The organism is Paenibacillus sp. TC-CSREp1 (assembly GCF_050171015.1).
GTDB classification, from domain to species: Bacteria; Bacillota; Bacilli; order Paenibacillales; family Paenibacillaceae; genus Paenibacillus; species Paenibacillus silvae.
Window position 1 is genome coordinate 228,995 of record NZ_JBNOKM010000009.1, and the last position, 103,593, is coordinate 332,587.

Annotated in this window: 86 protein-coding genes and 1 pseudogene (1 of these 87 running past the window's edge); 76 read left to right on the plus strand and 11 right to left on the minus strand. The window is 48.2% G+C overall.

Translation table 11 applies throughout. The features are described from left to right. The 13 genes from ACQSGY_RS15835 to ACQSGY_RS15895 form a co-directional block, all read left to right on the plus strand. A protein-coding gene (locus ACQSGY_RS15835; RefSeq protein WP_427052581.1) for a response regulator transcription factor crosses the window boundary here: on the plus strand, positions 1-496 show its 3' portion. 1,133 nt of this gene lie to the left of the window's left edge; 496 of the gene's 1,629 nt are visible here — the last part of the coding sequence; its start codon lies off the left edge, out of view; it ends in the stop codon at positions 494-496. Between the two features lie 122 nt (positions 497-618). Beyond that, positions 619-2,304: an extracellular solute-binding protein gene (locus tag ACQSGY_RS15840; protein WP_426334496.1), complete on the plus strand. Its 1,686-nt coding sequence runs from the start codon at positions 619-621 to the stop codon at positions 2,302-2,304. A 283-nt stretch (positions 2,305-2,587) separates the two neighbouring features. Then, the gene (locus ACQSGY_RS15845; protein ID WP_111269923.1) at positions 2,588-3,478 is read left to right on the plus strand and encodes an ABC transporter permease; all 891 of its coding nucleotides are present in this window, start codon (positions 2,588-2,590) and stop codon (positions 3,476-3,478) included. Between the two features lie 29 nt (positions 3,479-3,507). Beyond that, positions 3,508-4,386: a carbohydrate ABC transporter permease gene (locus ACQSGY_RS15850; RefSeq protein ID WP_111269924.1), complete on the plus strand. Its 879-nt coding sequence runs from the start codon at positions 3,508-3,510 to the stop codon at positions 4,384-4,386. Between the two features lie 32 nt (positions 4,387-4,418). Further along, complete coding sequence (locus ACQSGY_RS15855; protein ID WP_111269925.1) at positions 4,419-5,504, plus strand: glycoside hydrolase family 53 protein; 1,086 nt, start codon at positions 4,419-4,421, stop codon at positions 5,502-5,504. A 54-nt stretch (positions 5,505-5,558) separates the two neighbouring features. Further along, positions 5,559-7,631: a beta-galactosidase gene (locus ACQSGY_RS15860; RefSeq protein WP_427052582.1), complete on the plus strand. Its 2,073-nt coding sequence runs from the start codon at positions 5,559-5,561 to the stop codon at positions 7,629-7,631. A 225-nt stretch (positions 7,632-7,856) separates the two neighbouring features. Further along, complete coding sequence (locus ACQSGY_RS15865) at positions 7,857-9,296, plus strand: NAD-dependent malic enzyme (RefSeq protein ID WP_427052583.1); 1,440 nt, start codon at positions 7,857-7,859, stop codon at positions 9,294-9,296. Then, complete coding sequence (locus tag ACQSGY_RS15870; protein ID WP_427052584.1) at positions 9,296-10,027, plus strand: HD domain-containing protein; 732 nt, start codon at positions 9,296-9,298, stop codon at positions 10,025-10,027. The genes ACQSGY_RS15865 and ACQSGY_RS15870 overlap by 1 nt, the downstream gene beginning before the upstream one ends. A gap of 241 nt (positions 10,028-10,268) precedes the next feature. Then, a complete protein-coding gene (locus ACQSGY_RS15875) occupies positions 10,269-11,336 on the plus strand; it encodes an FUSC family protein (RefSeq protein WP_427052585.1) in 1,068 nt (355 codons plus the stop codon). Between the two features lie 67 nt (positions 11,337-11,403). Further along, positions 11,404-11,892: a pyridoxamine 5'-phosphate oxidase family protein gene (locus ACQSGY_RS15880; protein ID WP_427052586.1), complete on the plus strand. Its 489-nt coding sequence runs from the start codon at positions 11,404-11,406 to the stop codon at positions 11,890-11,892. A 129-nt stretch (positions 11,893-12,021) separates the two neighbouring features. Continuing rightward, a complete protein-coding gene (gene helD / locus ACQSGY_RS15885) occupies positions 12,022-14,397 on the plus strand; it encodes an RNA polymerase recycling motor HelD (RefSeq protein ID WP_427052587.1) in 2,376 nt (791 codons plus the stop codon). A 283-nt stretch (positions 14,398-14,680) separates the two neighbouring features. Further along, entirely contained in the window at positions 14,681-16,486 is a 1,806-nt protein-coding gene (locus ACQSGY_RS15890) for an adenine deaminase (protein WP_427052642.1), read from the plus strand. Positions 16,487-16,899: 413 nt separating this feature from the next. Then, on the plus strand, positions 16,900-17,829 hold the full coding sequence (locus ACQSGY_RS15895; protein WP_427052588.1) for a hypothetical protein: 930 nt from the start codon (positions 16,900-16,902) through the stop codon (positions 17,827-17,829). Positions 17,830-17,976: 147 nt separating this feature from the next. Here the strand turns inward: ACQSGY_RS15895 and ACQSGY_RS15900 are convergent, their stop codons facing one another. Then, the gene (locus ACQSGY_RS15900) at positions 17,977-18,903 is read right to left on the minus strand and encodes an AraC family transcriptional regulator (RefSeq protein WP_427052589.1); all 927 of its coding nucleotides are present in this window, start codon (positions 18,901-18,903) and stop codon (positions 17,977-17,979) included. Positions 18,904-19,072: 169 nt separating this feature from the next. Here ACQSGY_RS15900 and yicI point away from each other — a divergent pair, with 169 nt between their 5' ends. The 3 genes from yicI (at position 19,073) to ACQSGY_RS15915 (ending at position 23,937) form a co-directional block, all read left to right on the plus strand. After that, positions 19,073-21,391 (plus strand): alpha-xylosidase, encoded by a 2,319-nt coding sequence (gene yicI, locus ACQSGY_RS15905; protein WP_427052590.1) that lies wholly within the window; start codon positions 19,073-19,075, stop codon positions 21,389-21,391. Between the two features lie 97 nt (positions 21,392-21,488). Then, complete coding sequence (locus ACQSGY_RS15910; protein WP_427052591.1) at positions 21,489-22,547, plus strand: phosphotransferase family protein; 1,059 nt, start codon at positions 21,489-21,491, stop codon at positions 22,545-22,547. Between the two features lie 91 nt (positions 22,548-22,638). Further along, positions 22,639-23,937, plus strand: coding sequence for an MFS transporter (locus tag ACQSGY_RS15915; RefSeq protein ID WP_427052592.1), 1,299 nt, complete (start codon positions 22,639-22,641; stop codon positions 23,935-23,937). A 120-nt stretch (positions 23,938-24,057) separates the two neighbouring features. On the opposite strand, the gene ACQSGY_RS15920 is transcribed toward ACQSGY_RS15915, so the two are convergent. Both ACQSGY_RS15920 and ACQSGY_RS15925 read right to left on the minus strand, forming a co-directional pair. Beyond that, positions 24,058-25,362 carry an MFS transporter gene (locus tag ACQSGY_RS15920; RefSeq protein WP_427052593.1) on the minus strand — a complete coding sequence of 435 codons (1,305 nt, stop codon included), beginning with the start codon at positions 25,360-25,362 and terminating at the stop codon, positions 24,058-24,060. Positions 25,363-25,391: 29 nt separating this feature from the next. Next, the gene (locus ACQSGY_RS15925) at positions 25,392-25,814 is read right to left on the minus strand and encodes a MarR family winged helix-turn-helix transcriptional regulator (RefSeq protein ID WP_111269940.1); all 423 of its coding nucleotides are present in this window, start codon (positions 25,812-25,814) and stop codon (positions 25,392-25,394) included. A 206-nt stretch (positions 25,815-26,020) separates the two neighbouring features. Between ACQSGY_RS15925 and ACQSGY_RS15930 the strand changes: the two genes are divergently transcribed. From ACQSGY_RS15930 to ACQSGY_RS15940, 3 genes are all read left to right on the plus strand, one after another. Continuing rightward, complete coding sequence (locus ACQSGY_RS15930) at positions 26,021-26,494, plus strand: RbsD/FucU family protein (RefSeq protein WP_427052643.1); 474 nt, start codon at positions 26,021-26,023, stop codon at positions 26,492-26,494. A gap of 298 nt (positions 26,495-26,792) precedes the next feature. Further along, entirely contained in the window at positions 26,793-27,356 is a 564-nt protein-coding gene (locus ACQSGY_RS15935) for a GNAT family N-acetyltransferase (RefSeq protein WP_427052594.1), read from the plus strand. Positions 27,357-27,404: 48 nt separating this feature from the next. Continuing rightward, positions 27,405-28,028, plus strand: a complete 624-nt coding sequence (locus ACQSGY_RS15940; protein WP_427052595.1) for a TraX family protein — start codon at positions 27,405-27,407, stop codon at positions 28,026-28,028. A 123-nt stretch (positions 28,029-28,151) separates the two neighbouring features. On the opposite strand, the gene ACQSGY_RS15945 is transcribed toward ACQSGY_RS15940, so the two are convergent. Together ACQSGY_RS15945 and ACQSGY_RS15950 are read right to left on the minus strand one after the other, a co-directional pair. Next, positions 28,152-31,853 carry an amino acid adenylation domain-containing protein gene (locus ACQSGY_RS15945; protein ID WP_427052597.1) on the minus strand — a complete coding sequence of 1,234 codons (3,702 nt, stop codon included), beginning with the start codon at positions 31,851-31,853 and terminating at the stop codon, positions 28,152-28,154. A 41-nt stretch (positions 31,854-31,894) separates the two neighbouring features. Then, positions 31,895-33,640, minus strand: coding sequence for a methyl-accepting chemotaxis protein (locus ACQSGY_RS15950; RefSeq protein WP_427052644.1), 1,746 nt, complete (start codon positions 33,638-33,640; stop codon positions 31,895-31,897). A 507-nt stretch (positions 33,641-34,147) separates the two neighbouring features. Here ACQSGY_RS15950 and rpiA point away from each other — a divergent pair. The 13 genes from rpiA (at position 34,148) to ACQSGY_RS16015 (ending at position 47,619) form a co-directional block, all read left to right on the plus strand. After that, complete coding sequence (gene rpiA / locus ACQSGY_RS15955) at positions 34,148-34,819, plus strand: ribose-5-phosphate isomerase RpiA (protein ID WP_216513350.1); 672 nt, start codon at positions 34,148-34,150, stop codon at positions 34,817-34,819. 42 nt (positions 34,820-34,861) lie between these two features. Further along, on the plus strand, positions 34,862-35,476 hold the full coding sequence (locus ACQSGY_RS15960; RefSeq protein ID WP_427052598.1) for a GNAT family N-acetyltransferase: 615 nt from the start codon (positions 34,862-34,864) through the stop codon (positions 35,474-35,476). Positions 35,477-35,491: 15 nt separating this feature from the next. Then, the gene (locus tag ACQSGY_RS15965; RefSeq protein WP_188593084.1) at positions 35,492-35,953 is read left to right on the plus strand and encodes a MarR family winged helix-turn-helix transcriptional regulator; all 462 of its coding nucleotides are present in this window, start codon (positions 35,492-35,494) and stop codon (positions 35,951-35,953) included. Between the two features lie 225 nt (positions 35,954-36,178). After that, entirely contained in the window at positions 36,179-37,279 is a 1,101-nt protein-coding gene (locus tag ACQSGY_RS15970; RefSeq protein WP_427052599.1) for a cobalamin B12-binding domain-containing protein, read from the plus strand. Positions 37,280-37,283: 4 nt separating this feature from the next. Further along, positions 37,284-39,050, plus strand: coding sequence for an ATP-binding protein (locus tag ACQSGY_RS15975; protein WP_427052600.1), 1,767 nt, complete (start codon positions 37,284-37,286; stop codon positions 39,048-39,050). A 69-nt stretch (positions 39,051-39,119) separates the two neighbouring features. Next, positions 39,120-40,061 carry an alpha/beta hydrolase gene (locus tag ACQSGY_RS15980; RefSeq protein ID WP_427052601.1) on the plus strand — a complete coding sequence of 314 codons (942 nt, stop codon included), beginning with the start codon at positions 39,120-39,122 and terminating at the stop codon, positions 40,059-40,061. A gap of 80 nt (positions 40,062-40,141) precedes the next feature. After that, entirely contained in the window at positions 40,142-40,471 is a 330-nt protein-coding gene (locus ACQSGY_RS15985; RefSeq protein WP_427052602.1) for a hypothetical protein, read from the plus strand. Positions 40,472-40,514: 43 nt separating this feature from the next. Continuing rightward, the gene (locus ACQSGY_RS15990) at positions 40,515-41,225 is read left to right on the plus strand and encodes a class I SAM-dependent methyltransferase (protein ID WP_427052603.1); all 711 of its coding nucleotides are present in this window, start codon (positions 40,515-40,517) and stop codon (positions 41,223-41,225) included. A gap of 106 nt (positions 41,226-41,331) precedes the next feature. After that, positions 41,332-41,766, plus strand: coding sequence for a GNAT family N-acetyltransferase (locus tag ACQSGY_RS15995; RefSeq protein WP_427052604.1), 435 nt, complete (start codon positions 41,332-41,334; stop codon positions 41,764-41,766). A 232-nt stretch (positions 41,767-41,998) separates the two neighbouring features. After that, on the plus strand, positions 41,999-42,457 hold the full coding sequence (locus ACQSGY_RS16000; RefSeq protein WP_427052605.1) for a MarR family winged helix-turn-helix transcriptional regulator: 459 nt from the start codon (positions 41,999-42,001) through the stop codon (positions 42,455-42,457). Further along, complete coding sequence (locus tag ACQSGY_RS16005) at positions 42,454-45,621, plus strand: MMPL family transporter (protein ID WP_427052606.1); 3,168 nt, start codon at positions 42,454-42,456, stop codon at positions 45,619-45,621. Before ACQSGY_RS16000 ends, ACQSGY_RS16005 begins: the two co-directional genes overlap by 4 nt. A 219-nt stretch (positions 45,622-45,840) precedes the next feature. Further along, positions 45,841-46,467: a GDSL-type esterase/lipase family protein gene (locus ACQSGY_RS16010; RefSeq protein ID WP_427052645.1), complete on the plus strand. Its 627-nt coding sequence runs from the start codon at positions 45,841-45,843 to the stop codon at positions 46,465-46,467. Between the two features lie 96 nt (positions 46,468-46,563). Continuing rightward, on the plus strand, positions 46,564-47,619 hold the full coding sequence (locus ACQSGY_RS16015; RefSeq protein WP_427052607.1) for a phosphotransferase: 1,056 nt from the start codon (positions 46,564-46,566) through the stop codon (positions 47,617-47,619). A 100-nt stretch (positions 47,620-47,719) separates the two neighbouring features. Here the strand turns inward: ACQSGY_RS16015 and ACQSGY_RS16020 are convergent, their stop codons facing one another. Together ACQSGY_RS16020 and ACQSGY_RS16025 are read right to left on the minus strand one after the other, a co-directional pair. Further along, positions 47,720-48,397 carry a tetratricopeptide repeat protein gene (locus ACQSGY_RS16020; RefSeq protein ID WP_167433977.1) on the minus strand — a complete coding sequence of 226 codons (678 nt, stop codon included), beginning with the start codon at positions 48,395-48,397 and terminating at the stop codon, positions 47,720-47,722. Positions 48,398-48,485: 88 nt separating this feature from the next. After that, on the minus strand, positions 48,486-49,370 hold the full coding sequence (locus ACQSGY_RS16025) for a helix-turn-helix domain-containing protein (RefSeq protein ID WP_427052608.1): 885 nt from the start codon (positions 49,368-49,370) through the stop codon (positions 48,486-48,488). Positions 49,371-49,564: 194 nt separating this feature from the next. On the opposite strand from ACQSGY_RS16025, the gene ACQSGY_RS16030 reads away from it, so the two are divergent. After that, complete coding sequence (locus ACQSGY_RS16030; RefSeq protein WP_427052609.1) at positions 49,565-51,085, plus strand: tagaturonate reductase; 1,521 nt, start codon at positions 49,565-49,567, stop codon at positions 51,083-51,085. Further along, positions 51,082-52,596 carry a UxaA family hydrolase gene (locus tag ACQSGY_RS16035; RefSeq protein WP_427052610.1) on the plus strand — a complete coding sequence of 505 codons (1,515 nt, stop codon included), beginning with the start codon at positions 51,082-51,084 and terminating at the stop codon, positions 52,594-52,596. The genes ACQSGY_RS16030 and ACQSGY_RS16035 overlap by 4 nt, the downstream gene beginning before the upstream one ends. A 128-nt stretch (positions 52,597-52,724) precedes the next feature. On the opposite strand, the gene ACQSGY_RS16040 is transcribed toward ACQSGY_RS16035, so the two are convergent. Further along, positions 52,725-54,755 (minus strand): beta-galactosidase, encoded by a 2,031-nt coding sequence (locus ACQSGY_RS16040; RefSeq protein WP_427052611.1) that lies wholly within the window; start codon positions 54,753-54,755, stop codon positions 52,725-52,727. 117 nt (positions 54,756-54,872) lie between these two features. Here ACQSGY_RS16040 and ACQSGY_RS16045 point away from each other — a divergent pair, with 117 nt between their 5' ends. From ACQSGY_RS16045 to coaD, 17 genes are all read left to right on the plus strand, one after another. Continuing rightward, on the plus strand, positions 54,873-55,736 hold the full coding sequence (locus ACQSGY_RS16045) for a helix-turn-helix domain-containing protein (protein ID WP_427052612.1): 864 nt from the start codon (positions 54,873-54,875) through the stop codon (positions 55,734-55,736). A 140-nt stretch (positions 55,737-55,876) separates the two neighbouring features. Beyond that, positions 55,877-56,665, plus strand: coding sequence for an alpha/beta hydrolase (locus tag ACQSGY_RS16050; RefSeq protein WP_427052613.1), 789 nt, complete (start codon positions 55,877-55,879; stop codon positions 56,663-56,665). A gap of 91 nt (positions 56,666-56,756) precedes the next feature. Further along, positions 56,757-57,416, plus strand: a complete 660-nt coding sequence (locus tag ACQSGY_RS16055) for an SGNH/GDSL hydrolase family protein (RefSeq protein ID WP_216513375.1) — start codon at positions 56,757-56,759, stop codon at positions 57,414-57,416. Between the two features lie 17 nt (positions 57,417-57,433). Next, positions 57,434-58,315, plus strand: coding sequence for an SMP-30/gluconolactonase/LRE family protein (locus ACQSGY_RS16060; RefSeq protein ID WP_427052614.1), 882 nt, complete (start codon positions 57,434-57,436; stop codon positions 58,313-58,315). Beyond that, the gene (locus ACQSGY_RS16065) at positions 58,293-58,436 is read left to right on the plus strand and encodes a hypothetical protein (protein ID WP_427052615.1); all 144 of its coding nucleotides are present in this window, start codon (positions 58,293-58,295) and stop codon (positions 58,434-58,436) included. Before ACQSGY_RS16060 ends, ACQSGY_RS16065 begins: the two co-directional genes overlap by 23 nt. A 221-nt stretch (positions 58,437-58,657) precedes the next feature. Next, on the plus strand, positions 58,658-61,732 hold the full coding sequence (locus ACQSGY_RS16070) for a X2-like carbohydrate binding domain-containing protein (protein ID WP_427052616.1): 3,075 nt from the start codon (positions 58,658-58,660) through the stop codon (positions 61,730-61,732). A 273-nt stretch (positions 61,733-62,005) separates the two neighbouring features. Continuing rightward, a complete protein-coding gene (locus ACQSGY_RS16075) occupies positions 62,006-63,550 on the plus strand; it encodes a response regulator (protein WP_427052617.1) in 1,545 nt (514 codons plus the stop codon). A 68-nt stretch (positions 63,551-63,618) separates the two neighbouring features. Beyond that, the gene (locus ACQSGY_RS16080; RefSeq protein ID WP_427052618.1) at positions 63,619-65,391 is read left to right on the plus strand and encodes a cache domain-containing sensor histidine kinase; all 1,773 of its coding nucleotides are present in this window, start codon (positions 63,619-63,621) and stop codon (positions 65,389-65,391) included. A 335-nt stretch (positions 65,392-65,726) separates the two neighbouring features. Further along, positions 65,727-67,025 carry an extracellular solute-binding protein gene (locus ACQSGY_RS16085; RefSeq protein ID WP_216513385.1) on the plus strand — a complete coding sequence of 433 codons (1,299 nt, stop codon included), beginning with the start codon at positions 65,727-65,729 and terminating at the stop codon, positions 67,023-67,025. A 131-nt stretch (positions 67,026-67,156) separates the two neighbouring features. After that, positions 67,157-68,056, plus strand: a complete 900-nt coding sequence (locus ACQSGY_RS16090) for a carbohydrate ABC transporter permease (RefSeq protein ID WP_111269964.1) — start codon at positions 67,157-67,159, stop codon at positions 68,054-68,056. After that, a complete protein-coding gene (locus tag ACQSGY_RS16095; protein ID WP_216513387.1) occupies positions 68,049-68,879 on the plus strand; it encodes a carbohydrate ABC transporter permease in 831 nt (276 codons plus the stop codon). Before ACQSGY_RS16090 ends, ACQSGY_RS16095 begins: the two co-directional genes overlap by 8 nt. A 165-nt stretch (positions 68,880-69,044) precedes the next feature. Continuing rightward, on the plus strand, positions 69,045-72,095 hold the full coding sequence (locus ACQSGY_RS16100) for a glycoside hydrolase family 2 TIM barrel-domain containing protein (RefSeq protein ID WP_427052619.1): 3,051 nt from the start codon (positions 69,045-69,047) through the stop codon (positions 72,093-72,095). 238 nt (positions 72,096-72,333) lie between these two features. Then, on the plus strand, positions 72,334-72,639 hold the full coding sequence (locus ACQSGY_RS16105) for a hypothetical protein (protein WP_090895865.1): 306 nt from the start codon (positions 72,334-72,336) through the stop codon (positions 72,637-72,639). A gap of 138 nt (positions 72,640-72,777) precedes the next feature. Beyond that, positions 72,778-73,077 carry a hypothetical protein gene (locus ACQSGY_RS16110; protein ID WP_427052620.1) on the plus strand — a complete coding sequence of 100 codons (300 nt, stop codon included), beginning with the start codon at positions 72,778-72,780 and terminating at the stop codon, positions 73,075-73,077. Between the two features lie 16 nt (positions 73,078-73,093). After that, entirely contained in the window at positions 73,094-73,507 is a 414-nt protein-coding gene (locus ACQSGY_RS16115) for a hypothetical protein (protein ID WP_427052621.1), read from the plus strand. A 287-nt stretch (positions 73,508-73,794) separates the two neighbouring features. After that, positions 73,795-74,403, plus strand: a complete 609-nt coding sequence (rsmD, locus tag ACQSGY_RS16120; RefSeq protein ID WP_216513396.1) for a 16S rRNA (guanine(966)-N(2))-methyltransferase RsmD — start codon at positions 73,795-73,797, stop codon at positions 74,401-74,403. A gap of 1 nt (position 74,404) precedes the next feature. Next, on the plus strand, positions 74,405-74,911 hold the full coding sequence (gene coaD / locus ACQSGY_RS16125; protein WP_110894027.1) for a pantetheine-phosphate adenylyltransferase: 507 nt from the start codon (positions 74,405-74,407) through the stop codon (positions 74,909-74,911). Here the strand turns inward: coaD and ACQSGY_RS16130 are convergent. Next, the gene (locus tag ACQSGY_RS16130) at positions 74,889-76,184 is read right to left on the minus strand and encodes a nucleoside recognition domain-containing protein (RefSeq protein WP_427052622.1); all 1,296 of its coding nucleotides are present in this window, start codon (positions 76,182-76,184) and stop codon (positions 74,889-74,891) included. The genes coaD and ACQSGY_RS16130 overlap by 23 nt on opposite strands. A gap of 246 nt (positions 76,185-76,430) precedes the next feature. Between ACQSGY_RS16130 and ACQSGY_RS16135 the strand changes: the two genes are divergently transcribed. Beyond that, positions 76,431-77,471, plus strand: coding sequence for a SepM family pheromone-processing serine protease (locus ACQSGY_RS16135; protein WP_427052623.1), 1,041 nt, complete (start codon positions 76,431-76,433; stop codon positions 77,469-77,471). A 345-nt stretch (positions 77,472-77,816) separates the two neighbouring features. Here the strand turns inward: ACQSGY_RS16135 and ACQSGY_RS16140 are convergent, their stop codons facing one another. Continuing rightward, positions 77,817-79,061, minus strand: a complete 1,245-nt coding sequence (locus ACQSGY_RS16140) for a nucleotidyltransferase (protein ID WP_427052624.1) — start codon at positions 79,059-79,061, stop codon at positions 77,817-77,819. Between the two features lie 620 nt (positions 79,062-79,681). On the opposite strand from ACQSGY_RS16140, the gene ACQSGY_RS16145 reads away from it, so the two are divergent. The 19 genes from ACQSGY_RS16145 (at position 79,682) to trmD (ending at position 97,523) form a co-directional block, all read left to right on the plus strand. Then, positions 79,682-80,188, plus strand: coding sequence for a YceD family protein (locus tag ACQSGY_RS16145; protein WP_111269974.1), 507 nt, complete (start codon positions 79,682-79,684; stop codon positions 80,186-80,188). A 65-nt stretch (positions 80,189-80,253) separates the two neighbouring features. Then, positions 80,254-80,427 (plus strand): 50S ribosomal protein L32, encoded by a 174-nt coding sequence (rpmF, locus tag ACQSGY_RS16150; protein ID WP_090923906.1) that lies wholly within the window; start codon positions 80,254-80,256, stop codon positions 80,425-80,427. Between the two features lie 369 nt (positions 80,428-80,796). Continuing rightward, complete coding sequence (gene fapR, locus ACQSGY_RS16155) at positions 80,797-81,414, plus strand: transcription factor FapR (protein ID WP_145402804.1); 618 nt, start codon at positions 80,797-80,799, stop codon at positions 81,412-81,414. Next, positions 81,411-82,406 carry a phosphate acyltransferase PlsX gene (gene plsX, locus ACQSGY_RS16160; protein ID WP_145402803.1) on the plus strand — a complete coding sequence of 332 codons (996 nt, stop codon included), beginning with the start codon at positions 81,411-81,413 and terminating at the stop codon, positions 82,404-82,406. Before fapR ends, plsX begins: the two co-directional genes overlap by 4 nt. Before the next feature lie 8 nt (positions 82,407-82,414). Further along, positions 82,415-83,404: a beta-ketoacyl-ACP synthase III gene (locus ACQSGY_RS16165; RefSeq protein ID WP_111270071.1), complete on the plus strand. Its 990-nt coding sequence runs from the start codon at positions 82,415-82,417 to the stop codon at positions 83,402-83,404. 25 nt (positions 83,405-83,429) lie between these two features. After that, positions 83,430-84,362 carry an ACP S-malonyltransferase gene (fabD, locus tag ACQSGY_RS16170; RefSeq protein WP_427052625.1) on the plus strand — a complete coding sequence of 311 codons (933 nt, stop codon included), beginning with the start codon at positions 83,430-83,432 and terminating at the stop codon, positions 84,360-84,362. Positions 84,363-84,402: 40 nt separating this feature from the next. Further along, positions 84,403-85,152 (plus strand): 3-oxoacyl-[acyl-carrier-protein] reductase, encoded by a 750-nt coding sequence (gene fabG / locus ACQSGY_RS16175; RefSeq protein WP_111269978.1) that lies wholly within the window; start codon positions 84,403-84,405, stop codon positions 85,150-85,152. 151 nt (positions 85,153-85,303) lie between these two features. Next, the gene (acpP, locus tag ACQSGY_RS16180; RefSeq protein WP_024630176.1) at positions 85,304-85,537 is read left to right on the plus strand and encodes an acyl carrier protein; all 234 of its coding nucleotides are present in this window, start codon (positions 85,304-85,306) and stop codon (positions 85,535-85,537) included. A 176-nt stretch (positions 85,538-85,713) separates the two neighbouring features. Beyond that, complete coding sequence (gene fabF, locus ACQSGY_RS16185) at positions 85,714-86,952, plus strand: beta-ketoacyl-ACP synthase II (RefSeq protein ID WP_188593108.1); 1,239 nt, start codon at positions 85,714-85,716, stop codon at positions 86,950-86,952. A gap of 13 nt (positions 86,953-86,965) precedes the next feature. Further along, a complete protein-coding gene (rnc, locus tag ACQSGY_RS16190; RefSeq protein ID WP_110893220.1) occupies positions 86,966-87,664 on the plus strand; it encodes a ribonuclease III in 699 nt (232 codons plus the stop codon). A gap of 188 nt (positions 87,665-87,852) precedes the next feature. After that, positions 87,853-91,422 (plus strand): chromosome segregation protein SMC, encoded by a 3,570-nt coding sequence (smc, locus tag ACQSGY_RS16195; protein ID WP_427052626.1) that lies wholly within the window; start codon positions 87,853-87,855, stop codon positions 91,420-91,422. 84 nt (positions 91,423-91,506) lie between these two features. Beyond that, positions 91,507-92,514 carry a signal recognition particle-docking protein FtsY gene (ftsY, locus tag ACQSGY_RS16200; protein WP_184180199.1) on the plus strand — a complete coding sequence of 336 codons (1,008 nt, stop codon included), beginning with the start codon at positions 91,507-91,509 and terminating at the stop codon, positions 92,512-92,514. A gap of 143 nt (positions 92,515-92,657) precedes the next feature. After that, the gene (gene trhA, locus ACQSGY_RS16205) at positions 92,658-93,305 is read left to right on the plus strand and encodes a PAQR family membrane homeostasis protein TrhA (protein WP_111269982.1); all 648 of its coding nucleotides are present in this window, start codon (positions 92,658-92,660) and stop codon (positions 93,303-93,305) included. Positions 93,306-93,571: 266 nt separating this feature from the next. Then, positions 93,572-93,922, plus strand: coding sequence for a putative DNA-binding protein (locus tag ACQSGY_RS16210; protein WP_111269983.1), 351 nt, complete (start codon positions 93,572-93,574; stop codon positions 93,920-93,922). A 66-nt stretch (positions 93,923-93,988) separates the two neighbouring features. After that, positions 93,989-95,365: a signal recognition particle protein gene (gene ffh, locus ACQSGY_RS16215; RefSeq protein ID WP_111269984.1), complete on the plus strand. Its 1,377-nt coding sequence runs from the start codon at positions 93,989-93,991 to the stop codon at positions 95,363-95,365. A gap of 54 nt (positions 95,366-95,419) precedes the next feature. Further along, positions 95,420-95,692 (plus strand): 30S ribosomal protein S16, encoded by a 273-nt coding sequence (rpsP, locus tag ACQSGY_RS16220; RefSeq protein WP_056700527.1) that lies wholly within the window; start codon positions 95,420-95,422, stop codon positions 95,690-95,692. Between the two features lie 23 nt (positions 95,693-95,715). Next, the gene (locus ACQSGY_RS16225) at positions 95,716-95,946 is read left to right on the plus strand and encodes a KH domain-containing protein (protein ID WP_024630185.1); all 231 of its coding nucleotides are present in this window, start codon (positions 95,716-95,718) and stop codon (positions 95,944-95,946) included. A 301-nt stretch (positions 95,947-96,247) separates the two neighbouring features. Beyond that, the gene (gene rimM / locus ACQSGY_RS16230) at positions 96,248-96,760 is read left to right on the plus strand and encodes a ribosome maturation factor RimM (protein ID WP_427052627.1); all 513 of its coding nucleotides are present in this window, start codon (positions 96,248-96,250) and stop codon (positions 96,758-96,760) included. Position 96,761: 1 nt separating this feature from the next. After that, complete coding sequence (trmD, locus tag ACQSGY_RS16235; RefSeq protein WP_427052628.1) at positions 96,762-97,523, plus strand: tRNA (guanosine(37)-N1)-methyltransferase TrmD; 762 nt, start codon at positions 96,762-96,764, stop codon at positions 97,521-97,523. Positions 97,524-97,644: 121 nt separating this feature from the next. On the opposite strand, the gene ACQSGY_RS16240 is transcribed toward trmD, so the two are convergent. Next, positions 97,645-98,592: a polysaccharide deacetylase family protein gene (locus ACQSGY_RS16240; protein WP_427052629.1), complete on the minus strand. Its 948-nt coding sequence runs from the start codon at positions 98,590-98,592 to the stop codon at positions 97,645-97,647. 401 nt (positions 98,593-98,993) lie between these two features. Between ACQSGY_RS16240 and rplS the strand changes: the two genes are divergently transcribed. From rplS to ACQSGY_RS16265, 5 genes and pseudogenes are all read left to right on the plus strand, one after another. Continuing rightward, entirely contained in the window at positions 98,994-99,335 is a 342-nt protein-coding gene (rplS, locus tag ACQSGY_RS16245; protein ID WP_110893202.1) for a 50S ribosomal protein L19, read from the plus strand. A gap of 301 nt (positions 99,336-99,636) precedes the next feature. Continuing rightward, complete coding sequence (gene lepB / locus ACQSGY_RS16250) at positions 99,637-100,257, plus strand: signal peptidase I (protein WP_111269987.1); 621 nt, start codon at positions 99,637-99,639, stop codon at positions 100,255-100,257. Positions 100,258-100,292: 35 nt separating this feature from the next. Next, complete coding sequence (gene ylqF / locus ACQSGY_RS16255) at positions 100,293-101,156, plus strand: ribosome biogenesis GTPase YlqF (RefSeq protein ID WP_110893198.1); 864 nt, start codon at positions 100,293-100,295, stop codon at positions 101,154-101,156. 414 nt (positions 101,157-101,570) lie between these two features. Then, positions 101,571-102,275 carry a ribonuclease HII gene (locus ACQSGY_RS16260; RefSeq protein ID WP_427052630.1) on the plus strand — a complete coding sequence of 235 codons (705 nt, stop codon included), beginning with the start codon at positions 101,571-101,573 and terminating at the stop codon, positions 102,273-102,275. A gap of 31 nt (positions 102,276-102,306) precedes the next feature. Then, positions 102,307-103,593, plus strand: a pseudogene (locus ACQSGY_RS16265) (hypothetical protein); the annotation flags it as partial.

Consider the following 103,593-nt stretch of genomic DNA (forward strand, 5'->3'; position numbering starts at 1 on the left):
TGCTTTTATGTACATTGCTCATAAACAAGGACATCTGGTACATGAGATAGATCATGCGGGCTTCGATCTAGTGCTTGCGCACCAGTTGATTCAATCCCCGGAGAAGCTGCGGCGCTGGGCAATGAACATGCTCGAGAAGCTGCAGGAGGAGCTGTCGGATCAGGAAGGGGTACAAAGCCGCAGACATGTCATTAAACAAGTGCAGGAGATGGTAACCCGGGATACGGGACAGGACCTGTCGGTGAAAATGATTGCGGATAAAGTGTATTTACACCCGGTATACCTCTCTAAAATATACAAGGCTGAGACGGGGGAAGGTCTCGGAGACTACATGATTCGTATGCGTATGGAACGAGCGCTGTATCTGCTCAAAAATACGAATAAAAAAATATACGAGATTACGAGTGAGCTGGGCTATCAAAATCCGCAATATTTCAGCAAAATGTTCAAAAAACATTACGGCATGACACCGAATGAATTCCGGGATCAGACATAAATACAACATAAATCGAGCATATAGGTTGGTAAAGGTGCAGAAATCTTGATTTCTTATCATAGGCTGATGTGCCTGGCCGTCCTATAATGAAAGGGTAACCAAAACGATTAAGGGGGAACAACATGAGAGCGCAATCAACGAAAAAGAGATTCTTGTCGCTTCTCGCTACGACGCTCTGTCTGACCGTCGTTCTTGCAGGATGTTCAGGAGGAAATGGGAGCAAGGAGAGTGCTGAACCAAGCGCATCCGGGTCCCAAAATGAATACAAGGAAAAGTATGATCCCGCAGTAACCATTACTACAGCATGGGGCATCGACCCTGAGTTGAAATTCAAAAATGGCGAATCAATGGAAAATAACGTCGCTACCAAATGGGCGAAGGACAAATTCGGTATTGAGATTAAATCCCTGTGGTCCGTAACGGATACAAACAACGCGTTTGCAACCAAACTTCGTTTGGCAATGTCCTCGGGTCAGGAAATGCCTGATATCGTAACCGTAGGTGATAACCTGCTGGCTCAGGATTTGATTGATTCCGGCATGTATCAGGAAGTGGGGCCGCTGTTTGACAAGTATGCTTCGGATACTTGGAAAAAAGCAATGGAGCAAGATCCAAATGTATGGAATGCGTACAGCCGTGATGGTAAAAGAATGGGTATCCCGGTACTGGATTACGCGTACAACAATGACTACCTGCTCTGGATTCGTCAGGATTGGCTGGACAAGCTGAATATGAAAGCACCTAAAACCATTGATGAGCTCGAAGCGGTTATGGAAGCTTTCAAAAACAAAAATCCGGATGGTCTGGCACCAGATAAAGTAACTCCGCTCAGCATCGGTTTCAAAACATCCATGAATACCTGGATGGGTGATCCATCCTGGATCTTCGGCGCTTATGGCACACTGCCGTTCCAATGGAACGTAGGTGCGGACGGCAAGTTGGAGTATGGTTCTATTAACCCGGGCATGAAAGAAGGCTTGGCTAAATTAAGCGACTGGCTGAAAAAAGGATATATTCCGCAAGAAGCAGCACTTTGGGATGAAAACAAAACGGCAGAACCTGCAGTAGCGGGTACAGCTGGAATTATCCCGGGCCCTTACTGGATGAGCGGATGGCCGCTGATTGATACGGTGAAAAACGTACCTAGTGCAGTATGGAAGCCAATTTCTATTCCGACAGGCCCTGATGGCAAAGCAATGCGTCACGGAACACAGTTTGTTAACGGTGTGACCCTGATCAAAAAAGATATGGCTCACCCTGAAGCGTTCTTCACTTACCAGAACTACCTGTTTGACAACTATGCTGATCCGGCTCCAGGCAGCCCGTATGATAACGGTCTGTTTGAAGGGTATGACTACCAGCTGGATGCCAACGGCAAACAGAAAAAACCGGATGAAATTGACGGTGGATATGTCAACGTTGTACGTTACCTGCTTGTTCGTGACGGCGCACGTATTCCAGATGCACAAATGAAAGCTTTGATGAATCTGGCAGATGGCAAAGAGCCGCAAACGAAGCTGGAAAAAGACGTAGCGGTAAACTATGGACCGGAGACTCCTGCGGCTGCAAAAGTGCTGCTTGAGCAGAAAGATATTTCGTTCAAAAATATGTTCACAGGTCCTACAACCAAAACGATGAAAGCCAAGCTGGACTACCTCAACAAAATTGAGAATCAGGCATTTAATGAAATCATCTATGGCAAGAGCCCGATCGATTCATTTGATACCTTTGTTCAAACATGGAAATCCGGCGGCGGCGATCAGATCACTCAGGAAGTTAACGAGTGGTATGACGGTGTGAAAAAATAAGCCGAACCTCTCTATGAAAATGTAAAGCAATAGTGACGCACAGACGATACAAGTCTGTGCGTTTTTTGTGTTTTTCAACGTCATAAAAACACATGGAAAATCGAGTGAAACAGCGGTTTTATAGCTTTCCGGGCTGAGCAGCAGGGCCTAAGTCCAAAGTAGTTGCTTTTGTGCCATTTATATTGCTTTTATGCGCTGTTTGAGGGTGCTGGAAGGTTGATATAATTTGCCTATAAGCCACTCAGGGAGTACTTGAGTAGGAAGAATTACAGGGGGAGCAATCATGAGAACTTTAAAACGAACTTGGCCATTCCACGTAATGCTGCTGCCAGCTATCATCTTTCTGATTATTTTCAGTTATGTGCCTATGGGCGGAATTGTTATGGCATTCCAGAACTACAAACCATGGCTTGGCATTAGCGGCTCGGACTGGGTCGGGCTTGATAACTTTAGATATTTATTCGAACGGGAGGACAGCTTGCAGGTCATCTGGAATACGCTGATCATCGCTGTACTCAAATTGATTTTCAACTTGTTTGTACCGTTTGTGTTTGCCATCCTGCTCAATGAGGTTCGCAAGATGGCCATTCAGCGGACGATCCAAACACTCGTATACTTGCCTCACTTCTTGTCCTGGGTCATCCTGGGCGGCATTTTGCTTGATCTGTTGTCAACAGGTGGTCTGGTGAACCGGGTACTCGGCACCTTCGGTCTTGGACCGTACTTCTTCCTCGGAGATAACAGCTTGTTCCGACCAACGATTATTGTTACGGATGTGTGGAAGGAATTCGGATATAACATGATTGTCTTTCTGGCTGCACTGGCAGGTATTAACCCGGCACTGTATGAAGCTGCCGAGATCGACGGAGCGAATCGTTGGAAGCAGACACTTCACATTACGATTCCGTCTCTCGTACCGATGCTGATGGTTGTAGGAACGCTCGCGCTCGGTAACGTATTGAATGCCGGATTCGACCAGATCTTCAACCTGTACAACCCGCTCGTATATCAATCGGGAGACATCATTGATACATTCGTATATCGCTCGGCGCTGGAAAACGGTGAGATGGGCTTCGCCACAGCCATTGGCTTGTTCAAATCCGTGATCAGTATGGTGCTGATTCTCGTATCGTACAGCCTCGCCAAGAAATACGCCGGATACCGCATATTCTAATCGAATGAACAGAGAAGGAAGGGACTACGATGTATCATAAATCAAAGTCATATCGTGTATTTAACGTTATCAATATCAGTTTTCTCATTCTGGTCGCCATCATGTGTATTGTGCCGATGATTCACGTTTTGGCTGTATCCTTCAGTAACAAAGCTGCGGCAGATGCCAACCTGGTCAGTCTCTGGCCAGTCGGCTTCTCTCTTGAAGCTTACAAAAAAACAATGAACAATCCGATCTTTCTGAACTCACTCTGGATTTCACTGCTGCGTACCGTTATTGGTACAGGTATTACGCTGTTAATTACCTTCCTGGCGGCATATCCGCTGTCCAAGGAAAACAGTGAGTTTAAAGGCAGAACCGTGTACTCCTGGATTTTCGTATTCAGCATGATTTTCAACGGCGGTCTGGTTCCATTCTACATGGTTATTCAAAAGATTGGTCTGATGGATTCCTTCTGGGTACTGGTGCTGCCAGGTGCAGTCAACACCTTCCTGGTCATCCTGATGCTGAACTTCTTCCGCGGCATTCCGAAAGAGCTTGAAGAAGCAGCCCTGATGGACGGAGCCAACCATTTCAGAACACTGTTCAGCATTTTCCTGCCAATCTCCATGCCTTCCATTGCAACCATTGCACTGTTCAGCATGGTGTTTCACTGGAACTCCTGGTTTGATGGTCTCTTGTATATGAACAATGCCAAAGACTATCCACTTGCAACATTTATGCAGACTGTCATTATCAAACGGGATATGAGTACGATGGCGATGAATCCGAAGGAGATGGAAACGATCTCCCAGACAACAGTACGTGCAGCTCAGATTTTTATCGGAAGTGCGCCAATCCTGATTGTATATCCATTCTTACAGCGTTATTTTGTAAAAGGTATGACACTGGGCTCAGTGAAAGGCTGAGCCTGAATCCCTAATTTATGGAGGCTGATATTTTGAATCAATCTACCAAACAACCATTTATTCTCGGCATGGATGTGTCATTTATGGACGAGATTGAACAGCATGGGGGGACATATCGTGATGCGGATGGCAAAGAAGCAGATTTGCTCACCATTCTCAAGCTGAATGATGCCAACGCGATCCGGCTGCGTATCTGGAATGATCCGGTCGGCGGATTCTGCAATCTGGAGCGCACAATTGAAGTTGCAAAACGAATCAAGGCACAGGGCTTACAATTTTTGCTCGACTTCCATTACTCGGACCGGTGGGCTGATCCGGCCAACCAGTGGAAACCGAAAGCGTGGGAGAACCTGTCCTATGAACAGCTTAAACTGGCGGTATGCACATATACAGCAGATGTACTTCGCGCATTAAAGGAACACGATGCCCTGCCGGATATGGTCCAGGTTGGCAATGAAATTACACCAGGCATGTTGTGGGATGATGGGCGTGTCGGCGGCGAAGAGCATGATACGGACGAGCAGTGGCAGCGTTTTGCCGGGCTTGTGAAATATGGCATTGCCGCCGTTAAATCGGTTGATCCTTCGATCCAGATCATGATTCATATTGACCGCGGCGGTGATAACGCCGAAAGCCGTAAATTCTATGATCGCTTTGAAGCGCTGGGTGTTGAGTTCGACGTCATCGGGTTGTCCTATTACCCTTGGTGGCATGGAACGCTGGATGCGCTGCGTGACAATCTGAATGATCTGGCCAAACGCTATGGCAAGCCAATCAACGTTGTGGAGACCGCTTACCCATGGACGCTGGAACAGCCGGAAGGTATTGAATGGATTATGAATCAGGAAGACATGCTGCTGCCAGGGTATCCTGCAACGGTAGAAGGACAAACCCGATATTTGCAGGATATGCTGCAGATTATTCGCGAGGTTCCCGGTGGTCTGGGCCATGGCTTCTATTATTGGGAGCCAGCATGGATTCCAAGCAAGGAAGAATGGTCTGTAGGACACCCGAACAACTGGGGCAATCTGACCATGTTTGATTTCAAAGGACGCAAGCTCGATTCATTCAAGGCGTTAACTGCGGCGCAAGAACTGAATGCCACATCCTTCGTTTAATAAGGTTTACCAAAGCAAAATGTTCGTAATTCAACAGCAAGGGAGTTTTCATAAATGACATACAAATTTCCACCTGTAAGTTCCAAAGCACCGCATATGCTGCATGGTGCCGACTATAACCCTGAGCAGTGGCTTCGATATCCGGAAGTGCTGGAAGAAGACATTCGTTTGATGAAACTGGCGAAGTGTAATGTGATGTCCATCGGTATTTTCTCCTGGGTATCGCTTGAACCGGAAGAAGGCGTATATACGTTTGAATGGCTCGATCAGGTGCTGGACCGTTTCGCAGCGAATGGCATCTATGCTTTCCTGGCTACACCAAGTGGCGCCCGTCCGGCGTGGATGTCGGCAAAGTACCCTGAAGTGCTGCGTGTCTCCGAGAATCGGGTTCGTAACCTTCATGGTTTCCGTCATAACCATTGTTATACGTCTCCGGTGTATCGTGAAAAAGTGACGGAGATGAACACAAGACTGGCTGAGCGGTATTCAGATCATCCGGCTATCATTGGCTGGCATATTTCGAATGAATACGGCGGGGATTGCCACTGCGATTACTGTCAGGAGGCATTCCGCGGCTGGGTGAAAAACAAATACAAAACGCTGGATGAGCTGAATCATGCGTGGTGGACAACATTCTGGAGCCATACAGTGACAGATTGGAGTCAGGTCGAATCTCCAGCACCGCATGGTGAGACCCAGGTCCATGCAATGAATCTGGACTGGCGCCGTTTCGTAACAGATCAGACAGCAGATTTCATCGTACACGAGACGAAGCCACTCAAGGCGAAAAATCCGAATCTGCCTGTGACAACCAATTTGATGGAATTCTACGGTGGTCTCAACTATTGGAAGTTCGCAGATATTCTCGATTTTCTTTCCTGGGACAGCTACCCGACATGGCATGATGCAGAGGATGATGCGAAGCAGGCGTCCCGTATCGCCATGATGCATGATATTGTACGGTCCATTAAAGGTGGACAGCCGTTCCTGCTGATGGAGAGCACGCCAAGCTCAACGAACTGGCAGGATGTGAGCAAGCTGAAGCGTCCGGGTATGCATCTGCTATCCTCCTTGCAGGCGGTAGCTCATGGCTCAGACAGTGTGCAGTACTTCCAGTGGAGAAAAAGCCGCGGGTCCAGCGAAAAGCTGCATGGCGCCGTGGTTGACCATGTAGGCACAGAGCATACACGTGTGTTCAAGGATGTTACAGACGTAGGTACTGCGCTGCAGAGCATGCAGGATATCGTAGGTGCATCGGTTCCGGCGGAAGTCGCAATCATCTTCGATTGGGAAAACCGCTGGGCTGTGAATGATTCACAGGGCCCGCGCAATATCGGCGTAAAATACGAACAGACGGTAGAAGCTCACTATGAAGCCTTCTGGAAAAAAGGTGTAGCGGTGGACGTGATTGATATGGATGCCGATCTGTCCAAATACAAAGTGCTCGTCGCACCCATGCTCTACCTCGTTCGTGAGGGTGTAGGCGAACGGATCGAGAAATTTGTGGAGCAGGGCGGTACATTTGTAGCAACATACTGGTCGGGCATCGTTAACGAGAACGATCTGTGCTTCCTGGGTGGATTCCCTGGACCACTTCGCAAAACGCTGGGCATCTGGTCCGAAGAGATCGACGGACTGCATGATCGGGAACTCAATGGCATTATTCCGGAGCAGGGCAATGCGCTTGGACTTACAGCGGAGTATGATGCAATTGAGCTCTGTGATCTGATTCATCTGGAAGGCGCGAAGTCCCTTGCTTCCTATCGTTCCGACTTCTATGCAGGACGTCCGGCATTGACCGTGAACGAGCTTGGCTCGGGTAAAGCCTTCTACATGGCCGCACGTATGAAAGCACCGTTTTACGATGATTTCTACGGCAAGCTGATTGCAGAGCTTGACCTGGAGCGCGGACTCAAGTCCGAGCTTGCTGCGGGCACAACGGCTCATGTGCGTACAGACGGGAATTCCGATTATGTATTCATTCAAAACTACACCGAGCATGAGAAACAGGTTCAACTGGACAGTCAGGCTTACACAGATGTACTGAGTGGTGAAGCGGTTGAAGCGAGCCTGGAATTGCAGCCGTACGACATTCGTGTGCTGCGCAGAGCTGCGAATCGCAAGTAATGTCATCGTTGGTGAAGTGAAACATCGTTTGTGTAAATAACATGAAACAACAAATTACCAGATTACCCGGGTGCCTCGGAACAGGTGCTTGGGTAATCTTTTTTTGATGCTGAAATGGGGCTTCTGTACTTTTTCTGGACAAGATAAAGGATAATCGTGTCCACGTAGCGAAGACAAACACGTAACTTGTCAACTTTAGACTTTCATTGTCTAGGAGGAATTGAAATGAATCAGAGAAATCTGGACGGCAACAGCATTATTATACGGCTGGAAATGACAACGAAAGATATCAAGTTTGGCGAAGTGGCCTCGGCCATCTCGGAAGCTGGAGGAGACATCATTGCCATTGACGTCATTTCGACCAATCAGGATGTCAGTGTGCGGGACTTGACTGTTGCAGTCACCGACTCACAGGATAACAGTAAAATTATAGAAGCTGTACGCCAGCTTAAAGGCGTGTCCATCGTTAACGTGTCAGACCGGACATTCCTGCTGCATCTGGGCGGCAAGATTGAAGTGACACCCAAGACCCCGATTCATAACCGGGAAGATCTGTCACGTGTGTACACGCCGGATGTGGCCCGGGTATGCTCAGCCATATCTGAAGAACCGGGTAAAGCCTTCTCATTAACGATTAAACGAAATACGGTCGCCGTTGTCTCCGATGGCAGTGCGGTGCTGGGGCTTGGCAATATCGGGCCGCGTGCAGCGATGCCGGTTATGGAAGGTAAGGCAATGCTGTTCAAGCAGTTTGCAGGTGTCGATGCGTTCCCGATCTGCCTGGATACTCAGGATACTGAAGAGATCATCCGAACTGTGAAAGCGATATCACCGGCGTTTGGCGGCATTAATCTGGAGGATATTTCTTCCCCGCGCTGCTTCGAGATTGAACGCCGCCTGAATGAAGAACTGGACATCCCGGTATTCCACGATGACCAGCATGGTACAGCGGTTGTATTGTATGCAGGTCTGATTAATGCGCTGAAGCTGGTCGGCAAGTCCATCGAGAATGTTAAAATTGTGGTGTGCGGTATTGGAGCGGCTGGTGTGGCCTGCAGCAATATTTTGTTATCTGCCGGTGCGAAACGGCTGATCGGAGTGGATCGCGAGGGTGCGATCGTACGTACAAACACGTATGAAAACGACGTTTGGACGGAGTATGCGGCACGCACTAACCCTGATCTGGAGACGGGTTCCTTGCGTGAGGTTATTCGCGATGCCGATGTTTTTATCGGATTGTCCCGCGGCAATCTGCTTACACGCGAGGATGTACAGACCATGGCGGACAATCCGATCGTATTTGCAATGGCAAATCCGGTGCCTGAGATTATGCCTGCTCTGGTCGAGGATATTGTAGCCGTTATGGCGACAGGCCGTTCGGATTATCCGAACCAGATTAATAACGTGCTTTGTTTCCCGGGGATGTTCCGAGCGGTACTGGATTGCAGGGCAACAGAAATCAATGAAGAAATGAAGCTGGCGGCTGCTCAGGCGATTGCCTCATCCATATCGGACGAAGAGCGTACACGTTATTATATTATCCCGAGTGTATTTAACGATAAAGTGGTTAAATCCATGCGCAGTCGTGTCATCGAAGCGGCAATCAAGACGGGAGTCGCAAGACGTGTGCCCCGTGAGCAGCCGCGTGAAGGTGGAGAATCCTGATGACTTCCGAATTACCTGACAAGACTTCGGATTTATCTAATATGACTTCGGATGTACCTGATGCGTCTAAGCGATCGCACCATCCGGTGAATGAATCCATTTTGCACGCGGCTCGTGCTTTTGTGCAGGAAGATGCTTCCCGGCATGTCGATGGACACGACTGGACTCATATTGAGCGGGTCACCAGACTTGCAGCCAGATTGGCTCATGACGAAGGCGCTGACCCGTTTATCTGTGAACTGGCTGCGCTGCTGCATGATGTACCAGACGAAAAGCTGAATGATAGTCTGGAGGCAGGCATGGTGAAGCTGCACGTGTGGCTGGATTCGCAGCCGCTTGCTCCAGCAGCACGGGAAGCGGTGCTGAACATTATCAGTACGATTTCGTATGCGGGCGGTCAGGGAGCTGCGCTCAGCTCTCTTGAAGCCCAAGTCGTGCAGGATGCAGATCGTCTGGATGCACTGGGTGCAATCGGCATTGCCCGTACCTTTGCATTTGCCGGCGCCCGCGGGCGAGAAATGTACGATCCTTCACTTCCGCCGCGGGAGCAGATGACCCGTGAGCAGTATCGCAATGAGCGCAGCACAACGATTAATCATTTTTACGAAAAATTGTTCAAGCTCAAAGATCTGATGAATACCTCCCGCGGCAGGCAGCTGGCTCAGCAGCGTCATGATTATATGGTGCAGTTCGTGGAGCAGTTCAAGAACGAATGGGAAGCACAAATGTGAATCCGCTTCATCCTTTTGCACGTTTTGGGTTAAATTATGCTCAGAACACCTGCAAAAGGATGAAGTTTTTTTGTGCCTTCTATAATGTTCATGGAACTGGGAATAGCAAAGGCGTAACCTCTCATGGTACAATAAAGCGTTCTCCTGAACTCATTCAGGCAAATAACGAAATATGGGGTAATAATGAACATGATGATCATCAAAAGTAAACGAACAGGCTGGGTAAGAGGAGGGGGATGCCATGTCATTTGGAGCACGTGTACTTAAGACAGGTATAGCGGTCACGCTCGCCTTATATCTGAGCAGTCTGTTTCTGAACCCGCAATCTCCTGTGCCTGCCGCGATTGCAGCGATCTTTGCGATGCAGCCTTCCATCTATCGTTCGTGGAAATATTTTCTGGATCAGCTGCAGACAACGACGCTGGGAGCCATTGTGGCTTTGCTCGGGGGCATGGTGCTGTCCAACGAACCCATCGCAGTCGGGTTAATTATTGTGCTTGTTATTATGATCTGTCTTAAATTAAATATGGGTGAAACAGTAGGACTGACACTTGTCACGGTAGTCTCTATTATGGAAGCTTCGGGTGACTGGCACTTTGCACTGAATCGTTTCCTGCTGACTCTTGTAGGCATCGTGTCTGCGTTTCTGATTAACATCTCGGTGTTTCCGCCCAAACCGAAGGTGCAGTTTGTAAAACAGATTCAAAGTGTATTTAGCGGCATGTCCTTACTGCTTCGCACCTCGATCTCCGATGAGATTAAAGAGGTTGTATTCCGGGAGGAGAAAAATAACCTGGGCGGCTCGATCAAGTCTTTATCTGACAAGTATCACTTGTTTGAGGAAGAGCAGAAGAAGATGAAACGCGCCAAATTCAGCGAAACCCGCCAGATGGTCGTATACAAGCAGATGCTGCTAAGTTTGCAAAAAGGATATGATGTACTGGATTCCGTTGAACGTCATTACTTCCAGGCACAGCGTACCCCGGAGATGGACCTGTTTTTTGATACACATCTGGAGCGGGTGATCAAGTTCCATGAGCATGCTTTACTTAAATTCGAAGACAAGTTAAAACCGAATGGTGAGGAAGCAGCGCAGTTTGTGACGGATAATGATCATTTCATGGAGCAGGCGATTACGCAGTTTGATATCGACAAGGAAGGTATGTTACGATTATCCATCGTAGCCGCAGCCATCTATGATTATGGCTATCAGCTGGAACGGTTGAATCGGCTGGCGGATCATGTGCACAGTGTCAGCGAGGATAAAGAGTCACAGGATAATATGCTGAACTGGCTGAAATGGCCTTAGCCTGGAAAATCATATACAATAGAATAACAACCAAGCCCGGACAGCAGCGTCCGGGCTGTTTGGTCTATTGGGTCAGGAATTGAGGGATAAGGATATGCATATAGAGCAGCTTGATACAGAACTGATGGAATGGTTAGATGGAAGCAGGCTGGAGACCAAGCAGCATGAGGCTATGCAGCTGCTCACGGTAACGGACGGGCAATGGGCGCATACGGCCATGATTAGCATGGGAGAAGTGGTGGCAATAAGCCCAACCTGCCTCAGGCTGGCACTTTGGCAAGGAACTCAAACGAGTATGAATATGATGGAAACAGGTAAGGCTACTTTAATTGCAATTCTTGGACAGCGTTTGCTGCACATCCGGCTGGAGGTCCGTCTTTTGCCAGCATTGGCAGAGGCTGTGCATCCACGCGACAGATATGATTGTAACATCCGGCATATTCGTATAGATGAGGCACCCTATGCTGAAATAACGTCAGGCATTACCTTTCAATTAAAAGATCAAGCCGGTGCTTTGGCGCGCTGGGCGGCTACAATTGAGGACCTGAAAAAATAGGTATCAATAAAGCTTTGAAAAGTAGACGAGTAACGATTTGAAAAACAAGAACTTATACCATTGCCTTTTCGGGCTTGTCCAATGGCTATTTTGAAGACACAATCCGGGGAAAGAGGGGCGCATCAACAAATGAGTACAGAACAGCAATGGAATGAGGAACAACAGCGAGTGAATTCAGTCACTGACCTGATAGAGCATCGAATTACTGCACTGGAAGAAGAAGTAGGTTCATTCCGTGGTGAAGTGGTCGAGATGAGAAAAGAATTCTGGGACGAGGTCACCATGAACTTCAGTGAAGCAGATGATGTCGGGGAGACGTCAACGAGTATGCGGCAGCAGTCGCAGGTGTTGTCTGATCGCGAACGAAGTCATCTGAATACAGCTGCGGCTCTGGATAAAATGAAACGATTGCATCATTCACCTTATTTCGGGCGCATTGATTTCAAAGAAGATGGCTATGCGGATGCAGAGCGAATCTATCTGGGCATTGCATCACTGCTGGATGAGCAGGAGGAGTCTTTTCTGATCTACGACTGGCGTGCACCGATCTCCAACCTGTATTACGACGGTGCACCAGGGCCGATCTCCTATCGTACACCAAGCGGCGAAATCAGCGGAGAGATCGAGATGAAGCGACAGTTTGTTATTCGGGACAGACGAATTCGGTTTATGTTTGATACGGGCGTGACCATCGGTGATCAGCTGCTGCAGGCTGTGCTCAGCCGAACGTCGGATGCCCAGATGAAAAGCATTGTAGCAACGATCCAGAAGGAGCAAAACCGGATTATCCGCAATGACCGGACCCGAATGCTGATCGTACAGGGAGCGGCAGGCAGTGGTAAAACCTCAGCTGCTCTCCAGCGGGTAGCCTATCTTCTCTACAAATACCGCGAGCATCTGCAAGCGGATCAGATGGTTCTTTTTTCACCGAATCCGATGTTTAACAGCTATGTATCGACGGTATTGCCGGAGCTTGGAGAAGAGAACATGCTGCAGACGACATTTCAGGAGTATCTGGAGCGCCGCTTGGGCCGGGAATATCAGCTGGAAGACCCGTTTATTCAGCTTGAATATGTGCTTACGGGAATGCAGGAGCCGGAGTACGATGCACGGATGTCGAGTATTCGCTTCAAGTCCTCTGCATCCTTCCAGAAGGTCATCACACGTTATAAAGAAAGCATGCTTTCCGGCGGCATGAAATTCAAGCCAGTGCGTTTTCAAGGCAAAGTGATTGTGGATGCGGAAGCGATGGCTGAGAAATTTTATAGCTTCGGCTCCTCTGTCAAGCTGGTGAGCCGATTGGAGCTGCTGCGGGACTGGCTGCTGAAGGAGCTGTCTACCTTTGGCAAGAGTGAATTAAATGCACCTTGGGTGGATCAGCAGCTGGACGTGATGGAACCTGAGGACCTGCAGAGAGCTTATCAACGGTTAAAACGCAAACAGAAGGGGAAATCACATACGTTTGATGACTTCCAGCAGGAAAGAGAAATTCTCGCCAGAATGGTCGTCAGTGACCGACTCAAACCTCTGCGTAAATGGATCAAATCCTTGCGTTTTGTCGATATCCGTCAGCTGTACGCAAACCTGTTTCAGGATCAGGCACAGATGGTGCGTTTGCTGGATAACGAGCCGCTGCCCGCTCATTGGGAGGCCATCTCCACGATGACGCTGCGCAGGCTGAAGCTGCAGGAATTGGCTTATGAGGATATCACACCGTATCTGTATTTGCGAGAGCTCCTGCTTGGCTTCCACATTAACTCTGGCATCCGTCATGTGATTATCGATGAAGCGCAGGATTATTCTGCGTTTCAGCTGGCCTTTATGAAAAGGCTGTTCCCGCATGCCAAAATTACGGCTTTGGGTGACTTCAATCAGGCGATCTACGCTCATTCGTCTGTGCTAAGCGGAACGGGACCTTTGAGTGATCTATATGGACCGGAGAATACAGAGGTTATCGAATTGACGCGCAGTTATCGATCCACCATGGAGATTGTTGAGTTTACAAGGGGCATGGTTCCGGGGGGAGAGCACATTATTCCGTTCAATCGAAGCGGTGAGAAGCCCAAGGTGATCGTAACGGCTGATCTCGAGCAGCATATGTATCATATTACGGCTGATCTTCATCATCTGATTGAGCAGGGATATGAATCGGTCGCCGTCATCTGCAAAACAGCAGAGGAGAGCAGTGAAGTTCACGCGCTTCTAAGTCAGAAGCTTAACACTGCGCCTAAGCTGATCAAAAAAACGACACTTGCTTTCGAGCAGGGTGTTCATGTCGTGCCTGCTTACTTGGCGAAAGGTGTGGAGTTTGATGCCGTATTGATCTATGATGGATCTGCTGCAGCCTATTCCCATGAACAGGAACGCAAGCTGTTCTATACAGCCTGTACGCGAGCGATGCATCTGCTGCATGTATATTGTCTGGGCAAACCGAGCCCGTTTATTACCTCACAGTCAGAGGAATGGTATGAGGTGAGTGATATGACTGCGACACGTGTAGAGTAGTGCTGGTTTTTAGCTGAACGCTAATCGTTAATCGCTCGCGGAGCTATATGAAGACAGGCTGGTCAGAATCCAAACTTCTGATCAGCCTGTTTTGTGAATTAAGCAGACACTTTTTAGTGCATATTGATAATTCAGGTGGATTTCCTTGTGTCTATGCACAATTGATGTAATTTTTCTTTACACATGAAGCCAAGACTCATATAATCGTAACAATCTATTTTTTTTGGAGCGTTGAATGAAGGAGGCAGGTAGCTTGAATAAATCAGCTTTTGAACGGCCGCTAATGGCCGATTGCGTACCCGATCTGGTAGCTACAGCACGGGGAGATATGAAGGCAACACTGGTGATTCGAGGAGGCACACTAGTTAACGTCATATCGGGAGAGATTTTGCCAGACATGTCGGTCGCTGTACAAGGGTCGAGAATTGCCTATGTCGGCAGGGATGTAAGCCATACGATTGGAGAGCATACCCGAATTGTTGAAGCAAAGGGCAAGTATATTGCTCCTGGTTTATTGGATGGTCATTGTCATATCGAGAGCACACAGATGAAAGTGTCCGAGTTTGCAAGAGCAGTATTGCCTTCGGGAACGACGGGTGGTTTTTTCGATCCACATGAAATATCAAACGTGCTTGGACTAAAGGGACTGCGGCTGATGCTGGATGAAGCGCGAACTACACCGATGGCTGCCTATTTGCAAGTAGCTTCCTGTGTTCCCTCCACTCATCCGGGACTGGAAACGACGGGAGCATATATTGGCCCGGAAGAGGTAGCGGAAGCTCTTTCCTGGGGACCTGATATGATAGGCTTGGGTGAAGTTATGAACTTCCCGGGGGTCGTGTATGGAGATGAAACGATGATCGGGGAAATCCAGGCAACATTGCGCGCAGGCAAGGTAGCCGATGGTCATTTTACATGGGCATCGGATGATTGGCGCCTGCCCGCTTATGCGGCTAGTGGTGTTACAGGGGATCATGAGTGTGTAACCAAAGAGGATGTCGTGGAACGGCTGCGGCTTGGCATGTATGCGAAGATGCGTCAGGGGTCTGCGTGGCATGACGTTGCTGAAACCATTAAAGCTTGTACCGAGCTTGGACTGGATACCCGCCGGATGATGCTGGTGACAGATGATCGCAGCTCGGAATCCTTGCTCAAGGAAGGGCACATGGATTTTGTGGTTCGACTGGCGATCTCTCAAGGAGTGAAGCCCGTAACGGCATTCCAGATGGCAACGATTAATACAGCCGAACGCTTCGGCGTAGCGCGTGATATCGGGGCGGTTATTCCAGGCAACATCGCTGACATTATTTTGCTGGACGGACGATTGGCCGATGTGCGTGTAGGCATGACGATTGCTGCCGGGCAAGTCGTGGCCGAGAATGGCAAAATGACAGCGGTATGGGATGCCTTTACGTATCCTGAAGAGGCTTTGAATACGGTGAAGCTGGAAGCCAATATTCAGCCTGGGGATCTGGAGCTGGCTGCTCCGATTATACAAGGCACGATAGGTGCACGCGTGATTCACGTGACAGAGAATCATGTAGAGACAAAGGAGAAGCATGTGCAGGTGAGTGTGCAGGACGGCAAGGTGGTTCTCCCGGTGACGGGTGAAGTATGCAAAATTGCGGTGCTGGAGCGTCATAAACAAACCGGAAATCGCGCCGTAGCCCTGGTTGGCGGGATCGGATTCACATCCCCGGCTGCCATCGCAATGACGGTAGCCCACGACAGCCATAATCTGCTGATTATCGGTAACGATGATGCGCTCATGGCGGAGGCGGGCAACCGGGTCATCTCTATGCAAGGCGGCGTAGCGGTTGTAACAGATGCAGGCGTGACAGAGTTCCCGCTTCGTATTGCAGGACTCATGTCGGTGGAGCCATTCGAAGTTGTAGCCGAGCAATCGGCAGCAGTCAGCGAAGCGCTGCAATCGGCTGGCTGTACGCTGAATAACGCGTTTATGACGCTGTCCCTGCTTGCGTTAGTCGTTATTCCTGAGCTGCGATTGTCTGACATTGGATTGGTGCGAATCTCCGCAGAAGGCATTGAACGAGTTTCAATCTTTGATGATGAGCTTGCTGCGAATTAAGCCGGCTTCAGAGAAGAAGCACGTGTCCGTGTAATCTGGTTATAAGGTCATAATGAACATTTGTGAATTGCAGGCCGCCTTCGGGCGGTTTTTTGTTTGAAAAAAATGAAAGCGCTCCCTAGGTCTGTAGAATTGCCTCTCTCAAAACAAGGATGATGACAGAAGTCGTGGTTAGAATTTATATTTTACATAAAATATTAATATTTGTGACTTTTGGCCTATATATTCAGAACTGTGAATTCCCGAAATAAAGTTATATGATTCTTTCGTCGTGAGTCTTAGAGGTGATATTGCGTATAGAAGAAGTTTTCATTCATCGTGCTTCCATTAAAGTGCAAAAGTGAATAATAAACGACAACAATTCATCCGGATTTATACGTAAGAGCTGCATAACTTCAAGGGAGTGTATAAATATGAAAACTAAAAGAGAGATTCGTTTCCTGCTGCTGATGAGTTGTCTGATCTTGTGTTTGAGCACAGCTTGTTCTTCCGAGGTATCTGCTATCGGTTCCGATGAACCTGTGGACAGCTACACTGAAATCCATGGCCATCTGGATCATCCCGTGAGAGCAACCTGGGTATGGGATACAACCCAGATCAGAAGCAATGCACAGGGAGTGCTGCAATTTGCTGTGGAGAACAATGTGAATACTATCTATCTGCAAATGAACCGGGACATTAAAATTCCTGAATATAAGAGCTTTATTCGTCTTGCACGGGCGCAGAACATCGCGGTTGATATCATGGATGGACGTTCTGCATGGGGGCTGACGGAGAGCCGGGATCAGATCGTTTCCTTCATGGACTGGATTGAGGAATATCAGGCACAGGCACTGTCCCAGGAGAAGTTTGCTGGCATTCATCTGGATATTGAGCCGCACGTGCATCCACAGTGGAAAACAAATCAGGCGAGTGTCATCACACAGTGGCAGGGCAATGTGAATTATATTGTGGAGCGTGCTGTGGCTATGAAAATGCCGGTCGGAGCTGACCTGCCGTTCTGGCTGGACAATTACAAAATTCCGGGTTCCACGATGGCGGTAAGCAGCTGGATGATTCGCAAGTTCGATTCCATCACCATTATGGCTTATCGGGACACAGCGGCTGCGATCTATAATGTTGCGAAGGATGAATTGATCGATGCAGCCTCTGCAGGCAAAACCATCTCGATTGCTGTAGAAACGAAGCAAAGCAAGGAAGGGGATTTTATTACGTTTTACGAAGAGGGAGAAGCTTACATGGAAGAGCAGCTGAAGCTGGTAGAGAAAATGGCCAGTGTGCATCCATCCTTCAATGGGTTCTCCATTCATGAGTACACGTCCTGGCAAACATTAAAGAAATAAGGTGTAGCAAAGGATCAACTGTTCCATAACCAAAAACGCTCTATAACCAAAAAGAGTTTGAAGGCTTAACTGAACAACAGCTTTTCCTGTTTTAACGTTAAAAAGGTGCTTGCAGAAGTGATCGCTGCAGCACCTTTTTTATTTATTTTAGATAAGCTGGCTAAGGGACTCAGGCTCCAGGTTCAGGTTGTGCGTAAACATTTTGCGATAATGGGACGGGGTGGTATGTTTGTGCTTTTTAAAGGTGGTAATAAAGTAGCTCAGATGCTCAAAACCGACGTCCATCGCAATGTCGACAATTTTATGATCCGTATGCTCAAGCTGCAGGCAGGCCTGCTGTACACGGTAATAATTAATGTAGTCCACCGGACTCTTCTGTACCATCTGTTTGAAAAAACGACAGAAATGCCCTTCGCTCATATTCGCTTCATCCGCCAGTTCTTTCAGCTTGAGTTGTTCAGGATAACGCTTGTGAATATAACCGAGCACCGATTTCAGGCGTTCCACCTTGTCAGGGCTTCCTCCATGAACAGAGCCTTTGAGCGGCAGCTGTACACGATGCTCAAACATTCGGGCAAACATCAGATAGAGATAGGCTTTTGTGGTCATTTCACAGGTGACGGCTCCGGCTGCGTGATCTGCGAAGATACGCTCCAGATATTCCAGCACTTCTGCTCCCCATGCTTCATCCGCCGTGATATGAGAGGGGAGTCGCACATTTTTTCGTATGATGGGAGCGATAAATTTCTCCTGCACTACGTCAAAGCTATGACTGCCAAGCAGATCGGAGTGAAACACGATAGAGGAAAATATACAAGGCTCCGTGCCTCTCAGGTTGCCTGCATGAATCTCGCCCCGATGAACAAAAATAGCCTCTCCTGCCTTGACCTCAATTCGGTTCATATCAATCTGAAACACAGCAGAGCCATGGGTCACCATCGTAAACTCCATCTCGTCATGCCAGTGGCAATCGAGAATGCTGTCACCATTCAGCTGCTGGATGTCAGGATACACACTCACCGGGTACATGGCATTGCCATGAATGCGATCCTCCCGTAAACGTTCACGTTCCATAATGCCCTCCTTGTATCTATGAAAAGATGTAATCGTTTGCAATAGACATCAACAATTAGCTGAATAATCTTTGAAATATCAAAATCCTGATATATTTAATCAAAATAGAAGAAGAAATTCGTTATTTATATCAATATCATTATAGTATAACCGAAGGAGGTAATCCAAGATGAAATTTACAGATGGCTATTGGCAGATCCGTGATGGATATCATGTTCAAAATCCTGCGGACGTTCGAGATATTGTACAAAAGGGCGATTCCTTTACCGTATATGCAGCAACAAAACGTATTGAGCGCAAAGGGGACACCCTGAACGGAACACTGCTCAAAGCAACCTACAGCTCTCCAATGCCTGACGTTATTCGTGTACAGTTAAATCACCACAAGGGCAAAGTCAATCCGGGTCCTGAGTTTGCTCTGAACACGTTGAATACCGATGTGCAAATTACACAAGATGAGCATGGCGCAGAGCTGAAAAGCGGAAATCTTCGTGTAAGCGTGAACAAATCCAAGGGCTGGGATATCGGCTTCCATTATAACGATAAACGTCTGACAGGCAGCGGCTGGAGAGGCCCGGCATATATCGAGTCAGCGGCAGAAGGGGTATTTTTCCGGGAGCAGCTGGAACTGGGTGTGGGCGAGTATGTCTATGGCCTTGGTGAGCGCTTCACTCCGTTTGTGAAAAATGGCCAGGTTGTGGATATCTGGAATGAGGATGGCGGCACAAGCAGCGAGCAAGCCTACAAGAACATTCCGTTTTATCTGTCGAACAAAGGATATGGTGTATTTGTCAATCATCCTGAAAAGGTATCCTACGAGATTGCTTCTGAAAATGTATCGAAGGTGCAGTTCAGTGTAGAGGGTGAAACGCTGGAGTATTTTATTATCGGTGGTGCCAATCCCAAAGAGGTGCTGGACAACTACACCAAGCTGACTGGCAAACCGGCTTTGCCGCCAGCATGGACGTTTGGACTGTGGCTGACAACGTCATTCACAACGGATTACGATGAAGCGACGGTGAATCACTTTGTTGATGGCATGGCTGAGCGTGATCTGCCGCTTTCTGTTTTCCACTTCGACTGCTTCTGGATGAAGGAGTACCAGTGGTGTGACTTTGAATGGGACAAGGACATGTTCCCTGATCCAGAGGGTATGCTGAAGCGTCTTAAGGACAAGGGACTCAAAATCTGTGCATGGATCAACCCGTATATTGCCGAGAAATCCATTCTGTTTGATGAAGGCATGGAAAAAGGTTATCTCGTCAAGACAGCTGATGGCAGTGTATGGCAGTGGGATAAGTGGCAGGCGGGCATGGGGCTTGTGGACTTCACGAATCCAGAGGCAACTGCGTGGTACAAAGACAAGCTGAAAGGTTTGATTGACCAGGGCGTGGACTGCTTCAAGACCGACTTTGGCGAAAGAATTCCGACCGATGTTGTATACCATGACGGTTCTGATCCGGTGAAAATGCACAACTACTATACTTTCCTGTACAACAAGGCTGTATTTGAAGTGCTGGAGGAGAATCTTGGTAAAAATGAAGCGGCCTTGTTTGCACGCTCCGCTACCGTAGGCGGTCAACAATTCCCAGTACACTGGGGAGGAGACTGCTCGTCCAACTATTCCTCCATGGCAGAATCACTGCGCGGCGGATTGTCTCTGGGCCTCTCCGGGTTCGGCTTCTGGAGCCATGATATCAGCGGTTTCGAAGCAACAGCCGAGCCGGATGTATACAAACGCTGGGTACAATTTGGCCTGCTCTCTTCACACAGCCGCCTGCATGGTAATGAATCGTACCGTGTACCTTGGTTATTCGATGAAGAGGCTGTCGATGTTGTGCGTGACTTTACAAAACTGAAGCTGAGCCTGATGCCTTACCTGTTTAACTCTGCGGTTGAATCCTCTGTACAAGGTCTGCCTATGATGCGGGCGATGGTGCTGGAGTATCCAGACGATCCAACGTGTGCGACGCTTGATCTGCAGTACATGTTTGGTGACTCGATCCTGGTTGCGCCGATCTTCAACAAAGAAGGCGATGTGCGCTATTACCTGCCTGAAGGCACGTGGACAAATTATTTGACAGGAGCCAAGGTTGAGGGCGGACGCTGGATCAGTGAAAATCATGACTTCAAAACACTGCCAATGATGATCAAGCCAAACAGTCTGATCGCGGTAGGTGCAGTGGACAGCAAACCGGATTATGATTTTGCGGACAATGTATCCCTGCATTTATTTGAACTTGCTGATGGAGAGACAGCACAGGCTGTAGTTGTTAATCAAGCCGCAGAGCAGGAATTGCAAGTCGCAGTATCACGCAGCGGGTCGAAGCTGGCGGTTCACGCCGAAGGTACAGGCAAGCCGTGGAGCATCGTGCTTCGTGGTATTGATTCGGTATCAAGTGTAGATGGTGGCACGCAGCAAGCTGGCTCACATGGAGTAATCGTAGCTGCAGCATCAGGGACAAGCGAGCTTACTATAGAGCTGTAACATGTTACAATAGGAATAGGAGCGGACGGTGCTTGAGGCACCGTCTGTTTGTTTATCGTTGATCTGGAGTGCACAGGAAAGGAAAGAGGGGAACGACATGGCAAACAAGGCAGATAAGGCAGATCATCAACACCAGTCTTCGGGCTTGCACAGCCCGATATCACCTGAAGTGCTCCAAGCACTTGTACGCAAGCATTTTGGTAATTATACCGAGGTCAAACAATATGGACTGCTGTCTGGTGGCCTGTTTAATACAACATATCGCATTCAGCTGGAGCATACGAAGGTAACCGATGTTATTTTACGGCTTGCCCCTGAACAACCTGTGCAGCGCTTTACGAACACAGGCAACGAAGATTCAGCACAAGCGGATCCCTTGTTTTCATTTGAACGTACGATGATGGCAGCTGAACCCGTAGTGTATGAACATTATCGCCAAGCGGGCATTCCTGCACCAGAGGTGCTGGTTTGTGACGATAGTGGCTTGGAAGTGCCACGAACTTATATGTTTATGGCATTTATCCCGAGTCTTCAACTGGATCATTCATCCATTGCACAAGGGGACAAAGAGCACCTGTATACACAGTTAGGTATGTACACGGCTACCATGCATCAGATTGAAGGAGCGTCATTCGGATGGCCGCAGGCAGACGGCACTATTCGAGGATCCAATCGCTGGTCCGAGGTGCTGCGAGCTTTGGCGGATGAAACGAGTAAGAAAGCGGCTCGGATAACATATATGCCGGGCATTGGAGAAGAGATTACGGCCATTTTTGAACAGCATCACACCTTGTTTGATCAGATTAAACAACCAGTGCTTGTACATAACGATCTGTGGGAGGCAAATGTGCTTGTACATGGTAAACCAGGCAGCATGAGCATTGCAGCGATCATTGATGGTGACCGCTCCATGTTTGCCGATCGAGAGTATGAGGCTATTCTGTCAACAAATTCCCAACCGTTTCATACGGGATATGGATACGCATTAGACAAATCATTCGAGGGAGAAGCCCGCAGGCTTGCGTACCGGCTGTTATCGTCTTATTTTAATGCATACGTTCATAAGCATCAGGTGAATCAGCCCGTGGATGGACAAAGGTATGAAAAGCGGACGATAGAACTGCTTGAAGAGTGGAAAAGTCTTCGGTTTCGCTAAGTAAATCCATTTTGACATATCCTGAATAATCAACCTTGGTTAGACCGACAATAACGCTGTTGTGTGTACAATCTGCGAAGGTGGTTAGGGTATGTCTGATAAAAAGTGGGACCTCGTCGCACTTGCTTCCATCCCTGTGATTATGACCTTGGGGAACTCCATGCTTATACCGATTTTGCCACAGATTGAACGGGAATTGAAGGTTTCTTCATTCAAGGTCAGTATGCTGATTACGGTATATGCTGTAGTGGCGATTCTGCTGATTCCACTCGCAGGATATTTATCGGATCGATTCGGCAGGAAAGTGGTCATTATCCCCAGTCTTGTTATTGCGGCGGTCGGTGGGGGGGTTGCCGGTGCTGCAGCATGGATGATGGAAGGTGATATCGCTTACTGGACGATTCTTGCGGGAAGGTTTTTACAGGGGATCGGTGCGGCAGGTGCTTTTCCCATTGTCATTCCACTGGTGGGGGACATGTTTAAGGATGAAGATCAGGTCAGTAAAAGCCTGGGCATTATTGAAACCTCCAATACGTTTGGCAAAGTGCTCAGCCCGATTCTGGGAGCAGCGCTGGCGGTTTGGCTCTGGTATTCCCCGTTTCTGGCCGTTCCGGTGCTTTGTCTGATTTCGCTATTGCTCGTTATATTTCTGGTCAAAACACCGAAGAGGAGCGAGAAACCCCCGACCTTCTCTGAATTTATTGCGTCCATCCGTGGCGTATTAAAACAAAAAGGGCGTTGGTTATATGCGTTGTTTGCTATTGGCGGCATCTGCATGTTCCTTCTTTTTGGCGTGCTGTATTACCTTTCGGAGACGCTGGAGAGTGAATTTGCGTTAAAGGGTGTGGTGAAAGGCCTTGTGCTGGCAATCCCGCTGGCCGCGTTATGTCTTGCTTCTTTTTTTGCGGGCAAATGGATCGGGAAAAACAAATCCAAAATGAAATGGCTGGGCTTCATGGGGCTTGCCTTGGTTACCGTATCGCTGGGGATCATCGGCATGTTCGACAATATCTATGTTGTCGTGGGGTTATTTACGCTAGGAAGCGTCGGAATCGGGGCTTCACTGCCGTGTCTCGATACGTTAATAACCGAAGGGGTAGACAAAAAGCAGCGGGGTACGATTACTGCTTTGTTCAGCAGTATGCGTTTTATCGGAGTATCTCTGGGCCCGCCTGTTGTATCCTTGCTCATTGGAGCCCATCACTTCCTGCTGTTTGGCATTCTGGCAGCATCGGGTGCAGTTGGGGCTTTACTTACCTTGTTAGCGGTGAAGCCGGATAAGGGAGGGCAGTCGTCCTCCGAAGGAGATTCGAAGCATCAGCACGAGCAAGAGAATGAAGCAAACCCATCATACAGAGTCCCTTTGCGTCGGAAAAAGAGTCCATTTTGACATGGCCTATCTGAGTAATTTTTTATGTCTGAAAAGGGTAAAATAAAAACGCGTATACTCCGAGAGCAAATAAACCGCTGCCCGGTGTAAACGCGTTTTTGTTGTGAAATGCGCTGAGGTCTATTTTCTATTCTCAGAACCGGAAGCATTTGTTTCAGAAGCGTCGGATGCAGTGATATGTGTGTGTGACAGCAGCGGATGCGTCTGAATCTGAAAACTGCCGCTCCGTTTACCCTGGATCAGATAGATCAGCAGAAAGAGCACCATGAACAATACAGAGTAGCGGTACATTTCGGTATAGCTGGTCAGGGAAGCGATGGAACCAAGCAAAAGGGCTCCGGTAGCAATCCCGAGATCAAGCGTATTTAAAAACATGCCATTAGCCATTCCCCGCTGAGCAGGGGAGACCACCTGAATCATCCAGGTTTGCAGTGACGACTGCATGGAGCCATAACCAATTCCGTACATAAATGCTGCTGCAAACAGTACAGGCATCGTTGATGCTGTGGATAGGATAACAAGTCCGACTGCGATACATACGGCACCTGGAATTAATAAAGCTTTAGGTCCCTTGCTGTCGTAGATACGACCGGCAAAAGGTCTGACAAGCAACACAGCCATAGCGTTAAATAGGAAAAACAAAGCCGGATTCGCAAGATGAGCTTCCTTGCCAAACAGGACGATGAATCCAACCAGTCCGCCGTAAGTAATGGATAACAAGCCGTTCAGTATACTAGGAAGAATCAGTTTGCGGTTAAAGGTTGTTTTCCCGGTAGCACCCGATGCTGCAGATGGAGCACCCGATACAGTTACCGCAGCGGGTTCGGCAGCCTGCTGCGATTGAGCCGCTTTTTTGCGGGTCAGGCTGTAACTGAGTGGATAGATTACAGCGATAACAGCCGCAGTGCACACCATAAGCGTCACAAATCCGGCCCCTTGCAGCAACGTAACACCGATAATAGGGCCCATGGACATCGCAAGGCTTGTTGACAGACCAAAGTATCCCATGCCTTCACCCATCCGTTTCACGGGAACAATGTCAGAGGCCATCGTTGGGAAGGCGGTGCTGCTCATGCCGAATCCAACACCAAACAACATGCGCAGCAGCAACAACACAGCAATGCCGGCAGCAAAATAATAGCCGAGCGTGGCGAGCAGGGCTACAGACAGACCGATATAAATCATCGCATTACGCAAACCCTTCTCCAGCGCTTTGGCGGAGTAAAGCCTTGCTGCAATGGCACTCAATGCAAACAGACAAGTGAAGAGACTGACTTGAAAGGCATTGGCGTGGAAACGATCCTGTACATACGAGGGAAGGGGCGAAACGATCATGTGCAGTTGAAGAAACAGCAGAAAATTACATAACATCAGCAAAATAAAATCGGTTGTCCATAATCGGACAGGTGCAGATTGTTCTTTCATGGTGAGACATTCCCCCTGAGTTGTGATAGTTACAGATTGTGATTGATGAGGGAAAGAGTATGCTTAAAGGCTTCCATCTGGTCTGCGGGTATACCTTCTGCAAGTTTTTTATTCATTGCTCTTTCGATCGGTACAAGAATATCAATTAAAGCTTTGCCTTCCTTGGTTATATACAGCAGATATGCCCGGCGGTCATGTTCGCTTGTTCGACGTTCGACCCAGCCTTTCTTCTCAAGCAAATCAATAATTCGTGCTGTAGTTGGCTGATCCTTGAAAACAAGCCCGGCGATCTCCTTCTGGTTCACACCTTCTGAACGATTCACATTAAAAAGGACAGAGAACTGCTCTGTCGTGATATCGTATGGCTTGAATTGAGATGCCAGCAGTGCCGCTGATTTGCGATGGGTGAGTCCGAGCATGAATCCAACGGATTGCTCCAGAGAATAATCCATGTATCAATGAGCCTCTCTTTCCGTAATAACATCGTTTAAATTCATTTAATTGTTATAACAACTATATGTGAAACAAGTAATTTTGTCAAAGCCAATTTATGCTTTCAAGGTGATCGCATCCCGGTGCAAAGCACACAGAATCCTGTTAGAATAGGAATGAAACGGCTTTCAAGGCAATCAAATTCGTGTGTAAGGAGCGTTTAATGATGCTGAAAAATATCCCTGCCATACTTCCGCCAGAGCTGCTTAAATTCATGTCCGAGATGGGGCATGGCGATGAACTTGTGATCTCCGATGCCAACTTTCCGGCAGCCAGTCATGCGCAGCGACTGATACGCTGTGATGGCGTAAACGCTGTGCAGCTGCTGCAGGCCGTATTACAATTGTTACCGCTGGATACGTATGTAGAGAAGCCCGCCGCTGTAATGCAGGTGGTTAAGGGCGATCCCGTCATACCGATCATCTGGGAGGATTACCGGCGAATCATTGAAGAGCACGAAGGCATGACCGATGCATTGGAGTATGAGGAACGCTTTGATTTTTATGAACGGGCCACCAAAGCTTACGTCATTGTTGCCACGGGGGAACGGGCGCAATATGCGAATCTGATTTTGAAAAAGGGTGTTATCTTTCCTGAATCAGGCCATGCCCAAGGGCAGCTGAATCTGGAATTCAAATAGACCATCCATGTTATGGCGACGGAGCTGGCGAGGCTTTCGTTGCCTTTTTGTGTTTACCCGAACGCAGCCAGTAGACGGCAATATATACATAGGAATCGACTCAACCAGAACAGAAACGGCTGGTATCGCGTAAGAGCGATCGTCAATTCGTAAGCTGCTGCATTTCTGGCTTAACGCATCATTTACTGCAAACTTTGCTTCAGTTGATGAATGGGGCACAACGAAAATTTCTTTTACAATTAAATCAAGAAGAGATGAGGTTCATGAAGATATGAAGCAAAGGGAGGATATGGGAGCTATGGAGGAAATAGAAATGCAGCAAACGCAGGACGTGCAAGTTCGAATCAGACAAGCGAACGGAGAAAACGACGTGTCTGAAGTATCAAGGCTTTTTAACAATTACCGTATATTTTATGGTCAGCATTCAGATCTGGAGGGAGCCCGCTGTTTTATCAGGGAACGATTCCGTAAAGAGGAATCTATCATTTTTATTGCTGAATTAGGTGATGCAGGTGAGGGCACGTCAGCTGAAGCAGGTTCCATATCTCGGTATTGTGGTGAATCACAGATGCGGGCGGCTGGTTTTGTGCAGATTTATCCCAGCTTTAGTTCCGTTTCTATGGGACCGATCTGGGTACTGAACGATCTTTATGTCGATTCGGATTACCGCAAGCAGGGGATTGCAAGAAAACTGTTACAGGCCGTTGCCAGAGAGGCGCAGAAACAACAGATCATCCGTATTACGCTAAGCACTGCTGTGAGTAATCTGCATGCTCAAGCGTTATATGAGTCTGAAGCGTATACACAGGATCAGAGCTTCATGTATTATGAACGTAGTGTTTATTCTGGAAATGAAGCGTAAGAGAAACACTCGGCGTTAAGGGCAGGTAAAAGGAGGGGAGCAGCTGATATGATGCAATGGATTGCCATGATTACGATGCTGATCGATCATATAGGTGCTGTATTTTTTCCGCATATTGTGGAACTGAGAATTATCGGACGTATTGCGTTCCCGATCTATGCTTTTGCGGTGTATATTGGCTACAAGCATACACGTAATGTGCGGAAATACATATGGCGTTTGTTCTGGATCGCGGTTATTTCTCAATTGCCGTTTATGGCAGCGTTTAATCATTTCTCGCTGAATGTGGTCTGGACCTTGTGGTCGGCGCTGCTTGTTTTGCTGGCTTTGGATAAGCTGCCTTCCAGACCTCTTGGGATCCTGATTGCCATCGGAGCAGGCATAATCATGGAATACACACATATGGACTACGGGATGTATGGCCTGCTGCTGGTACTGCTGTTCCGCTACTTCAATGGGCCTGTGCTGGTTATGGCTCATGTAATTCTGAATGGACTCTATCTGCTGCTGTACCACAGTTCATTACAGATGTACAGTGTGCTGGCAACTATCGGGATTGCGATTGCTCAGTATTATCAGGCGGCGTTTCGTTTGAAGGGACCACGCTGGATCTGGCGTTATTTCTATCCGGCTCATCTTGCGATTATTGCTGTGATTCGCTGGTTGCCCTGATAGCATATTCTGTTATCGTATGGCAAGAAAAAGCCACTTTTTCGCTATGTGCAGCGAGAAAGTGGCTTTTAATTTAAGGAGTACATTGATGTTTATTTTAAAGAACACTTGCCGGATCTCGATTTAATCCGCAACCGTCTTTGTTCCGTAGTTCGGACGAATCGGCTCCGGGAAATATCCGATCTGAACTGCATAGTCCAGCATAAGGTTGATGAAACGACGGTCTGTTCTGGCACACGAAATTCCGGCCGGTTCTACATATGCGGTTGTTACCGGTGATGCATAGGCATATGCTGAATCCTTCGCTCCATCACCTTCAAGCTGAGCGATGGCAAGCTGTAGGGCTTCTGGCTCTTTAGGGATCGTGGCATCGAACAGCCAGCGGTTATAATCCTCAAACGGCATCGTCTCAACATGATAACCGGCATGTTTGATCGCTTCGATTAGATCGTCATAACGAATCGGCTCCGGATTACAGATGTGGAATACACGTCCGGCTGTATCCTGACGCAAGGCCAGATGTACAATCGCTTCACTTGCATAATCAATCGGCGTGAAGTCCATCATCCAATCTGCAGCAGGCGCTTTACCCAGCATCAGCATTGCTTTGATCATTCGGTATATCGCATTGCTATCGATGTTGGTCTGGAAACGACCGGTGAGAGAATGACATGTGAGATTGCCCGCACGATAGATGCTGACAGGCACACCTTCTTCTGCGGCGGTCATAAGCACCTTCTCGGCTTCGAGCTTGCTGTCCGAGTACAGGTTGTCCACATGCAGCTCAGCCGGGAAACGGTCGTACTGCAGCGTGGATTCCCATTGTCCGCTAAGGGCCAGATCCTCCGGTATACCCATCGTCGATACGTGATGGAAGGAGGCTCCTTTTTTGTTGCGGATCAGATTCAGCAAGGCAACGGTACCTTCGACATTCGTTTTGGCAAACTGTGATGCTTCTCCGAAATGTCGTACGTCAGCTGCACAGTGAATGATGCGGTCAATGCGTGATTGAATGTAAGCTTGCTGTTCACCAGAAAGCCCAAGGTTTTTTTCCTCCAGATTGCCTTCAACGATCTCTACACGTTCTGAAAGCTGATCAGCCAGTTGTTTTCCGAAATAATCTTGCATGACTTTGGTTAAACGCTGCATGGCTGTTGTTCCGTCACTTGCACGGCGAACGAGGGCGTAGATGCGCGCCGAAGATTTGACAATCAGCTGCTGCAGCACGTGAGAGCCGAGATAACCCGTTGCGCCAGTCACCAGCACATGCTCGGGTTTAACAATATCCGGGTACCCCAGTTGGGATGAGAGCTCGACCGGATGTTCGGAAAGCTGAGTCAGCACTCCGCTGCGGACAGAAGCCTGTGTATCCGTACGCTGATGGGATAACATTTCTACTCGACGAGCAAGTGCACGAATCGTTTTTTCAGCAAAGAAATCGGCAATTTTAAGCTGTGGATAATGCGGCTTCAGGATAACCAATACATGGATGACCCGCAGGGAGTCGCCGCCAATGCTGAAGAAGCTGTCCTCGATACCGAACTCGTCATGCTGCAGAATTTCTTTCCACGCATTGTACAGAATGATTTCCGTTTCTGTTTCGGGCATCACCCGGTCAGGCTGGTCAATATGACGTTCCGTATGCGGCATGGATACCATTGCTTTACGGTTGATTTTGCCTGTCGGTGCGATCGGCATCATATCCAGCTGACAGATCCATTTCGGTATGAAATACGATGGCAGCTTCTCTGCAAGTGCTGCTTTGATGTCAGCTGGCGAAACGGTGCTTCCATCTTTGGAGGTGAAATAACCGACCAGCATATTCTGACCATCTGCTTCCTTTTTTGGAATAACAGCCACATCCTGAATCTGCTCCAGTCGAGCCAAATGATCTTCAATCTCACCGATCTCAATCCGGTGACCACGAATTTTTAGCTGGGAGTCACTACGTCCGACATACTCCAGCAATCCTGTATCCAGTACCTTGGCAATGTCGCCGGATTTGTAAATCTTTTCTCCGATAGCAAAGGGATTATCAACAAATGATTGCTCGGTGCGCTCAGGCTGGTTCAAATAACCTTTGGCAAGGGCAGGCGTTGCGATGTATACTTCACCGGGAACACCTATCGGACAGAGCTGCTGTTCTTCATTGACGATATATACTTTGTAATTATGAATCGGTTTGCCGATGGGAATGTTAACGACATCTTCTGGAACCTGCTCACTGATCCGGTGAGTGGTCGTAGCTACTGTACATTCTGTAGGCCCGTATACGTTAACGATATCAATCTGATTACCAAATTTACGCTGGAATGCCCGAACCTGCTCGCCGTAAAGCGCTTCTCCGGCTACGGTAATAATGCGCACCTTTGCCAGCTTGTGAAAGCCTTCGTCAGACAGATAGGAAGCCAGCTGGTTAAAGAAAATCGTTGGCAAAATGGTGATAATCGTTGTTCCTGTGCGTTCAACTGCACTTGCAAACTCTTCGATGGATACACGTTCTTCCGCAGACAGCAGGTAGAGCTCCGCACCATAGAACAGGGCGCCGATCGTGTCCCACACGGATGCATCGAAGCTGTATGTGGCAAACTGGGTCAGAACGTCTCCAGGCTGAATGTCGCAGTCACGCTGTACAACGCTGCCCAGATTGGTGACTCCCCGGTGCGCAATCAGCGCGCCCTTAGGCTTGCCGGTTGAACCAGAGGTATAGATGATATAAGCCAGATCGTCCGGCTTGATATCCAGATTCGGATTGCTTGCTGCAAAACCTGCAAGACGACCGTCCACCGAGAGAATCTGGCGTACCGTCGAAATACCAGAGAATAATGCTGCAGCCTGATCATAAGAAGCTTCTGTTGTCAGTACAAAAGATGAGGCCGTATCTTCAACAATGTAGCTGTTGCGTTCCTCTGGATGTTCAGGATCAATGGGTACATAAACACCGCCTGCCTTTAATATACCGAGCAATGAAATGATCGTTTCCAGGCTTCGATCCATAAAGATGCTTACAAATTCACCTTTCTGCAGTCCATTGGACATCAACACACGAGCAACCTGATTCGACCGCTCGTTCAGTTCCCGGTATGTATAACTCATTGAAGGAGAAGTTATCGCCGGGTAATCCGGGTACGCAGCCGCAGTTGCTTCGAACCACCCATGAATTGTTGGATGGACTGGCTCAAGCATTGATGTATCATTCATCTCACGGTAGATCAAACGATCGGAAGGAGAAAGGATATCTACAGCCCCAATGGCTTTATTGTCGTCACGCAGCATTGCGAGAAGCAAAGTCTGGAAGTATTCTGCATATCGCAGCACTGTAGTTTCCTTTAACAGGGAGCAGTCGTAGAACATGTCAAGAATAATTTCATTATGATCATAACGAATGTTCCAGTTCATCACCTGAGGGGCCTGAGGCAGCTGAACACTATTCAGCATAAATAGTGTCTCAGGATACCCTCCGGTTTGCAGCGTATAATGAATTTTCAGCTGTTCTGTAATTTGTTCAAACAATTGATGAAACGTTGTTTTGCCCTGAAGCTGTAATGAAAGATAGGAAGCTGCCTGATCTGGCGCAAGTACCCCAATGGCAAGCTCCTGTTCTGCAGACAATCGGAATAACAGGGCCGCATAGGCTGAAAGGAATGCAGGATACACCATCTGTTCCCCAAACCTCTTTTGAAGTTCACGACTCAATGATGCTTGGAATGTAATATGAGTAGACTCATAAGAGAAAGTTTGCTGGCGGCGCCCATAATCCAGTGGAATCTGAAGAACAGGCAAGCCAGATTCCACTATGTGGGGTGATGATTGGTTTTCAATCACTTCAGGTATCCTCCTTGGTTGAAACCGAGTGTTGGTTTATTTTATTGTTGCTTGCTTACATGGAAATGAGAGATCAGTTCTTGCAGTTCTTCGGACATATCGTTCAATCGAGTAGAGGAATCTACCAGTGTAATCAAGGAAGCTTTCTGTTCATCAACAGATATTGAAATCTGTTCACTGCTTACTGCTGTTTTACTTACACTTGCGGACAAATCTTCTGCCGTTGCTGTCATCTCTTCTGTGCCTGCTGAAATTTCCTCTGTTGCACTTGATACTTCCTGAATTTGCTGTGAAACCTTTTTCGCTGCTTCGAGAATTTCGTCGAACAATTGACCTGTTTGATCTGCTACTGTGAGCCCCGTATCCACTTCCGAGGTGCCCTGTTCCATCGCACGAACGGCTTGTCTAATACCGGCTTGAATCTCTTGAATCAAAACACCCACCTGGCTGGTTGCCTGTTCTGATTGTTCAGCAAGCTTGCGTACTTCGCCAGCAACTACCGCAAAACCTCGACCTTCTTCACCGACACGAGCAGCTTCAATGGAAGCATTGAGAGCAAGCAGGTTGGTTTGGCTGGATATGCCCGAGATAATGTTCAGGATATCGCCGATTTCCTGAGAACGGCTTTCCAGTACTTCAATGGCGGATGCTGTATTTTTTACAGACTCAGTAATCAGATTCATTTGTTCCGAGACTTGTCGAACTACGCTGTTACCCTGTTGTGAGCGGCGTTCCATCTCATAAGCTTCGTCCGCTACACTGGCGGAGCTGCTTGCAATGGTCTGAATAACGGTAGCCATCTCGGACATGGCACGAGCGCTGTCCCGCGTTGCCTGCTCCTGTGAACGGATGTTGGACGCAATCTGGGTTACGTTATGATTAATAGAGTCTGCGTTGTCACTGTTGCGTTCAGATACTTCATAGAGTTCCTTCGCAGACTGATTGACTTCCTGAGATGTCACTTGCACTTTTACGATAGTGTCATTAATTTTGCGAACCATGACGTTGAATTTCTCGTTAACGAGTCCCAGATCATCTTTGCCTGTCGGGATGTTGACATCAAGGTTACCTTTGCTTACCTCGTCAATACCTTTAATCAGGTGACGAATCGGAGAAAGGGTGTTTTTAACAACCAGGTATTGGATGATAAGGAACAAAAGCAAGAAAGCAACGAGAATAATTGTTCCGTTTAACAGCAAGGTATTCAGACCAGCCGGCACCGCACTTGCATCGGCATCGACAGCGAAGTAAGCAAAAATTTTGCCATTGCTGTCCTTGATCGGGTAAGCGATCGTTGTCCAGGTTCCAAAATCATCTGAATAAAACGTGGTGAATGTTGGACGGTCTGTATTCAGCATTTCTTTGAGCGCATTGGCAACGACAACCGGCTGTTCGTACATGTCACCAATATTTACGTTATCACTCTGAAAAGCCTCTCTCAGGTTTGTTGGCATTGCGACAAGCGAGGTTAATCGTTTGTTATCGCCGCCAAGCTCAACACCAAAGATATAGGCTTGTGCAATGTTAGGATAATATTTTTGCATTTCATCAAAATAGGCTCTTAATTTGGTCTGTGCTGTTCCATCATAGCTTTTTTCGGTAATTGCGGTCTGTACATCGACAGGATTAATATCTTCGGCCCACTTTTTCGTAATCTGTGCTACTTGTCCATGTAACTGATCGACCAGAATCGTTTTTTGGAAGTAATAACTGCTTGCAATCAAAGCTACACCAATGATGATAATGTTGGTAAATGAAAGCAATAGGTTTTTGGAGAAAAACGACATGTTTTTCCAGCTCAATGATTTCACTAAATTCCACTCCTGATCTCTTTTAAAGTTAAATGTTTGTAAGCTGTACTTCGAATCGAGCAAGCTATCTCATCTCGTCATCCCCTTCTGAAAATATGCGACAATGGTCTTGGTTTCCTGTTTGTGTATACAGACTTATGTACCTCTTGAAACCATTGGTGTCTAATTATTAAAACACAACTCTATCTATTATGTCGTGTAAAATGTCGTTAAATTGAAGAGTATTGTTAAAACTTTTTTAATTTTCTACGTAAATGTGGACATAGTTCTCAAAAAATAGGTATTTAGAACTGTTTATTGTTATGAATTGCCATTTTTTAGTTTCATTCTGTATTCTATAACATAGCGAGTAAAATTACACTATCAAACATCCAGAAATGAACACCTTGCTGCATCAGAAGCATGGATATACATTACATAAGGTTTTATCTATAATAACTACATATGGTTTTTTACAAATTGAGAGCAGGCGGGGGTTAAATGATGAATCTGAAACAAATTGCGGCAGAGCATGCGGCATCATTCGTTGAAGATGGAATGAAGGTTGGTTTGGGCACAGGCTCAACTGCATATTATGCGATATGTCGGATCGGGGAACGTGTTCGGGAAGGGTTGAACATTCAGGCGGTAGCTACCTCGGAGGCTTCAGACAAGCTTGCACGGGAGTGGGGCATACCGATTATCCCTTTTGATCAAATCGGGCGTCTGGACCTGACGATTGACGGAGCAGACGAGGTTGATCCGGATTTCAACCTGATCAAAGGCGGCGGCGGTGCTCTTTTGCGTGAGAAAATAGTGGCAGCAAACAGCGATAAACTGATTATTGTTGCTGATGGCAGCAAGGCTGTACAGAAGCTGGGTAAATTCCCGCTGCCTGTTGAAGTCGTGCCTTTTGCCTCGGAATGGACTTTTCAGACGCTTGAAAAAATGGGATGTCAGCCGCGGTGGAGAATGGACGGGCAAGAACGGTACCTTACCGATAACGGCAATCTGATTGCAGACTGTCATCTGGGCACAATTGAGCATGCAGCAGAATTGAATGTGCAGCTTAATATGCTCCCTGGTGTTGTAGACAACGGGTTATTTGTGGATATGGCAAGCCTTGTCATTATCGCGAAAGAGGATGGCACAATAGATGAGCTTCACCGTCCGTGATCATTAAAGAAAAAGGGTCTGTGAACATTGAATAGGAAGAGGGTGAGTACAATCACGAGGATAGAATCGGTACTTAGACAAGATGAGCTTGTCCTCCGATGCGTGGAGCCGCGAGATCTGGCTGAACTCTATGAACTGATCTATGGGGAGGACGAGCCCGAATGGAAACGATGGGATGCGCCTTATTATCCGCTGGAGCGTGTGAGTTACGAGCGTTTTGAGCAGAATACGTTCAAACGCATGAGAGCGGATCACGAGGAAGCACACCCCGCATCTATTCGGGTTATTGAAGCGGACGGAGAGATCGTGGGCATGATCAGCTATTATATAGAAGATTCGTCATCCATGTGGCTTGAGATAGGAATCGTGATCTACAAACCCTCAAGATGGGCCCGGGGCATTGGTACGAGAGCTCTTCAAATGTGGTCAGGCTATTTGTTCGAACATATGCCTATAGTCAGAGTTGGACTAACGACCTGGTCGGGCAACGAGCGAATGATGCGGGCTGCTGCCAAGGTTGGATTTCAGATTGAGGCACGTCTGCGGAAGTGCCGGATTGTACTTGGAAAGTATTATGATTCTATTCGAATGGGAATGCTTCGTGAGGAATGGGAGCAGATGTATGCCATAAGGGCGGACAGAAATGTAAACAACTGATGGAGGATTATAGAAATGCTGAACACGGAGGATAACCGGGACCTGTCATTGCAATTGTTCGTTGTACTTATTCGAGCTTATAATTCGGTGACATCACGCTCCAATCGGGACATCCAGAGCCATGGACTGAATTCAACAGAGTTTGGTGTACTTGATCTGTTGTATCATAAAGGACCACAAGCTTTGCAGAAGATTGGTGAGAAGGTGCTGATGTCCAGTGGAAATATAACGTATGTTGTCGATAAGCTGCAAAATAAAAATCTGCTGTTTCGCAGACCTTCCAAGGAAGACCGGCGGGTGATATACGCTGAACTGACGGAAGAAGGCAAACAGTTGTTTACACAAATCTTTCCACAGCATCATCAAGTGATTATTGATATCCTGGATGGACTTGAAGCTTCCGAGAAGGTGGAAGCGATACGTCTGTTGAAAAAACTCGGACTTGCTGCAGAAGGTAAAACGGACCTGCGTTTATAACGTAGATCCGTTTTTTTGTGTCCATAAATGGACTCTGATCCTAGCTATGTGACTTGCATACAGCTACATAATATAGGAAGATTGAAATTCGAAAGAATATGAACTCTTGTTCGTGTATAATAGAACAGTGAAATTGCGTGATTTAGTTCGATTTTATTATTACTTAATAATAGAGGAAGTAGAGTTCATACAGCTGCAGGATGCAGACAGGGGAGGAATGTGTCTATGAGTCATCGGGAAGCTGGAGAGCGTTTACTTCAAAATGCAGGAACCTTGGCTGAGAAAATAACCGAAAAGCAATATCGGTTACAGCCTGATTTAATGGAACGTTTCGGTCCAATCGGAAAAATACGAACAAAGGAAGACTCACGGTACAGCCTGAGTTATTTGGCAGAAAGTGTGCTTGTGAAGAGTCCAGGTTTATTTATTCACTATATATCCTGGTTAAAGGTACTGCTTGCTGGTTATCGGGTATCTGCCGAAGATCTGGAAGTGAACCTGCAGCTGATTAAAGAGTCATTAGAAGAAGAGTTCGAACATCCTTACCTTGAATTTCTTCTGGAGTACCTTGAAATGGGCATTGAAGCGACCCGTCAGCCGGAATCGCAAAGTAGCTTTATTCATGCCTCCTTACCCTATGGACTGGAGACTCAGGCATATGTACAGCATCTGCTTCATAATCGACAAAAGGAAGCTTTTGAACTGATCGAATCAGAGCTGGATACAGGTGCATCGATTCGTGACATGTATCGCTACATTTTTCAGCCAGCGCAGTACGAGATCGGTCGATTGTGGCAGAAGAGAGAGATTAGTGTGGGCCAGGAGCATTTTTGCACAGCAGCTACACAATCGTTTATTTCAAGATTGTATTCCAGATGGCTGATTCAGCCTAATCAGGGGAAAAGGCTGGTTGCTGCCTGTGTCGGAAGTGAGCAGCACGAGATTGGATTACGCATGCTTACAGATGTATTTGAGATGGAGGGCTGGGATACGTATTATCTCGGTGCGAATGTTCCGAATGCAAGTATTGTGGAGGCAATTGGTCGGCATGAAAGTGATGTAGTGGCAATCTCCGTTACGATGACTTATCATCTTCATCTGGCTAAAGATTTAATTCAGCGCATTCGAAGCCATGCAGAAACGGCACATGTCAAAATAATGGTAGGCGGTTACCCGTTTAATATAGACAAGGAATTATGGAGGGCAGTCGGCGCGGATGGTTATGCACCGGGAGCGGAGGAGGCTGTCGCTGTTGCGGAGCGTTTACTTATTCATCCGGTATCGCTTGACAATGTAAGTGCGGCAAGTGAATCAGGAAAGGGATGAAGTGATGTCTAATGACAATGAGGAGATACAGAGACTGCGTCAAACGGTTGAGCAGTTGTCAGACCGGATGATTCGCAGCAAAGAGCAGGAGGAGCGCACGCTCTCTGCGTTTTCGGAAATGAATAACGAATTGGTCACGCTCCAGCGGAGACTTGCCAAGAACAATGTGAGCCTGGAGTCGGCACGGCAGCAGGCAGTAGAATCGGTCGAGTCAAAAAGTGCTTTTATGGCGGTTGTCAGTCACGATTTTCGCACACCGCTGAATGGCATATTGGGAATGGCGGAATTGTTAGCCCTGTCTCCCTTGTCTGAGGAACAGAAAAATTCAGTCACGGTTATCCAGGAAGCAGCGAAGCTGCTGCTCAAATTAATTCAGGACCTTCTGGATCTATCGAAGCTTGAGGCGGGGCAGATGCGGCTTGAACAGGGCGAAGTCAACCTTCAGGCGATATTGAACCAGATTGCGCAGCTGCTTCGGCCGCAAATCGAGAAGACAGGAAATCGGTTGTTGATTGATTTCGATGCTGAAGTGGCGCCTGTGTTGCAAGGTGATCCGACAAGAATAACCCAGGTGCTGATCAATCTGATCCAGAATGCAAACAAATTTACGACGGATGGCTTGGTAGAAGTGCGTGTGAAACGGTTGGGTCATCAAGCCCATCATGCACAGCTCATACGATTTGAGGTGCAAGACACCGGGATAGGTATTCCAGAAGCAGATCAGGCCCGTCTCTTTGAGCCTTATGTGCAGACGGAGCAGGGTCGTGCGAAAAAATATGAGGGTACAGGGCTTGGCTTGTCTATATGTAAATCACTGGTTACCCTGATGAACGGGCAGATTGGCATCAAGAGTAAGGAAGGGCAGGGCTCCACCTTCTGGTTTGAAATAGAGCTGGGTGTACAGGCGGATCAAGGCGATGAATCCGTGCAGCGAGCTGCGGGAGAGGACCTACCGGTTCATTCGGATGACCCGGGTCATGATGATAGCTGTGCTTCTAAAACGGATTCTCATGAAGCAACCAAGAAGGCTTCACTTGCCCTGCCTATGCTGCTCGCTGATGATAATGCAATTAACCGCCAGCTTGTGCAGTTACAATTAAAGAAGCTGGGCTATACCCAAGTGGAGTGTGTATCCAACGGGCAGGAAGCGCTAGATGCGTTTCGTCATAAAACATACAGCCTGATTCTGATGGATAGCATGATGCCTGTTATGGACGGAATCGAAGCTGCCCGCCAGATTCGCATCATCGAGCAGAATGAAATGCGTGAACCGACACCGATTATTGCAATGACAGGTAATGTGATGAAAAGTGAGAAGGAACGATGTTACGAGGCCGGGATGAATGATTTTATAGGTAAACCATGTACCCTGGATGTGCTTGGAGTTGCGATCCGAAAATGGCACTTGGCGTCCAAGCCTGTTGAGATATTGAATATGAACGTTGTTCGTGAAATTGCCGCCTTGAATACGGACGGGAACGAAACGCTGCTCAGCTTGCTGCTGGAGATGTACCGTGCGGAGACGCCCGGCAAGATTGAAGACCTGCGCAGACATGTGGTTTCTGCGGATCATACAGCGGCAGTAGAGACAGCACATGACTTGAAATCAGGAAGTCTGAGTCTGGGCATCAGCTATCTTTCAAACTTGTTTAGTCAGATAGAAGAACATGCCAAAAAAGAGCAGACACATCTGGCAGAGCCGCTGCTGGACAAGCTTCTTCCGGCGTATCAGGCGGCATGTGAAGCACTTCGGCAGGCTAACACCGATTAAAGTTTTCACACGTTATTATATGTTAAACAGGGTCGCTTACCCGAGCATTAACTGAGGGGGATTGGATTTGTGATCATCTATGGGCTTGCGGCTTTGATCTTAGGAATATTGGTTATATTATGGGCCGGTGGGCTTTACTTTTTCAAAACGGCGATCCGTCGTACTCCGAAAACATTTTTGGTGGACAATCCCAATCTGAAAACCGAGGCGGAGGAGGAGTTGATCAGCAACGCTACCGATCTGCACTGGTTTGATGCACAGCAGAGCGTGAGCGTGATGATTCGATCTCACGATGGCTTGAAGCTATATGGAACCTGGCTGTCTGCGAAGCAGCCTTCTGCCCCAACCGTGATTCTGGCCCATGGCTACTCTGGAAGAGGTAGAGAAATGGCAGGTTTTGCCAGATTTTATGCTGAAACGCTCGGTTACAACGTATTAATGCCGGATGACCGTGGACATGGTGAAAGCGAAGGGGATATCATTGGCTTTGGCTGGCTGGACAGGAAAGATTATGTTCAATGGATCGGATGGGTACTGGAACGCACAGGAAAACATTCCGATATTGTGCTGCACGGTATTTCCATGGGCGGAGCGACGGTGCTGATGACAGGGGGCGAAGAGCTGCCGGATCAAGTCAAAGCAATTGTGTCGGATTGTGCTTACACTTCAGTCGAAGAAGAGCTGATATTCCAATTGAAGCAGCTTTACAAGCTTCCTGCCTTCCCTTTTATTCCGATCACCAGTTTGATTACCAAATGGAAGGCCGGGTATTCGTTTAAAGAAGCATCGGCTCTGAAGCAGCTCACCAAAGTTCAGGTCCCGGTGTTGTTCATACATGGGGAGGCAGACACTTTTGTGCCAACAGCAATGGTCTATCCGTTGTATGAAGCTTGTGCCACAGATAAGGAACTGCTGACGATACCACGTGCAGGCCACGGGACGGCTTTTCGGATGGATCCAAAACGATATAAGTCAGTGCTGGAAGATTTTTTGCAGAAACATATTTCGTAGCATTAAGTCATGTACTTATTCATGTAATGGATGGTAGGTATCTATCAAGAAGGAGCAGTAGTATTTGAAAGGAGATAAAAATGCCACGTTTTTCAAGAGAATGCTCTTATTGCCATGAATCTATGGCAGAGGATGAATTCAAATGTAAATCATGCGGTAATATGGTCACAACCAAAACAGCCAAGCCGGAACAACCGTATATGCTGGAGTATGAAGAATCTATACTGGATCGTTACTCTATGATGCTGCTGGTGCTGATTACACTCTTTCTCTCTCCCATCGCGGTAACGATCGGAGGTGTGCTGTTATTTAATGATTATGCAAGCAAGCGGGATGCAGGGAAAATTCTGGTGACCGCCGGTTTGATCATGATGATTGTACACGTGATTCTTTATTTCGCTTTCTGGTGAACGTTACTGTGAACGTCTAAATCGATTTGCAGGAGGTACCAGAATGGGAAAACAATTTGAGGCTGCTCGTCAAGCTGAAGCGGGGTATCATTCCAAATTCTATAAAAACAATGAATTGTTTGAAAACGGAACATGGATGTCCAGACCGATGCCAATGGTTATGGAGATGCTGGAACGGCTGCTTGTTCACAAAAAAGAACTGCGCGTACTTGATTTGGGATGCGGAGTGGGCAGACATACAATACCAATCGCACAGCGTCTGACAGACACCAACAGCCAAGTCATTGGTGTAGATCTGCTGGATGAAGCAGTAGAAGGACTTAACAAGTATGCGAAGCAGTATGAGGTGAATCACATCGTTCGGGCGGAAAAAGCAGATGTTGAGCATTATCAGGTGCAACCGAATGCTTTTGATTTTATTGCCGCCTGTTCATGTCTGGAGCATACTTCCAGCAAAGAGGCTTTGCTTGAAACGGTCGAGCGATTAAAAGCCGGAACTCGGCTCGGAGGCATTCATTGTTTAACGATGAGCACCAGCGTGGAGGAAAAGGAAATTCAAACTGGCCGCCAGATCGAGCCGTTGATCGAATTAAATCTGTCCACATCCGAAGCCATCACATTGCTGGAACAGGCATACAAGGGGTGGAACATCCTTTTTCAAGAGCATGTAACCCAGACGATTCAAGAAGAAAAGTATGATGAACCCACAGAGTTCCGCTGTGAGCTGCTTCGGTTTGCTGTACAGAAGGACTGATCAACTCACCTTGAAGTTTGCAAAAATAAAGTCTACAATACGATAACGGGTTTGAGCGTTAAGAAATGAAAGAAATTGTTTTGTGGAGAAAACGGGAGGAATTGTTTTGTTGAAAAATTTAAAGCCACGATTGAACGACCCGGAAGTTCAGGAGTTGTTATCTTACTCTGTCTTTCCAGATCCGGATCAGGTGAATCAAGCGATACAGGAGTATGAGACACAGGAGACACTGTTTCTGTCTGGTTATGAAGACGAGGAACAACTGGTTGGTCTTATTGGATATGAGCACACCGGGCCAAGCGAAATTACAATTCGCCATATTGCCGTGCTGCCGGAGAACCGGTTCAAAAATTATGGCCGCGGAATGATCTCACAGTTGCTTGCCGCCCATAATCCCCATACGTTGATTGCAGAAACGGACCATGAAGCGGTTGAGTTTTACCGTAACAGCGGATTTATCGTATACAGTCTTGGTGAGTTATACCCGGGTGTGGAAAGATTCCGCTGCGTATTAGAGAAAGAAGATGAGCAGAACGAGTAGTGCGTGCATTGATGTGACAATTTTAAAGTCATGAGAAGTTGCACTCACATACTCCTATACTTTGATACAACAGGCAGGATATCGGACTTGGCACAAATGTGCTGAGTCAGATGTCCTGTTTTTTTATTTTTAAAATAGGATATAAGTATTGCTTTATAACATAGTTTCATTATAGAATAGTTTTGTTTATGAATAGTTCGTTATGTGAACTAGTTTGGGAAGGAGGATATCCATGAGTGCCACGGATGCAAAAAGTTTGGTCAATCGTTACTTGAACGCCTGGTTTTTGGTGACAAAGCGATTTGACACTCAGATACGGGAAAAGGTAGGTCAGACGATCACGACGGATCAGTTCTGTGCACTGCGCCTCATTCATGAAAAACCTGCCTGTACCCCTTCGGATCTGGCTGAGCTTCTATGTGTAGGCAAGAGCAGCATCACGGCTCTGGTGAACAAGCTGGCTGACCGAAGTCTGGTGCATCGTACAGGTGACGAGCGTGACCGTCGCGTCATCTATCTCACCTTGACCGATACGGGACTGCAGATTTACAGGGAAACAGAGCTGGAGATTCAGAACGTCCTGGAGCCTTACTTGAAGCATTTTACACCAGAAGCGGTGCAGAATTTTATTGAATCATTTGAGAAGCTGGCAGCGCTGCTAACACAAGAAGAAGGGCTGGAAGAACAATGAGAGCGATTTTGAAAGGACGCTGGTGGATCATGGGGCTGTGGATTGCCGCAGCTGCTGTGTTAATGTTCACCGCGCCAAATATGAGTGAGTTAATTCGTGAGAAGGGGCAGTTTTCCGTCCCGGAAGGATATTCTTCCACCAATGCTGCGGCGATTTTGGAAGAAGCCGCGGCTCAAAAAGGAGAACAGAAGGGTACGGCCATTGCGTTAGTATTCCATAATCCGGATGGACTCGGAGCTGCAGGCAAGCAGGAGGCAGAGAAGGCGATCAAGCAGCTTGAGGCCGATAAGCAGAAGCTGGGTATCGTGTCTATTGTAGAGCCGTTTTCTCAGCCTGAACTTGCAGACAAGATGATCTCGGAGGATGGCAAAACGATTCTGACCTCCATCTCCATCGAGATGGGTGACCGTACGGTCAAGGAAATGCGCCAGGATCTGAATGACGCTATGAAATCAGTCCCGGTTGAACATTATTTTACAGGTAAAAATTTGATTGACGAAGATACGATCGAGAGCTCCCAGGAAGGACTCAAGAAATCGGAATACATTACGGTTATCTTCATTTTACTTATTCTTTTCATTGTATTCCGCTCGTTTGTCGCTCCATTTGTGCCGCTTTTGACGGTGGGCATCAGTTACATCGTATCCCAGCAGATTGTAGCGTTCCTGGTTGACGGAGTTGACTTTCCGATCTCCACGTTCACACAGATCTTCATGGTTGCGGTTATGTTCGGTATAGGTACGGACTATTGTATCCTGTTGATCAGCCGTTTCAAGGAAGAACTGGCTCATCATGAGAACACATGGGATGCCATTATTGCTACATATCGCACAGCGGGTAAAACCGTATTTTTCTCGGCGCTCGCGGTATTGGTTGGATTTGTGGCCATCGGCTTTGCACAGTTTATGCTGTATCGATCTGCGGTGGCCGTAGCTGTCGGTATAGCCGTGATGATGCTTGCACTTGTCACCATTGTTCCATTTTTTATGGCCGTGCTTGGAAGAAAGCTATTCTGGCCGTCGAAAGGCTCACTTGAGCATGCGGAGAGCGGAATCTATCGTGCAGCCGGAAAATTCTCGCTTAAACGTCCGTGGGCAGCCCTGCTGATTGTTGCGGCGGTTTCTGTGCCTCTGCTGGTGACTTATAATGGAAAATTGTCATTTAACAGTCTCGATGAGATTGGTGACAAGTATGATTCAGTTAAAGCCTTTAACATTATTTCAGACAGCTTTGGTCCAGGTGAATCCCTGCCGGGGCAAATTGTCATTCAGAATGACGAGCCGATGGACAATGTGAAGTATATGGCTGTAGCTGAGAAAATTAGTCGTGAAGTAGAAAAGGTTCCTGGTGTTGCAGGTGTACGCAGTGTAACACGACCAACCGGGGATGAGATCAAGGATTTTGAAGTTACGAAACAGGTGGGCACTCTCTCTGATGGTCTGGGCGAAGGCAAGACGGGTCTGGACCAAATCAGCGATGGTCTTAGCAAAGCAAGCAATGAATTGAGCAAAAATGAACCTCAGCTCAAAGAAGCGGCTAACGGAGCCGGAGAGCTGACCAAGGGCACAAGCCAGCTGCAATCCGGTATTACACAGCTTAGCGATGGGCTGAAGCGGATTGAAAAAGGTATCCGTGACGGTTCTTCTGGTGCAGGTGATCTGAAGGCGGGTCTTCAGCAAGCCAAATCCAGTGCAGAGCAGCTTGCGAAAGCGAATGATCAGCTGCTGCAAGCCTATCGTCAAGCGGGAGCAGGTGTAGCTGCGCTAGGCGACGGCACGAAGGAACTGGAGCAGCAGCTGACTGGAGTGTCAACAGCTCTGACAAGTCTCACACAATCTTTTGCTGCGCTAGAGGAGCGTTACCCTGAGCTGCTGCAGGATGCTGATTACCAACGTATTAAAGGTACAATTGGTCAGACAGGTACAGGTACAGCGCAGCTTGCGCAGGGACTTTCCCAGATTCAAACCAATCTGAGTGCAGCTGCAGCCGGAATTAACCAAGCGAATGAAGGATTTGCTTCTGCCGCAGCTGGACAAAAGGCGCTGGCTGACGGTCTGGGTCAGATCGTTGCAGGCATTGGACAATTGCAGTCTGGATTGAAGCAGGCTGCGGACGGTCAAGGTAAAGTGATCAAGGAGATTCCTTCTATTCAAAACGGTCTGGGTCAGCTGCAGGGAGGACAGGAGAAGATCCGGCAGGGATTCTCCGATCTGAGCGGTCAACTGACACAGCTTACAGATGGCCTGAACCAAAGCGTAGACGGAATTAAAAAAGTGTCAGGAGGTCTGGATTCTGCACAGGATTATTTGACAGAATTGCAGAACTCGCCGGATTCCGATCTTGCAGGCTGGTATGTTCCGGCAGAAGCACTGGATAACAAGGACTTCCAGAAGGTCTTTGATACGTATCTGTCCAAGGATCGCAAGACAATGACACTGGATGTTATTTTTGCAGAAAATCCGTATGGTACGGAAGCGATTGATCGTGTGCCGGATATTGAAGCAGCAGTGCAGCGTGCGGTTCAAGGCAGTGCGCTTGAAAAGGCTGACGTAGCTATTGGTGGTGTAACCAGTACGTTTGCCGACTTGCAATCCATCTCGAACAAAGATTATATTCGCACAGTGATGCTGATGCTGGCAGGGACCTTTATTATTCTGGTTATACTGCTTCGCTCTGTAATTATGCCGATTTATCTCATTATTTCTTTGCTTCTTGCGTATTTCACATCGATGGCACTCACAGAAGTTGTCTTCGTGAATATTATGGGCTACGCTGGAATCAGCTGGGTGACTCCGTTCTTCGGATTCGTCATGCTGATCGCACTTGGTGTGGATTACAGCATCTTCCTCATGGATCGGTTCAACGAAAACAAAGGCATGAGAGCCCAGGATGCGATATTACACGCCATGAAAAACATGGGAACCGTTATTCTCTCCGCAGCGGTAATTCTAAGCGGAACATTTGCAGCGATGTACCCATCAGGGGTGCTTTCGATGATGCAGATTGCTACCGTTGTACTGAGCGGACTGATTCTGTACTCGCTATTGTTCCTGCCATTCTTCGTACCTGTCATGGTGAAGATGTTCGGGCGGGCGAACTGGTGGCCGTTCCCGAACAAGGAACAAGCCGACTCTGCGGATTCTAATCATTCTGTAGGCATGTAATATACGAAGTAAATAATGTAGTTATCAATGAAGTTATTCATGAAGTTGAAGAAGGCTCTGCCGCATCATGCGGCGGGCTTTTTTTCTTCCTCATTGCTATCATGGCAAAGAGGGGTGTCTGCCTAAGGACATTATCCCGCGCTTTGGCGTGCTGGCTCTCATATGATATATGGCAGTTCTTTATTGAACAGGCAGATCAACAGAGAGAGGGGCGGCGGGATGGTATATCGTTATGTAGCTATAGGAGACTCTTTGACTGTGGGTACGGGAGCGCTGCTCGGAACCGGGTTTGTGCCCATCTACCGGCGAATGGCTGAGATGAATCTTCGTACGTTTGTATCAATGGAAAATTTGGGAGTGAACGGGCTGACCTCCGGGGAACTGCTGCAGATGATTCATAACCACCCGCGAGTTCGTCAGGCGGTGCGCGAAGCGGATATTGTTACGATATCTATCGGCGGCAATGATCTGATCCGAACCTTTAAAGCAAGCGGTGGTGTGCCAAGCGCGGGGAAAATGACACAGGTTTTGGGTGACACGCGCAATCACGTATCTCTGACAATGAAACAAATTCGGCAGCTAAAAGGCAGTGGCAAGTATTTTATTCGTTCGATTGGATTGTACAACCCATATCCGCAATCGACAGAGGCAGCGTACTGGGTTCGGCAATATAACGCTTATCTGAATGGCGCAGGGTCGGGCAACTATGCGTGTGCCCAGGTGTATGACAAGTTCGAGGGGCGTGAGCGCGAGCTGTTGTTTTGGGACAGAGTTCATCCCAATGCCCGAGGATATCGTGTCATTGCTGAGCAACTGAACCGGACGGGGTATAGTCCTTTTGTTTAAGTGAAGTGTAAGAGCTAATGAAAGCTAGACCTGTTATATGAGTTCCGATATGATGAGAGGTATACTTCAAATCATCGGAACAGAGGGGTTAAAAAGGTGTCTAATTTCCAGAACAATTGTCTTTCTCGGGCGGAGCAGCAATTTATCTCTGATGTGTTGACCTTGTATGGCATTACATCCGAGTGGCAGGGCAAACGCAGCGAAGGAGGCATGAATAATTCGACCTTCGTGCTGCATACAGACGAAGAAACCTATATTATGAGACAATATGAAACACATAATGATCAAGCGAAAATAGCTTTTGAACATGGAGTATTGACTGCACTGCAGCATAGCGATTTCAAACTGGATTCGCCTAAACCTGTTGTATCTGTTAAGAATCAGAGAATGTATCAGGTCGTTCAGGATGAGGTTACAGGCAGAATGAAAATTGTGACGTTGTTTCATTATCTGGAAGGTGTCAATCCAGTATGGGAGCATGCGGATCAGCTGCTGCAATTAGGACGTGCAGCCGGTCATTTATCCTCATCACTCGCCAGACTGGATGTGCAGTCGGAGCCTGTCTATCCACCATATTACCGGATTGATAAGGCTTATCCGCTCTGTTCACCGTCCAGACTAATGGAACTGTGTGCTTCGCCACCAGAGGCACTGACTGCTTGTGCTGCACAGCTTCGACAACTGCGGGATGAACTTCCAGGTCTGTTCGAAGCGCTGAGGGGTATGGATCAGCTTCCACATCAGCTTGTACACGGAGATGTGAACGCTTCGAACGTGCTGGCTGATTCCGAAGGAAACATCTGTGCTATTCTGGATTTCGAATTTGCTACTTGGGATCTGCGAGTGATGGAACTGGCCGTTCCGATGTCTGACATGCTGACGATGGACAAGAGTGAAGCCTGGATGTGGAAGGCGCAGGACAGATTAGTTCAGGGATTTCGGGAAAAAGTGGAATTGACGGCTCAGGAGCTGAGAGCGATACCTCCGTTAATTCTGCTGCGAAGTCTGGACGTGGTGATGCATTTCATCAGCCGAATGCTGGAAGGAACAGATGAGCCTCAAGTTGCTGTGGAGCAGATTGTGAAGCTGAAGCAGCGAATGGACTGGATGCGGCTGAATGAGCTTCAATTACGTAGATTGTTAACGGAATAATTCGTCATGAATGAAAGTGCACTGGTTCTGCTCGAGTTAATGGGCAGGGGCCAGTGCACTTTGTATGTGTTGAAGTTTTTTAATATTGGATATCAGGAGGTTATATCGTCATTTTGCGAAACCAGCTGCGGACTGCCCAGCGGCGTTCCTGACGTTTCTTATACTTGGGCAAGGAACGATATACATTCAGGGATTGATGATAAGCCTGCTTGGCATCATCATTACGCCCTATTGAACGATAAACGGAGCCGAGCAAATAGAAGGCCTCACTGGACGAGGAGTGAATCTCCTGAAATTGCTGCACATAATGAAGTGCCTTGTCGCGATCCGTATCTTTGAAGGTAGTGGCAAGCGTGAGATAAGGCTGCCCGTATTTTACTCTCGGATTAATCTCAAGTGCATGTAGAATATGACGTTCGCCTTCTACAGTGTGACCCAGATGCAATTCAGTTGTGCCCAACGCTTCCCAGTATTCTGCCGACTGCTCATAAGGGCGCTCCAGTTCAAGCAAATAAGCATGGGCTTCATTATAACGTTTGCGTTCAATCAGCAGCCTTGCCAGCTCCAGCTTGGAGGATACTTCGTTGGGATTCAAAGCAAGCTGCTGCTTCAGCCGCGAAATGTTGCGCATCCGTTTCAGCGGCTTGGTGAGGCTCGGGAATACACCCACAAAGCGCCGGTCCAGAATATACAGAATGACCAGCAGAATGAGAACGGCAAGGAACGGATTGCCGACGATCTGCCAAAGCAGACCAAAAATAAGAAATTTGATAATCACAGGTTCAACTCCAGTAACAATTTGATCGGGCTTAGCAAGCCTTGAATATCATACCATATCTTTCCTGCAAATAAACTGTGAGTGCATATCAACGATGACGTACCATCGCTCTGCGGTAAGCGGCGGGGGTTGTACCTGTAAGCTTCTTGAATTGTCTGTAAAAATGAGGCAGGCTCTCAAAGCCGCAGGCGTCTGCGACTGCCGCCATTGTGGCATCCCCTTGCACAAGATGCTCCTTCGCCATAATCACTCTGCGAGCCAAAACGTAGTCCGTTAAAGTCATCCCGGTATAACGTTTGAAGGCACGGCTAAAGTGGGCAGGAGACACGGCTGCTTGCTGTGCAAGTTCGGGTAAGGAGAGGCCGCTTCTCAGCTTGTGGTCCATGCTGGATAGTGTAGACGAGAGCCAGGATGGGGCCGGAAGTGACGCTGTAGCATGAGCGGGTCCGGTAGCGGTCTCTGCCTCCAGTCGTTCCAGAAAAATGAGCAGCAGCTGCAGACGCAGCTGTGCTGCGTGAGCACTCAGATGATGGTCAAGCTGGAATTCGGCATGAATGTCATCGATTAATGCGGATACTTGAGCGCGCTGCTCTTTGTTCAGATGCCTTTTGTATACCCGGCGTTTACGGCAGCGCTCGAATGGATGCAGCAGCGCAGAGGACATGCCACCGGCAGATGAAGCCAGCAGTCCCGGGCTAAAGAACAAAGCCGACGAAGTCACGGGATTGCCGGCATCGGGCAAAGCACGGTGCACTGTGCTGCCTGGAATAAGGAACAGATCACCCTCCTGCATCTCTTCAAGCCCCGTATCAATAAAAATACTTCCTTGTCCCCGGTAGACATAAATAATCTCATGCCAGTCATGCAAGTGATCGGGCAGCTCGTTCTGCGGGGACTTGGTATCACTGTAGACAAGCCGCAGCGGTATGCCGGATTCGGTCTGGATCGTAGTGCGTACAGGTGAGTGTTCCATAAAAATACTCCTTTTGGAGACGGATGTCTCTGGTGAGATGTTATTTCTAGTCATGAAAGAGTATATTTAACGCAAAATAAGCAATTTAATTTCCTTTTATTGATGATACAATGAATTTAAAGCGTTTACAATAAAAGGATGACAGCATCTGATGTGCATTCTGGGTTTACAAATAATCGGTGAGGTGAATGTCCATGTCTGCAAGCACGAAGCGGCCAAGGTTAAAGCTGCATTTGCTCGGTAATGATAGTCAGCGCAAATGTAAAGAAATGACGGAACGTCCCGTCAAGGTTTTGCAGATCGGGGAAGGGAACTTTTTACGGGGATTCGCAGACTGGATGCTGCATGAAAGTGCAAGACAGGGCAAGTTTCACGGTAGTGTAGCTGTGACACAGCCGCGGCCCGGCGGGAAGGCCAAGCTGGAGCAGATTCGTGATCAGGATGGATTATACACGATGATTACGCGTGGGTTGTCTGACGGGAAGCGTGTAGAGCGCACAGAGATGGTGTCCATTTTTTCACAATATATTAATCCGTACGAGGAGTGGCAGACGTTTCTGGAACTGGCAGAGCTGCCGTCGCTTGAGTTTGTCATCTCGAATACAACCGAATCCGGGTTGAAATATATAGCTTCTGACTATGTTCCGGGTGAGCCGGTACAGTCCTTTCCTGGTAAATTAACGGTTTTCCTGCATCAGCGATATGTACGATTTAATGGAGATCCGTCAAGAGGTCTCATTCATCTTCCGTGTGAGCTGCTGGAGGGCAATGGAGATGTGTTGCGGAGCTGCGTGCTCCGTCACAGCGAGGATTTCGGATTTTCCGACAGTTTCCGTTCGTGGATCGAGCATTATAATTTGTTCCTGAACAATCTGGTGGATCGCATTGTGACGGGTGCACCGACAAACGAAGAAGCAGAGGAGCTCGCAGATCGCTGGGGGTACGAGGATCAGCTGATTAATACGGCAGAGCCCTATCATTTCTGGGCGATCCAGGGGGAGGAGTCACTGGACAAAAGGCTTCCGCTCAAGCAGGCCGGGCTGAACGTGCACTGGGTCAAAGATCTGAAGCCATATCAGCTGCGGAAGGTTCGCATCCTGAACGGTTCACATACACTCATGTCCTCCCTTGGCTTGCTTCGGGGCAAACAGCATGTCAGAGAAACGATGGAAGACCCGCAGTTCAGCTCATGGATCAGGGAAGCGGTGCTTGAAGAGATTGTGCCAGCCATGGATATGCCTGAGCTTGGACTGGAGCAGTATGCAGAAGAAGTGTTCGAGCGTTTCCTGAATCCCTACATCGATCACAAGCTGCAGGACATTGCATTAAATACCGTTGGTAAAATCAAGGTGCGTGTGCTGCCAACCCTTCTTGCTTATGAACAAAATCAGGGAAGCTGGCCCGAGCGGTTGGTGCAGGGTCTGGCAGGCTTCCTGTACTTGTATCGTCCGATTCAAACAGAGGACGGGTACAAGGCCCAGCTGCTGAATGGTGAAATGATTTCCTTGCGGGATGATCCTGATGTGCTCAAGGCACTGGCTACTCATTGGGACGGGTATGACAGTCTGAGCGGTACAGCGGCAGCTGAACTGGAGAACAGGGTTGCAGACGTATTGTCCGATGCAGGCATCTGGGGAGAGAATTTGAATGAAAAAGAAGGGCTGCGTGCAGCACTTGTGCATGAAATTGGCAAACTGGAAGGTGAAGCGAAATGAGTACAACCAGCACAATCAATGACTGGATTGCGATCCAGCCGCAGGATGATGTCATCATTGCACTTCGGGATTATGTCAAGGGAGAACAAATTACTCTGCCGAATGGTGTATCATTCGCTCTGCTGCACGATGTGCCCAAAGGACATAAAATTGCAGTACATGATCTCACACAAGGCGCGGATGTGATGAAATACGGCTTTTCCATCGGGATCGCCCAGGAGCCGATCGCACAAGGGAGCTGGATACACAGCCACAATCTAAAGACAGGCCTGCACGGACTGCTTGAATACGAATATCAGCCTGGAAAAGTAGTACCCATGGATATGCCGCCTGAGCATCTGCGCTCCTTCGATGGTTATTTGCGCCCGAATGGCGAAGCGGGGATTCGCAATGAGATCTGGATTGTGAATACCGTGGGATGTATTAACAAGGTATGCGAAGCCCTTGCCCGTATGGGGCAGGCCCAGTTTGGCAGCCGTGTTGACGGGGTGTACCATTTTCCGCATCCATTCGGATGTTCCCAGCTTGGGGATGACCTGAAATATACGCAGCGGCTGTTAGCTTCGCTGGTGGAGCATCCGAATGCCGGGGGTGTGCTTGTCATCGGTCTGGGATGTGAAAATAACCAGGTGGATGAGTTCCGGGAATGTATTGCGCCTGAATATCGGGAGAAGGTACGTTTTCTTAAAGCGCAGGAGACCGAGGACGAGCTGGAAGAGGGACTGCGTTTAATGGAAGAACTGGTGGAGATTGCAGAGCAAGAGCAGCGTCAGCCGCTGCCGCTGAGCAAATTGAAAATTGGTCTGAAATGCGGGGGATCGGACGGGTTATCCGGCATTACAGCGAATCCGCTGGTAGGTGCTGTTGCCGATCTGCTGGTTGCCGCAGGAGGAACGGCAATTTTGACAGAGGTACCCGAGATGTTCGGAGCGGAGACGATTCTGATGAACCGTGCTGCCGATGAGCACGTATTTAATGATCTGGTAGACCTTGTGAACGGCTTCAAGCAGTACTTTGTGAATCATGGTCAGAACATCTATGAAAATCCTTCACCGGGCAACAAGGCAGGCGGCATTACAACACTGGAGGAGAAATCGCTCGGCTGCACGCAAAAGGGAGGACGCTCCTCGGTAGTCGATGTGTTGAGATACGGTAAGCGAGTGACCAAAACCGGTCTGAATATTGTAGAGGCACCAGGGAATGATCTGGTTTCGGTGACGGCATTATCTGCAGCGGGAGCACATATTGTGCTCTTTACGACAGGCCGAGGCACACCTTTTGGCGGTCCAGTGCCTACACTGAAAATTGCGACACAATCCGATCTGGCGAAACGCAAAAAACACTGGATTGACTTTAACGCAGGTCAACTGCTTGAAGGCCAATCGATGGACGAGGTCAAGGTGCAATTATTCAGCCAGATCATTGACATTGCTTCAGGGCGTGCGAACACACTCAGTGAGCAGCATGGTTTCCGCGAGATTGCCATTTTCAAGGACGGAGTTATTCTGTAACTAGCAATGATGAAAACAAACCAACAACCGGACTGTCTGCTTGCCTGCAGACATCCGGTTGTTGGTTTGTTCAGGAGGAGAGCCTTGGTGGTGCAAAGTACAAGCCCTTATATTTCATACAACATTTGTTAAGTGTTCCATTCCAATATGTGCACGCCGCGCGCTTCGATCTCGGTCGCACCTGTATAATGTTGACCTGTTAACAGGTCGCGAGCAGCGATTTCACCCAGGTCATAGGATTGTGCAGACGCATGATGATTCATGACAAACAGATAGGAGCTGCCATCTTTGGTGCGTGCGCTTACCTCCACACCTTGCGGCGTTTCCAGCAAAGGTTTGATATGTTTGTCTGCTGCAAGCTCACCAAGCAACCCGTCAAGGAACAGATCATCAGGGTCTGTGGCAACATACCAGGCTTCCCCTTGACCGAATCTGTTGCGGGTAAGCGCAGGCATGCCTTTGTAGAAGTCTTCACCGTATTTGGCAATCACTTCTGCCCCTTCACTGTGCAGCAGATCACATAACATGCCACATTCGTAAACGCCTTCAAGTGAACCGAATGTTTCCTGCAGCACGATCGTGTTCTTTTGCTCGGGTAATAGCGCATCAATCTCTTCAACCCAGATGCCAAGCAGGCTGCGCAGCTCACCCGGATAACCGCCTGTGGTCACCAGATCATGCTCGTTAACGATGCCGCTGAAGAAGGTGGTCAGGAATGTGCCGCCAGCGGCAACAAACTGCTCCAGCTTGGCAGCAAAGCCTGGTTTGACCATATATAACACAGGCGCAAGCACAAGATCATAACTGCTGATATCCGTGTCCACACTTACGATATCCACTTGAATGTTACGGCGGAAGAAGGCTGCATAATATTTGTGAATCTGATCGACATATTTCAACGCAATGGTCGGTCCGCTTGATTTTTCGATAGCCCACCAGTTGTCCCAGTCAAATACGATGGCTACCTGGGACTGCACTGCCGCATCAAGCGTCGTATCGCCCAGGAGCTGCAATTCCTTGCCCAGCTGTGCTACTTCGCGGAACACCCGTGTATTCTCATGTCCGGCATGTTCGATAACAGCGCCGTGATATTTCTCGCATGCCCCGATTGAACGACGCAGCTGAAAAAACATAACCGTATCCGCGCCATGTGCGATGGACTGATAGCTCCACAGCCGCATCACACCTGGACGCTTCAGCGAATTGTAAGGCTGCCAGTTCTGCTGGCTTGGTGTCTGTTCCATCAGCATGAACGGCTGACCATCCTTGAGTCCACGCATGAGATCATGTGCCATCGCGGTGTAGCTTACCGGTGTAGCAAGACCCGGATAACTGTCCCAGGAGACGATATCCATATATTTGGCCCATTTGAAGTAGTCAAGTTGTTTGAAAAAGCCCATCAGGTTGGTTGTAACAACGGAGTTGGGAATATGCTTTTTGATGGCATGGTATTCCAGCAGATAACATTCCAGCATACCGTCCGAGTTGAACCGGGAGTAATCCAGAGAGATGCCCTGAAACGAGGAGCTGTTATGGCCCCAATGCTCGCTCAGATTGCTTGGAAGCACAATCTCGTCCCAATCGTAAAACGTGTGCCCCCAGAAGTTGGTGTTCCAGGCTTTGTTGAGCCGTTCAATGGACGTATAACGTTTCTTGAGATACACACGGAATGCCTTCTCGCAATTATCACAGTAACACTCGCCACCGTATTCGTTGGAGATATGCCACACGAGCACAGCGGGATGATCTTTGTAACGGGCTGCCAGCTTGTCAGCGATAATCTCGGAATATTTGCGATAGGTTGGACTGTTCGGACAGGAGTTATGCCGCCCGCCGAATTTGCGTTTACGCCCGTCTGTATCTACACGAAGCACATCCGGGTATTTTTTAGCCATCCAGGCCGGATGAGCAGCCGTGCTTGTCGCAAGGCAGACGTATACTCCATTTTGATGAAGACGATCAATGAGCTGGTCCAGATATTCAAAGTTGTAGGTTACTTCATCGGGCTGAATCAGTGCCCAGGAGAAAACGTTAATGGTAGCGATATCAATACCTGCCAGTTTAAACATACGCAGGTCCTCCAGGTGGGTCTCATGATCCCATTGTTCAGGGTTGTAATCCCCTCCATAGAACATTTTGGGCAGTTTGCTGCTAATCAACGCGCTCACCTCTTGTATAAGAATAATTCTATACTATATGATACATATGACTTTTAAAATATAACAAAAGTGATAACGTATATAAGAATATAGAACTCAATTATGGGAGAAAAGCTTTTGATTGAAGTTCTGTTCAAGGAGGTTTTTATGCTCATTTCTCCCCGTCATCAACGTTATTTTATGACCCCGCGGGACCAGTCGCTGCCGCTGTACATCGAGAGCATCGGGTATAACGGAAGTCAGGAAAAAGTCTACAGACCTGCAGGTTATCCGTATTATCACTGGCTGCAAACGGTGAAGGGAGCAGGTGAACTCAAATTGTCCGGGGCTTCGGCAACACTCGGTGAAAATGCAGGTATTCTGCTTCCACCCAACCTGCCGCATGAGTATGTCCGTGTTCAGAAGGAGTGGGAGACGATCTACATTACTTTTGGCGGATCGCAATGTGCAGCAATTGTCGATTCGCTTGGTCTGGGTGAACCTGCTTTCCAGCAGTGGGATATGGACAGTCCGCTCGATCATTTTGCCAGGCATGTGCTGGATTCCATCGGCAGTGATCAGGATTTATCCGGGCTTGAAGCGTCAGCAGACATGTACCGTTTTCTGATTTTGCTCAAAAAACATGGCATGACCGGCAATCGCTCCTCGATCTCGCAAGCCGTAGCCAGACTTGCTCCGCTCCTCGCCTTTATGGAGCAGCATTATCAAGATCCCGACATTGGACTGGAGCAGATGGCATGCATTACCGGAATTTCATCGAGACATTTGAACACGCTGTTCAAACAGTCCTTTGGTATGACGGCGTACAGTTATTTTATTTTGCTGCGGATACGCAAATCCAAAGAGCTGCTGACAGGCAGCAGAGAGCTGACAATCAAAGAGACCGCCATACGGGCAGGATTTCGGGATGCCAGTCATTTTGTCGCCACCTTTCGCCGGATTGAGGGGGTAACACCGGAACAGTTTCGGAACTTGTACTAATCAGAGTCGGTTTGAACAAAAAGATATGCTGCAAGGTATTGATGCATGATGCCGTTCCCGTTATGATGGTATCGAATCCTAGTAACGAAAACGATTAAACGGATATATTTCCATGCTAACGAGAGAGGATGAGCCATATCATGAGTTCTATTATCCCATTGTGGGATCAGGCAGCGCCTTATGCGGCTGCAGGTCATGAAGACGAAATGCCACATCTGATTCCTTTTATTCAACCCGGTTCCGAGAGCGCTGTCATTGTGTGTCCCGGAGGCGGTTACGGTTTTCTCGCAGACCATGAGGGTGCCCCTGTTGCTGAACTGTTGAATCGTGCAGATATCAGTGCATTTGTGCTTAAATATCGCGTAGCTCCTCATCGGCATCCTGCTCCCAAGGCCGACGGACAGCGTGCAATCCGTTATGTGAGAGCACATGCGGAGCAATACGGAATTAATCCGTCCAAAATCGCGGTGTTAGGTTTCTCGGCAGGGGGCCATCTAACAGCGACACTGGGTACCCAATATGATGCAGGACAACCGGATCACGAGGACTTTGTCGAGCGGCAGAGCTCGCGTCCAGACCGTGTAATTCTCTGTTATCCGGTTATTACGATGGAGTCATATGGACATTCGGGTTCAAGAATAAATCTGCTGGGCGAAGATGCATCACAGGAACAGATTCAGGCCTTCAGTGCAGAGAAGCAGGTTAAGGCTGACGCTCCAGAAGCGTTTATCTGGCATACGAGTAACGATCAGGCTGTTCCGGTTGAAAATAGCTTGCGCTACGCCCTCGCTTTGGGTAAACACGGTATCCCTTATGATCTGCACGTATTCGAGAAAGGGCCGCATGGCTTAGGTCTGGCTGAGAATGATGATACGGTTCGGGTATGGTCTGATCTGTGCCTGACCTGGCTTAAAAATCAAGGCTGGTAACGACAGTCTGCCCAAGAAAGAAACACAAGAACGGATGTCGCCCTGAGTAACGTACTCATCGATTTCATATCAAGCGAGGGAGATCAGACTCATGAAACTGCATAAGAATGACAAGCTTCTATTCATCGGCGATTCCATTACCGATTGCGGACGTTCACATCCTGTAGGGGAGGGAAGCTCGGGGCTGGGCCATGGATATGTCGCACAGGTGTATGCCTTGTTACGGTCTATTTATCCCGAACTGATGCTTCGTGTACAAAATGTGGGTAATAGCGGGAATACAGTCCGTGATCTGAAGCAGCGCTGGGAGCGCGATGTGCTGGAGCTGAAGCCGGACTGGTTGACCATCATGATTGGTATTAACGATGTATGGCGGCAGTTTGATCATCCGCTTTCAGATTCACATGTGTTTCTCGATGAATATGAAGCCACCCTGCGTGAACTGGTGGCATCTGTTCGTCCGAAGGTGAAGGGACTTGTGCTCATGACACCGTATTATCTTGAAGCCAATCCGGAAGATCCGATGCGGGCTACCATGGACATATATGGAGCAGCAGTTCGCAGGGTAGCATCGGAATATGAGACTCTGTTTGTGGACACACAGGCCGCATTTGCACCATTCTGGGATCACTATTATACATCGGTGCTGACACATGACAGAGTGCACCCGGACGCTACAGGTCATATGATATTGAGCAAAGCGTTTCTGGATGTGATTGGATTTGAATGGTCTGGTAATAAGAAATCCTGAAAACAAGGAGAGTTGATATGAGTAAAGTAACTGTAGTCGTGGATACCCCTGCACTATTAGGAGAAGGCCCCAGCTGGGATGCAGAAAATAACCGTTTGTTATGGGTAGATATCGAAGGATTCAAGGTGCATGCATTCGATCCGGCGACGGGTCAGGATCAGGTCTATGACGTGGGTGAGCACGTCGGGGCTGTTGTTCCGTATCGCGGCAGCGAAGTGATCGTTGCGCTTCGTACCGGATTTTATGAATATGATCTACATACAGGCGAACGTCAGGCCATTGGGGACCCTGAACAGGATAAAACGACCAATCGATTCAATGATGGGAAATGTGACGCCAATGGGCGGTTTTGGGCTGGCACCATGAGTTTGCACAACGAGGAAAAGGCCGGGGCGTTATATTGTTTGGAGGAAGGACAGCCTGTGCGTACGATGGTGCAACATGTATCTACTTCCAATGGTCTCGGCTGGAGCCCGGATCGTCAGTTCATGTATTACATTGATACACCAACACGTTCGGTGGATCGTTTTGCTTTTGATCTGGCTTCCGGCACAATCTCGAATCGGACCAGCATTATTTCCGTGCATGAAGAAATGGGATTCCCGGATGGCATGACTGTGGATGCTGAAGGAATGTTATGGGTTGCTCATTGGGGCGGGGGGAGAGTTACCCGTTGGAACCCGGAAACCTCGGAGCTGTTACAGCAGATTGAAGTGCCTGCAGATCAGGTGACCTCCTGTTGTTTTGGCGGACCCGACCTGGAGGAGCTCTATATTACTACCGCACGTATCGGGATCAAGGAAGAAAGGTTGCAAGAAACGCCGCAAGCAGGTTCGCTATTCGTGGTGAAGCCTGGTGTGAAAGGGCAGGAAACTCATGCTTACGGGCGAAAAGGCTGAGCAATCTGCTGAAAATAAGAAGATTTCAGGTGCTGCTTCTGCAGCACCTTTTTTTGCGCCTGGAAGCAAGGATATGAAGAGAAAATATTTTTTTGAAAGACCGCTTGAAAGAAAGGGATAAAACGTTTTCTATCGAATGTTAATTATTGTACAACAAACTATTTTATGGTTTTGTTTGCAGAGTTTTTGTAAGCGCTTAACCCTGATGGTGAAGGGAGGTGATGTTTCCTTAATAAGCAACTTCTATGGATTCGTCTGGAACGGCATCATCATCAGGATGAGACAGCGGGGAGAGAGCGGATTACAGCACATGTTCAACCATGAAAAGGAGGATATGTTGAGATGAAAACGTGGATGAGGAAGCTGCGGATGATTGGTTTAAGTATGGCTATCGTAACGGCTTCACTGGGTGGAGTAGGCATGTCTGGAACGGCGGCGGCAGCTCCAAGCGAAGCTTACGAATGGAAAAACGTTGTAACTGGTGGAGGCGGGGGATATATACCGGGAATCATTTTTAACGAATCGGAGAAGGATCTGATCTATGCCCGGACAGACATTGGTGGAGCGTATCGCTGGAATCCGGCTGATAGCAGCTGGAAACCGCTTACCGACTTTGTCGGGTGGGATGACTGGAACAACAATGGGGTGGACGCACTCGCTACGGACCCGGTAGACCCGGATCGTGTGTATATGGCTGTAGGCACGTATACGAACTCGTGGGTACAGGATAACGGGTATATTTTTCGATCCACAGACCGGGGAGATACATGGCAGCAGACCGAATTGCCCTTCAAGGTGGGCGGAAACATGCCTGGTCGCTCCATGGGAGAACGCTTGGCGATCGACCCGAATGATCATCGGATTTTATATTTTGGGGCACGCAGCGGCAACGGGTTATGGAAAAGCACCGATTACGGAGTAACCTGGAACAAAGTGACCAGCTTCCCGAATCCGGGCAACTATGTAGAGAATCCAGGGAATGAATATACCAGTGATATTACAGGTTTGGCCTGGATCACTTTTGATAAAACAACCGGCTCGGCAGGACAGGCGACACAGACGATATATGTTGGAGTAGCGGATAAAAGTGAAAGCATATATCGCAGTACAAACGGAGGTTTGACCTGGACAGCTGTTCCCGGGCAGCCGACAGGTTATCTGCCTCACCATGGGAAACTGGATGTCGATGGCAGTCTGTACATTACCTATAGCAATGGTGCAGGACCTTATGACGGCACAAAGGGAGAAGTCTGGAAGCTGAACACAGCGACGGGGGTGTGGAAAAATATTAGCCCTGTGCCGAGCAGCAGCTCGGATAACTATTACGGTTATGGCGGCCTGGCTATTGATGCACAGGAACCCGGTACACTTATGGTAGCCACGATGAATTCCTGGTGGCCGGATGCCATACTGTTTCGAAGCAAGGATGGTGGAGATACCTGGACACGCATCTGGGATTTTGAAGGATATCCTGACCGCAAATTCAGATATACGCAGGATATTTCGGCAGCACCTTGGTTAACCTTTGGCGTTAATCCTGCACCGCCGGAGATTACACCCAAACTTGGCTGGATGATTAGTGCGCTGGAGATTGATCCGTTTGATTCAGACCGGTTGATGTATGGAACGGGTGCAACCATCTACGGCACGAACAACCTCACGGATTGGGATCAGGATGAGAAGATTCATATCTCCGTGATGGCCAAAGGCATTGAGGAGACCAATGTAATGGATCTGATCAGCCCGCCAAGCGGAGCAAATCTGGTCAGCGCTTTGGGCGACATTGCCGGGTTCCGCCATGATGATCTGACTCAAGCTCCAGCTACAATGTTTACTAACCCGAACTATCCTTCGACAGAAAGCATTGATTTCGCTGAATTAAGTCCGAATACAATGGTGCGTGTGGGTAAAGCCGATTACACGGTTGATCCAAATGCGAGATCCATAGGGCTATCCAGCGACGGAGGCAGCACATGGTACAAAGCAAGCGCTGAGCCTTCAGGCACAGCAGGGGGCGGGACTGTTGCGATCTCGGCAAGTGGCAACCGTATCGTGTGGAGCACATCGGACCGGGGAGTATTTTACTCTGCCAGCGGTGATTCATGGACGGCAAGCACAGGAATTCCTGCACAGGCCAAAGTGATCTCCGACCGGGTGAATCCGAACAAATTCTATGGCTTCGCAGCCGGTAAAGTGTATGTGAGTACCAATGGTGGAGCTTCGTTCGCTGTATCGCCAGCTGCAGGTCTTCCAGTGGAAGGCAACGCAGACCTTCATGCTGTACCGGGTGTAGAAGGTGAGCTGTGGTTCGCAGGTGGTAATGAGGAAGATGGGCCATATGGTTTGTGGCACTCCACAGATTCGGGAGCAACTTTTACCAAGCTGGCAAATGTGGAGGAAGCGGACAGCATTGGTTTTGGTAAAGCAGCTCCGGGACAAAATGTTGTTGCCTTATATACCGTGGCACAGATTGACGGCACACGAGGATTTTTCCGTTCGGATGACGGAGGAGCAAGCTGGGTACGGATCAACGATGATCAGCATCAATACGCTCGTGTAACAACCATTACAGGTGACCCGCGTATATATGGCAGAGTATACCTTGGAACAAATGGACGGGGAATTCTCTATGCAGACCCGGTTAACGGAAATGGCGGCACAACGCCAGTACCGAATTCGACGATCACCCCTGTAACGGCTCAGTTTGATCTAAACATCGATCATCAGGCTGATATTCCTGTGGCGTTGACACTCAACGGCAATACATTGACCTCTATCCGCAACGGAAATACGATATTGGCAGCTGGAACCGACTATAGTGTAACTGGCAATCAGGTTGTGTTTCATAAAGCGTATCTTGCTACTTTGCCTAAAGGGGCAGCCACATTAACATTCCAGTTTAGTGCAGGCAATCCGGCCACGCTGAATCTGACCGTCAAGGATACAACTGTGGTGATTCCAAGTGGCACGATTCGGATTGAGATGTATAACGGGACAACAGCGGCATCCAGCAATTCCATTAATCCCAAATTCAGACTGACCAATACGGGCACAACTCCACTGAATCTGTCGGATGTGAAAATTAGATACTACTATACGATTAACGGCAGCCAGCCACAAAATTTCTTCTGTGACTGGGCTGCTGTAGGTAACAACAACGTTACGGGTACGTTCAGTGTATTAACTCCGGGGCTGCCTGGAGCGGACCATGTGCTGGAGATCGGCTTCAAAGCTTCGGCTGGAACGTTGAATGCGGGGCAGAGTACAGAAATTCAGACCCGCTTCTCCAAAGACAACTGGACCAACTATAATCAAACGGATGATTATTCATTCGCAGATGCACTTTCCTCGTATACAGAGTGGTCGAAAGTTACCGGTTATGTTGCTGATCAGCTGCAGTGGGGAGTGGAGCCTTAATATAGGGTCCCAGCACCCGGAATAGCAGAATAACTGTAGAAGTTCCTTAACGCCTGAATAGGTACTGGCGTTTTGGGACTTCTTGTTTTGTCGAAATATAGTGTACACTATAGATAGTTACCATTGCTTAAACACAGGATTTGAGATATAACAAGATGTACGATTATTTTATTATTCATGTAACCGCTAACAAGGGGAGACTTCAATAACCAACACATATAGAGTTAAACTGTATAGATACAGAGTGATAGATGAGACAGGGGGGTCGCGATCATGAACCGGTTGTGCAAGGTGCTGATTGTTGACGATGAATTTCTGGTTAGACAAGGTATAAAGCACCATATGAACTGGGAAGCCGAAGGCTTTAATATCGTTGGAGAGGCTTCCAATGGCGAAGAGGGTTTGCAGCAGGTGGAGCTGTTGAGACCGGATATTGTCATAACCGACATCGTGATGCCTGTTATGAACGGTGAAACATTTGTCCGCACACTCAAGGCGGCGTATCCGCAGATAGAGGTTATTGTGCTGAGCAGTTTCAGTGAATTTGAGTATGTTCGATCAACATTGCAGCATGGAGCAGCGGACTATATTTTGAAGCCAAAGCTGGACACAAACGAACTGCTTGAAGTACTTAGACGCACGGCTGGCAAAATTCCAGAGCTTCACTATGAGCCTTCACATGAGGGCTATCGGATCGGTCAACTCATGGAGAAAATGCTATCCGGCTTTACGTTGGATGAAGACACTGAAATGCCGAAGCTGCGGGAAGCATTCCCGTTAGGCTCCTTTCGTCTGTTCGCATTCCAGCCGGAGAGTGGACTGAAGAATCAGGATCATGAGCGGATTGAAGCGCAATTACGGAGCCGTCTGCCTGAGATTGGCTGCGCGGTCTTGCCCGTGGAGAGCCGTATGCCTGTCCTGCTGCTGAATGTAAAACCAGAACAGGATGAAGAGATGGTTGAACAAATTAGGGAGTGGGCTAAGGAGTCAGGAATGGAAACTGATGAGCACGCTTCAGTGTGGGTACTCAGCGAGAGGTTTGGCTCATTTGAGAAGATGGGTGAGATCTATCGTGAGCGACTGGTTAAATTAATGGAGTTCTGCTTCTATTATACAGATCGTGCCATTCTGGTAGATGGCGAGCTTCCACCGATGCATCCCGCAGGATATCAGTTCAATGTCAATATGTTTTTGCAGCATGTGAAACGTAATCGGGTGGAGTCGGCCAGAGAATATTTACGTGATCATGCCGCTTCGCTTGGACGGGACTATATAGCCGATGTATTTGAGATCAAATCCTTTCTGGGCAACCTGATCTTTAATGTTACGATTACGCTGGCAGATATGGATGTGCAATCCTCCGGGCTGGAAGAAAGCAAGTACACATACTTCAAAAACGTCGATGGAGCGACAAGTCTGAACGAAGTGATGCAGGTGCTGGATCAGTTCATGACCGAGGTTGAGGAATGTGTATCCGGTTCAGGTGGCAAACGGAGTGATCCTAATATGAAAATGCTGCTGGATTATATGCATGAGCATTACGATCAACCGCTGGGGCTGACCGAGGTGGCGAAGCATTTTCATTTTAACCCATCGTACCTGTCCAGTTATTTCTCGTCACACAAAAAAGAGGGCTTTAATGAATATTTGAATAAAATTCGCATTGAAAAGGCTGAGGAGCTGCTGCGTTCAGACGATGTGACAATATCCGAAATCAGCAGTATGGTAGGTTACTCGGATCACAGCTACTTCTGTAAAGTGTTCAAAAAATTCACTGGACTATCACCAAGCCGCTACCGACGTAAATTCTGGGCTTAACTTCCGAGGCAGATTCCGGGATAGAAGGTTAAAGAAATGAAGGTTAAAGAAATGGATGAGATGTATTCATGAAAAAATGGTTGTACAGCGGCTTGTCTCGTCTTGGACTGTTTCCCAAGCTGATTCTGGTTATGCTCGTCAGTATTGTACTTGTCTCTGTTCTTATCCTATGGACAACAATTCATATGTCCACCAACCTGTTTACAGAAACGTTCAGCATCACGAATTCCAAGGTGCTCAGCCAGATCAAGACGAACTTTGATGCGTTTAACGACTCGATTGCTGCGGTGACCAATAACGTAGCTCAGAGCGGCGCGATACGCGGGTTTCTATCCGAAGGGGACGGAGATTCAGTCACCTTGTCCAAATCATATTATAATATGCGGGAAACGATGAAGCGGGTTCAATCGATCATTGACTTTTACGAGGTAGGCATTACGATTGCAGGTGTGAATGGACGCTCTTTCTCGACCAATCCCTCCTATATTCAGAAAACAGCAGAAGAGCTGAAGCAGGATCAGATTACGAAGGAGGCAGCTCAGTCGCCGAGCAGATTGATTTTTGACGACTATCAGAGTAAAACCAATGAAGGCGAGCTGCAGATGATCTCCGCTACGAAGGCATTGACCGACCGAACAAGAAGCCATATGTATGGTACGGTGTATATTACGATGAGAGAAGAGGCATTCCGTCAGTTTTATGCTAATTTCACCAGTCGCGGCAATGATGTAGTCATCATGAACGAAAAGGGAGAGATCGTCTCTTCAAACCGGGAAGACTGGATCGGCACAAATCAGCCAGAATTATTATCATATGCCGTGACGCTAAAAGAAAATGCACCTAAAAACATTACGGCACGTGTAATGGGACAGGAAAGCATTATCATATCGGAATATTTGCCATTCTACCGTTTTTATCTGGTGAATATCGTTGATAAAGAGTCTGCAATGGGGCAGCTCATCGACATGAAGACGGTAGCCCTGATCTGTGCTGCGATTGTTGTTGGAGCTCTGCTGCTGGTGTTCCTGATTACAAACCAGATGACGAAATCACTGCGCAGACTCGTAAAACAGATGTCCAACATTACGAAGAGTGACCTGGACAACTATATTCCGGTTAGCGGCAGTTACGAGAGCAGACAGCTTGGTCATGCGTACAATTATATGTTGGATGAGCTTCATGACTATGTGGATCAGCTTGTGCAAACACAGCGTGAGCAGCGTAATGCTGAGCTTGCGGCATTGCAGAGTCAGATTAACCCGCATTTCCTCTATAACACGCTGGCTTCCATCAAAGTTCTTGTGCAGCAGGGCAATAAGGACCGGGCTGCGGAGACGATCAATGCGCTGATCGGCTTGTTACAGAATACGATTAGTGATGTGAGCGAGACCGTTACGGTTGAGAAGGAAATTGAAAATTTGAAAAACTATGTCTTCATTAATCATGTGCGTTATGGCGGTCACATCAAGGCGGCCTTCTATGTAGCGCCGGATTGTACGCATTATCATGTACCCAAGCTGGTGATTCAGCCTTTTATTGAAAATGCCTTCTTCCACGGATTTATAAAAAAAGAAATGGGCACCATTCATGTCATGGTGTCCCGTGCAGGAGAATCACTCATCTGTGAGATTATGGATAATGGTGATGGCATTGAGGGCTTGAATATGGAAGGAGCACTGCCTAATCCCCAGAACAATCGTCAACTGTTTAGCGGAATTGGTATCCGAAACGTACATGATCGCATAGAACTCCTGTATGGCTCTCCATATGGGGTAACGATTATGAGCACTGTTGGAGAAGGAACGCGAGTGACGGTAACGCTGCCTTTGATTACAGGGTAAAACTATACAAACCCTTCATCTTAAATAACACAAACCCCTCATTTGGACCGTTTGCAGATGAGGGGTTTTTCATATGCAAATGTATGAGCCAACTGCATAGTTGTAAAATATTCAGCTCAAAATAATACAAAATCAAAAGAAAGTACAAAAAGCTAAAGTTAGTGCAACCGTTTTCTGTAAAGGTTTTCATTGTGGCAATAAGAAGACAAATCTGCACAAAATTTTTACTAACGAATGGAGAAATGGGAATGATAAGATGAATACATCGAAAGCAACCGCTTTCAGAAAACGCAAACAAATTTACAAACAAAGAGGTCGAAGGGGAGTTGAATGTTTTGAAAAAAATGTGGGTATTGATGCTCGTAACCGTATTGCTGTTGTCCGCATGTTCATCCGGCGGTGGAGGTAAAGAAGCTGCTAGCGGTGGCGGTGGCGAGAAAACAAATGAAATTACGATCTGGGCTTGGGATAAAGCCTTTAACGTCGCTGCTCTGGAGCAAGCGAAAGCCATTTATCAAAAAGAAAACCCTGATCTGAAAATCAACATCATTGAAAATGCTCAAGATGCGATCATTCAGAAGCTGAACACTGGCTTGAACTCCGGTACAAGCAGCGGTCTGCCAAACGTAGTTCTGATCGAAGACTATCGTGCACAAAGCTTCCTGAGTGCTTATCCAGACGCGTTCAAGGATTTGTCTTCTACAATCAAAGCATCTGACTTTGCAGATTACAAAATTGGACCCACTTCTTATGAAGGTAAACAATACGGTATTCCGTTTGACTCCGGCGTAGCTGGTTTGTACTACAGAACAGACTTGCTTGAGCAAGCAGGCTACAAAGCTGCTGACCTGCAAGATATCACGTGGGATGATTACATCAAAATCGGTGAAGCTGTAAAAGCAAAAACTGGTAAAGAGCTGCTGTCTCTTGACCCGAACGACCTGGGTATCATCCGTATGATGATCCAAACTGCAGGTAAATGGTACACAGCTGAAGACGGTAAAACACCTGATCTGAACAACAACCCTGCATTGAAAGAAGCATTCGAAACATACAAAAAAATGATGGATGCTAACATTGTTAAATTGCACTCCGACTGGAGCCAATTCGTTGCCAATGCCAATAACGGTGACGTAGCAACAATTCCTACAGGTAACTGGTTCTCACCATCCGTTCGTCAAGAAGCTTCCCAATCCGGTAAATGGGCTGTAGCTCCAATGCCGAAAATGGCTGGTCAAGCAAACTCTGTACACGCATCCAACTTGGGTGGTAGCTCATGGTATATCATGAACAATGTTCCTGGTGCAGATCAAGCGGCTGATTTCATGGCTAAAACATTCGGTTCTGACAAACAACTGTATCAAGATCTGTTGACTAAAATTGGTGCCATCGGTACGTACAAACCAGCTGTTGACGGCGAAGCATACAACAAACCAGATGAGTTCTTCGGCGGTCAAAAAATCTTCGCTGATTTCGCTAACTGGACAAAAGAAATTCCAAAAGTAAACTACGGCAGCAACACATATGCAATCGAAGATATTCTGGTTGTAGAGATGCAAGCATATCTGAACGGTAAATCACTTGATGACGTTCTGAACGATGCACAAAAACAAGCAGAAGCACAATTAAACTAAAATAACCAAGGTAACTTATAGAACCAAGGAAACAACGGAGCCGTCTCCCTTGTCTGGCGCAAGTCGAGCTGGACATGGCGAGAGGCTCTGTAGGTTCTACCCATGTTGCATGGAGAGAGAGGAGCCATACTGTGAAAGCCATAAATACAGGAGACAGTCTCCAAAAGAAAAATAATTTGACTGGATGGGCTTTTGTTTTGCTGGCTGTTGTCGGAATTGTAGCCTTCTACTTCTATCCGATGATTCAAGCGCTGCTCTTATCATTCAAGTCAGGCAAAGGTGCCAACCTTGAGTTTTCGGGCCTTGCAAACTACAAAAGATTGCTCGTGGATACAACGTTCCGTACAGCGTTATCGAACACGTTTATTTACTTGATCATTCAAGTACCTTTAATGATCATTCTCGGTATGTTTATTTCCGTATTGTTGAATGACAGCACACTGCGTTTCCGCGGCTTTTTCCGTACTGCAATCTTTCTGCCTTGTGTAACTTCACTTGTTGCATACTCGGTTGTATTCAAATATTTGTTTGCGCCGGATGGTATGGTGAACCAGGCTTTGATGGGTTTACACATTATCGGCACACCAATTCAATGGATTACTGACCCGTTCTGGGCTAAAATTACGATCATAATCGCCGTTACTTGGCGTTGGACCGGATATAACATGATTTTCTATCTGTCATCCCTGCAAAACATCGATCAATCGATCTATGAAGCAGCGAAGATTGACGGAGCGAATGCATTCACTCAATTTTTCAAAATTACTGTACCATTGCTTAAACCGATCATTCTCTTCACGTCCATTACATCAACGATTGGTACATTGCAAATCTTTGATGAAATTATGAATATTACCAAAGGCGGTCCGGGTAACGCGACCATGTCGATCTCGCAATATATCTACAACCTTTCGTTCAAATATTCACCGGACTTCGGTTATGCAGCAACCGTTTCGTATTCGATCGTAATTCTGATCATTATTTTGTCCATCATCCAGTTTAAAGTGGCAGGTGATAATAAAAATGGCTAAATCAAGAGCAAAACGCATTTTCACATATGTTTTCCTGTCCCTCGTCGCTTTTATTTCCATTTTCCCATTTTTCTGGATGATCGTCAGCGCCACAAACAAATCGGTAGACGTGACCAAAGGCACGTTGCTGCCGGGCTCTGCTTTAATTGAAAACATTAACAAACTGCTCGATTCCACGAATCTGATTCAGGCACTGGGCAATTCAGCGATTATCTCGATCATTTCCACTGTTCTGGCTTTGCTGATTGGTTCCATGGCTGGTTACGGGTTTGAGGTATATCGTACGAAATCCCGTGATATCGTGTTTAACATCCTGCTCATGTCCATGATGATCCCGTTTGCAGCGATTATGATTCCGCTCTATCGCATGTTTGCAACCATTTCGAGTACGGTACCGGCAATCGGTATCAACACGATGGGATCCGTTATTTTGCCAACCATCACAACAGCGTTCCTGATCTTCTTCTTCCGTCAGAACACCAAAATGTTCCCGAAAGATTTGCTGGAGGCTGGGCGTATTGACGGTCTGAGCGAACTGGGTATTTTCTTGAAAATCTATATGCCGACGATGAAAACAACCTATGCAGCAGCAGCGATCATTACATTCATGAGCAGCTGGAACAACTACCTGTGGCCGCTGATCGTATTGCAAACGCCTGATCAGCAAACCATTCCGTTGTTGATTTCCAACCTTGGCGCAGGTTATGCTCCAGACTATGGGGTTATCATGACAGCCGTTGTTATTGCAACCCTTCCGACAGCACTGGTGTTCTTCATTATGCAGAAACACTTTGTTGCAGGTATGGTTGGTTCGGTAAAATAAAGTTAACCGCATATGACGTCCATATGCACGAATGCAGGAAAGAAGGGAGGACGCCTGTACAGGCGTACCTCTGTCTTTTTTGTATAAAGCAAAGATTAAGGCAGTTCTGTTGTAAGCTTGAAATAACTCAAAACGATATTCGTTCTACAGAGGGAGAGAGAGCCGATGAAAGCAACAAAGGCAGATATCAACTGGTTGGGAGATGTAAGTGTATTTGAGGTGAACCGTCTGCACGCATACTCCGATCACCGCTATTACCATACGATGGAAGAGGCTGTTGCTAATGCTTCCATGTCGATGCGTTATGATCTGAACGGAACATGGAAATTCAACTATTCCATCCGCCCGGATTGCCGTCCTGAGCTGTTCTACACTTCGGAATACTCCAGCGAAGGCTGGGATGATATTGAAGTGCCAGGACATATTCAGCTGCAAGGCTACGGACAGATTCAATATGTAAATACACAGTATCCGTGGGATGGTCTGAATGAACTTCGTCCACCGGCACTGCCGCAGGACAAAAATGCGGTGGGCAGTTACATTCGCACATTCCATCTGCCAACGGGCTGGGAAGCAAACCCGGTATATATTTCATTCCAAGGTGTGGAATCCGCGTTTTATGTATGGCTGAACGGGCAGTTTGTCGGTTACGGCGAAGACAGCTTCACACCATCTGACTTTGACTTGACCCCGTTCCTTCAGGATGGAGAGAACAAACTCGCGGTTGAGGTATATCAACGCAGCACGGGCAGCTGGCTGGAGGATCAGGACTTCTGGCGTTTCTCCGGTATTTTCAGAGACGTATATCTGTATACCGTGCCAGCAGCACATATTCGTGATGTGCATGTTCGGACGGATCTGGACAAGTCATACACAAACGGTACCTTGGAGCTGGATCTGAAGTTGGAAGGAAAAGCGGCAGCTGGAGCGCGTATCGAAGCCGAACTTCGGGACAAGGATGGCAATACGGTTAAAACCTTCGGTACGAATGAAGTGGGCAATGGCCTGGTGCAGCTTCGTGAAGAAATCGGTCAAGTCCATCTCTGGAGTGCCGAGATTCCTTATCTGTATCGTTTGTATATCCGTGTATATGATGCAGCAGGCAACCTTGTGGAAGTTATTCCTCAAGCCGTTGGTTTCCGCAAGTTCGAAATGATCGACAAGGTTATGCATATCAACGGCAAACGCATTGTGTTCAAAGGGGTAAACCGTCATGAGTTCAACCCGCGTCGTGGTCGTGCAATTACAAAAGAAGACATGCTGTGGGATGTGCGTACGATCAAGCAGAACAACATGAATGCCGTTCGTACATCACACTACCCTAACCAAAGTCTGTGGTACGAGCTGTGTGACGAGTACGGATTGTATGTTATTGACGAGATGAACCTGGAAACTCACGGCTCCTGGCAAAAGCTTGGCGCTGTTGAGCCTTCTTGGGTAATCCCTGGTGACAAGCCAGAGTGGCATGACATTGTTATGGATCGTGCAATCTCGATGGTAGAACGTGACAAAAACCATCCGTCCATTCTGATCTGGTCCTGCGGTAACGAATCTCACGGCGGTGAAGTGATCTATAAAGTATCCCAATACTTCAAAGAAGCTGATCCGACACGGTTGGTTCATTATGAAGGTGTATTCCACGACCGTCGTTTCAATGACACAAGTGACATGGAATCCCGGATGTATGCGAAGCCGGCTGACATCGAGGAATTCCTGAACGATAACCCGACCAAACCATATATCAGCTGTGAATACATGCACGCGATGGGTAACTCTATTGGCGGTATGCATAAATACACTGAACTTGAGGATAAGTACCCGATGTATCAAGGTGGCTTCATCTGGGATTACATCGACCAATCGATCTACAAAAAGGATCGTTATGGCAAAGAATATTTGGCATATGGCGGAGACTTTGGAGATCGTCCATCGGATTATTCCTTCTGCGGCAACGGCATTGTTCATGCAGATCGTAAAGTGACGGCTAAAATGCAGGAGGTTAAATTCCTGTATCAGAATATCAAGCTTTTCCCAAGTCGTGACGGCGTTAAAATTGTAAATCAGAACCTGTTCGCAGATACATCCGCGCTTGAACTGGTGTACAGCCTGGAGCGCGAAGGACACGAAGTATTGTGCGGCACACTGGATGTCAATGTGGCTGCGGAAAGTGAAACCGTAGTTGAGCTTCCTTTGAATGCAAAGGCTCTTGAAGGTGGCGAATATGCTGTCAACGTAGCGTTTGTGCTTAAAGAAGCAACGCTGTGGGCGGACAAAGGTGATGAAGTGGCATTCGGCCAGTTCATTTTCACACAAGAAGGAAGCCAAGCAGCTGCGGCTGTAGATCAAAATCTGGTGAGCGATATCCACGTGGTTGAAGGTGACGTAAACATCGGCGTTCGCGTTGGCCAAACCCATGCTTTGTTCTCCAAGCAATTTGGTACACTGGTATCCCTGAAATTCTCTGGACGCGAAACGATTGCGATCCCGCCGGCACCACTGTTCTGGCGTGCAACGACAGACAATGACAAAGGTACAGCGATGGGCTTTGAGCTAGGCGCATGGTATGCTGCCAGCCTGCTGCCGCGCCTTGTAGAATGGAAGCATGAACAGAAACCGGATCAATACAGCATTGAGTTCACTTACAAGCTCAACATCTCCGCAGATGTAGTTGTTAAAGTGATGTACACCGTGCTTGCCGATGGCAGTGTGCATGTGCATAACACGTACAAAGGCACTGAGGGCTTGCCAAACCTGCCAATCCACGCGCTGTCGTTCAGAACGTCTCCGGACTATGAAAATGTAGAATGGCTGGCGATGGGACCAGAGGAAAACTATGCCGATCGTGCATTCGGTGCACGTCTGGGCATCCATGGCAGCAAAGTAGCGGATACTATGGCTCCTTATCTTGTACCACAAGAGTCGGGTAATCGTACAGGCGTACGCTGGGGCAAGTTGACGGACAATGCCGGACGCGGATTCAAGATCGAAGCTTCCGGCTCGCCGGTTGAACTGAATGTGTCACCTTATACAGCGTTTGAGCTGGAAAATGCGCAGCATGTGTATGAGTTGCCGCCAGTGCATTACACAGTTGTTACGGTAGCCGGTAAACAAATGGGTGTTGGCGGTGATGACAGCTGGGGCGCTCCGGTGCACCCGGAATACCAAATCCCTTCCAATGGTGAGCTGAGCTTCGAATTTGTCATCCGTTCATTGTAAGAGAGAAGGTTAATTAAAACTTGGTGCGCAGGCTTATATTTCAAGTCTGTAAGCCGTAGTTTGCAGTAAAAGCCAAAGCAGAGGTTCCTCGATGATGAGGACCTCTGTTTTGTTTTATTTTTATATAAAGGAGAGTTTTGGAAGGGGGAGTCAGGACAGCTGAGCACAGGTATGTTTGAAACCGTTCTCGTTCGGTTCTCGTAATGTACAGCAACAAAGAGATGAAGGAGGGGACAGGATGAGCAGAAAAGCAAAAACAGGGATGTGGCTGACGGTGCTGGCCGTTCTGGGCATTATTGTTGGATCATTTATCTGGTATTTCAACACCGCTTCTGGTGAGCGCGCACTCAAAACGATGAGATCCAATAATGCCGGAGGACTGGAGCGTGTAGTGAAGGTGTACAGCAGCTCAGGTGAGCTGATCCAGACCTATGAAGGCAAGATCGATGTGCAGGATACCGAGTATGGAAACAAGGTGCTGTTTGATCTGAACGGCAAACGTATTGTGATCTATAATGCAACCGTGGTAACGGAAGAGAAATAAAGCACTGAAGAGAATTGAAAGATAGATGCAAAGTGACGAGTGTTCGCGCGGTCCAGAGCAAGGCCAACCAGCTTGAGGAGACATATCTCTGCTTCTGTAGTAAAATTAAGGAAAATAATGAGAATTGAGTGATACAGAATGATGATTTTCTTGGTTGCTCTTGCTTTGCTCGGCATGTTAGCTTTTTATAGTTTGCTTGCTTATTTTTTAATTCGTTTGATATCCAAAAAAGGGTTTAAAGTGACGTTAACGAAATACGAAATTTTAGAAATGATGACTTGGCTTGCTTTGATCGTTATTGTTTTTTATAACATTAAGTCGTGGTCGTCTTCTACAATCTTACCGGCTGTCTTGCTTATCATACCATTAAGGAATATGCGGATTTCGAATAGAAAGCACAGAGAGCGCATTAAACGGGAATCAGCTGCATTGCAGTGAATAAGGAGGGCACGTTGTGATTCTGGGCAAAACAACAGATACGTCAGGGCTGACCAAGGTTGCGGAGCTATCGGATGAATTACAGCCCGTTTTTGAAAGAGCGGCCGAGAAGTATGCTCTGTGTGATATTGAATTGTACTTCGTTTTCCGCTGCCTGCCTGATGAATATGGACGTAAATCCAGCGTCAGGCACGTAAAGGTAGAAAGGGTGATCTACTTCGATCTGACGGTCAGTGAAGACCGTTATAAGAACTGGAACGTAAGCAAACAGCGACATGCCTTGAGCCATGCGTTTTATACATTTTTGGGTGAAAAGATGAAGAAGTACAAGATTGAGCATTTGGATACAGAGGAATTTACTTCGGATATGGGGATTTGGCTCAAGGAGATTGGATGGTTGCAGACAGAAGAGGACGCTGAATTTAATTGAGGGAGAAAGTTTCTAAAGACCTTATTCCACAAGGGATTTCACAACAAAAAGAAGCCCTCTTTCGAGAGCTTCTTTTTCATGGGAGAGGAGAAACCGGATGAAGAGCTTATGGGGAAACGTAAGTCTTCTCCGCGGTTGTCTACGACACTTGTGATGTCGATAATTATAGAATGGCCCAAGGCTTTCCTTTTTATACATATTGGTCAACAGTATTTTTCAAACCGAACCTGATTGTGGTACGATAGCTTTATCAATAAACTTACATAGAGAGAAAAGGTGACTCATTCGTGAGAGTGGTATCTGGAAGTGCGAAGGGCAGGCCGCTGAAGGCTGTTCCCGGCACAGGTACGCGACCGACCACTGATAAGGTGAAGGAAGCGTTGTTTAGCATGATCGGCCCTTATTTTGAGGGCGGAACAGCATTGGATCTGTTTGCGGGCAGTGGAGGTCTCGGTATCGAGGCGCTGAGCCGGGGCATGGACAAGGCTGTTTTTGTTGATCTTGAACCGAAAAGTATTGAGGTAATCCGCGCGAATCTAAAGGCCACGAAGCTGGAGGATCAGGCGGCTGTATATCGTAACGATGCAGGTCGGGCGCTCAAAGCGCTCGCAAAGCGGAACACGGCATTTGAGCTGGTGTTTCTCGATCCACCGTATCGTATGAAAAATGGACATGAACTGATGTTAACGATGCATGAGCTGGAGCTGCTTGCACCGGATGCAACCATCGTGCTCGAATACGAGTCCAAACATGAGTACCCTGAGCAATTCGGGCCGTTTGAGCAAACGCGCAAAGCGATGTATGGGGAGACGGCTGTATCCATCTACGAATATGTACCGAATGCTTCAGAGGATGACGAGAACAGCAGCATAGAAGAGGAGGCTCCTCATGAATGAAATGATCCAGCGCAAGGAACGTATTGCCGTATATCCAGGCAGCTTTGATCCCGTAACGATGGGGCATCTGGATATTATTGCGAGAGCATCGAAGCAGTTTGACCGTGTGATCGTGGCTGTATTGAACAATATGAGTAAAAATCCACTCTTCACTGTAGAGGAGCGCAAGGAACTGATTCGAACGGTAACCAGCGACCTGCCAAACGTGGAGGTGGACAGCTTCCGTGATCTGACGGCTAATTATGTGCGGCAAAAGGAAGCTCAGGTCATCGTTCGCGGTATTCGCTCTGTGACGGATTTTGAATATGAGCTGATGCTTGCTTCCACCAACAGCAAGCTGAACCCGGATGCGGAAACGATTTTTATGATGACCAATCCGAAATACTCGTACCTCAGCTCCAGCATTGTGAAAGAAATTGCTCACTATCACGGGGACGTTACCGATCTGGTATCACCTGAGGTGGAAGCAGCACTTCGTCAGAAAATCAGCGAGAAGAGCGGCGGGTAGACCACAGGAGCATACCTGACAGACTAATCATAATGACAAGAAGCAAGCTGAGGCTTACGGCTGCGACAGGGAAGGCGCTCCAGATGATCTGGATCGTACTGGTTGTGTCATAATAAGGCATGAACCACTGTAACAGCAAAGGGTGTGACTCACGAGCTGCAGTGGTCTGCCAAGCAGCCCAGGCTTCTGTGGAATATTGGCTGAATGGTTTCCATAACGAGAGTGTAAGGCCAAATGCGATCATGGCATGTGCCAGCCGAACGACTATAAAATACAGTATGGATTGGCGCCCGGGAATGGCTGTTCTCAGGATCGAGGTCACTTGTAAATGCGAGCAGATGCCACCCCAGCCGAGCGCGGCAGCCAGAAGGGCCATCAGCATGGCGGGGTCCAGCGCTGTTTTGCTAATCTGATATGTACCCAGGTGAAGTTCAAGAACAGATGGCCATACCGCCGCTGAAATGCCAGGGGTCAGATAAAGAGAAAGCAGCCGGATGAATACGGCAAAAACGATAATGTATCCTCCGGTTAACATCAACGTCTGTACCGCCTGGGATACGGTGTCACCAAGCAATTTGCCGAACCCCCGTGCATCCCGGCTGTGCGCTTCTCGAGCTGCCTGCAGCATGCGGGAGATTAAACTTAGCCTGCGGGGTGACTGAGATTGTTCACGGGTTGATCCAAGGACTGATATCGAAGTGGACGTTGAGCCTGATGCGAGGCTGCCCTTGCGAGCGGCTGGATGGAATCGCACCGCTGCTGCGGCCGCAATCCAGCCGCTAATCCAGTGTATTATTAGAAGGAAATACCCGGCGGCAGGCTGATGAAGAAAAGCCCCCCCTATGACGAGCAGAATCATCATCGGATTGGCGAAATGAGCTGCAGCAACTACGATAACCGCCTGTCTGGCGGTCATTTGTTTATCCTGAACCAGACGGAAAACGGCATCTGCTGCGGCCGGGAAGCCCCCGCACATACCTACTGCAAGAGCAAAACCTGCATGGCCAGGGAGCTTGAACACACGCTGCATTAAGGGTTCAAGCATCACCCCGATGGCATGGGTAAAGCCAAAGGCAGTCAGCATTTGCGACAGCATCAGGAACGGCAGCATGGCGGGAAAAACGATTTTCCACCAGATGTCGAGTCCCTGAATGGAGGCGTCAAATGCTTCTTTGGGAGAGGCGACTACTGCAATAACGAGCATGAATGCACTGCTGCTCAGAATCAGGGTGCGTAATACACCTGAGCTGCGAACCTCACTGGATACGGCCATGGTCTCACCTCTTTATTGAATAGGCCTTTAGCGGCATTGACATCATTGTGGACGGCCGAAGCACGTCCGTAAACGGCTCGGCCTTGACCAGACAGACAGCCATGAAGCAGCGGCCGATCCAGCCTGTACCATTGTATGCAGGAACGCCAAGGTGTTAGAATGATAACCACATTAAATCAGAAAATAAGATGAGCTAAACAGTTACACGCAAGCATATCTTGGGGAGATGGAACGGAGGCTCATGGGATGAATCGAATCCGTAAAACGGGCGGTTTCAGAGCTTCGATCTATGTGATCGCGGTGGCTCTGATCGTCTATCTTACCGTGTATATGCCAACGCCGTATATCATATATACACCTGGCAGCGCGGATGAAGTTAAACCGATGGTTACCGTGAAGGACGGTGACAAGGATGAACGCGGCGTTTTCATGATGACAACCGTGTCGGCGACTTATGCAAATTTATTTTTGCTAGGGACCTCGTTGTTTGATAAAAATGCACAAGTGGATAAAAAGGAAGATCGTCTTCGCGGTAAAAGCGAGGCGGAGTACTCGGCTGAACAGGTGTGGTTCATGAGCGATTCGCAATCCTCTGCCATGGAAGCCGCATATGAGAAGGCGGGGATAGCCTATTCCATCGTGCCGGAGCACATCTTTGTATTCGGGCTTTCGGAAGATCCGAAACCGGATGGGGATATTGAGCCTGGAGATATTATTCTGGGTGTAAACGGCACAGCTACGCCGGATAATACGGCTTTGGCTGAACAGCTCAAGGGGAAAAAGGCCGGAGATACGGTGGAGATGCAGCTGGAGCGCGGCGGTGAAACGATCAGCAAGGACGTGACGCTGGTTCAGGTCAAGGACAGTCAGACAGGAAAGACACGGCCAGGGCTCGGTGTGATGATCGGGGCTGTGCAGAAGGTCAAACCTGAAGATCCGAATAAACAGATTACATTTACAAGTACCCAGGTGGGCGGCCCTTCTGCCGGGCTGATGTTTACACTGGAAATCTACAATCAGCTGACTCCGGGTGATCTGACGAAAGGGCATCGGATTGCAGGCACAGGCACGATTACGAAGGACGGTGTAGTTGGAGCGATTGGTGGTGTGCAGCATAAAATTGTAGCCGCTGATCGTAAAAAGGCCGAAATATTCTTTGTACCCAAAGATAATTACAAGGAAGCCGAAGCCAAGGCCAAACAAATTCACACCAGCATGAAACTTGTGCCTGTCAGCACCCTTGATGATGCATTGAATTATCTGAATACCCTGTCTGTGAACTCGTAATTTGTCAGAGCGTATGGATGAAGAACAGGAATCGGGTTCAGATGGAGGACGATGTGCCGAAGAGTGGATCAGGTGGAAAATGTTACGCGTAACGAGAACGGAAAAAAGCAGAAGAAGAAGTTGATCATGAAGATGAGATGGTTGTCATTGTCGTTCTTGCTGAAAAAAATGGAATGAAAAATCCCTTGTTGTGGCTGCCTGAACGGGCTGTGGACAGCAAGGGATTTTTTTGAGGTGTTTCAGACATGTTGAAGATGTATATTGCACATTTTACACGTTGGATAGCTGAACATGTGCTCAAAGACCATGGTCAGAAGAAAATTGAATGCTGATTCCTGTTGTTTTCTAAATTCGTACTGGTGACTCGTAGTAATCGCTGTACATGGCGCGTGATATGCCGTGTGAATCAGCTTGTCCATATGCGAGTGCATAAGCGGCCTGTGCCTGAATGTCCAGCTCGAGCTGATGATGTGTGAACGTTGACGGCTTCACGACGACAGGCAGCGAGGCCGTTTTTTTCATTTGTTTAAGCAGATGCTGTCCAGTTGATGTGAATCCAAGGACACGCAAATATCCGGGTCCTGCAGCTAACTGCTCCGGGGAACACTCGTGCTTGGTGTGATTCAGGAGCAGGTGCGCGAGCATGCGCTGCAATTTGGTGCGTGTGTACCGCTTTGTTTTGAGCGCATTCAGGAGAGCTTCGACGGAAGGCTCCTTGAGCTGGGCGAGTGCACGCAGGAGCCGATGCTCCAGCCCCTCCGTGACTTCGGCGATGCGTTCCAGCTCGCAGGCACGGCGGGTAGCCGCGATGTGCAGCAGCGGCTGCGCAAAGCGCTCCCAGTGTATGGGAGCGCGCCCCTCCTGCCATTCGCGCTGCAGAATGGCAAGGCTTGCCGCCGGCACGTACGGCGCGGCGGCGTTGGGCCCGTCCGCCAGCAGCAGGCGGCGGACGGCTGTGGCACTGGCGATCGCCCCCGGGCCGGGCGTCGCCTGGTGATAGGCGGCACCGGTACGTGCCGCCGTCAAGGGCCGGATCGCGCTGCCAAGCCGCTGCAGCGCGATGAGGTAGTGCAGCCCAAGCGAATTGTTGGGCTGCTCCAGCAGTGCCGCGGCGTCGTCAGCATCGACGCCGCCGGGCGCCAGAGCTGCCGCCGCGCCTGCGTACGCGGCGGGGTAGCTGGCGCCTTCCCGCAGGCGGCGCGCGATATCCTCGCGCAGCCCTGCGGGCTCCACAGCCAGCACGCGCGCAATGCGCTGCAGGCTGTCGATGTCGCCGGACTCGCTGCCAAAGCAGAGCGAGTCTACAACCCCGGTGCGGTGCAGCAGCGATACCGCACCAAAGGCGAACCATTCGGCCGGTTGAACTGCGTAGGCAACCGGCAGCTCAAGCACCAGATCGGCGCCTGCATGCAGCGCCATCTCTGCGCGTGCCCTTTTACCAACGATGGCGGGTTCGCCGCGCTGGAGAAAAGGGCCGCTCATCACGGCAACAACGGCGTCTGCTCCGCTAAGCCGCCGTGATTCATTCAGATGGTGCACATGTCCGTTGTGCAGCGGGTTATATTCCACAATAACGCCTACAGCTTTCATCAGTGATGCTCCTTTCTATGTATTGTGTGCATAAATTAATTTTTCTGGATATAGGAACCTAATTGAATAGCGCGGTGATCCTGAATTTATATGTAGATGTGCCTATCATCGTATCTTAATCTTTCACACATGTTTGAATACAATACGACCCGTCTGACAACCAGCCTGCCGTCGATCAAGGGTCTTTGCCCCTTTCATCATAGAATAGAGCTTGCTTTAGAGCAAATCATACAAGAAGACAAAAACATAAAGAGGTACAGATCTTCCAGATTCAATATGAAATGACCAGCTGGAGCGGAGAGTTCCACCATGGAGATGCTGGTGATAAACATGACTTGTAGTTATGATGCAGTAAGTCTATAATAGTTTAGATGTGACGAGTTCATCAGGAATATCGGTTTCGGATAGGGTGTAAAGTTAAAAGTGTTGACAAACCTCTTTAGAAATCGGTATAATGATTTTTGTTTGTTAAGTCAATTTCATAAATCTATCTGCGGGTGAAAGCCGGATTACATACAGTCAGGAATGAACGCACATATTAGGATCATCTTGAACTGTATATTGCCGCCATTCGTCTGGACAACTATTTATGAAATTGGTTTCGTTTGGAGTGATGAAACATGTTAATGCCATTTCGCAAAGTGGCAACCAGTGATCGCCCCCTGCATTTTAACGAACAGTGGGATATCAAACATCTGGTTTCTAACCGACAAGATATCACAGCCGTTACCCCGCTGACAGCGGATTTGTTCGCAGAGAGCAGAGAGGGTAACGTTGTGGATGTTCACGGCAAATTGACGGCAGGAGCGGACATGTTGTGCTCTCGTTGTCTGAAGCCGCTTAGTGAACATTTTCATATTGATTTTCATGAGCAATTCAAGCAGGGAAAACAACCGGAGCAATTGCCGGAAGATGATGATACCCTCTATGTGGATGAGGATAGCGTTGATCTGAAAGGTTATGCCGAGGAAGCTTTTCTGCTGGATCTTCCGTTTGTACCGCTCTGCAGCGATACATGCAAGGGGCTTTGTCCCAAGTGTGGCCATGAGCTGAACGAAGGTGACTGCGGTTGTGATAACCAGGTTATCGATCCGCGGCTTGCAGGACTCAAGGATTTTTTTAAATGAGCATGATTGAAAATCGAACGTAACAACTACCTGCAAAGGTTGATTTTGATAAGGAGGTGGGAATAATGGCAGTACCTCAACGGAGAACGTCCAAGACGCGTCGCGACAAACGTCGCACTCACTTTAAATTGGCTGTACCGGGCATGGTGAAATGTGAACAATGCGGCGAATTGAAGCTTGCTCACCACGTGTGCAAAGTGTGCGGAACGTACAAAGCAAGAGAGATCATCTCTCAATAATAGCTGGACATGGAGCAGCACTTCATTTTGATGAGGTGCTGCTTTTTTATGCTTGCATGGTTGGAACACATCACGAATGAGAGTTGTTGGAATCGTTTGAAGTGAACAGAAATCCCATTGCGGCATGCCGTTCGATGTTACATGAAATTGCTGCAGAACACTTTGCTGTAGAGATGTGGATTTTGTTAGACCAGCCTTTCTTTTTGACACAGGATGAGATATACTATAGTTTAGTACCAGGTTCTAAGATTTGACGTTACATACAGATAAACATATACTTTCGTCAGAAACAGCTCTGGTTGATCGGAGATTATATTGTATAGAGATGCGGGATTTACAGATTGAACGGATCAAAGAGTGGTCCTGGAAATGATACAGCAGGGGGTGTCAGGCATCGAGCGATTACCGAAGAGACAGAGGCAGCAGCAATTAACGAAAATGATAGATGAGAATCCGTTTGTGACCGATCAGGAGCTTACACGTCAATTGAAGGTAAGTATTCAGACGATCCGTCTTGACAGACTGGAACTCGGAATACCTGAGCTTCGGGAACGTATGAAGCTTATGGCGGAGCGGTCGTATGATCAGGTGCGCTCTTTGCCCCTGCACGAAATTATTGGTGATATCGTCGATCTGCAGCTGGATAAGAGCGGCATTTCGCTATTTGAGATCAAGGAAGAGCATGTTTTCTCCAGAACAGGCATTGCGCGTGGGCACTACGTTTTCGCACAAGCCAACTCACTGGCTGTAGCCGTCATTAATGACGAGATCGCACTAACCGCTTCCGCTGATATACGTTTCGTGCGCTCGGTTCGTTTAGGCGAGAAATGCATTGCCAAAGCCTATGTGAAATCAATCCCGGGACAAAAGGGCAAAGCAAAGGTTGAAGTGTTCACTTATGTTGGAGAAGAAATGGTGTTCCAGGGCAATTTTGTTATTTATCATTCAGATGGAGAAGACAGCAAAGAAGGAGGGCATTTGGAATGAGAATCGTCATTGATGCAATGGGGGGAGATAACGCCCCTGCGTCAACCGTGGAAGGCGCTGTTGCTGCCGCTACGGAATGGACGGATACACAGATCGTCCTGGTTGGCGATGAAGCCCAGCTTGAACCTCTTTTAAGTCAGTCAGGAGCAAGACCGGCCAACTTGAGTGTTCGGCATGCTTCCGAAGTCATCGGAGCAGAGGATGAGCCGGTAAGAGCGGTAAGACGCAAGAAGGATTCCTCGATGGTTGTAGCGGGGCGAATGGTCAAAGAGCGTGAAGCGGATGCCATGATCTCTGCGGGCAATACCGGAGCGTTAATGACTGCGGGATTGCTCGTTGTAGGTCGTATGGAAGGCATCGAGCGACCGGCACTTGCCCCTATGATTCCAACGATGGATGATGTGGGCGTGCTTGCGCTTGATCTGGGCGCGAATATGGATGCCAAACCGGAACATTTGGCGCAATATGCGCTGATGGGCAGTTTGTATCGGCAAAAGGTACAAGGGATTGCGTCGCCTCGTGTGGGTTTGCTTAATGTTGGAACAGAGGCGGGCAAGGGTAACGAGCTGACCAAACATGCTTATCCGCTGCTGGAGCAGCTGCCCATTCGTTTTGTTGGCAATGTTGAGGCGCGAGATGTACTTACAGGAGCTTGTGATGTGCTGGTATGCGATGGATTCGCGGGTAACATTCTGCTGAAGTCGCTGGAAGGTGCAGCAGGAGCGATCTTCGGACTGCTCAAAGAAAAGTTTACTTCATCCTTCAAAAATAAACTGGCTGCCGCTGTGCTGATGCCAGAGCTGCGCGGCCTGAAAAGCAAGCTGGATTACACGGAGCACGGCGGTGCCCCGCTGCTTGGTTTGAGCGGGCTGGTCGTGAAAAGCCATGGCTCGGCTGATGGCAATGCCATCAAAAACGCGGTGCGTCAGGCACGGATTGCAGTGCAAAATCAGCTGGTGGACAGCATATCTAAGGAAATTAGCGGGAAGTGAGTGACGATATGAATAATTTACGCCCGGTAGGGATTATCGGTACAGGTAAATATGTGCCTGAGAAAATTTTAACCAATAGTGATCTGGAAAAAATGGTAGATACGAATGACGAATGGATTGTCAGCCGTACAGGCATTAAAGAACGTCATATCGCTGCACCGGATCAAGCGACATCCGATCTGGCGTATGAGGCGGCGTTAAAGGCGCTTGAATCAGCGGGCATGACAGGCAGTGACCTTGATCTGATTATTGTTGCAACAATTACACCGGACTCTTCTTTCCCTTCGACAGCCTGCATTCTGCAAGATAAACTTGGGGCAAAAGGAGCAGCTGCATTTGACCTGTCCGCTGCATGCTCCGGTTTTGTTTACGGCCTTGCAACAGCAACAAGCTTTATCCAGAGCGGTATGTACAACAATGCGCTCGTCATCGGAGCAGACTGCTTGTCACGTATTACAGATTATACAGACCGCAACACTTGTGTACTCTTCGGGGATGGAGCCGGCGCTGTCGTTGTCGGTGAAGTACCGGAAGGCCGCGGCTTCAAAGCATTTGATCTCGGTGCCGAAGGTGCAGGTGGCAGCCTGCTTCAGATCGAAGGCGGCGGTTCACGTCTGCCAGCAAGTGCAGAGACGGTGGAGAATAAAAAGCATTATATCTACATGAACGGTCGTGAAGTGTTTAAATTTGCAGTTCGTGTAATGGGGACAGCAACCGTTGAGGTGCTTCGCAAAGCCGGTATGGATCGTACAGACGTTGATTTGTTCGTGCCGCATCAGGCGAATGTCCGCATTATTCAATCCGCAATGCAGCGGCTAGAGCTTCCTGAAGAGAAAGTCGTTGTGAATGTGGATAAATATGCGAATACTTCGGCTGCATCCATTCCGCTGGCACTGGTTGAAGCTGCTGAAGAAGGACGCATGAAAGCTGGAGATACCGTTCTGATGGTTGGTTTCGGCGGCGGTTTGACATGGGGCGCATCCGTACTCGTATGGTAAACTAGACAGCTGGAGGATGAATGAAATGGGTAAAATCGCTTTTGTATTCCCTGGACAGGGATCACAGACGGTAGGTATGGCGAAGGATGCGTATGAGTCCGTGCCTGCTGCCACAGAAATTTTTCGCACAGCGGATGAAGCATTAGGCTTCTCGCTGAGCAGCCTGATCTTTGAAGGACCAGAGGCTGAGCTGAAACAGACATCCAATACACAGCCGGCTCTGCTCACATCAAGTATTGCCTTGCTGGAGGCATTCAGAGAGAAAGGGATCGAGCCGGATTATACAGCAGGACATAGTCTGGGTGAGTACAGCGCACTTGTAGCTGCGGGAGTTCTCTCCTTCCAGGATGCTGTTCAGATTGTTCGCGCGCGTGGTCAATACATGGAAGAGGCTGTTCCAGGAGGACAAGGAGCCATGGCTGCTGTTCTGGGTGCAGATCGGGAAGCGCTGGGGGTGCTTTGCCGTGATGTGTCCGGGAGTGGTCATGCGGTTGAACTTGCCAACATCAATTGTCCGGGGCAGATTGTCATCTCGGGTGTAAAAGAAGGCGTTGCTGCCGTTTCGGAACGGGTGAAAGAAGCGGGCGGCAAACGTGCTATTGCACTTGAAGTGAGTGGTCCGTTCCACTCTTCATTAATGAAAGGCGCAGCAGAGAAGCTGGCAGACAAGCTGAGCACGGTTACGTTCTCACCTGCACAGGTTCCTGTGGTGGCCAATGTTACGGCTCGTCCTGCGGAAGAGGGACAATTTCAACAATTGCTGACGACACAGGTCTATTCTCCGGTTTTATGGGAAGACAGTGTGACATGGCTGATTGAGCAGGGTGTGGATACGTTTATCGAGATTGGTTCAGGCAATGTTTTGACCGGTTTGATTAAAAAAACAGATAAAACCGTAAAACTATACAATGTAAACAGTCTTGAAACGTTGGAAGCAACGGCAGCAGCTCTGAAATAAGAGTTCAACTTGTGTAGATTCAGGGAGAGGAGGAATGGTTATGTCTAAACCGTTAGAAGGTAAAAATGCATTGGTAACTGGAGCATCGCGTGGTATTGGTCGCAGCATTGCACTTGCTCTGGCTGAAGCTGGTGCAAATGTAGCTGTCAACTATGCTGGCAGTCAGGCTGCCGCTGAAGCTGTAGCCGAAGAGATTCGGGCCAAAGGTGTTCAGGCCATTACAATTCAGGCTAATGTAGGTCTGATGGATGAGGCGGAACAGATGGTCAAAACGACGCTTGATGCGTGGGGGAACGTTGATATTCTGGTGAATAACGCCGGAATCACTCGGGACAACCTGATCATGCGTATGAAAGAAGAGGAGTTCGATCAAGTCATCGAAACGAATCTGAAAGGGGTGTTTAACTGCCTGAAGGCAGTCACTCGTCCAATGATGAAGCAGCGCTCGGGGAGAATTATTAACATTTCTTCTGTCGTGGGCGTGCTCGGTAATCCCGGACAAGCGAACTATGTTGCAGCCAAGGCTGGTGTTATCGGTTTAACCAAAGCCTCTGCACGTGAGCTGGCTTCTCGCGGAATTACCGTAAACTGTGTTGCGCCAGGGTTCATCGAAACCGATATGACAAAAGAGTTGTCTCAGGAACTGGTTGATGGTATGCTTAGCGGCATTCCGTTGTCACGTCTGGGACAGCCGGATGAAATTGCCGGTGTTGTTACATTCCTTGCGTCAGAGGCTTCGTCTTATATGACAGGTCAGACACTGCATGTCGATGGCGGCATGTACATGTAAACATTCCTGGACTTGAATCAAAGTCGGGGAACAGGCGCTGGACGATCCGAAATGCCGGAAAAAGGCCGGGTTCCCCGGCCGGGAGCCGCATATGTCTTCTATGGCATTTTGCCTGCGATTCTCGTATAATACCTAGGAGGAGGTGAACCGGATGTCCGATGTATTGGAGCGTGTAAAACGCATCGTCGTCGACCGCTTGGGCGCAGACGAAGCTGAAGTTACACTTGAAGCATCTTTCAAAGAAGATTTGGGTGCTGATTCTTTGGATGTAGTGGAATTGGTCATGGAATTGGAAGATGAATTCGATTTGGAAATCTCTGATGAAGATGCAGAAAAAATTACGACCGTAGGTGAAGTTGTAAACTACATACAATCTCATACCTAAAGTCAATTCAGTCCCGCTCCTGTTGTTCAACAGGCGGGACTTCTCATCATTCATTGGTTTTTCACATCCCGCAGACGATTATGCTTCGTTGATCTTCGGAAAGATGTAAAGCATAGCCGTCTGCGGCTATTCCCACAAAATACTTGCGTAATGCAGTCGATATAGAGGTGAGTCGGTTGAAACAAAGAGTCGTAATTACCGGAATGGGCGTAATGACATCGCTCGGAAAAGATTTGGAAACGTTCTGGGGCAGTTTAATGGCAGGCAAGTCCGGAATCTCTCAGATTGAGGCGTTTGATGTTAGTGAATACACGACACAGATTGCAGCCGAGATCAAGGATTTCAACCCGGAAGAGTATATGGATCGTAAGGACGCGCGCAAAATGGACCGTTTCGTTCAGTTCGCTGTAGCTGCCGGCTTCAAGGCGGTGGAGGACAGTGGTCTGAAAATTAACGAGAACATTGATGCAGAGCGTTTTGGCGTATCCATTGGTTCAGGGATTGGCGGCTTGGGAACCTGGGAAGACCAGCACAATGCACTCCTGCAAAAGGGGCCTAAACGTGTCAGCCCGTTTTTTATCCCGATGATGATCTCAAACATGGCTTCTGGCCAGATGTCGATTTCATTAGGTGCTAAAGGTCCGAACATTAACGTGGTTACTGCTTGCGCTACAGGAACACACTCCATCGGCGATTCATTCAAGCTGATTGCCAACGGGGATGCAGATGCGATGATCTGCGGCGGTGCGGAAGCGACCATCAGACCTACGGGATTGGCAGGTTTCTGTGCTATGCGTGCGATGTCTACACGTAATGATGATCCTGCAAAAGCGAGTCGTCCTTTTGATACAGGTCGCGACGGATTTGTTATGGGTGAGGGTGCAGGTATTCTGATTCTGGAATCACTGGAGCATGCTCAGGCACGTGGAGCGCGTATCTATGGAGAGGTTATCGGTTATGGTCTGACGGGCGATGCTCATCACATGACAGAACCAGACCCGGATGGAGCGGCACGTTGTATGACGATGGCACTTCGCAACGCAGGCATCAAGCCGGAAGAAGTGGATTACATCAATGCACACGGAACGTCAACGCCAGTTGGAGATCGTTCAGAAACGCTCGCAATCAAAAAAGCGTTTGGCGATCATGCGTACAAGCTTGCTGTAAGCTCTACCAAATCCATGACAGGTCATATGCTTGGCGCTGCAGGTGGTGTAGAAGCGGTAATCTGCGGATTGTCTCTGACACATCAGACACTGGCTCCAACGATTAACCTGGAGGATCAGGACCCTGAATGCGATCTGGATTATGTACCGAACGTTCCACGTCAAACTAAAGTCAATGTGGCGATGTCTAATTCATTTGGATTTGGCGGTCACAACGCTACCATTATTCTCAAAAAATTTGAAGCATAAGGGGCTAGTTCGTTTGAGTGAAGATCTGAAGCAGTTACAACAAAAACTTCAAATCAAATTTGACAACAGACAGCTTCTAAAACAAGCGTTTACCCATGCTTCTTATGTAAACGAACATCGGTTCAGTCAACATCAGGATAATGAACGTCTGGAGTTTCTGGGCGATGCTGTATTGGAGCTGACTGTATCGGAGTACTTGTATCATCTGTATCCTAACCGTCCGGAGGGTGAACTGACAAAGATGCGGGCCTCCATTGTCTGTGAACCTTCCCTCGTCAAATTTGCTGAAGCACTCGGTTTTGGACAATATGTACTTCTTGGTAAAGGTGAGGAATTAACCGGGGGACGTACACGTCCGGCTCTTCTCGCCGATGTGTTCGAGTCATTTATAGGTGCATTATATCTTGATCAGGGTCTTGAGCCTGTGCGGGCTTTTCTGGATCAGCATGTGTTTCCGTTAATCGTGGTTGGCAGCAAGCTGCAAATGAGCGATTATAAAACAGAGTTGCAGGAGCTTACACAGCATCACAATATGGGGGCTCTGGAATACCGGATCGTTGAGGAGCGGGGACCAGCCCATGAACGTGAGTTTGTCTCGGAGGTCCATATGGGTCAGGAACGGCTTGGCCGAGGTACGGGACGTTCCAAGAAAGAAGCGGAACAACAAGCAGCATCCGCGGCGCTTGAACGCTTGAAGCTTCCGGAGGCCTGAACGGTACAAGGCGGCGCATAGACAAACGAAGAGCAAAGAGCAGCCCGCGGGTCCGCCCTGGCGGAAGTAATTGGCCGGACTGCTTTTTGCTCTTTTTTTTGTAAAGAGGCTCGGGAAGTATTTTCGGATCTTTAATCGCGCTGAATGCATGATTTTGAAATTTGCAAGAGGAGGTGACGAGAAGCCCTATGTTTCTGAAACGAATAGAGTTGGGTGGATTCAAGTCATTTGCCGACAAAACGGAAATGGAGTTCGTTCGTGGCATTACAGCTGTTGTAGGCCCGAACGGAAGCGGAAAAAGTAATATCTCTGATGGCATCCGCTGGGTGCTTGGTGAGCAAAGTGCCAAATCACTGCGTGGGGGCAAAATGGAGGATGTTATTTTTGCAGGCAGTGATGCACGAAAGGCGGTCAATTATGGTGAGGTTTCGCTTACACTGGACAATGAGGATCATGCGTTAGCTCTTGATTTTGGAGAAGTGACCGTGACCCGGCGTGTGCATCGCAGCGGGGATAGTGAATATTTTATTAACAAACAATCCTGCCGCCTGAAAGATATTACCGAACTCTTTATGGATACCGGTATCGGTAAAGAGGCTTATTCCATCATTGGACAAGGACGAATTGAGGAGATTTTGAGCACTCGCTCTGAGGATCGCCGGGGGATTTTTGAAGAGGCTTCTGGAATCGTTAAATATAAATCACGCAAACGGGATGCTACGCGCAAACTGGATGAGACGGAACAAAATCTGCTCCGTATCCACGATCTCGTAACCGAGCTGGAGGACCAGATTGGGCCGCTGAAGGAGCAGTGCGAAAAGGCAGTGCATTATAAACAGCTGCGTGCAGAGCTGAAATCGAAAGAAATTTCGATGTACGTGTACCAGATTGAACAGATTCATGCTTCATGGAGCAAAGCAAGTGAACGACTGGCGTCCCTTAAACAGGAGGAAGTTGGCCTGGCTGCCATTGTGTCTACTCATGATGCGAAGCTTGAAAATGATCGCAATGCACTGCGCAAGCTGGAAACCGAGACCGAGGAGCTTCAAGCGGCCCTGCTGCAGTTCAGCGAGGCAACGGAGAAGAGCGAAGGGCTGGGAGAGCTGCTTCGGGAACGTGCACGTCATCTACAAGCGAATCAGGAGCAGTTGAAGGAAACGTTGACGGTGAGTGAAGAGAAACATCGTGAACGGGAAGCCGAGCTGCTTGCTTTGCGTGAGAAATTTGGCAAGCTTGAGCTTGAACTGGCTGATGTGAAAAACCGGTTGTCCGAAGAAGAAGCCAAATTGGTGGGCGTAACAGGTGGCATCAGTCAGCAGCAGGAGGAAAGTCTGAAAGGAAACCTGCTGGAGCTTATGAATCAGATGGCGCAGGCGCGAAACGAAATCCGTTATGTGGACCAGCAGAAAGAAACGCTGGAGCGCAGAATGAACCGTGCATCAGAGGAATCCGGCAAATGGGAAGAGCAGAAGGAATCGCTGGAAAGCCGTAAAGCTGAAATCCAGAAAAAGGTAGTTCAGTTAGGCAAGGAAATCAGCGAGCTGCGCGGAAATTACATTTCGGAAAGCGAGCGGCTGCAGTCGCTGCAGAAGCTGCTCGAGGAAAGCCGCAGCACGGTGCGTAAATGGGAGCAAAAGCGTGAGGCCCAGGTGTCCCGCCGGGATACGATGAAAGAGATGCAGGATGATTTTGACGGATTTATGCTTGGGGTCAAGGAAGTGCTCAAGGCTTCACGTAAAGGTGTACTGAATGGTGTACATGGCGCGGTGGCTGAGCTTGTCAAAGTGCCCGAGAAGGTTGAGCTTGCCGTAGAGACGGCCATGGGGGCTGCCCTGCAGCATATCGTTATGGAAAATGAAGCGGTATCAAGACAGGCCATCGCCTTTCTGAAGCAGCGTCAGTTGGGACGCGCGACCTTTCTGCCTCTGGACGTAATTCGCCCTCGTGCCATCGGTGCAGGTGAACGCTCCATGGTTGAGGGGATGGAAGGTTTTGTTGGTATCGGTGCCGAGCTTGTGCAATACGAGGACCGATACGCTTCGATTATTGGCAGCCTGCTTGGCAATGTTATTATTGCAGAAACGCTGGAGTTTGCTAATAAAATCGCAGCGCGCTGCCAATATCGTTTCCGTGTGGTGACGCTGGAGGGCGATGTCGTTAATGCCGGTGGTTCCATGACTGGCGGCAGTCAGCATAAGAAAAACGGCAGTCTGCTCAGCCGCAAGCGGCAGCTGGACCAGCTGGATCAGGATATTCTGGACACCGAGCAGCAGATTGTGAAGCTGCACCGGAGTGTAGATGATGTCAAAGCGCAGTTAGAGCAGTGTCAGGACAAGCTGGATCAGCTCCGTCAGTCTGGTGATGATACCCGGAATGCAGAGCAGCAGGCCTCCATGGAGATGAAGCAGATTGAGCATGAACTGCGTCATGTACTGGAGCAGGTTGCTGCAGCAGGACAGGAGAAGAGCGGGTTTACGGAAGAGATCAAGGAGCTCGATCAGTCCAGGATTGAAGCGGAGAAAAAGCTGGAGCAGCTGGAGGAAGAGGAAAAGGCTACGCATCGTGCGATTCATGCGGCAGAGTTTGCCCGGAAAGCCAATGAGTCAGCCAAAGAAGAGCTGCAGAGCCAGTTAACTGAACTGAAGGTTCGTGAAGGCAAGCTCGATCAGGAGCGTTTCTCCAATGAGGAACAGCTGCGCAGACTGGAGCGCGAGGTGGAATCACTCGTCAAGGATCTGCGGCAAAATCGTACACTTCTGGCTTCGATGGAAGCAGACTTCAAGAAAACGCAGAGCGAAAGTGTGAAGCAGATTGAAGATCTGAACGAATACAAGCTGAAAAAGGCAAATGCCTCTCAGGAGCTGGATTTCAAACGAGCAGCACGGAGTGAATTGTCCAAGAAGCTTGAGCTGGCGGAGAGTGAGACAAAGGAGCAGCGAACACAGCTCAAAGCGGTGGAAGAACAGCTGCGCCAGACCGAAATTTCGGTGAACCGCCTCGATGTAGAGCTTGAAAACATTCTGCGCAAGCTGACCGATGAATACGAGCTCGGTTACGAGCTTGCCAAAGAGCGTTATCCGGTTCCCGAGGATGTGGAAAGCACGCAGGCCGAGGTACAGAAGCTGAAACGTGCCATATCCGCTCTTGGCGATGTGAATCTGGGGGCCATTGAAGAGTTCGAGCGGGTTAATGAGCGCTATGAATTCCTGAATGAGCAAAAAAATGATCTGGTCGAAGCCAAAACGACGTTGTATCAGGTGATTCGTGAAATGGAAGACGAGATGGCCAAGCGCTTCAAGTTTACGTTTGATGCGATTCGCCGTGAGTTCGGCACCGTGTTTACGAAGCTGTTTGGCGGAGGGCGTGCTGACCTTGTGCTGATGGACCCGGAACGGCTGCTGGAAACGGGAATAGATATCGTAGCCCAGCCGCCAGGCAAGAAGCTGCAAAATCTGCAGCTGTTGTCCGGTGGAGAGCGTGCCTTAACGGCTATGGCACTGCTGTTTGCCATTTTGCATGTGAAGCCTGTACCATTCTGCGTACTGGATGAAGTCGAGGCTGCGCTGGATGAAGCGAACGTTGTTCGTTTTGCTCAATACTTGCGTGAATTCTCTGAACAAACACAGTTCATCGTTGTAACCCACCGCAAGGGGACGATGGAAGAAGCAGATGTTCTCTATGGAGTTACAATGGAGGAAGGCGGAGTCTCCAAGCTGGTTTCGGTTAAACTGGAGGATGAGGAAGCTGAAATCGCCTGATTCGGCTGGTGAAACTTGGAGTACAGCTATTAAAATGTTTTGCACACCATTACGATTCAATTATGCACACGATGGAGGGGCTTTATGAGTTTCTTTAAAAAGCTGAGAGACAGCATTGCAAGTAAAACGGAATCGGTGACCAAACAGTTCAAGGACGGACTTGAGAAAACCCGTAAAGGGCTTGTGGAAAAAGTAACCGATCTGGTCATTCGCCGCAAAAAAATAGATGAGGAATTCTATGAGGAGCTCGAAGAAATTCTGATCGGAGCGGATGTAGGCGTCAATACCGTCATGAATCTGATTGAAGACTTGCGTGCAGAGGTGAAAAAACGCAAGATTGAAGATGCAGCTGAGCTGCAGCCTGTATTATCAGAGAAGCTGACGGATTTGCTTCGTGGCGAGCAAAATAACGAGCTGAAAATGAATCCGGATGGCATTACCGTTATTTTGTTTGTTGGTGTGAACGGTGTTGGTAAAACAACAACCATTGGCAAGCTCGCTCATCGCTTCAAGCAGCAAGGGAAAAAAGTAATTATGGCTGCGGGGGATACGTTCCGTGCCGGAGCAATTGAGCAGCTTGAAGTATGGGGACAACGCGCAGGTGTTGATGTGATCAAGCAGCAATCCGGTTCTGATCCTGCGGCTGTTATGTATGATGCGGTGCAGGCTGCCAAGCAGCGCGGAGCAGATGTGCTCCTGTGTGATACGGCGGGTCGCTTGCAAAATAAAACAAATCTGATGGATGAGCTGAACAAAATCTATCGTGTCATTCAACGTGAAATTCCGAGTGCTCCGCATGAGGTGTTAATGGTGCTGGATGCAACTACAGGTCAAAATGCATTGAATCAGGCCAAGCTTTTCGGTGAGAAGAGCGGTGTAACAGGTCTGGTGCTCACCAAGCTGGATGGAACCGCAAAAGGCGGAATTGTTGTCGCCATTCGTCAAGAGCTGGATTTACCTGTGAAGCTGGTTGGACTCGGGGAGAAAATTGATGATCTGCAGGAGTTTGATTCCGAGCAGTTTGTACATGCCTTATTCGCCGGATTAATCCAGGAGCAGCAGACAGAGGACGCTGAAGGCGAGAATAATTAAGCCTGATCAGCAAGGTGTGAACCAAAATAGAACTATTCATCGTATTGCCGCTGCATCATGTGAGAGCTCACGTGTAATGTCATCGGCAATACGTGTATAATGAGAATAACTGAGATAGTAGTGGGTCAGAAAGGAAGGTTGATATGGCCAATACCTATACTTACTCCCGACGTGAAGAGGTTGCTAATGCAGTGACACATGGCATTGGTGCAGCACTCAGTGTAGCTGCCTTAGTGCTGTTAATTGTATTTTCCAGTATGAAAGGCACCGCCTGGCACGTGGTCAGCTTTACGATCTATGGCATTACGATGCTGCTGCTGTATACGAATTCAACACTGGTTCACGCGCTCAAAGAGGGAAAAGCGAAGGATTTGTTTGAGTTTTTTGACCACTCCTCCATTTATCTGTTTATCGCAGGCACATACACACCTTTTTTGTTTATCGCTGTCCGCGGAACGCTGGGCTGGACCTTGTTTGGCATCATCTGGGGCATTGCACTCGCCGGGGTGATCTTTAAAGCCTTCTTTACAAAGAAGTTTCTGTTTATGTCCACGATTTTTTACATCGCGATGGGCTGGCTGATCGTTGTAGCCTGGAATCCGCTTATAGCGGCCATTCCAACGGGAGGCATCGTGCTGCTGGTTGGTGGAGGACTGATGTATACACTGGGCACACTGTTCTATGTGTGGAGAGCATTTCCGTTTCACCATGCCATCTGGCATTTGTTTGTGCTGGCCGGCAGCATTCTGCATTTCTTTGCCGTGCTGATCTATTTGACTCCACTTCGCTAAACGTCTAACGAATCGCCTCGTCGTATCGAGACGTTTCGTTTTTTGTTTTTCAGGCGGGATGCATCAGGTCAGTAGTGGTATGGCAAACAGGCAAAAAGGGCTTGGAAATCGCTTCGCAACGGCGTTTTGGTTCGTTAGAGATCCAGAATTGCTGCTCTTTTTATTGTGACAAGTATTTTTGCTTGACATACTGATTAGATTTAGGTATTATTAGGAACGTTGCAAGAGTGTAAAGTGTTTTTCCTTGACGAAGGGAGTGCCCCGATATGAGTCAAGAAAACCGGCTTGAGAAGACAAACCGGATTAACTTGCTTTTTGCTTTTTATGAATCGCTGCTTACAGAGAAGCAGCAAACCTTTTTGAAGTATTACTTTCATGATGATTTTTCACTTGGCGAGATCGCAGCCGAGTTTGAGATCAGCCGCCAGGCGGTATATGAGCATATCAAGCGTGCTGAGCAAGTGCTGGAAAACTACGAAAGCAAGCTGGGCTTGCTGGAGAAGTATGAGAGACGCAGCCGCTGCCTTGAAGAGTTACAGCAAGCATTGGAACGCGCTGGCGTTACGATGGATAACAACAAACCAATACACGATCTCGTTGCACAGTTGAGTGAGTAACCAATGCACAATGAATTGTGACGAGACGATCTGACAAACGTAAGTAAGCTTAAAGGAGGTGGGATCATGGCATTTGAAGGATTAACGACCCGACTGCAGAATGTGTTCAGCAAGCTGCGCGGCAAAGGCAAAGTGTCTGATGAGGACGTAGCCGAAGCGATGCGCGAAGTACGTCTGGCATTGCTTGAAGCGGATGTAAACTTCAAAGTGGTCAAGGAATTCATCGCCAAAGTGAAAGAGAAGGCTGTCGGCAAAGAAGTAATGGAGAGCTTCACACCCGGAATGGTCATCATTGACATTGTTAACAAAGAGCTGACGGAGCTCATGGGTGGAAGTCAGGCCAAGCTGGCGAAGTCAAACAAACCGCCTACAGTGATCATGATGGTTGGTTTACAAGGTGCGGGTAAAACAACAACGTCCGGTAAACTGGCGAAAATGCTGCAGAAGCAAAACAGCAGACCTTTGCTGGTTGCGGGTGACATCTACCGTCCGGCTGCGATTAAGCAGCTGCAGGTGCTTGGAGAACAGCTTAAAGCACCGGTATTTACCCTTGGTGACCAGACAAGCCCGGTGGAGATTGCTCGCCAGGGCCTGCAGCATGCCAAGGATAACGGCAATGATTATGTAATCGTCGATACAGCAGGACGTCTGCACGTCGATGAGGAACTGATGGAAGAGCTGCGCCAGATTCACAGTGTTGTGAATCCGGATGAAGTACTGCTTGTTGTCGATAGTATGACGGGTCAGGACGCGGTTAACGTGGCAGAGCACTTTAATCAGCAGCTTGATCTGACTGGTGTTGTGCTGACGAAGCTGGACGGTGATACACGCGGCGGTGCGGCATTGTCTGTCAAAGCAGTTACAGGCTGTCCGATCAAGTTTGCTTCTCTGGGAGAAAAGCTGGATGCACTGGAGCCATTCCATCCGGAACGTATGGCTTCACGGATTCTCGGTATGGGGGATATGCTGTCTTTGATTGAGAAGGCACAGTCCAACATTGATACCGAGAAAGCGAAGGAAATGGAACGTAAGATGCGTAATGCCGAGTTTACGTTCGAAGATTTCCTGGAGCAGATGGATCAGGTGAAGAAGCTTGGACCGATTGACCAGATCATGGATATGATTCCGGGTATGGGCAAGATGAAGCAAGCGAAGGACCTGAAGGTGGATGACAAGCAGATGGGCCGGATCGAAGCGATTGTGTATTCCATGACAACCGAAGAGAAACGTAACCCGGACATGATCAATCATAGCCGCCGGAAGCGGATTGCTACCGGAAGCGGAACATCGCTCGCAGAGGTGAATCGTCTGATCAAGCAGTTCGATGAGATGCGCCGTATGATGAAGCAGTTCTCGGATATGATGGGCCCTAAAGGCGGCAAAAACAAAGCGATGAAACAGCTCAAAGGTCTTGGTAAAGGAATGAAGTTTCCTTTCCGTTGATTGAATAGCAGTTTACATGAGAACCAGATTTCATTGAAGGAGGTGAATTTTCAAATGGCAGTTCGTATTCGTCTGAAACGTATGGGTGCTCACAAAGCTCCTTTCTACCGCGTAGTGGTATCGGATTCCCGTTCCCCACGTGACGGTCGTTTTATCGAGGAGATCGGTTACTACAACCCGGTTGAACAACCGGCTGTTGTTAAGATCGATGAAGATAAAGCATTGCAATGGCTTCAAAACGGTGCGCAAGCATCCGACACTGTCCGCAACTTGCTGAGCAAAGCGGGCGTGATGAAGAAATTCCACGAGTCTAAATTATCTAAATAAGGTGCTGATTCGGAGGGTCATCTATGGAAGAATTAGTAAGCATAATTGCTAAGGCTTTGGTCGATCATCCGGAAGATGTGGCGGTTCGGACGGTTGAGAAAGACCGGCTTGTCGTTTACGAGTTAACGGTGCATCCCGACGATGTCGGAAAGGTGATCGGAAAACAGGGACGAATCGCAAAATCTCTTCGTACGGTCGTCACATCAGCAGCAGTTAAGATGGATAAACGGGTTACCGTTGATATCATATCTTAAAGATATACGAAAGGGGGTTAGGATGCATGTCCTAGCCCCTTTTCGTGCATGCTGAACTTAATATGTTGGATTAGTTATTGAATTAAAATATTTTGTGGTATGAGTTACTTCGGAGTAGTGCAGGGGACGGAATCGATTCTGGAGAAGCGTTAGCGTTCGCCTTTATCACCTCATTTTCGCCTTTTATAATAGTTCAAAAAATGAGGGGGTAACAGCGATCGGAAGAACGAACCGTCGCCGGAACGGCCGTACGAGAGTCGAAGTGCCTGTTTATTTTGATTGAATACCGTAGGAGGATTGTATGGCAGAGTTTATGAATGTAGGTAAAATTGTAAATACACATGGGATTCGCGGCGAATTGAAAATCATGCCTTTGACTGATTTTCCTGAGGTTCGTTTCGCTAAAAATGCCGAGCTGTTCCTGTTTACTTCGGATGATCGGCCGGTGCCGGTTACAGTGGAGTCTGCACGTTTGCATAAAAATATGTATATTGTTCGTCTGAAAGAATACGGCAATATTAACGAAGTAGAAAAGTTCAAAGGCGGAATGGCAAAGGTATCGAAGGAAAATCTGGCCGAACTGGAAGAAGGCGAATATTACTTCCATCAGATCGTGGGATGTGCTGTGATCACAGAAGAAGGAGAAACCCTTGGTACCATTACGGAAATTTTAACACCCGGCGCCAATGACGTATGGGTAGTCAAAACACCGGCAGGTAAAGAGGTGCTGATTCCGGTCATTGATGATGTTGTACTGGATGTGAATGTGGAACAAAAGCAGGTCAAGATTCACCTGATGGAAGGACTGCTGTAACATGAAGGTGGATGTTTTAACATTATTTCCTGAAATGTTCGACGGGGTATTCGGTACAAGCATTTTAGGAAAAGCACAGGCCAAAGGGCTGGTTTCGCTTGGGGCGACCAATTTCCGCAATTACGCAACCAATAAACATAATACTGTGGATGATGCACCATATGGCGGCGGTGGGGGCATGGTGCTCAAGCCTGACCCGATCTTTGCTGCGGTAGAAGATATACTGGAGCAGCGCGGAGAAGAAGCAGCGGAGATGAAAGCCCCGCGGATTATTCTGATGTGTCCGCAGGGTGAAACGTTCACGCAGAAGAAGGCGGAGGAACTCGTTCAGGAGGATCATCTGATCTTTATTTGTGGTCATTACGAGGGGTATGATGAACGTATCCGTGAATTTCTGGTGACGGATGAACTGTCCATTGGCGATTATGTGCTTACTGGCGGTGAGCTTCCGGCCATGGTGGCCATTGATAGCATTGTGCGGCTGATTCCAGGTGTGCTGGGGAACGAGACAAGTGCAGTAACGGATTCATTCAGTACAGGCCTGCTCGAATATCCCCATTACACGCGTCCGCCTGATTTTAGAGGCATGAAGGTACCTGATATGCTTCTATCGGGCCATCATCTGAATATTGAGGCCTGGCGTAGAGAACAGTCTCTGATTCGTACGCTGGAGCGCAGACCTGAGCTGCTGGAGACGGCGGAGCTGACCGATAAGGAACGCAAATGGCTTGAACAGTACAAGGCTGAACGCGAGAAGAAATAGTATAAGATGAAGAGCAAGCTATACTTCGAAAAGAAAAAGCCGAAAGGACAGCTAAGGCTGTGCTTATCGGCTTTTTGCATTAGGTGGAAATGAGAATCAGGCTACTACCCTGAGTGCTGATCTAGGGCTTCTCACTGAGGATGTTGGAGCCTGTGCGCAGCAAGGTGGCCATATCGGTATCACTGGTAACGGTCAAGCGGGGTAACACCATAGGTGAGTCGCCGGGATGAACGAATCCGGGTCTGACCGTGAACCCCATGCGATATCCATGCTGATGCAGCTTATATATCATCTGTTGGCTAAAGTACCCGTATGGATAAGCGATATATGGCGTATTGATACCAATGTGCTTAATTTGTTCAATATCGTGATCCAGCAGGCTGGTATCCAGAGTAACGGGCAGATCGTCTCCGCACACCATATAACCTTTGTGATGCAGGTCGTAGGTGTGACTGTTGTATTCAAATACATCACTTCCGGCTTTCATCTCAGGCCAGGAAATATCGCTTTTTTTGCTAGGGTTAAAATCCACCGGTTTGGGCTGAATTCGACTTCCAATCACAAAAAGAGAAGCATGGAAATGATATTTTTTGAGCACCGGATAAGCTAACGTATAATTGTTCTGGTATCCATCGTCAAAGGTGATGACTATTGATTTTTTTGGCAAAGAAATCTCGCCGTTAACATACTTTTCAAGCTGGTCGAGGGTGATTGTCTTATACCCGTTATCGTACAAATATTTCATATTTTCTTCAAATGAGTCCAGATCAATAACTGATTTATTGTGAGGCTCGCGATTGTCCAAGCGAGGGGTAACATAATGATACATGAGCACCGGGACTTCTGTAGCCGTGCCTGGTTTGACAACAAAGCTTGAGCGATCGATTTTGGAACGCATGGAAAAGTCAGGATGCGAGAATGTAAACATTTTGCGCTGTACGATATTCCAGGACGAGCAGGCTTTGTGGGATAAGGCGTTCGTTGGATGATTGACAGCATATGCGTATAAAGTAATGGTGCATGTGAGCAAGGCAGCGGCGGCAAGCAGAATTTTTTTCGTGTACTTCATGTTTCTCTGTTTCTCCTTTAACATTCATCTATGTCTTTAGTTTGTATAAGTGGCTCGCGGAACGAGCGTTTTACTACATGATAGACGATCTTCTATGTCTGAAAGTTACATTATTTTATCCTGTTGAGAGGTTGACTTTTCATCCTATTGGAAATTACTTCTGCAGTTATTATAGGAAATCAGTTGCATTTTACAGCCTCCCGTGTAAAAGCAGGGGAAGTGTTTGTTGCGCAGATTGCTGTAATGCTGCAAATTGCTGTTTATTTTTTCTTGTGTTTTGATATACCACATGATACAATAAGTCTGTTGTGTGGAATACGGCGGTCCTCTATGGATAATGAAGGAGACAAGGTGATCTCTGGAAGAAGTATGAACGCCTGTACGGAAGGAGGGAGTCATAGATGAATATCGTTCAAGCGATTACTCAAGAACAACTTCGCAAAGATATTCCGAGTTTTCGTCCTGGTGACACTTTGAAAGTGCACGTTAAGGTAATCGAGGGAACTCGTGAGCGTATCCAATTGTTCGAAGGTGTTGTGATTAAACGTCGCGGTGGTGGAATCAGTGAGACTTTTACAGTTCGTAAAATTTCTTACGGTGTAGGTGTGGAAAGAGCTTTCCCGCTTCATTCCCCTAAAATCGAGAAAATCGAAGTGGCTCGCCGTGGTAAAGTGCGTCGTGCGAAGCTTTATTATCTTCGTGAACTGCGCGGTAAAGCAGCGAGAATTAAAGAAATTCGTTAATATAACGGATACCGGGAAGGGCTTGGAGACAAGCCCTTTTCGTTTTTGTCCGGGAAAAGTTGAACCGGAGGTACACTTCCGAGTAAAATGGTATGGCGGATATGCGGCGTAAAGTCCGGGAGGATTGGACATCAGTTATCAAAGGCATTTAAAATTGTGGTTGAATGTACTGTAATGCTTGGCTGCAAGAATTACATAACTGAGTGGAGTTTTTTGCTTTCTATGCTTGATGCTGGGATGCGGCAAAAGACTGGATGTATTCTGCTATAAACATGTACTGTGAAGAGAGGAAGATCTTAATATGGAACAAGAAGTTCAACAGGACCAGGGCATACCTGCCGAAGAAAAAAATAATCGATCCAAAAAAGCGAAAAATGAAATTGTGGAGTGGCTGAAAGCTATTGTGATTGCATTGGTGCTGGTCATTCTGATTCGCTGGCTGCTCTTCAAACCATTTGTAGTGGACGGGCCGTCCATGCAGCCGAACTTCTCGACAGGAGAACGTGTCATTGTCAATGAAATTCTGTACGATATTCGTGAGCCCAAGCGTGGTGAAGTTATCGTCTTCCATGTACCTTCCGAAGGACGGGATTTCATTAAACGTGTCATTGCGGTAGCTGGGGATACGGTGCAGGTTCAGGGAGATACGGTAACGGTTAACGGACAGAAGGTTAACGAAACCTATATCCAGGGTGCTATCGATGCAGCCGAGGCGAATGGCGGTACGTATAACGTGAAGGATTTCCCGAATGAACAATTCCCGGATGGCAAGGTGCCGGCAGGGCATGTGTTTGTTATGGGAGACAACCGTCCGAACAGTACAGACAGCCGGATGATCGGTTATGTCTCATTAAAAGATATTATTGGCCGTGCGGATGTTATTTTCTGGCCAATTGGAGAGATTAAGTGGATCAACCACTAACATTCAAAGTATGTATTAAATGAGGTGAAGACAAGGTGACGATACAATGGTTTCCAGGTCATATGACCCGAGCCAGACGCCAGATTCAGGACAAGTTGAAGCTCATTGACGTGGTCATCGAACTGTTGGATGCCCGTCTGCCTGTCTCCAGCCGTAATCCGATGATCGACGAGATTTTGATGGATAAACCACGTATGATTTTGCTGAACAAGTCGGATTTGGCCGATGCCAAGGTGACGCAGGAGTGGATTGAATATTTTAAAAAAGAAGGCATTACTGCTTTTCCTGTGGATGCTTCCACAGGCACAAATGTAAAGGATATTCCTGCTCAGGCAAGACTTCTTCTCAAGGAGAAGATCGACCGTCAACTGGCAAAAGGCATTAATCCCCGTGCTGTTCGAGGGTTGATTGTCGGTATTCCAAACGTAGGCAAATCGACATTAATCAATCGGCTGGCTGGACGCAGCATTGCTGCGACAGGAGATCGCCCGGGTGTAACGAAGGGCCAGCAGTGGATTAAAGTGGGCAAGGAGATGGAACTGCTGGATACACCCGGCATTCTGTGGCCGAAGTTTGAAGATCAAAATGTCGGTTACCGTCTTGCTGTGACGGGTGCAATCAAAGAAGAAATTTTGAATGCGGAAGACATTGCGTTTTTTGGGATCAGTTATCTGATGCGTTATTATTGGGATGCGCTTGAAGAGCGATACGGTCTTCAGGAGTTCTCCCGGGATGCAGACGATTCCGACAGCGTAATTGCCATCATGGAACAGGTTGGCCGAATCCGCGGTTGTGTCATTAGTGGTGGGCGTATTGATCTGGAGAAGGCATCGCGGGCGTTTTTGCGGGAGTTACGCGCAGGTAAGATGGGACGTTTCTCAATGGAAGCTCCTTATTAAGTAGAGACAGCATTACAAAAGCCGAAGGAAGCGGCCGTTACCGGATTACCGGGAACGGTCGTTTTTGTATTCAGAGCAAGGGTCAATGCTAGATGAAATAACGTGTTTTTGGAAGAGAATTGAAGTAAAGTGTGCTTGGTGGAATTGATTCTTCTGTATATGAGTAGTCTCGCAATCATGTTATGATAATTGGTGGTGCAAATTTGTAGAAACATCTGTTTGCATGTATTCAATTTCATATGAAAATAACCGATAAATGAAGACATCACAATGTTTTTGTATTCCTTTTTACAAGGGAACGTTGTGCAGTGACTGGACTCCATCGAAACAAAGATACGAGTGTGAACGTCTAATGTTTAATAGATGGCATGAAACACATTGCTGTATGAATCAGGTATAAAGGAGATGAAAAACATGGCTGTCAACGATGAAATGCTTGAGCTGCAGCTGCCCGATCAGCCGGGCAAACGAAAGAAAAAGAAAAAGGAAGCGAGCGAACCGCAGGACCTGTTGTTGTATGAGCGGGAATATTGGGGTAGCGGCTTTGAATATATTGCCGGGATAGACGAGGTAGGGCGCGGTTGTTTGTTTGGGGATGTCGTTGCGGCTGCAGTTATTTTACCTCCAGGGATTATTTTGGAAGGGGTTAATGATTCCAAAAAGCTGTCCGAAAAAAAGCGCGAAGCCCTGTATGACATTATTATGGAGAACGCACTGGCTGTTGGCGTAGGATATGCGGATGCCGAGACGATAGATCGAATGAACATTAAACAGGCGGCTAGACTGGCGATGAAACATGCTGTAGAGGCACTTAGTGAAACCCCACACTATCTTCTGGTCGATGCTGAAAAGGTAGATGTGAATATTCCACAGCTGTCTATTATTAAAGGGGATGCGAACAGTCAATCTATTGCGGCAGCGTCCATTGTGGCGAAGGTAACGAGAGATCGCTTGTGCAAGGGAGAATGGGATGCGTTATACCCGGAATATGGTTTATCGGTACATAAAGGTTATGCTACGCAATTTCATCGCGAACAGATTATGGCACTCGGGGCTACGCCGATGCATCGGCGCAGTTTTCTCGGTAATTTGTTAGGAGAGCAGCAAACGCTGTTTTGAAATAGAACATCTCGGAAGGAGGGGGAGAGAGTTGAATATCAGCTCTATGATTCGTGGTTTGATTGGAGACGGCAAACCAGGGAATGCGAAGCCGCTCGAATTAAAGGAGGGTCAGGTTGTTCGTGGCTCTGTGGTCAGTGTATCGGATGATGGGGGCGAGGCCGTGCTGCAGATTCAAGGTGTGCAGGTACGTGCCAAACTGGAGACTCCACTCCGTCCGGGCGAAACAACACTGCTTCAGGTTCAGCCTCCAGGTGAAAATGGCATGACCGTTATGAAGCCCGTTGCGGGTTCTCTGACAGAGCTGCCGCAGGCTTCATTAAACAATCTTATGCAGGAGGTTGGTCTGCCTGACACCAAGGATAACCGGGAATTGCTGATATCGATGCAGCGCAGCGGTCTGCCTTTGACCAAGGATAATGTAGCGATGGTACAAACGATGATGGCAGCCAAACCTGCCCAAGTGCCTGTGGAAGAATGGGTACAGGCAGCGGGGATTGCTTTTCAGCGCGGACTTCCTGTGACGGCAGAGACAGTAAAAGGATTACATCAGACTGTATTTGGACCTCCGCTGCATCAGTTGTTGAGCGGATTAGCGGATCAACTGGAGTCTCTGCTCTCTCAGACAACAGGTAAACCGGTTCCGGGAGGAGAGGCAGCGACCAATGCCAAACCGGGGATTGTAGCGGGACAGCCGGGAACTTCTGCGCCGCTTCCTGCTGCAGCTGTCCACCCAGAAGGGGAAGCAGTCACAGTGGCGGCCCTTGTAAATCGCCCGGCGGCGGGAATGCCAGGGGCAGCCGCTTTGTCCTCGCAGCAGCAGACTCAGACTACGCAAGCTGCTAATGCTGCAGCGGCAGCGAATGGTGGAGAAGCTGCCGCTGATGATGTGAGTCAGATGTCGAAGGGCAGCATGCCGCAGCAGACGAGTCAGACGCAGGCCAGTCCTGAGGCAGGCGCGAAAGGGGCTGCCAGCCAAGCTGATGCGGCTGGCAGAGGCAGTGCAGGTATTCCGGCGGGTAGCGGAATACCCGCGGAGAGCCCGCGAGCTGCGGACACGGGCATGAGTGGCAGCCGCCCGGGAACTCCGGGGGCGGCGGAAGCTGTGGCTGGCCGCGGAAGCGCCGGCCAGCCTGAAGCAGCGGCCGTGCGTGCAGACGGCCGCCCTGACACGCCTGCTGCTGCGGCAACGCAGTCCGCAGCAGGGCAGGCCGCGCCAGCGGCGCCTACGCCAGTGCAGCTGGCGCCCAAGCTGCTAGCGCTGCTGGACGCGCTGCGCAGCGCGTCCCCTGCCGCCCCCACCCATCCCGGCGCGACA

Bases quoted from the DNA above. Each gene is read 5' to 3' on its own strand.
- ACQSGY_RS16025 (WP_427052608.1), bottom strand. From the start codon at position 49,370: ATGGAACACTCACCTGTACGCACTACGATCCAGACCGAATCCGGCATA.
- ACQSGY_RS16035 (WP_427052610.1), top strand. From the start codon at position 51,082: ATGAGTACAACCAGCACAATCAATGACTGGATTGCGATCCAGCCGCAG.
- ACQSGY_RS16065 (WP_427052615.1), top strand. From the start codon at position 58,293: ATGCTTACGGGCGAAAAGGCTGAGCAATCTGCTGAAAATAAGAAGATT.
- ACQSGY_RS16110 (WP_427052620.1), top strand. From the start codon at position 72,778: ATGATGATTTTCTTGGTTGCTCTTGCTTTGCTCGGCATGTTAGCTTTT.
- trhA (WP_111269982.1), top strand. From the start codon at position 92,658: ATGGCCAATACCTATACTTACTCCCGACGTGAAGAGGTTGCTAATGCA.
- rpsP (WP_056700527.1), top strand. From the start codon at position 95,420: ATGGCAGTTCGTATTCGTCTGAAACGTATGGGTGCTCACAAAGCTCCT.
- ACQSGY_RS16060 (WP_427052614.1), top strand. From the start codon at position 57,434: ATGAGTAAAGTAACTGTAGTCGTGGATACCCCTGCACTATTAGGAGAA.
- ACQSGY_RS16225 (WP_024630185.1), top strand. From the start codon at position 95,716: ATGGAAGAATTAGTAAGCATAATTGCTAAGGCTTTGGTCGATCATCCG.
- yicI (WP_427052590.1), top strand. From the start codon at position 19,073: ATGAAATTTACAGATGGCTATTGGCAGATCCGTGATGGATATCATGTT.
- ACQSGY_RS15940 (WP_427052595.1), top strand. From the start codon at position 27,405: ATGATGCAATGGATTGCCATGATTACGATGCTGATCGATCATATAGGT.
- fapR (WP_145402804.1), top strand. From the start codon at position 80,797: ATGATACAGCAGGGGGTGTCAGGCATCGAGCGATTACCGAAGAGACAG.
- rpmF (WP_090923906.1), top strand. From the start codon at position 80,254: ATGGCAGTACCTCAACGGAGAACGTCCAAGACGCGTCGCGACAAACGT.
- ACQSGY_RS15840 (WP_426334496.1), top strand. From the start codon at position 619: ATGAGAGCGCAATCAACGAAAAAGAGATTCTTGTCGCTTCTCGCTACG.
- ACQSGY_RS16055 (WP_216513375.1), top strand. From the start codon at position 56,757: ATGAAACTGCATAAGAATGACAAGCTTCTATTCATCGGCGATTCCATT.
- acpP (WP_024630176.1), top strand. From the start codon at position 85,304: ATGTCCGATGTATTGGAGCGTGTAAAACGCATCGTCGTCGACCGCTTG.
- lepB (WP_111269987.1), top strand. From the start codon at position 99,637: ATGGAACAAGAAGTTCAACAGGACCAGGGCATACCTGCCGAAGAAAAA.
- ACQSGY_RS15915 (WP_427052592.1), top strand. From the start codon at position 22,639: ATGTCTGATAAAAAGTGGGACCTCGTCGCACTTGCTTCCATCCCTGTG.
- ACQSGY_RS15965 (WP_188593084.1), top strand. From the start codon at position 35,492: ATGCTGAACACGGAGGATAACCGGGACCTGTCATTGCAATTGTTCGTT.
- rpiA (WP_216513350.1), top strand. From the start codon at position 34,148: ATGAATCTGAAACAAATTGCGGCAGAGCATGCGGCATCATTCGTTGAA.
- ACQSGY_RS15895 (WP_427052588.1), top strand. From the start codon at position 16,900: ATGAAAACTAAAAGAGAGATTCGTTTCCTGCTGCTGATGAGTTGTCTG.
- coaD (WP_110894027.1), top strand. From the start codon at position 74,405: ATGATCCAGCGCAAGGAACGTATTGCCGTATATCCAGGCAGCTTTGAT.
- rimM (WP_427052627.1), top strand. From the start codon at position 96,248: ATGGCAGAGTTTATGAATGTAGGTAAAATTGTAAATACACATGGGATT.
- ACQSGY_RS16080 (WP_427052618.1), top strand. From the start codon at position 63,619: ATGAAAAAATGGTTGTACAGCGGCTTGTCTCGTCTTGGACTGTTTCCC.
- ACQSGY_RS16075 (WP_427052617.1), top strand. From the start codon at position 62,006: ATGAACCGGTTGTGCAAGGTGCTGATTGTTGACGATGAATTTCTGGTT.
- ACQSGY_RS16260 (WP_427052630.1), top strand. From the start codon at position 101,571: ATGGCTGTCAACGATGAAATGCTTGAGCTGCAGCTGCCCGATCAGCCG.
- ACQSGY_RS16140 (WP_427052624.1), bottom strand. From the start codon at position 79,061: ATGAAAGCTGTAGGCGTTATTGTGGAATATAACCCGCTGCACAACGGA.
- ACQSGY_RS15920 (WP_427052593.1), bottom strand. From the start codon at position 25,362: ATGAAAGAACAATCTGCACCTGTCCGATTATGGACAACCGATTTTATT.
- ACQSGY_RS16105 (WP_090895865.1), top strand. From the start codon at position 72,334: ATGAGCAGAAAAGCAAAAACAGGGATGTGGCTGACGGTGCTGGCCGTT.
- ACQSGY_RS15935 (WP_427052594.1), top strand. From the start codon at position 26,793: ATGGAGGAAATAGAAATGCAGCAAACGCAGGACGTGCAAGTTCGAATC.
- ACQSGY_RS16000 (WP_427052605.1), top strand. From the start codon at position 41,999: ATGAGTGCCACGGATGCAAAAAGTTTGGTCAATCGTTACTTGAACGCC.
- ACQSGY_RS15900 (WP_427052589.1), bottom strand. From the start codon at position 18,903: ATGGAACGTGAACGTTTACGGGAGGATCGCATTCATGGCAATGCCATG.
- ACQSGY_RS16050 (WP_427052613.1), top strand. From the start codon at position 55,877: ATGAGTTCTATTATCCCATTGTGGGATCAGGCAGCGCCTTATGCGGCT.
- ACQSGY_RS16165 (WP_111270071.1), top strand. From the start codon at position 82,415: ATGAATAATTTACGCCCGGTAGGGATTATCGGTACAGGTAAATATGTG.
- ACQSGY_RS15970 (WP_427052599.1), top strand. From the start codon at position 36,179: ATGAGTCATCGGGAAGCTGGAGAGCGTTTACTTCAAAATGCAGGAACC.
- fabD (WP_427052625.1), top strand. From the start codon at position 83,430: ATGGGTAAAATCGCTTTTGTATTCCCTGGACAGGGATCACAGACGGTA.
- ACQSGY_RS16240 (WP_427052629.1), bottom strand. From the start codon at position 98,592: ATGAAGTACACGAAAAAAATTCTGCTTGCCGCCGCTGCCTTGCTCACA.
- ftsY (WP_184180199.1), top strand. From the start codon at position 91,507: ATGAGTTTCTTTAAAAAGCTGAGAGACAGCATTGCAAGTAAAACGGAA.
- ACQSGY_RS16145 (WP_111269974.1), top strand. From the start codon at position 79,682: ATGTTAATGCCATTTCGCAAAGTGGCAACCAGTGATCGCCCCCTGCAT.
- ACQSGY_RS15910 (WP_427052591.1), top strand. From the start codon at position 21,489: ATGGCAAACAAGGCAGATAAGGCAGATCATCAACACCAGTCTTCGGGC.
- ACQSGY_RS16030 (WP_427052609.1), top strand. From the start codon at position 49,565: ATGTCTGCAAGCACGAAGCGGCCAAGGTTAAAGCTGCATTTGCTCGGT.
- ACQSGY_RS15985 (WP_427052602.1), top strand. From the start codon at position 40,142: ATGCCACGTTTTTCAAGAGAATGCTCTTATTGCCATGAATCTATGGCA.
- ACQSGY_RS16005 (WP_427052606.1), top strand. From the start codon at position 42,454: ATGAGAGCGATTTTGAAAGGACGCTGGTGGATCATGGGGCTGTGGATT.
- plsX (WP_145402803.1), top strand. From the start codon at position 81,411: ATGAGAATCGTCATTGATGCAATGGGGGGAGATAACGCCCCTGCGTCA.
- ACQSGY_RS15950 (WP_427052644.1), bottom strand. From the start codon at position 33,640: ATGTCGTTTTTCTCCAAAAACCTATTGCTTTCATTTACCAACATTATC.
- ACQSGY_RS15870 (WP_427052584.1), top strand. From the start codon at position 9,296: ATGACTTCCGAATTACCTGACAAGACTTCGGATTTATCTAATATGACT.
- ACQSGY_RS15990 (WP_427052603.1), top strand. From the start codon at position 40,515: ATGGGAAAACAATTTGAGGCTGCTCGTCAAGCTGAAGCGGGGTATCAT.
- ACQSGY_RS16010 (WP_427052645.1), top strand. From the start codon at position 45,841: ATGGTATATCGTTATGTAGCTATAGGAGACTCTTTGACTGTGGGTACG.
- ACQSGY_RS15845 (WP_111269923.1), top strand. From the start codon at position 2,588: ATGAGAACTTTAAAACGAACTTGGCCATTCCACGTAATGCTGCTGCCA.
- ACQSGY_RS15975 (WP_427052600.1), top strand. From the start codon at position 37,284: ATGTCTAATGACAATGAGGAGATACAGAGACTGCGTCAAACGGTTGAG.
- rplS (WP_110893202.1), top strand. From the start codon at position 98,994: ATGAATATCGTTCAAGCGATTACTCAAGAACAACTTCGCAAAGATATT.
- ACQSGY_RS16210 (WP_111269983.1), top strand. From the start codon at position 93,572: ATGAGTCAAGAAAACCGGCTTGAGAAGACAAACCGGATTAACTTGCTT.
- ffh (WP_111269984.1), top strand. From the start codon at position 93,989: ATGGCATTTGAAGGATTAACGACCCGACTGCAGAATGTGTTCAGCAAG.
- ACQSGY_RS15860 (WP_427052582.1), top strand. From the start codon at position 5,559: ATGACATACAAATTTCCACCTGTAAGTTCCAAAGCACCGCATATGCTG.
- fabG (WP_111269978.1), top strand. From the start codon at position 84,403: ATGTCTAAACCGTTAGAAGGTAAAAATGCATTGGTAACTGGAGCATCG.
- ACQSGY_RS16070 (WP_427052616.1), top strand. From the start codon at position 58,658: ATGAAAACGTGGATGAGGAAGCTGCGGATGATTGGTTTAAGTATGGCT.
- ACQSGY_RS15890 (WP_427052642.1), top strand. From the start codon at position 14,681: ATGGCCGATTGCGTACCCGATCTGGTAGCTACAGCACGGGGAGATATG.
- ACQSGY_RS15850 (WP_111269924.1), top strand. From the start codon at position 3,508: ATGTATCATAAATCAAAGTCATATCGTGTATTTAACGTTATCAATATC.
- ACQSGY_RS16130 (WP_427052622.1), bottom strand. From the start codon at position 76,184: ATGGCCGTATCCAGTGAGGTTCGCAGCTCAGGTGTATTACGCACCCTG.
- ACQSGY_RS16095 (WP_216513387.1), top strand. From the start codon at position 68,049: ATGGCTAAATCAAGAGCAAAACGCATTTTCACATATGTTTTCCTGTCC.
- ACQSGY_RS16135 (WP_427052623.1), top strand. From the start codon at position 76,431: ATGAATCGAATCCGTAAAACGGGCGGTTTCAGAGCTTCGATCTATGTG.
- ACQSGY_RS15865 (WP_427052583.1), top strand. From the start codon at position 7,857: ATGAATCAGAGAAATCTGGACGGCAACAGCATTATTATACGGCTGGAA.
- ACQSGY_RS15930 (WP_427052643.1), top strand. From the start codon at position 26,021: ATGCTGAAAAATATCCCTGCCATACTTCCGCCAGAGCTGCTTAAATTC.
- ACQSGY_RS15875 (WP_427052585.1), top strand. From the start codon at position 10,269: ATGTCATTTGGAGCACGTGTACTTAAGACAGGTATAGCGGTCACGCTC.
- helD (WP_427052587.1), top strand. From the start codon at position 12,022: ATGAGTACAGAACAGCAATGGAATGAGGAACAACAGCGAGTGAATTCA.
- ACQSGY_RS15925 (WP_111269940.1), bottom strand. From the start codon at position 25,814: ATGGATTATTCTCTGGAGCAATCCGTTGGATTCATGCTCGGACTCACC.
- ACQSGY_RS16100 (WP_427052619.1), top strand. From the start codon at position 69,045: ATGAAAGCAACAAAGGCAGATATCAACTGGTTGGGAGATGTAAGTGTA.
- smc (WP_427052626.1), top strand. From the start codon at position 87,853: ATGTTTCTGAAACGAATAGAGTTGGGTGGATTCAAGTCATTTGCCGAC.
- trmD (WP_427052628.1), top strand. From the start codon at position 96,762: ATGAAGGTGGATGTTTTAACATTATTTCCTGAAATGTTCGACGGGGTA.